Raw genomic sequence first — 115,343 nt, 5'->3', positions numbered from 1 at the left:
GCCGTTGCAAGTAAAATACCTAGTAATGTGCCTAGAATGAAGCCAAGAACCGTTTCAAATAATGTAAAACCAATATGTTCTGCCAGCGAGCCGTCGGCAAGTTTAATTAAAAATAAATGCCATACTTTAGTAGGGGAACTGAAAATTAAAGGGTCAATCCACTTTAAACGAGAAGCCAGTTCCCAGAAGCTAAAAAAGGCTAAGAACATGACCAGCTGCACGCTCAGTACTAATCGTTTTTCGCCCCGAACCTTGCGAAGGTAGCTTTCGTGAAGAGTATCTAGGGAGCTAGTGGGTTTCAAGTTGATCAAGCTCCTTCCATATGTCCATAAATAAATCGTTATAGACAGGGTGCTGTCGTGCTTCAAACGGAGAAAGGGTTCGTAAAATAGAAGGAACCGTGAATGTTTTTGCGATTTTTCCCGGCTTGGCTGAGAATAAAAAGATTCGGCTGCTCATAGCAATGGCTTCGCCGATATCGTGCGTGACCAAAACAGCCGTTTTTTGATAAGTCATCAGCGTTTTGGAGACAAGTTCTTCAAGCTTGAGTTTTGTTTGAAAATCAAGTGCTGAAAAAGGTTCATCTAAGAGTAAAATAGCGGGGTCAATGGCAAGTGTTCGGACTAAAGCGACGCGTTGTCTCATGCCTCCGGATAACTGGTGTGGATATAGGTCATCTACGCCTTGTAGACCAATTTCTTTTAGGAGTAACAGTGCTTTACTCTCTGTTTTATCTGTTAGCTGTCCGCGAATTTCAAGCCCAAGTAAAATATTTTCTTTAATGGTTTTCCACGGAAACAAATAATCTTGTTGAAGCATATAACCGATATTTGGGACTGATGTTCCAATATTTTCACCGTCTATTGTGACAAAGCCGGACGTTGGTTCAATCAAGCCTGCAATAATCGATAGAAGCGTCGTTTTTCCACATCCGCTTGGGCCGAGAAAGGAAACAAATTCTCCTTCTTCAATAGACAAATTAATATGTTCAAGTGCAGTGGTAGCAGACTTTGTCGTAAGATACATATGCTGAACATCTTGAATGTGAAGTTTTGTCATATTACTCACTCATTGCATCTTTTGCGAATTTTGTGTTGACTAGCTTGTTGTGATCGATGTGTCTTGGAAGTTCTCCAGATTCATCCATGATTTTTTGTAAATGATCCCACTCTTTTTGATCTAATAAAGGGTTAGTTGCAAAAGATTTTTGGGATTTATAGCGGTCAATCACGGTTTTTAGCGTGTCTTTAGGTGTATCTTCAAAATACGGTGCAACCACTTCAGCAATTTCATCTGTGCTATGTGTATTCACCCATTTTTGTGCTTTGTAAATAGCTCGAGTAAATTTAGCTGCTGCTTCAGGGTTATCTTTTAAATAGCTTTCTTTGGCCATAAATGTTGTATAAGGAACTGTTCCTGATTCTTTTCCGAAGGAAGCAACGATATGTCCTTTTCCTTGTTGCTCTAAAATACTAGCCGTTGGCTCAAATAATTGAACGTAATCTCCAGTACCAGAAGCAAAAGCATTCGCAACGTTAGCAAAATCAATGTTTTGAACGAGTTTTACATCTTTTTTAGGATCAATATTATGCTGTTTCAACACATATTCCCCTACCATTTGCGGCATGCCGCCTTTACGTTGACCAAGAAACGTTTTGCCTTTAAGCTGATCCCATGAGAATTGATCGACCTTTTTTCGCGCTACTAGAAATGTTCCGTCGGTTTGGGTTAGTTGTGCAAAGTTGATGACGGGATCACTAGATCCCTGTGCATATACGTAGATTGAAGTTTCCGAGCCGACTAAGGCGACGTCGATGCCGTCAGATAAAAGTGACGTCATTGTCTTATCTCCGCCCCACGTTGTTTTTAAATCTACTTTTAGTCCTTCTTCTTCAAAAAAGCCTTTTGAAATAGCAACGTACTGGGGAGCATAAAAGATAGAGCGAGTTACTTCGCCGACACGAACCGTTTGTACAGATGTTGTTTTGCTGCAGCTAATTAGTGGGATGAGTAAAATCATAATAGCAAGCAAAGAAAAGAGCCATTTGATTGGTTTCATAAAGCAAACCTCCTTAAAAGAATAAAATATTTTATGATAATGTATGTAAGAAAGTAGAAGAAGGTGAGTGCCTACATAACCATGTGGAAAATCAAAGAAGTATTAGACAACGATTGAAAGTCCACCGTGGCGGGAAAAAATATACCACTCATATAAAGAATGGAGGAAAAAAATGAAAGATGGAACAATTCTTCATAAACAGCGTTTCCCATCATCAAACCCTCGCGTGGCGCTGTGGGTGATTACATATGCATGTCAAGGGCTTAAGATTAAAGGAATGCTCGCAGAGCCAAAAGAAAAAGGAATGTATGACGGCTTTTTATACTTAAGAGGAGGTATTAAGAACGTAGGAACGGTTCGTCCTGCTCGACTTATTCAATTTGCTTCTCAAGGTTTTATTGTGATGGCTCCGTTCTATAGGGGAAATCAAGGAGGCGAAGGAAACGAAGATTTTGCAGGAGATGATCGTTACGATGCTTTTGCTGCTTACGATTTACTGAAACAGCTCCCTAACGTCCACCATGACCGCATTCATATTTTTGGGTTTTCAAGAGGGGGAGTAATGGCTTTACTCACAGCTATTGAAAAAAGCGACAGCCGTTCTCTTGTGTTATGGGGAGGCGTCACGGATATGGTGCTGACATATGAAGAAAGAGAAGATTTAAGAAGAATGATGAAGCGGGTGATTGGAGGAACTCCTTCTAAATACCCTGAAAGATACGAATGGAGGACACCTTTGCACCGTGCTCATCTCGTCGAGCCGCCGGTCTTGCTTATTCATGGTTTAGAAGATAAAAACGTGTCGATTGATCATTCCTATCAGCTCGAATCTAAACTAAAGAAGTCCAATAAAAAAGTTACCAGCTGGTACTTCGAAAACTTTCCACATGCTTTTCCACCAAAAGAAAACCGAGAAACGGTGAAGAAGTTAACGAAGTGGATGAAAGCGCAATAAAAGATATGCTACGATAGAGAAAACAAGTAGAATAACAGTGAGGAGTGAGAAAAAATGGGGATGCCGCTAGAATTAAATACAATGATTGTGACAAAAGGCAACGAAAAGCGTGTAACGGATAACATTTTTCAAATTGAGAAAAAAGGATATCGCTTGTATCCGTTAGATATTCCATTAAACATTCACAAAACGAAAACTGGAGAATGTATTGGAACTGCTGTTGTGCGTAAGGTAGAAATGGAGCAGGAAAAAACCATTGTCACATATGAACTGACAAAATTACATTCGACTAATTAAAAAACCGATCGTCTCTAAGACGATCGGTTTTTTATTAGACTCTAGGTCCGCCTAATGTTGAAATGTCAGATGCTACATCATTAAAACGCTTGAAATTAGCTTTGAATTTAGCAGCAAGCTCAGTTGCTTTTTGATTATAAGCTGTTGCATCGTTCCATGCTTTAGAAGGCTGAAGCACTTCATCAGGAACTCCCGGAACATGAGTTGGAATCGATAAACCAAAAATAGCGTCTGTTACTGTTTCGGTATTAGCTAGTTCTCCTTCAAGGGCTGCTTGAACCATAGCTCGAGTGTAACTTAACTTCATTCGTTCGCCCACGCCGTATTCACCGCCGGTCCATCCAGTATTTACAAGGTAGACATTTACATTATGTTCATCGATTTTCTTTCCTAGCATTTCTGCATAAGTTGTTGGAGCAAGAGGCAAGAAAGGCTCACCAAAGCATGTAGAGAAAGTAGCCTGTGGCGATGTTACGCCGCGCTCTGTTCCAGCTAACTTACTAGTGTATCCGCTCAGAAAATGGTACATCGCTTGTTCTTTTGTAAGCTTGCTGATTGGAGGCAAGACGCCGAAAGCATCGGCAGTTAAAAAGACAATAGCTGTAGGGTGCCCAGCAACGCTTGGCAATACCGTATTATCAATAGAGTCAATTGAATAAGCGGCACGAGTATTCTCTGTTAAACTATTATCATTGTAATCTGCTACTTTCGTATTTTGATTTAACACCACATTTTCCAGTACGGCGCCGAAGCGAATTGCATTGAAAATTTGCGGTTCTTTTTCTTCAGAAAGCTGAATGCACTTCGCGTAGCATCCTCCTTCAATATTAAATACACCAGAGCTTGACCAACCGTGCTCGTCATCTCCGATTAAACGACGGTTTGCATCAGCAGAAAGCGTTGTTTTACCCGTTCCAGATAAACCAAAGAATAATGCAACGTCACCTTCTTCTCCTACGTTAGCAGAACAGTGCATGGATAGAATATTGTTTTGAGGAAGCAAGAAGTTCATCACTGAGAAAATAGATTTTTTCATTTCACCAGCGTATTCAGTTCCTCCAATTAGCACAATACGTCGCTCTAACGAAAGAATAATGAAGGTTTCAGAATTCGTCCCGTCTGTTTCGGGATCAGCTTTGAACGTTGGAGCTGCTACAATTGTAAACGGCTTCACATCATCATTTGTTTTTTGTTCGGCTGAAGGGCGAATGAATAACTGCTGAGCGAATAGGTTGTGCCATGCAAATTCATTAACTACTTGAATTGGTAACTGATACTTTTTATCAGCTCCAGCATATCCATTAAAAACAAAAAGTTCATCCTGCTTTTTTAAGTGGGTTAAGACTTTTTTGTATAGCGCATCGAATCGCTGAGCAGAAATTGGCTGATTGACAGGTCCCCATTCAACCGTTTTTGAAGACACAGCATCGCTTACAATAAATTTATCTAAAGGAGAGCGACCTGTATATTTTCCGGTTTCGACTGACACAGCACCTGTAGAAGTCAGCGTTCCTTCGCGTCGAGCTAGAATTTTTTCAACAAGTTGTGGAACAGATAATTGGTGTTTTGTTGTTTTTAATTGAAGCAAACCATTTAATTCGATAGACATATCAACAGTACTCATGTGCACTACCTTCCTTTTTTAGCTATTATTTATTCATTAATGTTTGAAATTTATAATTAGTATAACACATTTATTTAATTATTCTATACTATTTAATTAAAAATGTTTGTGTATTATAAAAAAATGTACGTTATACCTATTTTAGACACATGTATATGTGCCAAAAGCGAAAAAAAGTGAAGCTGTTTTAAGTGAAAGCCTCATTTTGATCTGTCTTATTAACCAAACTTAGTGATGATTCTTAATAAGATGTACTATTTCAGAATTTGAGTATGTTACATTAAAACAGGTTCAAACATAAAGAGATGATTTCCATTTGAATGTTGTTGACAGTGAAGCGCTTTTTCATGTATTATATGTCCTTGAACGGATACTCTCTTATCCCGAGCTGGTGGAGGGACAGGCCCTATGAAACCCAGCAACCATCGTCATTTTTTTGTGTAGACGATAAGGTGCTAACCTGATGCAAGGGCACAACCTTGATCGATAAGAGTGAAAGGCTTATGTAGAATTTGATACCTTTCCTCGATACAAGGAAAGGTTTTTTTATATTTTTTAACGTGTAATGAAAATAAGGGAATGAGTACCGTATCACAATGTATCGTATTTATAAGGAGGAAAACTGATGTCAACACAACGTCGTCTGTTCACGTCAGAATCTGTTACAGAGGGACATCCCGATAAAATTTGTGACCAAATTTCTGACTCAATTCTTGATGCTATCCTAGCAAAGGATCCAAATGCTCGTGTTGCTTGTGAAACAAGCGTAACAACTGGTTTAGTTTTAGTAAGTGGTGAAATTACAACTTCTACTTACGTGGATATTCCTAAAACAGTTCGTGAAACAATTAAAGGAATTGGCTATACTCGTGCAAAATACGGATTTGATGCTGAAACTTGTGCAGTATTAACATCTATCGACGAGCAGTCAGCTGATATCGCTGCTGGTGTAGACCAAGCGTTAGAAGCACGTGAAGGTCAAATGTCAGATGAAGAAATCGAAGCAATCGGAGCTGGAGACCAAGGGTTAATGTTTGGTTATGCATGTAACGAAACAAAAGAATTAATGCCTCTTCCAATTTCATTAGCTCATAAACTTGCTCGCCGTCTAACAGAAGTACGTAAAGAAGAAATTCTTCCTTACCTTCGCCCAGATGGTAAAACACAAGTAACAGTTGAATATGATGAAAACAACAAACCTGTTCGCATTGATACAATTGTTATTTCAACTCAGCATCACCCAGAAGTAACGTTAGAGCAAATTCAACGTAACTTAAAAGAATATGTTATTAATCCAGTTGTTCCAAACGAGTTAATTGATGAAAATACAAAGTATTTCATTAACCCAACAGGACGTTTCGTAATCGGCGGTCCTCAAGGAGATGCTGGTTTAACTGGTCGTAAGATTATCGTTGATACTTACGGCGGATATGCTCGTCACGGCGGCGGTGCATTCTCTGGTAAGGACGCAACAAAAGTAGACCGTTCAGCAGCTTATGCAGCTCGTTATGTTGCGAAAAACATTGTAGCAGCTGATCTTGCTGACAAATGTGAAGTACAACTAGCATATGCAATTGGTGTTGCACAACCAGTATCTATTTCAATTGATACATTCGGTACAGGAAAAGTTTCTGAAGAAGTACTAGTAGACGTAGTACGCAAAAACTTTGACCTACGTCCAGCAGGCATCATTAAAATGCTTGATTTACGTCGCCCAATTTATAAGCAAACAGCAGCTTACGGCCACTTTGGTCGTACGGATGTGGAGCTTCCTTGGGAGTTCACAGACAAAGCGGAAGCATTAAAAACTCAAGCTTTAGCTAAATAATAAAAAAATCTCCGTGAAAACGGAGATTTTTTTATGCCCATTGAATACCTGCAGCAGATTTTTCTACGACACCTTCATATTCTGAAAGCAAATGCTGAAAAATGGCGTCCCATGATTGAGTAAGAGCGTATTGTCTCGCTGCGTGGGCAAAGTGAAGCCGCTGATGCAAATCATCGAGTAAATCTGTAATAGCCGAACTGAATTCTTCTAAGGAGTGAGATTTGCAAAGGTAGCCGTTTCGCCCGTGCTGAACCATCTGTTTAACTCCTCCTGCATTTGCTGCCACTACAGGAGTTCCGGAAGCAAGAGACTCCAGTACAACATTTCCGAAGGTTTCTGTTTCTGAAGGAAAAACAAACAAATCAGATGATGAATAAATATGAGCAAGTTGCTTACCTTCAAGGAAGCCTGTAAATGTCATATGCTCAGATGCTTGTTGCTGCATTTGTTCTTTTAAAGGGCCGTCTCCCACAATAACCCAGTGAATTTGATGGCGGATATGATCAGGTAGAGATCGTGCGATTTTTATTAAAAAATCAGCGTTCTTTTCTTTAGCTAATCTTCCTACATACGTTAAAATGTAGGGTTTTTTAATATTATATTTAATACGAATATCAAAGCGGTCATAGTGGGGATGAAATAATTTATGATTTACTCCTCGCGCCCAAATAGCTACGTTGTGAAACCCTTGTTCTTCTAGCTGCTGTTTGGTCACTTCAGAGGGAGCGAATATTTTTTGTACAGGTTTATAAAACCATTTCATATATTTTTGCAGTGGTACACGCATTTTTTCAAGTTCATAGTGAGATAAATAATCATCAAAATTGGTATGATAAGAGCCGACAAGAGGAACACCTAATCTTTTCCCGTAATGGGAGCCGCAAAGCCCCATTGTAAAAGGAGTGGCCAAATGAATAATAGAAGGATTGAATGCCTGCAGCTGCTTTTTAATTTTTAGAACGTTTGGCAATGAAAAGCGGCTGTTTGGATAAAGGAAAAACGGCATGCTGGGCGAACGGTGAACATACGTTGAAAATGACTGATCATGAGCAAATTCAGGAGCAAATACCTGGATGGGAATTTGCTTTGATTTGACGTACTGAGTAAATTGATAAAGTGTTTTAGCGGCTCCGTTAACTTCTGGAGCAAATGTATCCGTAAATAAAGCAATTCTCATTAGTACTCCTCCTATCAATTAAGTTAAAAATATGTTCAGTGAAACAGCACCTGAAAAGATGCCCAGTATCAGACCTACCATGACATCCGTCGGATAGTGCAGACCAAGATAAATTCTTGAAATTCCTACCATTACTGCAAGAGGCAAAAGAACAGCAGCGAAGGCTGGATAAACAATCATAAGAGGGGTAACCAACGAAAAAATAGCTGTTGTATGCCCAGATGGAAATGAATGATCTTTTAATGGATTTTCCAACACTTTTGTATATTTTAATTGAATATAAGGTCGTTTTCTCGGATATAGTTTTTTAGCAATGGCGACTGGAATATGACTAACGGCTAGAGAAAACGCACAAGCGTAAGCGACGGATGAAGGATGCAGAAATAGCAGCAAGCACGCTATCACAATGGTAAAAGTGGCTCCTCCGGCGTGAGTTAGTAAACGCAAAAATCTATTTAAGTGCTTTCGATCAAAATGTTGGTTTACGCTTTTGAATAATCGGCATTCGGCATCGTATACATACTGAATTAACTTGGCTTTCATAGAGTCGCTCCCTTTTCAATAAATACGTCTTTATTATTCAGTTTAATCTTTAATTGTGGAGGCAGTACTAAAACGATGTAAATTAATATGGAAATTTCTTTACAATTGTGGAGAGAATAGAACATGATTGGAGAGTTTGTGGAGATACTAAAAAAATTCCCTCAGTATGACTTTCTGAGGGAACGTTTCCTTTATAATGAAGAATCAGATTTCTTAATAGACTTATAATACTGCCCTTTTTCTACATATTCTGTACGAATGCGCTGCATATCTTTTAAATCCTCTTCTGTCAGAGTGCGAATCACTTTAGCAGGTCGGCCGATTGCGAGAGTATTAGGTGGTATTTTTTTACCAGGAGGCACTAAGCTTCCAGCACCGACAAAAGCACCTTCACCAATTTCCGCACCGTCTAAAATAATAGAACCCATGCCAATGAGCGCGCGTTTGCGGATGATGGAGCTATGTAAAATAACTTGATGTCCTACTGTCACATCATCCTCAATAAGCAATGGAGCATTTGGGCTTTGATGGAGTGTTGATTGATCTTGTATATTTACTCGTTTACCAATAATCGTAGGTGAAACATCTCCTCTAATAACAGTGTTAAACCAAATGCTGCTTTCTTCACCAATGGTGACATCTCCAGTAATCGTGACATAGTCTGCGATGAAGCAGCTGGGTGCAATGGTAGGCATTTTTTCTTTATACGGATAAATCATCAAATCATCTCCCTTTATTAGTTGAAAAAAAGTAGTAAATCTTCTAATGTAAGTGTACAAAGGTTTTTTAAGCAGGTAAACAAAAAAAGGAAGAAGGAGTAACTCAAATGCATAAATGGGAAGCAGTAAATCCAAAAGGCGTTATTGTCATGGTCCATGGAGCAGCGGAGCATCACGGACGCTATCGCTGGCTGATTGAGATGTGGCGTTCGGTTGGAATGCACGTAATTATGGGAGACCTTCCTGGCCAAGGCTTAACAACAAGAAGAAGAGGACATATCCTATCCTTTGATGAATATGTATATGAAGTGGAAGAATGGGTACGTGAAGCGCAAAAATATGATTTGCCTATTTTCCTGTTAGGTCACAGTATGGGAGGACTGGCGGTTATTCGTACGCTCCAGACAAAAAACCTCCCTATATGGGGTGCGATTCTTTCCTCTCCTTGTCTAGGATTAAAAGAGCAAGTACCGGCTTATTTAGATATGCTATCTAAAGGGTTAAATAAAGTCATGCCGAACAAACTTTTCGATTTAGGTCTCACTGTTGAAAAAGCAACAAGAAACCAAGAAGTTCGAGATGAAGATGAAAACGACTCACTGTATGTTACAAAAGTTTCTGTAAGATGGTACCGGGAATTGATCCAAGCTGTCAACTTAGCTTTTAAAGATATCGATCGTTTGCCTGATGTCCCGCTTCTTGTGATGCAGGCAGGAGAAGATAAAATTATTGAAAAGCTGATTGTTAGGCAGTGGTTTGATGAAATAGAGCTAAGTGAAAAAATCTACAAAGAATGGTCTCAGCTGTATCACGAAATCTTTAATGAGCCTGAAAGAGAATACGTTTTTACATATGCGAAAAGTTTTGTCGATCTTCACATTTAATAAGTGCGGTAAGAAATTGAGGTGAAAATAAATGAAGATTCCGTCTCATCCTATTTCATTAATGAGAAAAATTTATCGAGAAGTGTTTCCTGTCGTTCATCATGAGCTTAATCATTGGCGCGAACGAGCAAAAGAGATTCCTAATAAAGAATTGCGTACTCAAGCATTGGCAAGTATCGATACAAAAACTTTTCATTGTGAAGGAGGCGGTATCCTATCGATTTTAGCGAAAGAAAACATGATTGAATGCGTGAAATTTATTGTTGCCTACCAAACAATCAGCGATTACTTAGATAACTTATGTGACCGCAGCAATTCGCTCGACCCTAAAGATTTTGCCGCCTTACATGAATCGATGCCAGATGCGTTGACTCCTCATGCACCTCTTGGGGATTACTATCGTTTTCGAACGGATAAAGACGACGGAGGATACTTAGCCGGACTTGTCCAGACTTGTCAGCAGTCCTTGCGAAAAGCTTGTAATTACCATATAGTCTCTTCACATTTATTAGAACTAGCTAATTATTATTGTGATTTGCAAATACATAAGCATGTTGAAATCAAGGAAAGAGTTCCACGATTAGAGAATTGGTTCGATGCTCACCGGCACAGTGTTCCTGAAATGGAGTGGTATGAATTTTCAGCGTGCTCTGGTTCAACGTTAGGAATTTTTTGTTTAGTTGCTTATAGCTTTCAAGAAGAGATGACCGAAGAAATGACGCAGAAAATAAAAGCAGGATATTTTCCTTATATTCAAGGCTTACATATTTTACTCGATTATTTAATTGACCAAGAAGAAGATAAAGCAGGAGGAGATTTGAACTTTTGTTTTTATTATCCTCATTATCAGCAAATGATGGATCGCTTTTTGCATTTTGTCGTAAAAGCGGACGAATACGCTAAAAAACTGCCGGATTATCACTTTCACTGCTTTATTTATAAAGGACTCTTGGGCGTTTATTTGTCTGATCAAAAAGTGCGGGCACAAAAACATGTTCATGTGAATGCACGTAGGTTAATAAAAGCGGGGGGAGCCCTTAGCTACTTTTTCTATATCAACGGACGTTTGTACCGAATGTTAAAAAGATAAGCCATACGCGGCTTATCTTTTTTCAATAGCAATGATGAAGGGAGGATTGTTTTGCTGATTCATGAAACGATATTGTAAAACGTGAACGTCTTTTTGATCAAGATTTTGGACATACGTTAGTAAATCGTCTCTTTCTTGTTTCCCTTGTTTGTGTCCATGATAAATAACGAGCACAATCACTCCTTCAGGTGCTAGTAAATCAAGTAACTGCTCAATTGCAGAGATTGTTGTTTCAGAAGTGGTGACAATGTCTTTATCTCCGCCTGGTAAATAACCTAAATTAAAGACGGCGCCCGTGACTCGTCCTGTAATAGAACGAGGAAGCATGTTTATATTGCTGTGGCTTTCTTGGATAAGCGTTACTCTGTTTTCTACATGGTGTTCGGTCAATCGTTGCTGAGTTGTTTGAATGGCTTGAGGTTGAATATCAAATCCATATACATGACCTGTATCTCCGACTAAGTTAGCTAAGAGCAGTGTATCATGTCCATTTCCTGCTGTAGCATCAATCGCCACATCTCCTTGGGCCACAGCATTAGTGAGCAATGTGCGGGCAAAAGGCAGGATACGTTCTATTTTCATCTTTCCATCAACTCTTTTTCATAATATTTTCCTTGATAGCTTTGACGACGTTCGAGCTCTTGATCAATGGCATTTAATACGCTCCACTTATTTACGCTCCACATCGGTCCAACCATGAGGTCTATCGGTCCATCGCCTGTAATACGATGAACAATCATCTCAGGAGGGATTACTTCGAGCTGATCGCATACAAGCTTTACATATTCTTCAAATGAAAGAAATTCAACAAGGCCCTTTTCATACTGTTTGACCATAGGGGTTCCTTTTAGTAAATGGAGCAGATGAATCTTAATTCCTTGAACGTCTAATTTTGCTACTTCACGTACCGTTTCCATCATCATATCAGGTGTTTCTAAAGGCAAACCATTAATGATGTGAGAACAAACGTGAATACCGTATTTTCGAAGCTTTGCTACGCCATCTACATAGCATTGATGATCGTGTGCCCGGTTGATAAGCAGTGAAGTTCGTTCATGAACAGTTTGCAGTCCAAGTTCTACCCATAGATAAGTTCGTTCATTTAATTCAGCCAAGTATTCCACCACATCGTCGGGAAGACAGTCAGGGCGCGTGGCGATAGAAAGCCCAACAACTCCGGGAAGCTTTAAGACGGCTTCATATTTTTCACGAAGCTCCTCGACAGGAGCATGAGTATTAGTAAATGCTTGAAAGTAAGCAACGTATTTTCCGTCTTTCCATTTATGATGCATTTTTTCACGGATTTCATTAAATTGTGTCACCAGGTCATCCGCTCTGTTTCCTGCAAAATCCCCCGAACCGGCAGCACTGCAAAACGTACAGCCGCCGTGAGCTACCGTGCCATCTCTGTTTGGACAATCAAATCCTCCATCTAAGGCTACTTTAAATACCTTATGGCCAAAGTGGTTACGTAAATGGTAATTCCAGGTATGATAACGTTTGTTTTCAGATTTATACGGAAATGGGTTTGTCTGATTCAAATCAGCAACCTCCTTTTTACATGCAATATACATCAACAAATTGTATCAAAAACGTGAAAAAGTGCCAAACAAATTTAAGGGTGCTTATATTTAACAGGTTCTTCTTGTCGTAAAGGGAAGTAAAGTTGCGCAAAATAAGACAGAAATGAACGAATAGGAGGAATAGAGAATGACAACTCGTCAAGCAGTGGATCAACTTATGCAACAGTGTGAAAATGCTATTCGCTTTGGACAAGGCCAGTTGCAGGAAGGCATGAAGCAAGAACATTATAACGACACTGAATATACAAAAGCACAGGAAAAATTAGAAAATGCTTATAAAGAAATTGAAGAGTTTTCTCACAGTGCAAATGCACAGCAAAGAGAGCAGCTATATCGCATGCGCCTGCAAGTTCAGCAGCTGCAAAATAAATTGATCACAACTCAGCATTAAGGAGAGGATTTTATGGCAACGCGTTCAAATCAAAATAATCCGGAACAAAAAACAAAAAACGGGATCAACAGCAATGACATTGAGCTAGGAAAAGATTTTGATCCGGTAAAAGAATTAAAAGCAAGAAACAGCAAGCGTGCACAGCCGGTTCGTTCGAAGCAAAAGTAAGCGGTAAAAAGGTGATTTTGCATGATATTGTCATGTGAAATCACCTTTTTAAATAGTCAGCGAATTTCAAATAAATTGTCTATATGTAAAAGCATTGCGAACCCTTTAAGAAAAGACTAGAATGTACGTTGGCATTCGAATAGATAGGGGGAGATCAATGCCCAAATCACTTTGGTTTTTGATTATTGGTATGCTTGTAAACGTAACGGGAGCTTCATTTTTATGGCCTCTCAATACAATTTATATAAATGAACATTTAGGAAAGTCGTTATCCGTCGCAGGAGTGGTTCTTCTGCTGAATTCTGCTGCAAGCGTAGTAGGAAATTTGCTTGGAGGAACGCTTTTTGACAAAATCGGAGGATATAAATCTATTTTATCAGGAATTATTATTACTCTTATTGCATTAGTGGGACTCGTGTTTTTCCATGGTTGGCCTACATACGTTGTTCTCTTGGTTGTTGTAGGGTTTGGATCTGGTATTGTGTTTCCATCTATGTATGCAATGGCAGGGTCCGTTTGGCCACAAGGCGGAAGAAAAGCATTTAATGCGATGTACGTTGCTCAAAATGCAGGAGTAGCTATTGGCGCCGCGGTAGGAGGCATTGTAGCGTCTTATTCATTTACGTATATTTTCTTAGCTAATACAATTTTATACGTTACTTTTCTGCTTATTGCTATTTTTTCATATCGCCATATTTCGGTTACAGTTGGGCAAACGAATGTCCTTAATGAAGCTGGGAGTATTGGGCATAAAACGAAGCTGACTGCTCTTCTTATTTTATGTACGGGGTATGTCTTATGCTGGGTGGCGTATGTTCAGTGGCAAACAACGATTGCTACGCATACGCGTGAGCTGAATATACCTCTTTCTAGCTACAGTTTGCTTTGGACGATTAACGGGATTTTAATTGTAGTCGGTCAGCCTTTGATTGTACCCATCATTCAAAAAGTAGCAAAAACATTAAAAGTACAGGTCCTAATTGGAACGGTTATTTTTGTGGCTTCTTTTATTATCGTGGTGAATGCTACAACATTTCCGCAGTTCTTAACAGCAATGGTTGTGTTAACAATTGGAGAAATGTTCGTTTGGCCAGCCATTCCGGCTGTTGCAAGTCAGTTAGCTCCATCTGGAAAAGAAGGATTTTATCAAGGTGTAGTTAACAGCATGGCTACTGCAGGTAAAATGATTGGTCCTCTTTTTGGAGGCGTTATTTTCGATGCGTTTAATATGTCTATGCTGTGCTATTTATTAATTGCGCTATTGTTATTCAGCATGTGTACAACATGGATATACGATTATAAATTAAAAGAAAAACGTCAGCGTTCATTAACCATCTCTAAATAAATAGAGATGGTTTTATTTTTGACCGCTTAATAAACGTAGGAATGTCTTCAGTATTCCTTTAATAATATAGTAAGGGTTGTGACAAGCAAAGAAAGGAGTATATAACTGTAAATATGTAAGCGTTTTCTAATTATATGACTTCATGGGGGGCTAAACATGCTTAGTATGATTGGATTAATTGGAGGATTATTGCTGCTCATTGTATTAACGATGAGAGGCATGAATTTATTTATAGCAGGTCCGCTCAGTGCTTTAGTTGTTGCGTTAACAAGCGGAATGCCTTTATTTCCACAGCTGGTGAAAGAAGGCGAAGCAAATTTTGTTGGAAATTATATGTCTGGTTTCACAGGATTTATTGCTTCTTGGTATTTAATGTTTCTATTGGGCGCCGTCTTTGGAAAAGTGATGGAAGACAGCGGGGCTGCTGATAGTGTTTCTCGCTGGATTGTCAGTAAACTAGGAATGAAAAGAGCAGTGTTGGCGATTGTACTTGCCTGTGCGGTCTTAACATACGGAGGAGTCAGTCTGTTTGTAGTAGCATTCTCTGGCTATCCAATGGCTTTAAGCTTATTCAAACAAGCCGATTTGCCGAGGCGGTTTATCCCTGCTGCTTTAGCATTCGGTTCCGTTACGTTTACGATGACCTCCGCTGGGTCGCCTGAAATCCAAAACTGGATTCCAATTGAATATTTGAAGACTAGTCCGTATGCAGGATGGGAAGTTAGTTTAGTTGTAGCAGTAGTGATGGCTGTATTCGGCTACTGGTGGTTAAAGCGCTTGATTTCAAAAGCAGTTAAAAATGGAGAGCGTTTTATATCACGCAAGAAAGATCCAGTAGTAACGGAAAATCAGTCTCTTCCTAATCCTTTATTAAGTTTGCTTCCGCTTGTGGTTGTGCTCATTATTTCTTTTGCACTTCATAAGCCACTTCAGCAATCTGCGTTGATTGTCGCACTTTTAAGCGGGATCATTGTCACTTATATTGTGAACCGAAAGCATTTTAAAGGATTTTGGAATGCAGCTTCAGAAGGAACGCTGGGTGCGTTAATTGCTATTGGGAATACAGCCGCTGTCGTAGGTTTTGGAGGAGTTGCTAAGGCTGTTCCCGCGTTTGGAGTGGCTGTAGATGCCATGACGCATATTCCAGGAAGTCCGTTGATTGGGGGAGCTATTGCCGTGAGTGTTATCGCGGGGATGACAGGTTCGGCTTCAGGAGGTCAGGCGATTGCTTTGCCAATTTTAGCACCTCACTATCTAGATGCTGGTGTAAATCCAGAAGCTCTCCATCGCGTAGTAGCTATTTCCTCTGGAGTATTAGATTCCTTGCCTCATAATGGTTATGTCGTAACAACAATTAATTCTATTTGCGGAGAAACTCATAAAGATGCGTATGGATCAGTTGCAGCAATGACGGTGATTGTGCCGCTTGTTGGTCTTGTACTTGCGATCATCCTGTTTTCTTTTGGATTGGGCATTTAATAATAGCAGCTAAAGGAAGCAGGGACTGGGATAAAAGTATTTTAGTTGAAGGAAGATCCGAACGATGAATCGTTCGGATTTTTTCATGTTTATGGTGCACGTATGTTTCATTTGTTTAGGTGCTTCTAGCTGTGGAGTGGAGGGCAAGACAAAGACTCCTGCAATAGGTGAGACCCCGCATGAGTGTAAGCAACGAGGAGGCTCATCGACTGCCCGCGGAAAGAGAGGTCTTGCACGGAAATCAACAGTGGTGTAACCAAGAGATTCATACTAGCGCATTTATCCCATTTGTTCGTCTTTAAATTGGATTGATTTAATTATGTCTCAATCCCTTTTTTGTTTGGCCGTGGATGTATGTTTTTGGGAGAAGTTGTTCATATATAAGAATGAAAGAGAGGATTTAGCAACAAAGCAGTGCTGCAGTGCAGAAACTTTTACAAAATCCGTTGAACAACTTGCAGTTTACGAACATATTATTTACAATACAAGGTAGTATGATGTAAAAACTATGATAAGGAATAGTAGTGAACGAAGCGAGCTAAGAGAGCTGACGGTTGGTGCGAGTCAGCAAACGAGCGTTCATGAACTCACCTTGGAGTTGTAAATGTGAAGTAAAGTAACATTTGCCGTCTATCCGCGTTAAGGAAAATGAGTGAGTACATAATTGTGCTAATTTGGGTGGTACCGCGGGAAGTTTATTCAACCTCTCGTCCCTTTGTTTGAGGGATGAGGGGTTTTTTAGTTTAATTAAATACAGCTGGAGCGTACAAGGAGGATTATGTATGGCTTTTAATCATGAAAAGATCGAACAAAAATGGCAAAAAGTTTGGGAAGAAAATAAAACATTTAGAACAACAGAAGATGAAGGAAAGCGTAAATTTTACGCATTAGATATGTTCCCTTATCCATCTGGCGCTGGTTTACACGTTGGGCATCCAGAAGGTTATACAGCAACGGATATTTTATCTCGTATGAAGCGTATGCAAGGATACAATGTACTTCATCCGATGGGATGGGATGCATTCGGACTACCTGCTGAACAGTATGCATTAGATACAGGAAACGACCCGGCTGAATTCACTGAACTTAACATTAATAATTTCCGTCGTCAAATCAAATCGTTAGGTTTCTCTTACGATTGGGAGCGAGAAATTAATACAACTGATCCAAACTACTACAAATGGACGCAGTGGATTTTCTTACAGCTATATAAAAAGGGCTTAGCTTATGTGGATGAAGTAGCTGTTAACTGGTGTCCTGCTCTAGGAACAGTACTTGCGAACGAAGAAGTGATTGACGGCAAAAGTGAGCGTGGGGGACATCCGGTTGAGCGTCGTCCAATGAAGCAGTGGATGCTTAAAATCACAGCTTATGCAGATCGTTTACTAGAAGATTTAGATGAGCTTGATTGGCCAGAAAGTATTAAAGAAATGCAACGCAACTGGATTGGCCGCTCTGAAGGAGCTCACGTACACTTCACAATCGATGGATACGACGACACATTTACTGTGTTCACAACGCGTCCTGACACGCTATTTGGGGCAACGTATGCCGTTTTAGCACCTGAACATCCGTTTGTAGAAAAAATTACAACAGCCGAACAAAAAGAAGCAGTAGAAGCGTATTTAGATCAAATTAAAAGCAAAAGCGATTTAGAACGTACAGACTTAGCCAAAGACAAAACTGGCGTATTCACTGGTGCTTATGCAATTAACCCTGTCAACGGCGAGAGAATGCCAATTTGGATTGCTGACTATGTTCTAATGAGCTATGGCACAGGTGCAATTATGGCTGTTCCGGCTCATGATGAGCGTGATTATGAATTTGCTGTTAAATTTGAACTGCCGATTAAAGAAGTAGTAGCGGGCGGAGACGTTTCAAAAGAAGCTTATACAGGCGACGGCGAGCACGTTAATTCAGACTTCTTAAATGGTTTAGATAAAGAAGAAGCAATTTTAAATATGATTCAGTGGCTTCAAGCAAATGAAAAAGGTGAAAAACAAGTAACATACCGTCTGCGTGACTGGTTATTCAGCCGTCAGCGCTACTGGGGTGAACCAATTCCTGTTATTCACTGGGAAGATGGCACAACAACGGCAGTTCCTGAAGATCAGCTTCCGCTTGTGTTACCAAAAACAACTGAAATCAAACCGTCAGGCACAGGTGAATCTCCGTTAGCAAACATTGATGACTGGGTGAACGTTGTAGATCCGGAAACAGGCAAAAAAGGGCGCCGCGAAACAAATACAATGCCTCAATGGGCAGGCAGCTGCTGGTATTACTTACGCTACATTGATCCAACAAACAGTGAAGCGTTAGCAGATGCAGATAAATTAAAAGAATGGTTGCCGGTTGATATTTATATCGGTGGAGCTGAACACGCTGTTCTTCACTTATTATATGCTCGTTTCTGGCATAAGTTTTTATATGATATCGGCGTAGTTCCAACAAAAGAGCCGTTCCAAAAACTGTTTAACCAAGGTATGATTCTTGGAGAAAACAACGAAAAAATGAGTAAGTCAAAAGGTAACGTTGTAAACCCAGACGAAATCGTTGAAAGCCACGGTGCAGATACCCTTCGCCTTTACGAAATGTTTATGGGACCTTTAGATGCATCAATCGCTTGGTCAACAAAAGGGCTTGATGGTGCACGACGTTTCTTAGATCGTGTATGGCGTTTACTTATTGAAGATAATGGTGAATTAAGCAGCAAGGTTCAAGAAAGCAATGACACTACGCTTGAACGCGTGTATCACCAAACGGTGAAAAAAGTAACGGAAGATTACGAAGGACTCCGTTTTAATACAGGTATCTCTCAGCTTATGGTATTCATCAATGATGCATACAAAGTTGACGTGCTGCCAAAGCAATACGTAGAAGGATTTGTGAAGCTATTAGCACCAATTTGTCCTCATACGACTGAGGAATTATGGAGCAAACTAGGTCACGAAGATACAATTTCGTATGAGGCTTGGCCTGCGTTTGACGAAGCGAAACTTGTAGATGATGAAGTGGAAATTGTCGTTCAAATTAACGGTAAAGTACGTGCGAAAGTAAACGTACCTGCTGAGGCATCTCGTGAAGAGCTTCAAGATATTGCAATGGCTAATGAAGACGTTCAAGAGTTCATTGAAGGTAAGACAGTGCGCAAAGTAATTGCTGTGCCTGGTAAATTAGTAAACATCGTAGCTAATTAAGTATTGATGTAGAACAGAACCCCTGACTAAAGAGCAGTCAGGGGTTCTGTTCTAGACCTAAGCGCCTGATGTCCCCCTTTCGTGGTTGACATCAGGCGCTTAGTCAAACCTTTAACTACGATTGGAAAAGCTTAGGCAGGCTTGCTGCTTAAGCTTTTCTTATTTAGTGGCATAAAGGTATTTGAATTTGCTACAATAGCGATAGCAAGCTGAATGAAAGAATAGAGAGGAATGACGAAAATGGAAGAAGTAAAAGTAATTACGCCTGAAGAACTTCAAAAACGCGTTGAAAATGGAGAAGAACTTCATTTAGTTGATGTGCGCGAAGATGAAGAAGTAGCAGAAGGAATGATTCCAACTGCTAAACACATTCGTATGAATGATATTCCAGCTAATGTGGATTATTTCGATAAAGACAAAGAATATATTTTCATTTGCCGTTCGGGCCGCCGCAGTGAAAACGTATGTTACTACCTTCAAGAACAAGGATATAAAGTAACAAATATGGTTGGCGGTATGTTAGAGTGGGAAGGAAAAACGGTTAATAAATAAAAAAGAGGCTGGGACAAAAGTATCTTAGCTGAAGTGAAAAATGAACCATTGATCAACAGGTTTGATTAGTGGTTCGTTTTTTTTGTTATGGTGAACATAGGTTTTATTTGTTTCGTTTCTTCTAGCAGTCGATTTCCGCGTTACAAGCGGTTCAGCTCATGTATCCCATTTGTTCGTCTTTAGATTGAATTAATTTCGTTATGTCTCAACCTCTTTTTTGAATGAAACTTCTGCCATCCGACTAAAATGATAGCAGGAAAACAAATGATGACTAAATCTATAAAAGCCCTCATAAAAATAGAGGTAGTAAGAGATTGAAAATCCGTACAAAAACCATCATCAAGAGAAACAGTCCATTCTGATTGAAACAAATTTGATAGGACAAGGTGGTAGAAGCTGTGATACAAGTAAAAATGTTTGATAAAGAGCATGAAAAAGATTTAGAATTTGCGGTGAATCGATTTTTACGGAAATTAGAGGATGAAGACGTCGTTGATATTAAATACCAAGTGACAGTGGATGTTGATCGTGATGAGCAGGTGTACTGTTTTTCAGCCATGGTTATGTATAAAGCCTAGCATATTATGCTAGGCTTGTTGCAAATTCTCCTGCATTACTGCCAGCCAAACGGCCAGTTACAAGAGCAGAAGTGATATTATATCCTCCAGTATATCCATGGATATCAAGAATTTCCCCGCAGAAGTAAAGGCCTTGCATAAATTTCGAAGACATTTCTTTTGGGTGAATTTCTTTAACGGATACGCCGCCTCCTGTTACGAATGCTTTTTCTAAAGAAAGCGTGCCGTTTACAGCAAATTCAAATCGTTTGCACAGTCTTGCAAATTCTCTCAGTTTCTCATGCTGAAGCTGTCCTGCTAGCGCTTGGCTATCAATGCCTGCTTGCTCGAGTAAAAACAATAGATAGCGTTCAGATACAAAACCTTTTAAGACATTTTTAATTGCTTTTTTCGGCTCTTCTTTTGTTGTTTTGACTAACTTTTGGAAAATATCTTCTTCGTTTTGGCTAGGAAATAAATCAAGAGACATTTGAACAGTGTCGCTTTTTTGTTTCTTTAACTCTTTAACAACATATTGGCTGCAGCGAAGAGCGGCAGGGCCAGAGATGCCAAAGTGAGTGAAAATCATATCCATTTGATGAGTAATGACAGGCTTGCCTTTTTTATTAAGCACGCTTAGTCCTACATTGCGAAGCGATAGACCTTGAAGCGTTTTGGTTTTAATAAAGTGTTCGCTAGATGTAATAGGAACTTCTGTTGGGTAAAGTTCAGTAATTTTATGCCCCGCATCTTTTGCCCATTGATAACCGTCTCCTGTCGAACCTGTATGAGGTACTGATTTTCCACCTACTGCAATCACAACGCTTTTCGTTTGGATTGCTTCCCCGTTTTGAAGCACGACTTCTTTCACGGTGTTGTTCTCATAGTTTACGCGTTTAACGGCTGTGTTTGTGCGAATTGTCACACAAAGACGGTGAAGTTCGCTAATTAATGCGTCAACAACAGATTGCGCTTTATTGCTGACCGGAAACATACGACCGTGATCTTCTTCTTTTAATTTAATTCCAAGGCCTTCAAAATAAGAGATGATATCTTCGTTATTAAAAACAGAAAACGCACTGTATAAAAAGCGTCCGTTTCCTGGAATGTGTTTAATAAGTTCATCAATGGGAAGACGGTTTGTCACATTACAGCGTCCGCCTCCAGAAATGGCAAGCTTTCGTCCAAGTTTATTGCCTTTATCAATTAATAATACGTTTGCACCTGACTCACCAGCTGCAATCGATGCCATCAAACCAGAAGGTCCTCCCCCGATTACGACTACATCATATATCATACTTTCACCAACCTGTCTATTCTTAAAAAAATTTAGTTTGTTCACTGACAAATCTCTCAACATTGGATAAAATGGGCTATAGTCTTTGTTTTTTAGTTTGTTGACGAGTGCGAGTGAATATAAGACCCTTCTTAGTGTATACTGTCACTTGCTTCTTTTCAATTCTATCATTATTATCAGTATGTAACATTAAGTATCGGAGGCAAACGTATGTCTGATTCAAAATTGTTAAGAGGGACCTTTGTGCTAACGCTTGGCACCTATGTATCCCGAATCTTAGGAATGATTTATTTATTTCCATTTGCGATCCTTGTTGGAACCGTAGGGGGAGCACTGTTTGGTTATGGATATAACCAATATGCTATTTATTTAAGTATTGCTACAGCCGGTATGCCAATGGCCGTATCGAAATTTGTATCAAAATATAATGCACTCGGTGATTATTATACGAGTAGAAGAATGTACCGGGCCGGCATGAAATTAATGCTTGTCACAGGAATACTTGCATTTTTACTTTTATATTCGTTAGCTCCTGTTATGTCTAGAATTACACTGGGAGGTTCTGATTTAAATAACTCCTTAGAAGATGTAGTAATGGTTATGCGAATGGTTAGCGTTGCGTTAATTGTAGTACCGATGATGAGTTTAATGCGAGGATTTTTCCAAGGTCACCAGTCTATGGGGCCAACAGCTGTTTCACAAGTAGTTGAACAGCTTGTGCGAGTTGTCTTTTTATTGGCATCTACTTATATTGTCATTAAAGTTGTACATGGGAGTCTTGCACTAGCCGTTGGATTTGCTACGATGGGGGCTTTTGTAGGAGCTCTTGCTGGACTGGCCGTGTTAATTTGGTACTGGAAAAAACGAAAGCCTTATCTCGATAAAATGGTAAACGAGCAGACGATAACGCCTACGCGTATTTCTACCGTATCCATTTTTAAAGAGCTGCTTACGTATTCATTGCCATATGTCTTTGTCAGCTTGGCTATTCCGCTTTATCAGTATGTAGACCAATTCACATTTAACCGTGCGATGGTAGCGGCTGGACAAAAAGAAATAGCAGAGTCAATGAACGGAATTGTTCAGTCTTATGTTCCAAAGCTTGTGATGATTCCCGTTTCATTAGCTACTGCGTTCGGTTTGACTCTTGTACCAACGATTACACGTTCCTTTGTGAATAAAGATTATAACGTACTGCAAAAGCAAATTGATCAAACATATCAAACGATTATGTTTCTTGTGCTTCCAGCATCTGTAGGATTAATGGCTTTAGCTGGCCCAGCCTATACGTTTTTCTTTGGAACAGATGCATCGGATGCGGGTGGAAATGTCTTGCTTTACTATGCACCGGTAGCTTTATTGTTCTCATTTTTTACAGTTAATGGAGCTATTTTACAAGGAATCAACAAACAAAAATATGCTGTTTTAAGTCTATTATTTGGATTGATTGTGAAAATTGTCGTGAACGTTCCATTTATTCTTATGTTCCACGAGATTGGTTCAGTTTTAGCGACAGCACTAGGCTATATCGTATCTCTTGTTTATATGTTTGCGCTTATTCAAAAACACGCAAAATATAACTACAGTGAGTTTATAAAACGCTCTGTGCTTATTCTCATTTTTGTTGCGATTATGGGAATCAGCGTAAAAACTGTCGCAGCAGTGATTGGACTGTTTACAACGCCAGGACGATTCTCTGCCACTGTTATTACGATTATAGGAGCAGCAGTAGGCGGCCTTATTTACTTTATTATTACCTATCGTTCAAGCCTGCTTGAAAAAGTAATGGGAGCGAGGGTAACAGGTGCAATTGAACGAAAGATACTGCGCCGAAATAAACAGCGCAGTGCCTAAGAAGATGACTCGTTGGAGTCATCTTCTTTTCAAAAAAGAGGAGGATATTACATGCGTTTGGATAAATTGCTTTCTACCATTGGGTACGGAAGCCGAAAAGAAGTTAAAGGTCTTTTAAAGACTGGAGCTGTTAAGGTAGACGGTACAGCAGTTAAAGATGCTAAGGTCCACGTTAATCCAGATGAACAAGAAATAACTGTGCATGGCGAAGCCGTTTCTTACCGAGAATTTGTTTACTTTATGCTTCATAAGCCACAAGGCGTCATATCAGCAACAGAAGATTCTCTTCATGAAACAGTTTTGGACTTACTTGAACTTGACGATGCTGTGTATGACCCATTTCCGGTAGGGCGTTTAGATAAAGATACAGAAGGGCTCTTGCTGCTGACGAATGACGGTCAGCTTGCACATCAGCTGCTATCTCCTAAAAAACACGTTCCTAAAACATATTTTGCAAAAATTAATGCACCGGTGACTGAAGAAGATGCTGAAGCATTTAGACAAGGTGTCACTCTTGATGATGGATATGTAACAAAATCAGCAGAGTTAAAGATACTAACAAGCGGTGTGGAATCAGAAATTGAATTAACGATCGTTGAAGGGAAATTTCATCAAGTGAAGCGTATGTTTGAAGCAAGAGGAAAAAAAGTAACGTATTTAAAACGTTTATCTATGGGAGCTTTGCTATTAGACGAGTCGTTAGATTTAGGAGAGTATAGGGAGTTAACGGAAGAGGAACTAGCTTTATTGCAAAAATCAAATGCCTAAGAAGAGGCGAAAGAAAAAGGAACCTAAGTCTAAAATGGTTCCTTTTTTTGTCCACTTTATTAGACAAGTGAAACATTTCACGTTAAAGCACTTAAACGAGTACCAACTCTGCTTGACGTGCAAATGGAGCGGGGGACTATGCACTCGTCCAAGTCTTGACTTTCTACTGCGTAGAATTTTATCTCTATATATAAATCACTTACTACCCTTGAAATAAACTTACTAGGATGACATCTTGACCTTCTTTTGCGTAGTCGTCCATGTACCGCGACTTGGGCTGCGAACTAAATCATTATATGCTAACACATTCAAGTCACGCTGAATGGTTCTTGGTGTAATACCAAATTCGTCTACGAGCTCTTGCGTTGTAACTGTTCCATTTTTACAAATGAACATATAGACCGATTTGATACGAGTTAGCATTCGATTAGTTGAAGGTTTCAAAAAACCACTTCCTTATTCGTTTTTCGTAAGGCACAACTTCTTTATAACTCTGAGATGTCAAGCACTATTTCAGTCCTTATCCTTATTGTACACAAAATCGACAGAAAAATAAAAGAGAAAACGCAAATTAACACAATATTTACAAAAAATGATATAAATATGTAATCCTTTCGTAACATCTCCTTCCTCTATTTGCACATTTTTTATAGTATATGTAAACAATAAACAAATAGAATCCGTTTTTATCGATTGTGCCTACAAATTATTTCCCGAAATTTTGACTCTGTAAACCTTTGATATGAAAGGAAAGAGACAATTATTTCTTTCTATATAAAGGTATGATAAAGTTAAATTTACCAATAGTAATGATAGATACAATCTGTAAAAGTAGGAAAAGGAGACAAACAGATGACGGCAATTAATTGGAAAGAGGAAGTTCAAAAAAGAGAAGCTGAAATTCTAGCTGAGACGCAGCGTTTTCTACAAATTAAAAGTGTTTTGACAAGCACAGAGAAACAAGAAGAGCCATTTGGACCTGGAATTGCTCAAGCGCTTGACTTTCTTTTAAATAAAGGGAAAAATGACGGGTTTTCCGTCAAGAACGTAGACGGATATGCTGGTCATATTGAAGCAGGAGAAGGGAAAGATCTTCTTGGCATTCTTTGTCACGTAGACGTTGTTCCTGAAGGAGACGGTTGGTCGGTTGATTCATACGGCGGTGAAATAAAAGACGGGAAAATTTTTGCTAGAGGAGCAATCGATGACAAAGGCCCGACGATGGCTGCTTATTATGCGATGAAAATTGTGAAAGATTTAGGGCTTCCTCTATCTAAACGGGTTCGAATGATCATTGGAACGGATGAAGAAAGTGACTGGAGATGTGTGGACCACTACTTCAATCATGAAGAGATGCCAACTATGGGGTTTGCGCCGGATGCGGATTTTCCTATCATTTTTGCTGAAAAAGGCATTACAGACGTAGAAATTCGCCAGCAGCCAATTGAAGGAACAAAGGGAAGCGTTCAGCTTACATCATTTGTCTCTGGGCGACGCTACAATATGGTTCCTGATCTTGCAACAGCTGTTCTTGAATTCCATAGTGAAACGGATATTAAAAATAAATATGATCAATTTTTAAAGGATCAGTCTTTAAAAGGTTCAATAACAGAAAAGAGCGGTGTATACACACTTACTTTAGAAGGCGTTTCAGCACATGGCAGTGTGCCTGATAAAGGGAAAAATGCTGGACTTACACTTCTTCGCTTTTTACACACATTAGAACTTGATGAACAAGCTAATCAGTTTGTAGGTTATGCAAATGCGTATTTAGTCCAAGATGCACTAGGAGAAAAAATGGGCTTAAATCGCAAAGATGAGGTCACGGGTGATTTAACGATAAATGTTGGAATCATGTCTTACAATCAAGAAGAAGCGGGGCACTTTGGTTTAAACATTCGCTATCCTGTATCAGCTCATATTGACGATATTATTGATACGATTAAAGAAAAAAGTGAATCTTATCAAATGACCATCAAACATTTTACAGATTCTAAACCACATCACGTCGATCAAAAACATGAGCTTATTCAAACGCTTCAAAAGGTTTACCAAGAACAAACAAATGAAGAACCTACACTTATTTCAATTGGAGGAGGAACATATGCCAGAGCATTAGAAGCGGGTGTGGCATTTGGACCTCTTTTCCCAGGCCGTGAAGAAGTAGCGCATGAAAAAGACGAGTACATGGTAATTGAAGATTTACTTCGTGCAACAGCTATTTATGCACAGGCTATTTACGAATTAGCTAAATAAAAAAGCGAACGCCTTTGCGTTCGCTTTTTTATTATTCAAATGAGAACAGGTCGCTTGATAAATAACGTTCACCTGTATCGCAAGCAATACATACGACCACTTGATCAGGAGATAATTTTTTGGCTACCTCGATAGCAGCATAGCACGCAGCGCCAGATGAAGGACCGACTAAAATTCCTTCTTCAGAAGCCAAGCGTCGCGTAATATCGTAGGCTTGTTCATCTTTAATTTTTAAAATTTCGTCGTAAACATCTACATTAAGAGTATCAGGAATAAATCCAGGGCTTGTTCCTACAAGCTTGTGCTTCCCAGGTCTTCCTCCAGATAATACAGGGGACCCAGCTGGTTCCACAACATGAACGGTCATATTTGGGTAGTTTTCTCTTAGGACTTCACCAGTTCCTGTAATCGTTCCGCCTGTTCCAGCAGTAGCAACAAAAGCAGATAGGTCTTTGCCTAACTCGTTCATTGCCTCGATAATTTCTTTAGCAGTCGTTTTTCGATGAGCGTCAGGGTTTGCATTATTTTCAAACTGCATGGGCATAAATGCATTTGGAATTTCTTTTGTAAGCTCTTCTGCCTTGCGGATTGCTCCAGGCATTTTCTCATCACCCGGTGTTAGAACAACTTCAGCACCATATGCTTTTAACAAGTTAATTCGTTCTTGAGTCATGGTATCTGGCATGACTAAAATAGAACGATAACCTCTTGCCGCTGCATTCATAGCTAAGCCAATACCTGTATTTCCGCTCGTTGGTTCAATAATAGTAGAATTTTCATTGAGCAAGCCTGCTTTTTCAGCTTCCACGATCATATTAAAAGCAGCACGGTCTTTTACACTACGGCTCGGATTAAAAAACTCTAGTTTTAAGTAAACGGATGCTCCATCTGCAGGTTGAAGACGATTCAACTTAACAAGAGGTGTCTCGCCAATCAAATCAGCCATATTGTTAACAACTTTCATTTTTCTCATCCTTTTCTTATAAAAATTCTCTGTATTGTTTCTATGATAACACAAATTCTTATTTTTTAAGCACATGACAAATTTTCAGAAAAACCTCTCTATTTCATCCGAAAAAACCTTTAAAATAGATCTAGCTCTTTTTGAGCATAACCAATTGGGGAAAGATAATAAAAAGAAAAGGAGCGATTTGATGAAAGGCGATAAACATTATTTTATTGGAATCAACGTGCCTGTATCCATTGCACATCAGGCAGAAAATTGGGCAAAGAAATTAATACCTTTTCCTTTCAAACAATGGACATACCCTGACGATTATCATATAACGCTACAATTTTTAGGGTTTTTAGATGAAAAAAAGGAAAAGCTGATTACGCGCTTAAAAGAAGTAGCCTCCCGTCATTCAAGTTTTTCGCTGCAGACAGGTCAGTACGATGTGTTCGGTGCGTATAACAAGCCTAGAGTTCTTTATGTAAGCCTTAGGCCAAATGATAAGCTTATGAATCTGCAAAGGGATATACAGGCCGTATGGGAAGATCTAAGCGGCTTATACGAAAAACGTCCTTATCGTCCTCATATTACGATTGCAAAGAAGTGGGGAGGGGAAGCCGGACTTTTGGAAGAACAGTTAAAGCAAACGTCGATTGAAGAACAGTTTCAAGTAAGTTCGTTTGCCCTTTTTGAAGTTCATCCTGCTAGCAAACCTAAATATAAAAAAATACTATCTTTTTCCTTGCAGTCACAGTAGCATATGAACATACAAGCATGGAGAGAGGTTATTTAAAAATCACTCTTATCAAAGGAAAGAAAACGCCGATGATAATAGAGAAATCATCGGCGAACAAAGTTTTAGAGGAATTTTAATTAGGGGATTGATGTAAACGTGGCGCAGCTACTTAAGGTGCAAGATTATATTTCCCGTTATGAAAAAGACGTTTATCACTACACGTCTCAGTTTAATCACTTAAAAAAGCATAATTGGAAGAAAGCAAAGCAATTATTTGAAGAAGGGCTATTACATGAGCCGCCTGTACAAGAAGAAACAAAAGCTCAACGTTCATTTTTGCAAAAAGCAAAAGAGCGGTTTACAAGAAAAAAAGAAACGTGTGAAGTGGAAGAAGCGTTCTCTAGCGATAGCGTGGAAAATCAAGAGCTATTGAGGTTTACAACTCTTCCACAAACAGCGGAAGACTTGAAAATATTGTTTTTAGAAAATGTATTTGATCTTCAAATGAAATGGGCTACATCCACTTTATTTGAGTTCTCACAAGCAGATCGTAAATATTACCATGATGAAGCTCTCCGTTATTTTATTCAGCGCTTTCCTGATACCTGTCTCGTGATGTACAAGCCTGTTTTCTTAATTAATAAAGCTCCGGTAGAAGGAGATATCATTATTGTTACTCCAACGGAAACCCTCTGTATTTGTTTAATAGAAACATATAAAAGCGCTGTTTTTCAGTATTCAAAAGAAAATTTTTGGACAGAGTTAAGAGGAAGAGATCAAAAAAAGATATTAAATCCTTTAATTGGGTTAAATCGAACAGAGCAAATTGTCCGAAGCATCTATCGTACTCACGATATTGAACATAACGTAAAGAAAATATTACTGAGCAGAAATGGATACATTGATTACGCTGCGGAGCCTTATCAGGTTGAATTTGTAGATGCTAGAAAGTATGAAGAGTGGTTTTATGAACTTAGGAAATCTAAAGCACCTTTAAAGTTTAAGCAGATGAAAGCAGCTCAAGTATTGCTCGAACACAGCCAGAGTATTTATTTTGACCGGGAATTCGAAGCAGGTGAATAATACGAACATTCACGCTATGAAAGTGCTTTCGTTTTTGCGTTTGCTACATATAATGCTACTAAAGAGGTAATTGGCATAAGGAGGAGAAAAGGATGACTGGTGATAATAAGTTTCAGGCTTATTTAGATCAAATAGATCGTATTACTCTTTTAGTTCCAACTTCTTATCATGAAGGTCAAATTGATTTTTTTGTGATTAAAAGTACACAAATGCATGAGACCATCTCTATTGAAAACGTACATGAATTAGAAGGTTTTATCAAATATGAAGGCAAGGTTGAAGGTAGCATAGAAATTGGACAGTCGTACGTTATCTGTGATAATTATGGGGAGAAAGTTCCGCTGCAGGTAGGGGCTGTTATACGAACCAAAGAGTTTGATGAGAGATTTTATTATAATCAAAATGATTTGGGTGCAGCATTTTATTCAGATCATATTATGATAAAAATTTGGGCCCCGACTGCATCAGCAGTGGTTTTAAAATTAATACATGCAAACAGCGGGAAGGAAGAACTGTACGTCATGGCTCGTCAAAGAAAAGGCGTATGGGAAAAGGAACTTCCCTTAGATAAAGAAGGGTATTATTATCGATTTTTAATAGATGTAAACGGCCGGACAAATGAAGCGGTGGATCCTTATGCCGGTGCAGCTACAGCAAATAGTGAATACGGGGTTCTGATAAATCTTCATACAGCCTATGTTCATCTCCATGAAAAGCCACCTTTCCTTCAGCCAACGGATGCCGTTATTTACGAAATGCACGTTCGCGACTTTTCTATTCATCCTTCAAGCGGGATAGAAAAAAGGGTACGTACCTAGCTGTTACTGAATCAAGCGGGCAGCCAGGCAAAACAACAGGTCTTCATTATTTAAAAGAGCTAGGAGTGACCCACCTTGAATTTCTTCCTATTAACGACTTTGGCGGAGTAGATGAATTAAATCCTCATGCTTCTTATAATTGGGGGTATAATCCATTGTTGTTTAATGTACCAGAAGGAAGCTACTCCGCTGACCCTTCAAATCCTGCCACTCGTATTGCTGAAGTGAAACAATTAATATCAACACTTCATCAACAGGGATTCCGTGTTATTATAGATGTAGTTTATAATCACGTATTTGTACGAGAGGAATCACCTTTTGAAAAAATTGTTCCGGGCTATTATTTTCGACATGATGAGTTTGGGATGCCTTCGAACGGGACGGGAGTAGGAAATGATTTTGCTTCTGAACGGAAAATGGCGCAAAAGTTTATTATCGATTCAGTATTATTTTGGATAAAAGAGTACGACGTTGATGGGTTTCGCTTTGACCTCATGGGGATTTTAGATATAGAAACGATGAACATGATTCGGGAAAAAATAAATGAAATTGATTCTACTATTTTGGTGTTTGGCGAAGGCTGGGATTTAAATACTCCTCTCCCCTACAATCAAAAAGCAATTATGGCGAATGCCCGCCAAACGCCTCAAATCGGCTATTTTAATGATCGCTTTCGAGATTCTGTAAAAGGAAGCACGTTTGATGTGTATGAAAAAGGTTTTATCAGCGGAAATATTCATCAAAAAGAGACCGTGCAATCTGTGATAGCGGGGAGCATTCTGGATAAAGAAGACAGCCGGGCTTTATTTATAAATCCAGCACAATCAGTTAATTACGTTGAATCACATGATAACCATACGCTGTGGGATAAGTTAACGAATTCAAACGGAGAAGAAGACGAAGACACTCGTAGAAGTCGTCACCGCCTTGCTACTGCTATTGTACTTCTTTCGCAAGGCATACCGTTTCTTCATAGTGGTCAAGAGTTTTACCGCACTAAACAAGGCGTAGAGAACAGCTACAATTCACCCGATGATATTAATGCACTTGATTGGAATCGACGGATCAAATTTTCTCCTGATGTGAATTGGGTTCAAGAGCTGATTCGTATTCGCAAACAGCACGGTGCATTTCGCTTGGGAGATGCTTCAGCGATTAGGCAGCATGTCTCTTTCCTAAACACGCCGCAATCCGTTATTGGCTATTGCTTATCAAACGTATTGGCTTACGGTCCGTGGAAGAATATTATCGTGTTTTTTAATCAAGGCCTAATGGAAGAAAAAGTAGTTTTGCCAGAAGGACCATGGAAAATAGCACTTGATCATTGTAAAGTATATAAAAATGGGTATCCTACTATAGAGGATAATGCTATAAACGTTTCAAAGCTTAGCGTTCTTATTTTATTTCAAACGTAATTATTGTCTTCAACCACTTGACGAAAAAAGTGTGATGGAGATAATATTTATAAAGGATGGCTATTGATACATATCCTCAATAGCCGTCTTTTTTATTTACTAAGAAAATAACGTCATGATGTCTTAATAGATTGCTTTATTGAGTGAAATTTTTAAACGAAATGTGTGTGTTGAAATTGAAGGTGAATTGGTTGGAAGATATATTAGGAAGCGAATGGGAAATTACTCCTGCTGGCGGAGCGACAGGAGAAGCTTATTTTGCAAAATTTCAAGACCGAAAGCTTTTTTTAAAGCGTAATTCATCACCTTTTTTAGCAGTATTGTCAGCTGAAGGAATTGTACCGAAGCTCGTGTGGACAAGACGAATGGAAAATGGAGATGTGATCACAGCTCAGCACTGGCTAGATGGTCGAGAATTAAAACCAAAAGATATGAATTCGAGTCGAGTGACAGAATTGCTTAGTAAAATTCATCATTCAAACGAGTTATTAGATATGTTGAAAAGGTTGGGAAAAACACCGCTTCTTCCCGAAGACGTGCTAGCCGATATTGTAGAGAATGTGGACGAGCGACTTCAAAAAGAAAGTATTGTAGAGCAGGGAATCAGTTATTTACAAGCAGAACTTCCGTCCGTTCAGACAGATAAATATGTTGTGTGTCACTGTGATGTGAACCACAATAACTGGATGCTTGGAGAGAATACGCAGCTATATTTAATCGACTGGGACGGAGCGATGATTGCAGATCCTGCTATTGATTTAGGTTTATTGCTTTATTGGTACATCAATCCATCTCAGTGGGAAGAATGGCTTGAGCATTATGGGGTTGAACTAACCGAGAACTTGAAAAAGAGAATGAAGTGGTATGTGATAAGTCAAACCATTTTATTCATTGAATGGCATCGTTCGAAAAATGAACATTCTGAAATGAATTACTGGCTTGAATATCTTCGGATGTTGCTCGTCAACGACATTCAAGCACAGTAGCAAAGATTATGACAAGGTAGATAGTTCTTGGACCCATTGTGATAAATTTTGTTGATTGGTTTGAATATGTTCGTCTAAATGAGCAGCACTTTTTGCATCTTGCGTGTATTTATACACGTTTTGTAGTGTTGCTTGTACGTCTGTGCTAGCGTATCCTTTTGCTAACATTGATTGAATTAAACGTTCAACCTGTTCACATTCCGCAACCGTTCCGCAGCAATCACTTTGATGATTAGATAAAATATCTTTTAATATATTCATTTGGTGTTCGGCATTTAAAGGCATTAAGCATCATCCTTTCTCGTATGATGCTCTTATTTTTTTCTATCTAAACACAATTATGCATGAGAATGTCGGTTGTTTCGAATAACCGACATTTTCAATGCGTCAAAATACATTAAAGAGGTGCAACATGAGATTACGAAACAAACCTTGGGCAAAAGATAAAATTGCTAAAAATCCCCAATACGTGGTTCCAAACCCAGCAGAGTATAAAGGAAACTGGAAAGAGGTTTTTGGAAACGAAAATCCTCTTCATATTGAAGTAGGAACAGGAAAAGGCCAATTTTTAGTAGGGATGGCTAAACAAAATCCGCATATCAACTATATTGGAATTGAAATGTATGAAAGTGTCATCTTAAGTGCTCTAGAACGACTGATTGAAGAAGAGCTTCCAAATTTAAAGCTGTTGAATGTAGATGCTAACCATCTTAGTGAGTTTTTTGCAAAAAATGACGTGGATCGCGTTTATCTCAATTTCTCTGATCCATGGCCAAAAAAGAGACATGCCAAACGCCGTTTAACATACAAAACGTTCTTAAGCATGTATGAAAACCTGCTGGTTGATGGTGGAGAAATTCACTTTAAAACAGATAATCAAGGGCTATTTGAATATTCATTGACAAGCTTTTCAGAATATGGGCTTCTTCTCAAATACATTAGCTTAGATTTGCATAAAAGCGATTTTGAAGGCAATGTTATGACGGAATATGAAGAGAAATTTTCACAAAAAGGCAGCCGCATTTACCGCTGTGAAGTAAAATACCTGAACGAAAAAGACTGAGTTCCTCAGTCTTTTTTTTTCAAAAAGAGAAGAAGATAGTGATAAAATAAAAAGGAATATAATGGAGGTGTAAAATGGAAACGTTAACAATAGGCGGATTAAAAGTGACATGGCTTCGTGGAGGGAATAATCATTTAGACGGAGGAGCAATGTTTGGTGTTGTTCCAAAAGAGCTTTGGACAAAAAAATATCCTATCTCAGAAGGAAATCGAATTCCAATGAGGACTGATCCTTTGCTCGTTCAAACTGAAAAACACCTCATGTTAATTGATGCAGGCATAGGGAATGGTATGTTGGATGAGAAAAAAAAGCGTCATTTTGGTGTAACACAAGAATCATTTATTGCTGAAGATTTACAAAAGTTAGGGTTTAAGTGCGAAGATATTACTCATGTCATTATGACGCATCTTCACTTTGATCATGTGTCAGGCTTAACAAAATGTATCAACGGACATTTTTCCTCTGCTTTTCCAAATGCAAGAATTTTTGTTAGTGAAATCGAGTGGAATGAAATGAGAAATCCTAATATACGTTCTAAAAATACGTATTGGAAACAAAATTGGGAATTTATTCAGCATCAAGTAATAACATTTAGCGACAAAGATGAAATTGTGCCTGGAGTAACGATTCATCATACCGGCGGTCACAGCGATGGTCATGCTGTAGTTGTATTAAAAGGAAACAATGACATCTTAGTGCATATGGGCGATCTGTTGCCAACACATGCACATCAAAATGTCTTATGGGTAATGGCATATGATGATTATCCAATGACTTCGATTGAACAAAAGCAGCAGTGGCTAGCTTATGCCTATGAGAATCAAGCTTGGCTAAGTTTTTATCATGATGCTTTTTATCGAGCTGTAAAATGGGATAATAAAGGAGAAATAGTTGACGAAATTAAACGGATGCATTCAGCGTCAATTCAATAATAGCACCGCTTTTTTTATCAATGAAAAACTCGTAATGTTCCTGTTTTGCATCACGTGTTCTGATAATTCCACCTGTATAACCATAAAAAGAGAGACCATGTTTTTGAATGACTTTAGTCGTTGTTTCAATCCATGAGCCGTCGATTGCCCCATTTTGTTTAAAAGCGCTTTTAACAATCGTAAGGGCTTCCGATGAGGAAATTGACGACTTTCTTTTTTGAATAATATAAGCGCTTGCAAATCCGACTGCAGCTCCTGCTATTAGTTGAGTCCATTTCACGTTATTCACCTGCTTTTTAAGGATATGTTTTCATCATTATATCAAATTGTCGAATGCTTTGTTAAGTTGAGTCATAGAAGAGAAGGACGGAACTAGCAACTATTTCCGGTTTTCGATACAATAAAGAAAATGATACATAAAGGAGAGTATATATGAACAATGAAACGCTATCTCTATTTAAAACATTAACGGAGTTACCAGGTGCCGCTGGAAACGAACATCAAGTACGTTCATTTATGCGCTCGCAAATTGAACCCCTTGTAGATGAAGTCATTCAAGATGGGTTAGGAAGTTTATTCGGCGTTCGATATAATGAAGAAAAAGGTCCTAAAGTAATGGTAGCGGGACATATGGACGAAGTAGGATTTATGGTTACGTCTGTAACAGATAAAGGAATGCTTCGTTTTCAAACTCTAGGAGGATGGTGGAGTCAAGTACTGCTAGCTCAACGCGTCCATGTTGTTACAAAAAAAGGTCCTATCACTGGCGTAATTGCTTCCATCCCTCCCCATTTATTAGACGAATCACAGCGCAACAAGCCAATGGCCATTAAAAATATGATGATTGATGTGGGCGCAGATAGCAAGCAGGAAGTAGCAGAAATGGGCATTCGTCCTGGCGATCAAATTGTACCGATTTGTCCGTTTACGCCAATGGCAAATGAAAAGAAAATACTGGCGAAAGCATGGGATAACCGCTATGGGTGCGGACTTGCGATTGAATTATTAAAAGAAGTAAAAAATGAAAAATTGCCAAATATCTTATATTCTGGAGCTACTGTTCAAGAAGAAGTAGGGCTTCGCGGTGCTCAATCAGCTGCGAATATGATTAAACCGGATTTGTTTTATGCACTAGATGCTAGTCCAGCTAACGATACATCAGGCGATAAAAATGCGTTTGGACAATTAGGAAAAGGCGTATTACTTCGTATCTTTGACCGTACGATGGTCACACATAGAGGAATGAGAGAATTTATTTTAGATACAGCTGAGACAAACAGCATCCCTTATCAATACTTTGTTTCTCCAGGAGGTACGGATGCAGGGCGCGTTCATACTTCTAATAATGGAGTTCCTTCTGCGGTAATCGGCGTATGTTCACGTTATATTCATACTCATGCGTCTATGATTCATGTAGATGACTATGCAGCCGCAAAAGAATTACTAGTCAAACTTGTACGTTCTACAGACCAAACAATGCTCGATACGATTAAGCAAAACGGATAAAAAGAACAAAGCAGCTGCTTTTGCGGTTGCTTTGTTTCATAATGACAGGAGAAAAAAATGAAAATTGCAATCGGAACGAAGAATCCAACAAAAGTAAATGCAGTAAAAAAAGTATTTGGAGATACTTTTACATATGTAGAGGTAGCCGTGCAGTCCGGGGTGTCGCCACAGCCTTTTTCTGACGAAGAAACCATCCAAGGAGCGGTTAACCGCGCGCGTGCTGCTGTCAAAGAGACAGGTGCTGATATTGGTATCGGGCTTGAAGGAGGGGTGCAGGAAACGCCTCATGGCTTATTCCTTTGCAATTGGGGAAGTCTCGTTACCTGTAAGGACCTTGAACCGATTTTAGGTGGAGGGGCTCGTATTCAGCTTCCTGAAGCGGTAGCCGGTATGCTTCGTCATGATAAAAAAGAATTAGCCGAAGCTATGGAAGTGTATACAAACCAAAAGAATATTCGAAAAAAAGAAGGAGCAATCGGTATTTTTACCAATGGAAATTTAGATCGGACCGCTATGTTTTATCAGGTTGTTTTAATGCTAAAAGGACAGCTGGATTTTAGGACAAATCAAGCTATTCAATAGGAAATTTCTTTGTAACCCTTTATAATAGAAAAGCATCAGTGTATGATAGTTGCAACAACTCATATACTATGTTTTGATGTAGAAGGATTAAATAATGTATAGGACTTTAGCCGTTTAAATACGAAAGTAAAAGAAAAAGTGGAGGAAAGAAAAATGGAAAAAATGCAAACAATTGAACAATACAAAGAAATCATTAAAGAAGGAAAACATATCATGATGTTTTCAGCAGACTGGTGCCCAGATTGCCGAGTAATCGAGCCTGTGCTTCCAGAAATTGAGGCGAATCATAGCGAGTATACATTTCACTATGTCGACCGCGACGACTTTATCGATCTTTGTGCAGAATTAAGCATCTTTGGAATTCCAAGCTTTGTTGGTTACAGCAACGGAGAAGAAACAGGGCGTTTTGTCAGCAAAGACCGTAAAACAAAAGAAGAAATTGAAGAGTTTATTAACGGCTTAAATGCATAAATCAAGTGAAGACTGATAGCGATCTACAGCTATCAGTCTTCATACATAAAAATGAGAAAAGGAGGCGTAAATATGGCGAAAATGAATAGTCAAAAGATGAGAAAACTACTAGAAGAGCGATTAACGGGTGCGGATTGGTCATTTTTATTTGATCGTGAAAAAGATACGCTGCGCGTTGAACATCAGGAAACGAAAAAAGGTGTAACCATTTCTTTACCTGGGCTAATTGCAAAATGGGAAGAAAAAAAGGAAGCGGCTCTAGATGAAATGGTATATTATATAAAAGAAGCTCTTCGTGTTATGAACGATGAACAGCAGGTAACGGGAAAAGAAAAGCGCATTTATCCAGTTATTCGCTCAACGTCTTTTCCAGATAAATCGAATGAAGACGTGCCGTTGATTTATGATGAACATACAGCTGAAACACGCATTTATTATGCGCTTGATTTAGGCAATACATATCGTCTATTAGATGAGAAACTAATTCGCAAGGAAAATTTAGATCTATCCGCAGTGCGGGAAATGGCTAAATTTAATCTTCGCTCTTTGCCGATTTCACATAAAAAAGATACGGTAGCAGGCAATGATTTTTATTTTGTAAATCAGAACGATGGATACGATGCAAGCCGAATTCTTAACGAGGCATTTTTGCAAGATTTTGCTTCTAGTGTTTCGGGCACAATGGCTGTAGCAGTACCTCATCAAGATGTGCTGATTCTAGCTGATATCAAAAACGAAACGGGTTATGATATTCTTGCGCAAATGACCATGAGCTTTTTTGCAAGTGGACGTGTACCCATCACAGCTCTTTCATTTTTATACGAAAACGGTGAGCTAGAACCTATTTTTATTCTAGGAAAAAATCGTAGTAAAGGACGGGACTAATTATGAATCTTTTTTATAATAAAGAAGGTATCGGCGATACATTAATCGTCAAGCTAGAAGATATCGCAATTGAAAATCGCACGTTTGAAACAAAAGGCGACGTTGTGCGTATCTTTGATCAAAAATCAAATATAACAGCCGGCTATAACATCTTTCATGCTTCTTCTAAGTTAAAAGTAGAGGGAAATGGTTCTCTTGAATTAACAGAAGAAATGGTGGAAGAAGTAAATCGTGTACTTAGCGAAAGCGGTTTTGAAGGTAAACTTGAAGTGGATTTATCTCCTAAATTTGTAGTGGGATATGTTCAAGAAAAAGAAAAGCATCCAAATGCAGATAAGCTGAATATCTGTAAAGTAGATGTTGGCACAGAGACACTTCAAATTGTGTGTGGAGCACCAAATGTAGACGCAGGTCAAAAAGTCGTGGTAGCAAAAGTAGGAGCGGTTATGCCAAGTGGTATGATCATTAAAGATGCAGAGCTGCGCGGTGTACCTTCTTCAGGTATGATTTGCTCTGCTAAAGAGCTGGCGCTTCCGAACGCTCCTCAAGAAAAAGGGATTTTAGTACTTGAAGACAAATATGAAGTAGGTCAACCTTTTCAAGCATAAAAGCAGAGTGCCATACTGATTTATAGGGCAAAAGCATGATGTTTTTTTACACGTATATTTCAAAGCGTTACAGTTGCTGAAAAGCAATTGTCAATTCTTAAAAAGGTTTGTTAAAATTAAAAGCCACTAGTATATACTAGTGGCTTTTTTCGCGTTTAATTATGAGTGCTAACTAGACGCAAAAAAATATTTTTGCAAAGAGGAATTTTACTGTATAAATAAGGGAAGCAAAATAGTAGATTTTATAGTAAGAGTTCAAGCATACGTGATAGAATGATAAATGAAAAGATAGTATATATATCCATCTCAGAGAATACTTTGAGGCCAAAGGTAAATAAAGGATGCATGGATAGCTTTTTGTAGATATCGCAGCACTGCGGTATAAGAGGCTAAACGAGGTAAGATAGTCTGATAGAAAGAGTGATAAAAATGGGTTTTGTACGAAAAGTAATGGATTATTTACTAGGATACGAAGTGAAAGAAATCGTTGTAGACGAACATGGAAATACAACGGAAGAATACCCTTTAAATAGAGAAAAAACAATTCCTAAAAAGAAGGCTCCTAAGCCTAAACAAATGCAGTCAGTTCATCAAAAGCCAGTGATGAAAGCAACGCCAAAACCTTCTGTTCCACACTCGGCCAGAACGCAAAAGCGGAGTTACAGTGAAGAGCAGCAAGATGTTCATACAAAAGTAGCTTATCAATATCCAAAAGGAACGTTTCGTTTTCCTTTAATTGATGATACGGGAGAAGCAAAAAAGGCAGCAGCTCCTAAAAATGAACCAAGGCCTGTAGCAAAAAAGGCACCGGCTCCGTTTTATCAAGAGCCTGTTCGCAAGTCGGCGCTAACGCAGCCTAAGTCAGTATCTCAGCCGTTAAAAACGGTATCTGAAAAGAAAGAAGCGGTTCCGCAAGTAAGAAAACGTCCGTTTCGTCCGACTGAAATTCCTTCACCTGTCTATGGGTTTAATAAGCGGCCTTCTAATGTTGTACAAAACGGAAGTGAGGAAGTAGTAGAATATGAGCTTCCGAGTACACAGTTATCAAAAGCAGCGTTTGAAGATGAAATTTACCGACGAGCGATGAATACAGCTGTTGTAGAGCCGTTAAGAAAACCAGTTTCTAAGCCTATAGCCGAAGAAGCACCGATTCAAGAAACAGAAGAAATGATGCAACTGTCTTCTCAGCGTTTTGCTCAGTGGAAGCAATATGAGGAAAATCAAAAAGAGAAGCTATCATTTTCTGAAGAAAAGCCAAGTTCTTCAGTAGCCGTAAAAGAACAGGAAGAGGTGCCAACTTTTGAAGAATCACACGCGGTCGAACCGTTAGTGGGACAAGAGAGAACTCTTGACTGGGATTTAGCGAAAGGTATGACAGCGGCCGAAGAAGTTCCAATTTCAGAGGAAACGCGCCCGTCTGAATCATCAGTTTCTCTCCAACAAGAGATAGGAAATGAGACTGAAGAAGTAGAAGCAGAAACGTTGATGGACGGAAGCGAAGTGTTTTTACAAGCAGCAGAAGAAGTAGAATCACTAAAGCCTAGAAAGAAAGAAGAAGCTCCAGCTGCTGAGAAAGAAAGTGACGTCATTCTAGAAGAGCCAGCAAACAGTGTTCATATGGCAGCAGAACATGAGCTGAATTCTGAAAGTTTAAATTCATCGCAACCCGCAGCTGATGAATGGCAACCAGAAGCGGCATCGGCTGTTGTTCACCAAGAGCTTGAAAATTCGGTGATAAAAGAGGAAGAGAGCAGTATACAGGAAAGTCAAGAGTTACAAGAACAAGTACAGCAAGAGTCAGCTGTAGAACCTCTTGTACCTGCAGAACAGCCAGGAAATGCTGAACGAGCTCGCGGTAAGCGATTAGTGCCTTTTAACGTGATGATGCTGAAAAAAGACCGCACAAAGATGAATAACAGCGCTCGAGAAAAAAGTCAGCCGTCTCAAGGTTCATACCAAAGGCAGGAGGCAGAAGCTCTGCAAAAAAAAACGGAAGTAAGTAGGCGAGAAGAAGTTCACGGTGAAAAAACCAAAGAAGTGGTTCCGCAGGCTTCGTTAAAAGCTGAAGAACCTGTAAATGTAAAGGCTTCTTCTCCTTATGTATTTCCTGGAATGAACTTGCTTAACATTCCTCCAGCTGCTATTGAAGAAGATAATCAATGGGCGGATGAGCAGCGTGAGCTTTTGGATATGACATTAAAAAACTTTAACGTTCGAGCTAAGGTCGTAAACGTCACGCAAGGTCCTACCGTGACCAGATTTGAAGTACATCCTGAACCCGGTGTGAAAGTGAACAAAATTACGAATTTAACAGATGATATTAAACTGAGCCTAGCCGCGCGTGATATCCGAATTGAAGCGCCAATTCCAGGGAAAAATACGATTGGAATTGAAGTGCCAAATCGTCAAAGTAAGCCGGTGTTAATTCGTGAAATTTTGAGGCATCCTTCTTTTAGAAAAGATAACTCTCCTTTAACGGTGGCGTTAGGGTTAGATATTTCAGGAACGCCGGTTGTGACTGACTTGAATAAAATGCCTCACGGTTTGATTGCCGGAGCGACAGGATCTGGTAAAAGCGTGTGTATTAATACTATTATCGTCAGCTTGCTTTATAAAGCTGCGCCGCACGAAGTCAAGCTTATGTTAATTGACCCTAAAATGGTTGAGCTAGCTCCTTACAACGGTATCCCGCATTTAGTCAGCCCGGTTATCACGGATGCTAAAGCAGCTACTACAGCTTTAAAATGGGCAGTAGAGGAAATGGAGCGCCGTTATGAATTGTTTGCACATGCGGGCGTACGTGATATTACAAAATACAACGAACGTGTAAAAGAACATAATGAAAAAAGCGGGGAGCTGCCATATCTAGTTATTATTATTGATGAACTTGCCGACTTAATGATGGTATCTCCTGGGGAAGTAGAGGAAGCTATTTGCCGTATTGCACAAAAAGCAAGAGCATGTGGCATTCACTTATTGCTTGCAACGCAGCGTCCTTCCGTAGATGTGATTACAGGCTTAATTAAAGCGAATGTGCCAACGCGTATTGCATTTTCTGTTTCTTCGCAAGTTGATTCACGTACAATTATCGACACAGGGGGAGCAGAGAAGCTACTAGGTAAAGGTGATATGCTGCTTCTTGAAAACGGCTCTTCTAAAAGTGTTCGAATTCAAGGGAACTTTGTTTCAGATGAAGAAATTGACCGCGTTGTAGATCATGTCAAAAAACAAATGAAGCCAACATACTTATTTGATCAAGAAGATTTGTTGAAAAAGCAGCAAAGCTTTGCTTCAAATGAAGAAGATGAGCTTTTCTATGAAGCATGCGAGTTTGTGCTAGACCAAGGCGGTGCATCTACTTCCAGTCTGCAAAGACGCTTCAGAATGGGGTACAATCGCGCAGCGCGCCTAATTGACATGATGGAGCAGCAAGGAATTATTTCAGAAGCAAGAGGAAGCAAGCCGAGAGATGTGCTCATTACCGAAAACGAGCTTCAAGAAATGGAAAGTCAAACAGCCACTTCTACATTTTAAGCTGTTTTTGTTAAAAAAGAGGCTATGCAAAATCAGCAGGATACAGCATTGTGTGAGCTAACGCTCTGTCGCTGTATCCGTCGCTTCTTTTTTTCCTGCTTTAAGTTCGTTTATACAGAATTTGAGTAGAGATTTTGGAAGAAATCCATCAAGAAAAAAAGGAAAAGGTTTGTCAGAACTAGTAAAATGATTTACTATATGTAAGGATAATGTGTGTTTTGCTTTTTTAGCATGTGATAGTTTGCTATCATTTCTCACCAGCAGAAACATATGAGATGAAGGCGTTTAAAGAGGACAAACCAAAATAATTAGAGTACGAGTGAAGAGTAATGACAGAAGAAAATCATGAACTGATTAACTTTAATGAAATTCGTGAACAAAAGCAGCTTCAGTCTGACAATGCTATTTGCGACTTTTACAATCAATATTTCTTTTTTGTGAACCGCTATACGAATATACGAGAAAAAGTGCGGGCTTCACATTTATTTAAAGAATTAGTAAACTTGCCTCACGAGGCGCCTCTGTCTGATTCCCATGAACAATTATTTTTTCAGTGGTTTGCATTTGAATATGTAACCATTCAGGGGAAAACCTTGCTGCAGCTTTTTTTAGCTGATCAGGCGAAGCAGAAAACAGAGTCGTTTTTGATTCAAGGAGCCTTTTTTTTGACGAGTGTACTGGAGCCAATTATTGTGTCTAAAGTACCTAATTCGTTTTTCTTAAAAGGATATACCCCATTGACAAATGAGCAGGTTATCATCAAAGATGTAAGAGGAAGATTTGCAAATTTAGAGGAACAACAAGTAATTTGGATTCGAAAAATAAAATCAATCGGATATGACGTGTTAATTGACTCTTTCTTTTTAGGACATAAACAACGCATTGAACAGTTAGTAACGCAATATAATGACAAAAAAAATGCAATGACATGGCGCTCGTTTTTAAAACAGCAGGCTATATACTATGTGATGAAGCCACAATAAAAGGCCGTTTCGCAAGGGAAGAGAGTAGAAATGGAGTCATGGAGTTATGTTATAAGAAGTGATATAATGTACGAATGTTATCGTGAAATCAGCAATCAAACGACATTTATATACGTTTGTAAGAGCAATTCTAGATAACCGTCATATACTGTCTTACAGATAGACGAATGTTGGAGGTTCTTTATATGACAGTTTACCATTTTGTAGGTATTAAAGGAACAGGAATGAGTGCGCTTGCGCAAATCCTAAACGATATGGGCTTTCAAGTTCAAGGATCGGATATTGAAAAAGAAATTTTTACGCAAAAAGCACTAGAACAGCAGGGAATTCCTGTTTTACCATTTGATAAAAATAATATTAAAGACGGCATGACTGTAATCGCAGGAAATGCTTTTCCTGATACGCATGAAGAAATTGCAGAAGCAGCTTCAAAAGAAGGAGTCAAGCTTGTACGCTATCACCGTTTCTTAGGTGACTTTATGAAACAGTATACGAGTGTAGCCGTAACAGGAGCACACGGGAAAACATCCACAACGGGTATGTTAGCGCATGTGATTCAAGGAGCTGAACCTACTTCATATTTAATTGGAGACGGTACGGGTAAAGGTGTAAAAGACAGCAAGTATTTTGCGTTTGAGGCATGTGAGTATCGCCGCCACTTCTTATCTTATACGCCAGACTATGCAATTATGACGAATATTGATTTTGATCACCCTGATTATTTTGCCAATATCGATGATGTATTCAGCGCGTTCCAAGAGATGGCACTTCAAGTCAAAAAAGGAATTATTGCCTGTGGTGACGATGAACATCTGCAGCAAATTCAAGCGAAGGTACCTGTTCTTTATTACGGATTAGGCGAAGAAAATGATTTCCAAGCACGTAATATCGTAAAAAGCACAACAGGCACAACATTTGATGTGTTCGTTCGTAATACATTCCACGCATCATTTGAAATTCCAGGGTATGGCGACCATAACATCTTAAATGCACTTTCTGTTATTGCACTTTGTCATTATGAAGAAATTGACGTTGCTGTGCTGCAAGAGCGTTTTAAAACATATCAAGGTGTAAAGCGTCGTTTCAGTGAAAAGAACGTTGGCAAACAAGTGCTGATCGATGATTATGCACACCATCCAACGGAAATTAATGCAACGATTTCAGCTGCTCGTCAAAAGTATCCAAACCGTGAAGTGGTGGCTGTTTTCCAACCGCATACTTTTACGCGTACACAAACGTTCTTAGAGGACTTTGCAGCAAGCTTACAGCACGCTGATAAAGTATATCTATGTGACATTTTTGGATCAGCTCGTGAGCATCAAGGTAAATTATCAATTGAAGATTTACGAAGCAAAATCAGCGGAGCTGAATTAATTAATGAAGAAACAATTGAATCGTTAAAAGACCATAATGAAGCTGTATTAGTATTTATGGGTGCTGGAGACATTCAAAAGTTTGAAAAACTATATCAGCAAACCGTATCATAAAAAAAGGCACTCAGGAGAGTGCCTTTTTTTTATTTCAAAACTCATTTTAAATTTTCAGGATTTAACGCTTTTAATTCCTCAATGACAAATAGCCCGTCTTTACGAATTAACACGTCATCGAAATAAATCTCACCGCCGCCGTATTCTGGGCGCTGAATCATCACCATATCCCAGTGAATATTTGACTTATTTCCATTATACGCATCTTCGTAGCACTCGCCAGGAGTGAAGTGGAAACTTCCGTCAATTTTTTCATCAAATAAGATGTCTTGCATTGGATGTTGAATATATGGATTTACGCCAATCGCAAATTCGCCAACAAAACGTGCGCCTTCATCCGTATCAAAAATGCCGTTGATGCGTTCTGTATCATTAGCGGTTGCTTCAACAATCTTACCGTTTTTAAATGTTAAGGATACATTCTCAAACGTAAAGCCTTGATAGTTAGAAGGAGTGTTGTAAGAAATTGTTCCGTTTACAGAATCACGTACAGGAGCCGTGTATACTTCACCGTCCGGAATATTCATTTCCCCGGCACACTTCACTGCAGGAATATCCTTAATAGAGAACGTTAAGTCTGTATTCTCACCTGTTAAACGCACTTTGTCCGTACGGTTCATGAGCTCAACTAAAGCATCCATCGCTTTGCTCATTTTGCCATAGTCTAAGTTACATACATCAAAATAAAAATCTTCAAATGCTTCTGTACTCATTTTAGCAAGCTGCGCCATTGAATCGTTTGGATAGCGAAGAACAACCCATTTTGTTTTTGGAACGCGAATTTCTCTATGTACTTTTTTACCGATCGTATTCCCTTGGATTTTCATTTTATCTGCCGGAACATCTGATTGTTCAAAAATGTTTGAACCAGAACGCAAGCCAATATAAGCATTCATTTCTTTCATCACATTTGCTTCGAAGTCTGCCATCATATTGAACTGCTCTTCTTGTGCTCCGTTTAAAAGAGCTCGGTCTACCGAATGATCTTTTAGCAGTACAAACGGATAGCCACCCGCCTTGTACGCTTCATCTACAAGTGCTGTCACAAGTTCGCGCTGAAGTCCAAAGTTTTCGATTAATACTTTTTCTCCTTTTTGAAGGCGAACAGAATAATTAATTAAATTTTTAGCTAATGTGGAAATTCTAGGGTCTTTCATAAATAGTGCCTCCTTAAAATAACAATGATTGGTGATTCACTTTCTATTGTACCCCACTGAGCTTATTTTGTTTGTTTTTATGCTTTAAAATCCTTTTTTTCTTTAGGAAGGGAAATAACTCATATATCGCGAAATAATGTAGCAATCTTCCCTTTTTCTGAATAAAAGCAGAGAGAATATGGTAAAGTTAAAGAGTCTATAGGGAATAGAAGGTTTAATTGTTTATAAAATTGGGAAAGTAGTTATAACAAGAGAGAAGAAAATAGGAGGTGCCTTGCACAGATGGTTATTATTCTTTATTTAAGCGCTGCTATTGTTGCCATTGCGATTTTTTACCTGGTGGTTTCCGTGTCCAAAACATTGAAATCCGTTCAGCACACATTAAATTCAGTGGCAGGTACTTTAGACGGTGTAGAAAAGCAAATGACAGGAATCACAGCCGAAACAACTGCACTTTTACATAAGACTAATCTGTTAGCTGAAGATATTCAGCGTAAATCCGAAGCGCTGAACACAGTGGTGGATTCTGTTAAAGGCGTAGGTGACTCAATCCAAGACCTAAATAAGTCTATTAAAAGCGTATCATCAAGCGTTTCAGAGAAAGTAGAAGAAAATAAAGAAACTGTTGCTCAAGTCGTTCAATGGAGCAATGTTGCATTAGACGTATGGGAACGTATAAAATTAAGAAAACAGAAAAAAGTTGAAGCAGAGCCTGTACCTGTTGAAGTAAAAGAAAAAGCGGTTCAACGCTCACGCTCATTTTCATAAGGATGAACTTTAAAGGAGGAGACGCATATGTCAAACAAACCAAATAAACCAAACAATACTTCAAATAAAGGCTTTTTAGTAGGAACAGTGATTGGAGGAGTTGTAGGAGCTGCAACGGCATTACTACTTGCTCCAAAATCAGGTAAAGAGTTCCGTTCTGATTTAAATGAGCAGGCAGCTTACGTTCGTTTAAAAACGGAGCAAGCGAAAAACAGCGCTGTTGAAAAAGGACAAGGGTTTGCTCAAACGGCTAAAGAAAAAACGGCTGGTTTATCACAAACACTGTCTGAGCAATCTTCACAAGTAGTAGACAAGGTGAAAAACTTCCGTAAAGTAGATCCTGAACACGAAGCATTACCGCCAACAAGCTTAGAAGTGCTTGCTGATGAAGTTGAGTCTCAAAGCAACGAGGACGTTCAGCAGAAGCTAACAGAAGCTCAAAAAGCACTAGATGAAGTGGAAAGCACAGTGCCACGACCATAATAAAGAATCAAAAGCGTTTACCCTATAGGGTGAACGCTTTTTTTTGTATGTAATTTAGGTTGGATAACAACAAGTAAATAATCTTTTCATTGCAGGAAAAAACTCCACCTTATAAATGAATTTATTAGCATCATACATAAAGCTGAGCACTCTTTTTGTATGGAAACGGTCAAACCATGTAAACTTAAGAGTAAGTACAGAAAGGGTGAAAAAAATGAAAAAAATTTCAACAGTTGAAGAGTTCGAACAAGTTGTAAAGGAAAACAATCGCTTTTTATTTTTAAAACACAGCACAACGTGTCCAATTAGTGCAGCTGGTCATGAGGCATTTTCAGCATTTGCTTCTAGTCATGAAGACATTCCTTCTTATTATCTTCATGTTCAAGATTCACGTGATGTATCTAACTATATCGCTGAGACGTATGAAGTGAAGCATGAATCACCTCAAGCGCTTCTGTTTGAAGATGGAAAAGTGAAGTGGCATGTTTCTCACTGGAACATTAACGAAGACGAATTAGCGAAAAACGTAGCTCACTAATCGAAAAAGTATTTTAGTAAAAGAAAAATCCGAACATTAATCGTTCGGATTTTTTCATTGGCAGGGTGAACGTAGGTTTACTGTATGAAGCTGCTTCTAGCGGTTGATTGGAGGGCAAGACGAAGACTCCTGCGGGAAAAGCGAAACAGGCGAGACCCCGCAGGAGCGTAAGCGACGAGGAGGCTCAGCGGCCGCCCGCGAAAAGCGAAGTCTTGCACGGAAATCAACAGCGGTATGACAAGCAATCCATAATAGATTGTTTATCCCATTTATTCGCCTTTAGATTGGAGCGATTTAGCCTATGCCTCAACTTCTTTTTTTATAAGCTGATTGCGGTTTCATCCGCTTTTTCGTACAATAGATGTAGTTTAGCACATAAAAGCAGAGAAGCCCCTTACATATATCCTCCATCATCTATCATCTTATGTAGTAACCCTGCTAAACGGATTTTTTAAAATCAGTGAAAGGGTGGACGTACATGAAAAATTCAGATCTTCAGCATTTGCGATCTCAAATTGACGAAGTAAATATGAAACTGTTAAAGCTTATTAATGAGCGAGGCGAGCTTGTTCAAAAAATAGGAAAGTTAAAAGGAATGCAGTCAACCAAACGGTTTGATCCCGTTCGTGAACGAGCAATGCTTGATGCTATTTTAAGCAAGAATGAAGGACCGTTTCAAACGTCTACGCTTCAACATATTTTCAAAGAGATTTTCAAAGCTCATTTAGAGCTTCAAGAAGATGATCATCGTAAAGCACTTCTTGTATCCCGTAAAAAGAAGCCGGAAAATACAATTGTTACGGTAAAAGGAGAAACAATTGGTGACGGACTTCAGCGTTTTGTAGCAGGACCTTGTTCCGTTGAAAGCTATGAGCAAGTAGCAGCCGTAGCAAAAGCCGTGAAGCAGCAGGGCGTGCGGATGCTTAGAGGCGGAGCCTACAAGCCAAGAACATCTCCTTATGATTTTCAAGGCCTTGGCTTAGAAGGATTGCAAATTTTAAAAAGAGTAGCTGACGAATACGATTTAGCCGTTATTAGTGAAATTGTCGATCCCGCTGATATTGAAACAGCTGTAGAATACGTAGATGTGATTCAAATTGGTGCTCGTAATATGCAAAATTTTGAGCTGTTAAAAGAAGCGGGTGCGGTGAAGAAGCCTGTCTTATTAAAGCGAGGCTTAGCCGCTACGATTGATGAGTTTATTAATGCTGCTGAATACATTGTTTCAAAAGGAAATGATCAGCTGATTTTGTGCGAACGAGGAATTCGTACGTATGAGCGAGCAACGCGAAATACGCTGGATATTTCAGCAGTTCCCATTTTAAAACAAGAAACTCATTTACCTGTTTTAGTCGACGTCACGCATTCAACGGGAAGAAGAGATTTACTTGTTCCAACGGCTAAAGCGGTTCTTGCCATTGGTGCAGATGGAATTATGGCAGAAGTTCATCCAGATCCTGCGGTAGCACTTTCTGATTCAGCTCAGCAAATGGATATCCCGCAATTTACAGAATTTATGAAGCAGCTAAAACCTATATGTAACTTAAATTTATAAAAAAACGTAAAAATGAAAAATTCGTATACTTTTATGACAAGTTTGAGGCACTTAATGGTTTCAAGCTTGTTTGCCTTTCGTTATAATAAAGATAAGCGAAATTATCACGTATTTTGAAAACAGTCGATAACTTTTGTCAAAATAGGAAAGAATAAGTGCAAATCCAAAAACAAGAATTTATGAAATTCTCGTGAAACTTGTCGGAAAAAGGCGGTAAATACGTTGCGATGAAGCACATAGTATCGTATAGTAGTTACAGATATTCGCTATCATTCTGTGATTGCATATGATATAAATTCGCGATTCACTTTTTTTATTTACTTAATATACACCGTCTTTTACATTGTTACATATAAACTGGTAAAATTGTCTTTGCCACGTAATAATAAGGGCATAACAGGAATGATTTAGATGCATACAGGGTATCTAAGCTGTATGTAAGAGTGAAGGAGCTAGAAATAGCCATTCTATAAAGGAAGATGGATTTATATACGTAAATACAAGAAATGAAATAAGGATAAAATAAACGAAATGTTTTTCGATAAGGAGTGTTTGTTGTGAACGTAACAATTTATGATGTAGCAAGGGAAGCAAGCGTGTCGATGGCAACGGTTTCTCGTGTGGTAAACGGAAATCCAAATGTAAAACCATCAACTAGAAAAAAAGTATTAGAAACAATTGAAAGACTAGGCTATCGTCCGAACGCAGTAGCGCGTGGATTAGCAAGTAAAAAAACAACGACAGTAGGAGTTATCATTCCTGATATTTCAAATATTTTCTATGCAGAATTAGCGCGTGGAATCGAAGATATTGCAACGATGTACAAATATAATATCATCTTAAGTAACTCCGATCAAAATCAAGATAAAGAACTTCACCTTTTAAATAACATGCTTGGTAAACAAGTAGACGGAATCATCTTCATGAGTGGCAATGTAACAGAAGAACACGTAGAAGAGCTAAAAAAATCACCGGTTCCAGTTGTACTTGCAGCATCAATCGAATCAACTAACCAAATCCCATCTGTAACTATTGATTATGAACAAGCAGCTTTTGATGCAGTGCAATCACTAATTGACAGCGGTCATAAAAATATTGCATTCGTTTCAGGTACGTTAGAAGAACCAATCAACCATGCGAAAAAAGTAAAAGGGTACAAGCGTGCTCTTACTGAAAGCGGATTGCCTGTACGTGATTCTTATATTGTAGAAGGAGACTACACGTACGATTCAGGTATTGAAGCGGTTGAAAAACTATTAGAAGAAGATGAAAAGCCAACTGCTATTTTCGTTGGAACGGACGAAATGGCATTAGGCGTTATTCACGGGGCACAAGATCGCGGGTTGAATGTACCAAACGATCTAGAAGTTATCGGTTTTGATAACACAAGACTTTCAACAATGGTTCGTCCTCAGTTAACATCTGTTGTACAGCCAATGTATGATATTGGTGCAGTAGCGATGCGTCTCTTAACAAAATACATGAACAAAGAAACGGTAGACAGCAGCATTGTACAGCTTCCTCACCGCATCGAGTTCAGACAATCTACAAAATAAATACCTGTGAATGAATAAGAACGAATCCAAAGTTCAGACACGGGGAGATAGAATATGAAAAAAATTGATATGCTCACACCTATAGGGATACTAATTGGTATCTCTATGGTTGTGTTTGGGGTTATTTCAAGTGGAGGAATAAGCGGTTTTTTAGCTTTTATTGATGTACCATCGATTTTAATTGTACTGGGAGGCGTTTTTGGTACGCTGTGCGTGAGCTTTCCTTTAAAACAATTAAAAAATATGGGAAGAGTAGGGAAACAAGCGTTTCAATCTAAAGAAATAAACGTAGAAGAAATTGTAGGAACATTTGTACATTTATCGGAAAAAGCGCGTCGAGAAGGACTTCTATCGTTAGAAGCAGAGCTTGAACAAATCGATGATTCATTTGTGAAAAAAGGTATTTTGCTAGCCATTGATGGAGTAGAACCGGAAATGATTCGAGAGCTGCTTGAAGGTGAAATAGCTGCAGTGGAAGAAAGACATGCGAGAGGTCGAAGTATGTTTGAAAAAGCAGGCGATTATGCCCCCGCTTGGGGAATGATTGGGACGCTCGTTGGGCTAGTGCTAATGCTTAAAAGCCTTAATACCCCTTCATCGCTTGGGCCTAACATGGCAATTGCTCTTTTAACGACTTTCTACGGGGCGCTGCTTTCAAACTTGTTTTTTCAGCCAATCGCAGCTAAATTAGCTGGTAAAACGGAGCATGAGCTTTTTGTTAAAGAAGTGATTATTGAAGGTGTCATCGGCTTGCAGGCGGGTCAAAATTCTCGCTTTGTGCAAGCAAAGCTAAAAGTATTTGCCCCTGTTGAAAAACGAAAGCTGGAAGAAAAGAGAGAACACGTTCGTGAAGCGTAGAAGAAAAAGGTATTCGGCACAGTCGCCAAAATGGATGGTAACATTTGCTGATTTGGTGACGTTAATATTAGTTTTTTTTATTTTACTATTTTCAATGTCTAGCGTTGATAATCAAAAGTTTCAGACCGTTGTCAATTCGCTTACAAGCGGTGGATCATTAGCTTCTGTAGAAAAGAGCCAGCAGTCTCAAAAGCTGGATAACATTTTAGCGAAAGTGCAGGATTACCTGAAGGAAAATAAGCTTCAGAATGTCATTACTGCTAAGCGAGATGAACGCGGAGTTGTGCTTATTTTACAAGAACAGGTGCTGTTTGAAACAGGACAAGCGGACATTTTGAAAAAAGGTACCCCTTTTCTGGATGAATTAGGAAGGTTATTCAGTACTATTCCAAATGATATTAAAGTAGAAGGTCATACCGACAATCGACCCATTCACACCTATCGTTATCCATCTAATTGGGAACTATCGGCAGCGCGTGCTAGCGGCGTCATACGTTATTTAACGAACCATTTTTCTCTTTCTGCTAACCGCTTTGAAGCACTTGGATACGGAGATACAAAGCCGCTTGTTCCGAACACGTCTAATGGCAATCTACAAAAAAATAGACGCGTCGAAATTATTATTTCAGATCCCGAAGCACAGTGAAAAAGGCCATACGCTTGTATAGCCTTTTTTAAGAATGAGATGTATGAGAACGAATAGGATAAAGAGCGCGCTCAAGAGTTTGAGCGTTTTTTTCTGTTATTTCTGGTTTTCTTGGAATTGGCTGATAGATATTAGGTTCATCATCCCACTGCGTGCAAACGGGGTGAGGCGATACTTTTGTCCATTTTTCAAGCCATGACAGAGGAAGCATGCCTTCTGCCTTTCGTTCAATCATTTCAAGCCAAATGAATGACCAAGCCCGAGGAACAACCCGCCAAATATCATAACCTCCTCCGCCAACCGCAATCCATCTTCCCTGACAATATTCATGGGCAATTTCATGAGCAATTTTAGGAATCTCACGGTATATTTTCGTGGTGCCGCATAAATGAGTAAGCGGATCGTAATAATGAGAATCGGCTCCATTTTGTGTCAAGATAACATCTGGTTTAAAAAAAGCAGCTACTTCTTTTAAAGAGGTCTTATAAACGTCGAGCCAAGACTCATCTTCCGTATAAGCATCAACAGGCACATTAAATGAATAACCATAGCCTTCACTGTGCCCGCGTTCGTTAACGTTTCCCGTGCCTGGAAACAAGTAGCGTCCCGTTTCATGAATGGAAAGAGTGCAAACGGAAGGGTCGTCATAAAATGTCCATTGCACGCCGTCACCGTGGTGAGCATCTGTATCGACATAGAGAACGCGTGCGTTGTACTTTTGCTGCATATATTTGATGGCTACCGCACTATCGTTATAAATACAGAAGCCGGAAGCTTTTCCTCGAAAGCCGTGGTGCAATCCTCCTCCTAAATTTAGAGCATGCTTAGCTTTTCCAGTCATCACATAATCTACAGCAGTAAGTGTACCCCCAACTAAAAATGCACTGGCTTCATGCATGTTGGGAAACATAGGTGTATCTTCTGTTCCAAGACCAAAATCTGCTGCTTTTTCAACAGAAAGCTCGCCGCTTCCTGCTAATTTTACCGCTTGAATATAGCTAGTATCATGGACAAGCTGAAGTTCTTCATCAGATGCCATCCGCGGTAATACAATATCTTGATTGCCTAAAGCGCCAAATTCCCGTAACAGTTCATATGTTAGTTGAACACGAAGCTGGTTAAACGGATGATTATTGCTGAATTTGTACGAAAGAATATCATCTGAATAAATAAATACAGCATTACTAGTCATTACGTCATCTCCGGTAATTTAGGCCACAACACCTCATAGCCGTTTTCTTTTAATGTATTTATACTAATCAATGGATTAATAGCTTGAATGCGAAGCACAAGGATTTTATATCGTTCATCTACATCAGGGTAGACAAGTACGCTTAAGATGTTTGTTCTCGTTGAACCAAAGAGGGATGTAACTTCAGCGAGCACGCCAGCCTTATTTTCTACTTTTATTTCAATTTGTGAACCTGGCTTATTGGTGCCGGTAAGCTGAATAAACGTATGTAATAGATCTCTTTCGGTAACAACGCCTACTAACCGCTTGTTTTTTGTGACGGGAATACAACCGATTTGATGTTCATAAAAAACACTTGCAATTTCTTCAACAAAATCAAGAGGGTGAGCTGTAATGACTTCTGTTTGCATAATCATCCGCACGGGTTCGGATAGAAGAGCAGATGTATAAGTATTATCTAAAATAGATGGACTTGCATCTCTTACGTCTCGATCAGAAATGATGCCAACTACGTGATGAAGGTCATTAACGATAGGAATATGTCTAATCTTATGTGTATCTAAAAGTTTCATAGCTTCAGCAATCGTATGGTCGGGGGTTAAGGTAACGAGATCAGTTTTCATCATCTCTTCAACAATCATCAGACACAGCTCCTTTTCTTAAAGGTCAGCTTAATACATAAAGCGATTTCGAAAGCGCAGGCTATCAAATTCTTGTATGCTTTCTTGAGGTACTCTGCTCCCGATTCTTACCATCAAACAATTAGCAGGGTGGGAGCTAATCTCCGGATCATCTGTGGCAAACCACGTCAGTCCGCCTTTATTCATCATTTTCTCCATAATTTTGCGGTAATCCCACACATTTAGCCCTGTTCCTTTTAAATCCCAATGCCAGTAGTATTCTGTCGTAATGACAATATAATCTTCCATTGCATCATCCATCATAGATACGATAAGCAAGTTTTTACCAACAGCGTAGCTGCGAAATGGAGCGGCTACCTCTATAGCTCCTAATTCGATTAAATTCTCCATATTTCCTTCCGACCATCGTTCTAGAGGATCGGGATATAAAAAAGTTACGTAACCAATGATTGTATAATGATGGCGAGCAATAATGATTCTACCTTCAGGCAAGTTGGCAATCTCGATCAATGCTTCTTTTTGCTGTTCAGGTGGACGAAAGGCCGTTAGTTGCTCATGAAAATCAAGTTGTTGCAAGGTCTGGGAGGAGACAGGTCCTTCAATAACAATTGCCCCAACAGCTGTTTTTAGTTCTTTCATATTGTATGTTTGGGAATGTTTCACATGAATCACCACCTTCAAGCAGTCTTATCTGTATTATAATACAAAAAAAACTCTATATTAAAGCGTTTTCAAAAAATTAAATGAAAGAAAAGGAGTTTTTTAAAAAACATAGAATAGAAAATTAAAAGAGATTCTTGTTAATTCGGCACTTCTATAACAAAGGTTGTCATATAACAAGGGAGACTATTATCCTAATTCCGACAAATAATTTTTATAAAATTGTGAAAAGTATATTTTTGTTATATAATAGGTTTGTAAATTTTATACATAAGGGGGAGTTTGTGATGAAGGTGGAAGCGCTTCCTGTAATTGAAGGGGTATACAACTTACAGGACTATGATAAAACGTATCAAACCTTTGACTGGTCACAAGTGGAGAAGGAATTTTCATGGCATGAAACAGGTAAATTAAATGCAGCTTATGAAGCGATTGATAAGCACGCAAACTCTACACGTAAAAATAAAGTTGCGCTTTATTATCGAGATGCGCAGCGCAATGAAAAATATACATTCAAAGAAATGAAAGAATGGTCAAACAAAGCCGCAAACGTGCTAAAACAAGCAGACGTAGAGAAGGGAGATCGCGTGTTTATCTTTATGCCTCGCTCTCCGGAACTTTATTTTGCATTGTTAGGCGCGGTGAAGCTTGGCGCTATTGTTGGGCCTTTATTTGAAGCGTTCATGGAAGGTGCAGTAAAAGATCGTTTGCAAGACAGTGATGCAAAAGTGTTAATTACAACGCCTGAATTGCTGAGCCGCGTTCCGGTGAAAGATTTGCCAGCTTTAAAACACATTCTCCTTGTAGGGGAAAATGTAGAAGAAGAAGGCATTCAACTAGATTTTCTGAAGCGATTAGAAGCGGCGAATAAAGAGGTGGAAATTGAGTGGGTAGATAGAACAGATGGTATGCTGCTTCATTATACATCAGGTTCAACTGGCAAACCAAAAGGCGTACTTCATGTTCACAACGCAATGCTTCAGCACTATCAAACTGCAAAGTGGGTACTCGACTTAAAAGATGACGATGTGTATTGGTGTACAGCAGATCCCGGTTGGGTAACGGGGACTTCCTATGGGATTTTTGGTCCTTGGCTTGCTGGAGCAACCAATGTGATTGTAGGAGGACGATTTAGTCCAGATGCATGGTATCAAGCACTTGAAGATTTTGGCGTAACGGTTTGGTACAGTGCACCTACAGCTTTTCGTATGCTAATGGGTGCTGGTGATGACTTAGTTAAACGCTATGATTTAAGCAATCTCAGACATGTATTAAGTGTGGGAGAACCGTTAAATCCTGAAGTGGTACGCTGGGGAATGAAGGTGTTCCAAAAACGTATTCATGATACGTGGTGGATGACTGAAACTGGCGGTCAGACGATTTGTAATTATCCGTCTATGAAAATTAAGCCAGGATCTATGGGGAAACCAATTCCAGGTGTACAAGCAGCAATCGTTGACGATCAAGGACAAGAGCTTCCACCTTATCGAATGGGTAACTTAGCAATTAAAAAAGGCTGGCCATCTATGATGCATGCGATTTGGAACAACAAAGAAAAATATGAGTCATATTTTATGCCAGGTGATTGGTACGTATCAGGTGATTCGGCGTATATGGATGAAGACGGTTATTTTTGGTTCCAAGGCCGAATCGATGATGTTATTATGACGGCAGGAGAACGCGTGGGTCCATTTGAAGTAGAAAGTAAGCTTGTTGAACATCCTGCTGTAGCAGAAGCGGGGGTCATTGGTAAGCCTGACCCTGTGCGCGGGGAAATTATTAAAGCATTTATCGCACTTAGAGATGGGTATGAATCTTCAGATGAACTGATTGAAGATATTCGTCAATTTGTGAAAAAAGGGTTAGCTGCTCATGCAGCCCCGCGTGAAATCGAGTTTAAAGATAAGCTACCTAAAACACGAAGTGGTAAAATTATGCGTCGCGTTTTAAAAGCGTGGGAATTAGATTTGCCTACGGGCGATTTGTCAACGATGGAAGACTAAGGAGTAAACGTTTCAATCTTTGTAGGGAAAATAAATGATTTTTATAAAGTTCAAACAGCCAGCTGTTTGAACTTTTTTTTGGACTTGAATTTTAAAATGAAATCATTCATAATTGTGGGGTGTAAACTTTTAAATAAAATAAACTGCAGTGATAGGAAGAAGTAATACTTGTCTCCCTGTTTAAGAGAGCTGATGGTTGCTGAAAATCAGTACATAGACAAATATGAAATACGTCCTTGAGCATCTTTTGTGAACTTACAGTAGCAAAAGACGGGTAGACCGTTAAATCATTTAAGTGGGAAATAATTTATTTCCAAATAGGGTGGTACCGCGATATTTTCGTCCCTTCTTTTTTAAGAAGGGGCGTTTTTTATGTTGTTCAACAAATTGTAACGAGCAATTAGATAAAGGAGAGAATATATAACATGGATATTTTACAAGATCTTGAGTTTCGAGGGCTCATTAACCAACAAACGGATGAAAAAGGTTTAAGTGAACTTTTGAGTAAAGAGTCTGTTCGTTTATACTGCGGATTCGATCCGACAGCCGACAGCCTTCACATCGGCCACATGCTTCCTGTTTTAATTTTACGTCGCTTTCAACAAGCTGGACACCAACCAATTGCATTAGTTGGTGGAGGTACGGGTCTTATTGGAGATCCAAGCGGTAAAAAAGCAGAGCGTACGTTAAATGAAAAAGAAACGGTTGCCATGTTTAGTGAGCGTATTAAAGGTCAGCTTTCACGCTTCTTAGATTTCGAAGAAGGTGAAAATGCAGCGGTTATTGCAAATAACTATGACTGGATTGGCTCATTAGATGTTATTACATTCCTACGAGATATCGGTAAAAACTTTGGTATTAACTATATGATGGCAAAGGATTCTGTTCAATCTCGTATCGAATCAGGCATTTCATTTACGGAATTTAGCTATATGATTTTACAGTCATACGATTTCTTGAATTTATACCAAACATATAACTGTAAGCTTCAAATTGGCGGCAGCGACCAATGGGGAAATATTACGGCTGGCTTAGAATTAATTCGTAAATCAGAAGAAGATGCAAAAGCATTTGGATTAACAGTTCCGCTTGTAACAAAAGCGGACGGGACGAAGTTCGGTAAAACAGAAGGCGGAGCAATTTGGTTAGACCCTGAAAAAACAAGTCCGTATGAATTCTACCAATTCTGGATTAATACAGATGATCGTGATGTTATAAAATATTTAAAATACTTTACATTCTTATCACACGAGGAAATTAATGAATTAGCAGCTTCTGCAAAAGAAGCTCCTGAAAAACGCGAAGCACAAAAAGCACTAGCGGCAGCGATGACTACGCTTGTACACGGTGAAGAAGCTCTTGAGCAAGCAATTCGTATTTCGCAAGCTTTATTTAGCGGAAGTATTTCAGAGTTAACAGCAGAAGAAATTAAGCAAGGATTCAAGGATGTTCCTTCTTACACGCATACAGGTGAAGATATTGGTTTAATTGATCTACTTGTAGAAAGTAAAATTTCTCCTTCTAAACGTCAAGCACGTGAAGATATTTCAAACGGTGCGATCTACTTAAACGGTGAGCGTGAACAAGATTTACAAAAAACAGTAGGTGCAGAAGACCGTATTGAAGGTCAATTCACAGTGATTCGTCGAGGCAAGAAAAAATATACGCTTATTCAATACGCATAAAAAAAAGGCCGAAAGGCCTTTTTTTTATATATAGACAGTAAAAAAACCGCTCCATAAGGAACGGCTTTTTACTATTAACGAGAGTAGAACTCTACGATTAGTGCTTCGTTGATTTCAGCAGATAATTCAGAACGCTCTGGTAAGCGAGTGAATGTACCTTCTAATTTCTCAGCGTCTACTGTTAAGTAGTCTGGTACGAAGTTGTTAACTTCAAGCGCTTCTTTCACGATTGAAAGGTTGCGAGATTTTTCGCGAACACCGATCACTTGACCAGGTTGTACACGGTAAGATGGGATGTCAACGCGTTTACCGTCAACTAAAATGTGACCGTGGTTAACTAATTGACGAGCTTGACGACGAGTGCGTGCAAGACCCATACGGTATACTAAGTTATCAAGACGAGCTTCTAAAAGAATCATGAAGTTCTCACCGTGCTTACCAGTTAATTTACCAGCAGCAACGAATAAGTTACGGAATTGACGCTCAGTTACACCATACATGTGGCGTAATTTTTGCTTTTCTTGTAACTGTAAACCATACTCAGAAATTTTCTTACGTTGACCTGGGCCGTGTGGACCTGGAGCGTAAGGGCGTTTTTCTAATTCTTTACCTGTACCACTTAGAGAAAGACCTAAGCGACGAGAGATTTTCCAACTTGGACCTGTATAACGAGCCATGATGACTCCTCCTTGTTTGTGTTTTTATTTTATGCAAAACAAAAACAGACACATTCTAGCGATATGCTCATTTTGTTTTCATGTACCATCGCTCTAGCAGCAGAGAGTTACACGATACACCATCTTGTTAAAAGAATTGCTACTTCTGTAAAACAATCTTTTAATGAGGAACAAAATGAAAAAACATAAAGAAGATTGTATAAGCTGCAATATTTCACACAACGAGTATTATAGGTGTTTACTCGTATAAAGTCAAGGAAGATTGAAGATTAAAAGAATGTAAAAGAAAGGATATATTCATTTGAAGTATGAAAGGAGAAGAAAGAACATAAGAAAACGGTGGTGATGGGCTAATCAAACGTTTGTTTAATAAGCAAAAACCGCTGATTTGCAGCGGTTTTTTTGCTTATTCATATTCAAAGAAAAGAAGTGAGTTCTTTGACGAATTCTTCAAGATACTGTTGATCGATTTCATCAAAGCGATTTTTGATTGGACTGTCAATATCAAGAACACCTAAAAGTTTACCGTCTTTTACCACTGGTACGACGATTTCAGATTGAGAAGCAGCATCACATGCAATGTGGCCAGGGAATGCATGAACATCTTCGATTCGCTCTGTTCTTTGATTTTGAGCTGCTGTACCGCATACGCCTTTTCCAAGTGGAATGCGAACACAAGCCGGCAGCCCCTGGAAAGGGCCGAGTACTAACTCACCGTCTTCCATTAAATAAAAGCCTACCCAGTTTACTTCATTTAAAAATTGATTTAGTAAAGCTGAAGCATTTGCTAGATTAGCAATTGTATTGCTTTCTCCTTCTAATAAGGCGCGTAATTGCTTAATTACTAATTCATAATCCTTTTGTTTTGAGCCGCTGTAGTTTTCGACATTAAACAATGTATTCTCCTCCATTCAACATAAGATTTAATGAGTTTTTATCAGGAAACGTCAGTTTTAACGCTACTTTGTCGATAAAAGATTACAGGAACTAAAAAGCCTATCACGAATTATGTAGAGAGGCTACTAAAATCCTTTTTAAATACTGTAACGATTTCTACACAATTTTGCAATCATATGTGTTTTGTAAAAATAAATCGAAATGAGGTGTAGATAGATGGCTGTACAGTCAAAAACGAAAGAGAAAATTATTGATGCGGCTGTTTCTCTTTTTAACGTAAAAGGTTTTGATGGTACGTCGGTGCGCGAGATTGCAGGAAAAGCGAAAGTGAACGTAGCGAATATTTCATATTATTTTCATAGCAAAGAAGGGTTGCTTGAAAGTTTAGTGATTTCTTATTTTGAAGGTTATATTGGGGTACTGGAGCAAGCATTCCAAGAAATGAAAAAGCTGTCTTCAACAGAAAGTATGATCGTGATGATTCGAGCTATCTTACATTACCAGCATGAAAATAGGCATATTGCCCGGCTCGTATATAGAGAAATCTCTCTTGACACGATTTTAATTCGAGAAGTTATGACTACGTATTTAACCAAGGAAAAATACTACTTAAAAACAATCCTTGAAAGAGGGATGAAAGAAAAGGAATTTCGAAAGCTGCACGTTTCCTTTACAATCATTGAGCTTAAGGGCATGCTGTCTATGCCTTATCTTCATCCTCAGTACCTAAGTGAAGTTCTTCATATATTGCCTCACGAACCGTATTTTGTTCAGCAATATGCGATTGAGCTTGAGCGATGGGTGCACACAACGGTATGTTTGCCATATGAACGGACAAACAAACTGCGCGTTCAATTATCCTAAATGCAGCTCTCCATAGCCTTGGCCTAAATCCTTCGCACAGTGGGCGTCTGACCCATATACGAGAGGGATTTTTTTCTGTTGGGCTGCCTTTACGACAAAGGGAGCTGGATACGCTTCCTTGCACAAAGGCTTAAACAACCCTGCACCATTATAGTCCAAAGCCAGATCTTTCATTTTTATTTCATCGAGTATTGATAAAATAATAGGGGAAAGTGTGTCTTCATATGGAAAGCGAGTTTGAAATTTATGTACGAGTGTCATATGACCAATGCGCTTAGGCTTATAAACGCCTAAATTGGCCTGTACAGAGCGTAATACCGTGTTGTAATACTTATCATATACTTTGCTTACGCTGCCAAACTTCTGTACAATATGTGCAAATACGTCAGCGCTAAAATCTAGGCAGTCATATCCTTCTTCATGTTTTAAGAAGTGGACAGAAAGGATGCTGTCATCGAGATAAGGACCATACTCGTTTAAGAAATCTGTTGTTTCGTGTTCAAATCCTTCAATAAAGTCAACTTCCAATCCGATATTAATACGAATATCGCGCTCAAATTCTTTTTTAACTTGCTGTACGTTTTGAATGTAGCGATCAAGTTTGTCAGGATCCATTCCGCTGTCGCGATCAGGTGTCGGATCACTGAAGCTTTTTGGTAATGGAGCATGCTCTGTAAACGAAATCTCGCCAAAGTTCAGGAAAATTGCCTGTTCAACATATTGTTGCAATGAATCAGGTGAACCGTGTGGGCAAAATGGAGTATGAATATGTTTGTCAACTTTCATAAAAAATGCCTCCTTTTTTCTTCTTTTTCCATTGTAACGACACAAAGTGACTCCATGCCAATATTTTGTATAAAAAAATTTAATTTTTTGCTCAAAAGTTGGACTTTACATGGTATCATAAAAACATTGACGCAAAAAAATTTAAAGGATTAAATTCACCCTTTTTATAAATAAGAAACTTGTCATGTAGAACGCACTGTAAGGGGGCTTAGTATGGAATTCATTATAGCACTAATCATACTTATAATCGGATTAGTTGTGTACGGAATGTTTTCACGTAAAAAGATTTATCAAGAAATTGATCGCCTGGAAACGATCAAAGTCGAATTAGCAAATACGCCAGTTGCAGAGGAAATTTCAAAAGTGAAAGAATTGAACATGACAGGTCAAACTGAAGAGCTATTTGAACGTTGGCGTGAGCAGTGGGATGAAATTATATCAACTAATCTCCCGAAAATTGATAAAGAACTGTTTGAAACGGAAGAAGCAGCAGATAAATACCGATTTAAAAAAGCGAAGCAGTTATCTATACATATTGATCAAGCCTTAGAACAAACCAAGATAGATATTGAAAACATACTTACTGAACTTCAAAATTTAATTGGTAGCGAACAAGATAATCGATATGATATTGAGGAGTTAAATCAGCTTCATCGCCATGTGAAGAAAAAATTGCTCGCACATCGGTATTCCTATGGAAATGCTGAAAAAACGTTAGAATACGCAATTAATACATCTAAAGAGCAGTTTAAAAAATACGAGGAAGAGACGATTAACGGAAACTATCTTCAAGCACGTGAGATTGTTCTTCAATTAAAAACTGATTTAACAGCTATTGATTCGTATTTAGAACAAATTCCAAAAGTGTTAGTTGAGTGTCAGACCACTCTTCCTGTTCAGTTCAATGAACTGCTTGACGGATTCCGCGAAATGAGTGAGCAGGGATATGTGTTAGATCATCTGCAAGTAGAAGAAACGGTAGAGCTTTTAAAACAAGAAACTGCTGAAATTATTGCAGATATTGAAGAATTATATGTGGAAGAAGCGATTACAAAACTAGATGATGTGAACGAACGCTTAGAGCAGTTATATGACTCACTTGAGCATGAGGTTTTCTCCTATCATAAAATGAACCGTGAATCTCACACGGTATCTAACTTCCTTCGTATGCTTCAAGAACGAAACCGTGAACTTCGTGAAGAAACGCTATTTGTACAGCAAAGCTATCATTTTAAAGAGCGCGATTTAGACGTATATTATAAAATGGACCGCGAACTAAAACGATTGACTAACTTGTACTATAATATTTCGGACAAGGTGGCGGAGCATAATTTAGCCTACAGTGTGATCCAAGAAGAACTCGAAGACGTTTCCAAACAGCTTAACCAATTAAAAGAATCTCAGGAATCCTATAGCGATATGCTACAAGCTCTTCGCAAAGATGAGCTCTCAGCTAAGGACAAAATAGAAGAACTGAAATCTCAGTTGATTGAAGCACGACGCCTTATTCAAAAAAGCAACCTTCCTGGTGTTCCTGAAGAATATAAAGTGCAGCTTGAAAAAACGGTTCATATCTTAAATGAAGTAACCGCTAAGCTGAAAGAAAAACCGCTTAATATTCAAGCTGTTCAATCTTTACTTGAAGATGCTGTTGGTTTTGTTCAGGATACATTTGATGAAACAGAGGCAATGTTAGAAGAAGCGCGACTCGTTGAAAGAGTGATTCAATACGGTAACCGTTATAGAAGTACTCATCACTCGATTGCACAGTCTTTAGAAGAAGCAGAAGAAGCATTTCGTCATTACGAATACAAAGAAGCATTAAAACAGGCATCTGCAGCTATTGAGCAAGTAGATCCTGGTGCGCTGGATCGTATACAGCGTATTGTATCTTCACAGAGTTAAAAAGCTCGTGTCCTTTGGACACGAGCTTTTTTATGACGCTTTTCTTTGTATACTATCTCGTACCTCTTTTAATGCTAATAGTATAGTCTATGAATGCGGCAGTTACTTTAGGATGATACAGCGGAGGCCTTGGCTATAAAGTGGCGAATAGCTTTGAAAAGATTGTCTATCCTTGTTATGATTACTAAGGCAAAGCCCGATTTAAAAAAGTACCAAGGTGTGGTATGATAATACGTTGTTCCTAAAAAATGAAGAAGGGGGCGCGCATCCTTGATTTATTTAGATAATAGCGCTACAACAAAACCCTATAATGAAGTAATACAATCTTTTACCAAAGTAGCTACAACTTATTATGGCAATCCATCGTCCCTCCATCAATTTGGCGTACAAGCGGAGAATTTGTTGAGCCGTTCACGTGAGCAAGTGGCAGAATTGCTGCACGTATCGTCAGATGAAATTATCTTTACATCAGGAGGAACGGAAGGGAATAATTTGGCTATTAAAGGCGTAGCGATGCAATATAAAAGCCGAGGTCAGCATATTATTACGACAAACATTGAACATGATTCCGTTCATGAACCATTTAAGCAGTTAGAAGCACTAGGATTTAACGTGACGTATGTGCCGGTAGATTCAAGCGGATTTGTGTCGCCCGCGGCTATTGAATCAGTAATTACAGATGAAACCATTTTAGTATCTGTTATGCATGTAAATAACGAGATTGGCACCGTTCAGCCAATTAAAGAAATTGGACAGATGCTGACGAACTATTCGAAGGTGCTTTTTCATGTCGATCATGTGCAGGGGATTGGAAAAGTTCCGCTTTCTTTAGCGGATCATAAAATTGATTTATGCACATTATCAGGACACAAAATTCACGGCTTAAAAGGGACGGGAATTTTATATAAACGAAATGGAGTTCAGCTTCATCCGTTGCTTAGCGGAGGCTCTCAGGAAATGCAGCATCGATCAGGCACGGAAAATGTGCCGGGAATTGTAGCATTTGCTAAAGCACTTCGTTTAACACTTGAACATGCTGCTCAAAATCAGCAAAAAATGCGGAAAATAAAAGCAGAACTGATGGACAAACTTTCTGCTCACGAAAGAATCACGATTAATACGCCGAGTGAGCATTCGGCACCTCATATTATAAATTTTACAGCACAAGGTATTAAAGGTGAGGTTTTTGTTCACGCTCTTGAAGAAAAAGGAGTGTTTGTATCCACTACATCTGCTTGCTCATCAAAGCGAAAAAAGCCAAGCAAAACGCTTTTAGCTATCGGTAAAAATTACGAAGAAGCCGATCAGTCCATTCGATTGAGCTTGTCAGGCTTAAATGATTATAATGAAGTAACGCCCATTGTAAATGCTATTTTCACAGTAATTGAAGATCTAAAGAAAGTAATGAGGTAAATGATTATGATATATAACCATATTTTAATTCGGTACGGAGAAATCTCAACCAAAGGACAAAATAGAAAAAAATTTGTTGCCCAGCTAAGAAAAAATATTGTAACGGCTCTTAGTGCATTCCAAAATATTCACGTAAAATACACAAGAGACCGCATGTATATTCACTTAAACGGTGAAAATCACGAGCCTATCATCGAACGTCTTCAGCAAATCTTTGGTATTCAAAGCTTTAGTTTAGCATTAAAAGTTGAAAATGAGCTTGAAGCGATTCAAGAAGCAGCGTTAGAAGCAATGAAAGAATTTGATATAGAAGGAAAAACATTCAAAGTATCTACTCGGAGAGCTTATAAACAATTTCCTCTTGATACAAACGAATTAAATTATGCAGTAGGAAGTCATATTCTACGAAATACAGAGCATCTACAGGTAAACGTAAAAGAACCAAGCGTAAATGTACGAGTAGAAGTGAGAAGTGAAGCAACGTATATTACATGTTTTGATTATCGGGGAGCAGGAGGTCTTCCAGTTGGTACGAGTGGAAAAGCGATGCTGATGCTTTCTGGAGGAATTGACAGCCCGGTTGCAGGATACTTAGCCATGAAGCGCGGTTTAGAAATAGAAGCGGTTCATTTTTACAGTCCGCCTTTTACAAGTGAACGTTCTAAGCAAAAAGTCATCGATTTAACGCGAAAATTAACGGCTTATCACGAAAAAGTAAAGCTTCACATTGTACCGTTTACAGCTGTACAGCAAGCGATTCAAAAGCAAATTCCAGAGAATTATACCATGACCTCTACACGCCGTATGATGCTTCGAATTACGGACCTTATTCGTGAAAAAAATGAATCGTTAGCTATCGTGACTGGCGACAGCTTAGGGCAAGTAGCTAGTCAAACGGTTGAGAGCATGTATGCGATTAATGAAGTGACTAATACGCCAATTTTGCGTCCGCTTGTAACAATGGATAAAACGGAGATTGTTGAAATTGCCCGCAAAATTGATACACATGAAATTTCGAATCGACCGTATGAAGACTGCTGTACAATTTTTACGCCAAGCTCACCAAAAACGAAGCCAAAACGTGAAAAAATAAATCGATACGAACAATTTTATGATTTTGAAACATTAATTCAAGAAGCGGTAAATAATGTAGAAACGCTTGAGATGACAGCTTCTTCGGCTACAAATACCGCAGACAGCGTAGAAGATTTGTTTTAAAAGTTAAATTTCATAAAATTACCAAAAAAATAATGTATGATGCCATGTGTTTTGACACAATCTATATTCAACAAGGAGGTGAAAACACATGGCAAACACAAACAAATTAGTAGCTCCTGGTTCAGCAGCTGCTATCGACCAAATGAAATACGAAATCGCTTCTGAATTCGGTGTAAATCTTGGACCAGAAGCAACAGCTCGCGCTAACGGATCTGTTGGTGGAGAAATCACTAAACGCTTAGTTCAAATGGCTGAGCAACAACTTGGTGGTAAATAAGTCATATTAATTAAATAATGATGGCTAAAAAGAGTGGGGGAAACCTCACTCTTTTGTCTTGTTTGTTTTGTCACGTATAATAGAGACAAGATCAAGCTTTATAAAGTAAAGGAGATGTTGGCGATGGGGACTTTATTTTACGGCGGCAAAATATATACGATGCTAAAAGAAGATGAGCATGTAGAAAGTGTATATGTTGAAAAAGGATTCATTGAAGATATAGGCGCAGAAGAAGATCTAAGAATCAAATGGGGTGCTGAGATTGACAAAGAAGTACACCTCAAAGGATATCCAATGTATCCGGGCTTTGTAGATAGCCATCTTCACTTAATTGGTCACGGTGAAAAGCTCCTTCGGCTTGATTTGTCTCAAGCTACTTCTAGGGAAGACGTGCTGATGCGCGTTCGGCAAAAAGTAGAGAGTACACCAAAAGGAGAATGGGTAATTGGAGAAGGGTGGGATGAAAATCAGTGGGAAGATTCCTCTTTGATTCAGTATCAAGATCTTGATCAGCTTTCAACTGAACATCCTATTATGTTGAAGCGAGTCTGTCGTCACGGATTAGTAGTAAACGGGACTGCTTTTAAAATAGCCGGGATTACAGCTGAAGTACGTGACCCGGAAGGAGGTATTATCCAGAGGGATGAAGCGGGGAATCCTACCGGTTTTTTGGCTGATCAAGCGCAAGAATTAGTAACGGCTCATATTCCTCAAGTATCAGAAGCATACATTCGACAAGCGCTCTCAGTAGCCATCAAAGATTGTGTGCAGCACGGATTAACGGGTGGACATACGGAAGATTTAAATTATTATGGAGGCTTTTTGCGTACATATCAAGCATTTCAAGACGTTATTCATAAAGAAAAGCAGCTGTTTCGTGCTCATTTACTTGTTCATCATGAAGCTGTAGATGATATGTATACATACGTTAAAGAAAAGAAAGACACATCCGCTTTTATTGAAATAGGGCCAATGAAGATTTTTGCTGATGGTTCGCTCGGCAGTCAATCTGCTCTTTTAAGCTTTCCATACAAAAGCGATCCTTCTACAAGAGGCGTAGCTATTCAATCACTAGATGAATTAAAACAGCTAGTGAGAAAAGCGAGAGAATTGAATATGACCGTTGCAATTCACGCGATTGGTGATTTAGCGTTTCAATATGTAGTAGAAAGCATTGAACAATATCCTCCTCAAGCAGGGCAAAGAGATCGTATTATTCATGCGCAAATTCTACGAAAAGATTTAGTGAATCGTGTAAAAAAGCTCCCGGTTGTGCTAGATATTCAGCCTCGGTTTTTAGCCAGCGATTTTCCATGGGTTATTGAAAAAATTGGAGAAGAGCATTTGGACTATTGCTATGCTTGGAAAACGTTATTGGACGAGGGCGTTATGTGTGCAGGCGGATCGGATGCGCCTATTGAACCTATCAATCCCATGTTAACGATTCATGCAGCAGTTTCTAGAAAAACTTCTCCAAATAGCTCGGTCATTTACATACCTTCTGAGCGACTCACTGTATTTGAAGCTGTTCAGCTGTTTACTTTAGGAAGCGCGCAGGCCATTCATCAAGAGCATAAAAAAGGATATGTTCAAAAGGGCTATGTAGCTGATTTTACCGTATTAGAAAGAGATCTGTTTGAGATACCTGCAGATGATATCCCATCGGTACAGGTGCAGATGACTGCTATTAATGGAGAAATTGTATATCAAAAATAAAAAGCGCCATTGGGCGCTTTTTATTATAGAAATGTACGCTTAACTCGTTGCCAGAAAGAGTTATCTTTCAACTTAACCGTTTTAATTTGACGGTCGCTTAAACGAATTTGAACTTGATCAACTTGGCGTGCATTTAATGCTTCGTTATCTATTCCAATAATTGGACTGTGGTTGTTGTCATTGGATAGTTTTAAAGTGAGCGTATGCTCAGCGCTTAGGATGAATGAAGATCCTAATGTACGATAGTTATTATTATTTAACGATGCCAATTCGCTTACTTGCATACAAGGAATCAACGGATCAACTACGGCTCCACTTACCGATTTATTATAAGCCGTACTGCCTGTTGGTGTTGAAATAATCATCCCATCCCCACGGAATGTTTCAAAGTGATTTTCATTAATAAAAACATCTAGACTGAGTGTTTTTATAACACCTGATCGAATCGAACATTCATTTAAGCAATAAAAAGAAGTTCCTTGATCAATTTGAGTTTGTAAAACGGGAAATCGACGTACTTCTATATTTTCTGTCGTAATAGCTTCAATCATTTTATCCGTTTCATCGATATGAAAATCGCAGTAAAAGCTTAGTTGATCTGAAGTTGTGACACCAGCATATAAGCAGTCATCTCGAAAGCCAGATTGACGGACAGCCTGCAAGAAAGCTCCGTCACCGCCAATACTTACAATGATGTTAGCGCTGTCGAAATGGTCTACTACTTGAAAGTCATATTGTTTTGCAAGTTCAATAAGTGGACTTACGAGCGCCTTTGTTTCCTGGTTTTTTGGATGAAAGAAATAAACGTTGCGACGATTTGGCATAGATAGTTCCCCCTTGTTTGTCTGATATGTAAAATATTAGCGATAAAGTAAACTTTTTAAAAAAAGTTTGTTACAATAATTATAGCATTATTGCTTTAAGAATTAAAAGAATAATCTTTTAATTCCGACACCTAAAAAGGAGGATTTTTATGAACAAAAAAAGGTGGATTGCTCTTTTAATTGCGGCCTGCTTATTCATTTTTTCTGCGATTGTTAATATTGGTTTTTCAGTCAAAGAAGAAAAAGATGACGGTTTGGCAGGCATATTTGGAGGAGACGACAGTGAACTATCAGAAACAGTTATCGAAAAAGGGAATGCAGCTAAGAAAATTGCAGTGCTAGAGGTCAATGGAACGATTCAAGATACAGGGAGCGGTTCCTCTCCGCTTATGTCCCAAAATGGTTATAACCACCAAGCATTTTTAAAGCAGCTAGAGGCTGCAAAAAATGATAAGGCAGTTAAAGGAGTCATTATTAAGGTGAATTCACCGGGCGGCGGCGTCGTTGAAAGTGCTGAAATACATAAAAAAATTGAAGAGCTGAAGAAAGAAACGAAAAAGCCAGTGTATATTTCAATGGGATCAATGGCTGCTTCAGGAGGCTATTACATTTCAACAGTTGCTAATAAAATCTATGCAATCCCGGACACTTTAACAGGTTCACTAGGTGTAATTATGCAAAGCGTTAACTACGGCAAGCTGGCTGATAAACTAGGAGTAGAATCTGTTGTTATCAAAAGCGGGGCTCATAAAGATATTATGTCTCCAACAAGAGAAATGACCGGAGAAGAAAAAGAAATTATGCAAACACTTGTAGACAACTCGTACGATGGTTTCGTCAATGTTATCTCTGAGGGACGTCACTTGTCTAAAGAAAAAGTGCGTTCTATCGCAGATGGACGAGTGTACGATGGACGTCAGGCTAAAGAGCTGAAGCTGGTCGATCAACTAGGCTATTTTGAAGATGCGGTAACAGGAATGGAGAAAGATTATAAGTTAAAAGGTGCACAAGTAATTCAATACAATCAAGGATTCGGACTGCCTTCTTGGCTTTCAATGAGCATGCAAAAAGTAATAGGTGGAGATGAACAAGTCACTGCAATGTTAAAAACATTTGCGCAGCCAAGCTCTCCGCGCCTGATGTATTTATATGCAGAATAGAGGTGGGAACATGGAAAATCAGTCTCATTCAACCGAATCAAACGATAATATAAAACATGAGCCAGCGGCAAGTACTCCAATAGGGAGTGAATTCCATTATGCAGGCTTTTGGATGCGCTTTTGGGCATATCTTTTAGATCTAGCTGTGGTAGCTAGCTTGAACTCCCTGCTGATCAAGCCAATTTTCCATTTAGCAGGTATTTCTCGAGGAGATGGATTTTTTTCTCCCTATACGATTGTAACGGTTATTATCTTTTATGGTTATTTTGTTTTAATGACCAAGTATTTTGGACAAACGCTTGGAAAGATGGTGTTTGGGCTTAAAGTAGTATCGCTGAAAGACTCCACTTTAACTTGGCCTGTTGTGCTGTTTCGTGAAGTAGTTGGACGTTATATTTCTAAAACAGTTTTTTTACTTGGCTATTTATTAGTTGCGTTTTTACCTAAGAAGCAAGGGGCCCATGATTACTACGCAGATACAACTGTCATACATGAAGGTACAATTAGCAGATAATAAAAAGAGGCTGGGACAAAAGGGTTTTAGACGAAGTGAAAAAAAGAACCACTGATCAAGACTGGGACTGACCCCCTATAGTGAGACAAATAAAAAACACCTTTAAGTTAAAAAACGGGTATATACTACCTAACAATCACTTGGAGGTGTTTTTTCTATGGGGACAAGAGTTAGTTATCCAGCAGAGGTAAAGATAAAAGCTATTGAGATGAGATTAGCTGGTGTACCTGTCAAAGAAGTGCTTTCCCAATTAAATATTCGCAGTTACACCCAATTAAAAAGGTGGATGAGATGGTATAAAAATGGAGAAATGCATCGATTTGAACAGCCTGTAGGCAAGCAATATTCATATGGAAAGGGACCTGGCTTTAAAGACGAAATATCCAAATTGAAAGCAGAAAACCGGTATTTAACACAACAGATTGAGGTCTTAAAAAAGTACAAGGAATTGGAGAGGAAGTGGTCCCAGAAATCGTAGTGAACGTAGTGGAAGAGTTAAAAGATAAGATACCAGTCTATCAAATCTGTCAGTACCTTGATATCCCTCGATCGACTTATTATCGCTGGAGGCAACAGGAACAATCAGAACGGACAAAGAAAAAGAAATGGATGGAACAACAGATTGGTAAGCAGTGTCGTAAACACAAGTTCCGATATGGCTATCGAAAAATTACAGCATTACTCAATCGAACGATGAAGATTAACCATAAATTTGTACAACGTGTCATGCAGAAATACGGTTGGCAATGTCGCGTAAAACGAAAAAAACGAAAGCAAACAGGGCAACCTTATCAGGTTGCAGAGAATGTATTAAATCGTGAGTTTCAAGCTGATCGTCCTCTTCAGAAATTAGTAACTGATATAACCTACTTGCCTTTTGGACCTAAACAGTTGTATCTTTCAAGTATTCAAGATTTATTTAATGGGGAAATCATTGCGTATTCGATTGGTGATTATCAAAACGTAGAATTTGTCTTAGATACGTTAAGCCAACTTCCTTCTTTACCTAAAGGATGTACGTTGCATAGTGACCAAGGCTCTGTGTACACATCGCATCTCTATCAACAAAAAATCAAAGAAAGAGGCATTACTATGAGTATGTCCCGTAAAGGGACACCCGCAGATAATGCCTCCATTGAATCGTTTCATTCCTCGCTAAAGTCTGAAACGTTCTACCTCGACGAGTTAACATATACGACGACCACCATCGTCGAACAAATCGTCGAAAACTATATTACCTATTACAACAATGCCCGTATTCAAACGAAACTAAACAACCAGTCACCAGTACAATACCGGCAAATGGTTGTTTAAAAGGTGCTTTGATTCCTGTCTCACAAACAGGGTGCAGTCCCACTTTTGATTAGTGGTTCTTTTTTTTGTAATGGTAAACGTAGGTTTCATTTGTTTAGATCCTTCTAGCAGCTGATTGGAGATCAACTGCGATGTCACAACCGGTTCAGCTCATGTATCCAATTTGTTCGTCTTTAGATTGGATTCATTTCGTTATATCTCAACCTCTTTTTATTGTTTCCATAAGGTTTAATATTCTGTGTTTTGGAGATAATGTGAAGCTAAGAAGGAGTGAAGGATGTGCTATGGCTTTTATGGATATTGCTAGCACTTTTAATTGTTATTGTACTTATTGTATGGACAAAAATCACGCTATTTGTAGATCTTCACCATGTCCGAGATAACGATTATTACAGAGTGAGACTCAGGGCTTGGTTTGGTCTTATTCGCTATACATATGAAATTCCGGTAGTGAAAGTGAAAAAAGATTCTCCTCGTTTGCTTGTTGAAAAGAAGAAAGGAATGGGTGATCAAGGAAAAGAAGACGAGAATTCATGGAGTGATTATTCTGTAGAAGACGGGCTAAGCATGTTAGAAAATGCGAAGCAATTCCTTGAACAGGTAGTCGGTTTTCATAAAATTTTTCGTCGTTTCTTACAGAAAGTGACGGTAAGTGATATTAGATGGCACAGCCGTTTCGGCTTAGGTGATGCTGCGTTAACAGGCGTACTCACCGGGGCTGTATGGTCTGCAAAAGGGGGCATAATTGGTATAATCAGCCGGTATATGAAACTAAAAGATATGCCTGTCATGAGCGTCACTCCTGTATTTCAACATCTTTGGTCAGAAACGGTATTTGAGTGCATAATTTCTTTTCGAGTTGGTCAAGCTATTCTAGTAGGTTTACGGACCTTGAGATACTGGCGGCATACGTCCAAAAAGCGTCGCAAAAGATGGAAGTCGTCAAATAAGAACAAGACACACTCTGTGAAAACATAAGGAGGTTATCTTAATGGCAGAACATCCAATTAAAAGTTTAATGTCGACAGCTATGGAAAATTTAAAGGAAATGATTGATGTTAATACAATCATTGGTGATCCTGTAGAAACACCTGATGGCAGTGTTATTTTAACTGTCTCAAAAGTAGGTTTTGGTTTTGCAGCGGGCGGAAGCGAGTTTGGAGTAGAAGGGCATGCACCATCTTCTCCGGGACAGCATCAGCAAGAATCAGGTCATCCATTTGGTGGAGGTAGCGGTGGCGGTGTATCAATTACGCCAATTGCCTTTTTAATTGTGAGTGGAAGCGGAATTAAAATGCTTCACCTTAACGAAAGTACACATTTATATGAAAAGATTTTAGATACAGCACCTCAAGCAATTGAACGCGTGCAGCAAATGTTTAAACGAAACAATCATCAGCAGGATCATCATAATCAACAAAATCAGCATCATGATAGTGCAAATGATTTTAATTTGTAGGTATAAAATAAAGCTTTGCTTGCTTCTTTAAATAGTAAAAGAAGCAAGCAAAGCTTATTTTGTTTGGTTTGTTTTCTAGCTTGGGGTGCCATGTTTTGTATGTCATTTAATTGCAATATAGAGACAGACAAGCTAATATGAACAGTGTACATACTTATTTAAAGGAGGAATTATTCGTGACTAAATTTAAAGGTAACGATGTAACATTATTAGGAAATCAAGTGAAGGTTGGAGACAAGGCTCCAAACTTTACTGTTTTAGCAAATGATTTATCAGAAGTAACGCTTGACAGCACAAAGGGTTCTGTTCGCCTAATCAGTGTAGTTCCTTCTATTGATACTGGAGTTTGTGATGCGCAAACTCGCCGCTTCAACGAAGAAGCAGCTAAATTAGATAACGTAAAAGTATTAACAGTAAGCGTAGATTTACCGTTTGCTCAAAAGCGCTGGTGTGGTGCTAATGGCATTGATAACGTTCAAACTTTATCTGACCACCGCGACTTATCTTTCGGAGAAGCATATGGTGTAGCTATTCAAGAATTACGCTTATTAGCTCGTTCAATCTTTGTAGTAGACTCAAATGACAACGTAACGTATGTTGAGTACTTACCAGAAGTAACTGAGCATCCGAACTACGAAGCAGCAATCGAAGCAGCTAAAACAGCTAAGTAAGATTGTCAGTGGCGTTCGGCAGAAGGCGGAAAACAATGTTTTTCGCCTTCTTTGTGTTTTAAGAAGTTTTTATGATAAAATATGATGTTCCAAATAGGACGTTTACTCATTTATATAGATATTATTTCATTACACAGGAGGCAGAATATGAGTCAGTTAGCTAGTATGGAAAAGCTATTTGGTGTAATTGATCAAACAGCTATTATTTTAAGAAAAGAACTAAACTGCGTATATTTAGAAGCAGTAGCTGAAACGGGAGAAAATTTGTTTCAAGGAACTATTTTACAAGAAGAGCTAGATGAGGTAACTAAAAAACGTTTAAAAAAAGAGTACGATTCAATCACGCTTGATCATTTTGAAAAAGAAACGATTCGAAAAGCGTATCAGCTAGCTATTTTAAAAGGCATGAAAGAAGCAGTTCAGCCTAACCATCAAATGACGCCTGATGCTGTAGGACTATTTGTCAGCTACTTAGTTGGAAAGTTCATGGCAGGAAAAGATAAATATACGCTTTTAGATCCAGCAGTAGGAGCAGGGAATTTATTAACAACAATTTTAAATACACACGCTGCGTCAATTGAACACGTATACGGTGTAGACGTGGATGATTTATTACTTCAATTGACATATGTAAATGCAAATTTACAGAAGCACGGCGTTCAATTATTCAATCAAGACAGCTTACAGCCGCTTTTTATTGATCCTGTTGATTTAGTTGTCTGTGACCTGCCGGTTGGTTATTATCCAAACGACGAAGGGGCAAAAGATTATAAAGTAAGAGCTGAAGAAGGTCACACCTATGCTCATCACTTATTTATTGAACAAAGCTTGCGTCATGTAAAAGAGGGAGGATACGTAGTGGCCCTTATTCCAAATAACTTGTTCGAGTCTGAACAGTCTCATTTATTACAGCCGCTGCTAAAAGAGGAAGCAATCGTTCAAGGAATCGTTCAGCTGCCGCTTTCAATGTTCAAACAAGAGCAGGCTGCTAAGAGTATTATCATTCTTCAAAAGCAGGGAGAAGGGGTAACAGCGCCTGATCAAGCGCTGCTTGTGAATTTGCCGAAGTTCAGTAATCGAGAAGCAATGAGTGATATTATGGCTCAAATGGACCAATGGTTCAGCGTTAATAAAAAGTAAGTCTTTTTCGAAAATAATGAATATTTTCCGGTAGCGTTTTCTTGATGTATAGCTCTTGAAATCTATTGTCGTGAATGATTAAATGAATAAGGATAGAAATCGTGTCGAAATGCATAGAATATTGTAGAGATTACACTTTTATGTTCTGTTCGTTATGTTTATGATGCACGTATAATAAAGAAGGAGCTGTTTTTTTATGTCAAAAATCATGGCAATCAACGCCGGCAGTTCTTCACTTAAGTTTCAATTATTTGAAATGCCAAGTGAGACGGTATTAACAAAAGGTTTAGTAGAACGAATTGGTTTAGATAACGCTGTTTTCACGATCTCGGTAAATGGTGAAAAACAAACGGATATTACAGAAATCCCTGACCATGCTGTTGCAGTTAAAATTTTAGTTGAAAAGTTACTTTCTCAAAACATCATTCAATCATACGATGAAATCACTGGTGTAGGTCACCGTGTAGTACACGGCGGAGAGAAATTTGCTGATTCTGTTTTAATCACAGATGAAACACTAGCAGAAATTGAAGCTTTATCTGATTTAGCACCGCTTCACAACCCAGCAAACATTGTGGGAATTAAAGCGTTCCAAGATATTCTTCCAAATGTTCCAGCTGTAGCAGTCTTCGATACAGCATTCCATCAAACAATGCCAGAAAAATCATTCTTGTACAGCTTACCGTACGAGTATTATGAAAAGTATGGCGTTCGTAAATACGGTTTCCACGGCACATCTCATAAATATGTTTCTGAGCGTGCAGCTGAGCTTCTTGGCCGTCCAATCGAACAATTGCGCTTAATTTCTTGTCACTTAGGTAACGGTGCAAGTATCGCTGCAATTGAAGGCGGCAAGTCAATTGATACATCAATGGGCTTCACACCATTAGCTGGTGTAGCAATGGGAACTCGTTCAGGTAACATTGACCCTGCATTAATTCCATTTATTATGGAGAAAACAGGAAAAACTGCTGACGAAGTATTAAATGTATTAAATAAAGAAAGTGGTCTTTTAGGTGTATCTGGTATTTCTAGTGACCTACGCGATCTAATCAAAGCAAGCGCTGAAGGCAATGAGCGCGCTGAAACAGCACTTGAAGTATTTGCTAGCCGTATTCATAAATATATCGGTTCTTATGCTGCTCGTATGTCTGGTGTAGATGCAATCATCTTCACAGCAGGTATTGGAGAAAACAGTGATGTTGTACGTGCTCGCGTTCTTCGCGGTTTAGAGTTCATGGGCGTTTATTGGGATCCAGCTTTAAATAGTGTACAAGGAGAAGAAGCATTTATTAGCTACCCTCATTCTCCAGTTAAAGTTATGGTTATTCCTACAGACGAAGAAGTTATGATTGCACGTGACGTTACTCGTTTAGCGAATATTTAAGTTCATAAAGTGCCTCTTCAATGCATGAATTCTCATAAATTGTCAGGCAAACTAACGAAAAGCTGATTTCCTAACAAGGAAATCAGCTTTTTTATATAGCGTAAGTAGCTGACGGTTGAAAGAAGGTTTACAACGTATAGAAGAAAGAAATAATATAGGAAGCAAAATGTAACGGATGCATTATTTGTTATAATAAAAATAAAACTACTTATTTCTTGAAAGGGTGACATGATGATACTAACGAATCGCGAAGAACAGCTTTTAGAAGAAATCTATAAATGGGAAGAGAGCTTACAGAGTGTAGAAGCAACTGAGATGGAGTTATTGTACGAAGAGTGGTTAGAAAAAGGGCTTAACTTAATTCCAGCTTCTGTTCGTGAGACCTATTTACATAAAATTGATGAGGGACTCTTTCAGTTAACTGCATTAATTCAAGGTACAGAAATGCAAACTCAAGCGACAAAACAAATTATTGAAACCGCTCGTGTATTCAAAGAGGATATCACAGATCTGTCAGAAATGAATTCCCTTCAAGTAGATCAGCTTTCTTATATATGCGAACAGCAAATGGCCAAGCTTCGATTGTATGCGCTGAGTCAAGGAGCACTTTCAGGAACCGGACAATCGCTGCTAGTCGGTATTGATATACCTGCTGTTTTATGTATGAATATTCAAGCAGTGCAACAGGCAGCAATTAGCTATGGCTATCATATTCAGACTCCTTCAGAGCTTATGCTAACGCTAAAAGTTTTCCATGCAGCAACGTTACCTAGACACCTTCAGGCTGAGGGGTGGCATCAATTAAAGAGTGAGTTAAGCCAAGAATTTGACCCGTATTTTTATGAAGGTGTTGATCAAATTGTAGATAAAACGTGGCTGCAAAAAATCGTTGTGCAAATTGGGAAAACGCTAGCTATATTTGCTGCGAAGCGAAAAGTTTATAATCGTTTGCCAATTGTGAGTATGATGGTTGGCGGAGGGATGAATTATCGAATGGCCAAACAAGTGACAGATTATGCAAAGCGCTTTTACCAATACCGCTATTTGCTAGATAAGAAAAACGAGTCTCATTAATTTTTCATGAGACTCGTTTTTTTTGTCTATCCGTGAACTTTTTTTGATATTTCCTCATTTGTTCGATACCAAATCCACAAATCATTAATAATAGAAGCAAGTTCTCCTATCTCGCTATTTAATTCACAGGAGCGGATAAAATTAGTCTCATCTTCTAACGCCGCTTGTTTTTGATTAATACTCTTTTCTAAAGATTGAATTTTGTCTGGAATCTGCCCCCGAATGGATTCCCATGTTAGGAGTATATCCTGCTGAAGTTTTTCAGAATAGAATGTCCATTCTCTTTCAAGAGCAGGAATTTTTATACCGAGTCTGTTGTCATAAGTAAAAAAGTGCTCCATTTTTTCACCTCTTCCCTTCCATTTTATACAATGATAAAAGCCAGAGCTACTGTAAGTGAAAAATAAATCATTTATACTTGATTTATGCATATAAATATACACAGTATTTAAGAAAGAAATATTCATTCATGTCTATTTTTACAGTATTTTAAGAGATTTTACCCTATTAAATTAAAATAAATGTGAATTTATATACTTTTTTTTGAATAACTATTGAAAAAAGATTAAAAAGTTGTTAAAGTAATAGTAGATTAAATGAATAAAAATTAAAACGGTTGTATTAATATATATATAATTTGTAGGAGGAATAGATGATGAGTAATCCAAAAGTTGTTTTAGCATATTCCGGAGGTTTAGATACGTCAGTTGCAATTAAATGGTTACAGGAAAAAGGGTACGATGTGGTAGCTTGCTGTTTAGATGTAGGCGAAGGAAAAGATTTAAAATTCGTTAAAGAAAAAGCCTTAACAGTTGGAGCGGTATCATCATATGTGATTGATGCAAAAGAAGAATATGCCAATACATTTGCGTTAGCAGCACTTCAAGCACACACATTATATGAAGGAAAATATCCATTAGTATCTGCACTATCTAGACCGCTAATCGCTAAAAAGCTTGTAGAAGTAGCAGAACAAGAAAATGCAGTAGCTGTCGCACATGGATGTACGGGAAAAGGAAATGACCAAGTGCGTTTCGAAGTATCAATTAAAGCATTAAATCCACACTTAGAAGTTTTAGCTCCTGTTCGTGACTGGAAATGGTCTCGTGAAGAAGAAATTGAGTATGCAAAAGAAAAGAATATTCCAATTCCAATTAACTTAGACAGCCCATTTTCAATTGACCAAAACTTATGGGGAAGAAGTAACGAGTGTGGCGTTCTTGAAGATCCTTGGGCAGCTCCACCTGAAGAAGCATATGACCTAACGGCTTCTCTTGAAAACACTCCGGACACAGCGGATGTAGTGGAAATTGAATTCGTTGAAGGCGTTCCAGTATCATTAAACGGCCAATCTTACACGCTAGCTCAGTTAATTCTAGAATTGAACGAAATTGCAGGTAAGCACGGAGTCGGACGTATTGATCATGTAGAAAACCGCCTTGTGGGAATTAAATCACGTGAAGTATATGAGTGTCCAGCTGCTATGACATTAATTAAAGCACACAAAGAGCTTGAAGATTTAACATTAGTGAAAGAAGTAGCGCACTTCAAGCCAGTGATTGAGAAAAAATTAACAGAAGTTATCTATGAAGGTTTATGGTTCTCTCCATTAACAAATTCACTGCTTGCATTCTTAAAAGATACGCAGCAATATGTGAACGGAACAGTGAGAGTAAAACTATTTAAAGGGCATGCTATCGTAGAGGGACGTAAATCTCCTAATTCTTTATACAATGAAAAACTTGCAACATATACAAAAGAAGATGAATTTGATCACAATGCAGCAGTTGGTTTCATCTCATTATGGGGACTTCCAACACAAGTGAGCAGCATGGTAAATCAAAAGAAGGTGACAACGGTATGACCAAACTTTGGGGAGGGCGTTTTACGAAACGCCCTGAACAATGGATTGACGAGTTCGGTGCGTCGATTTCATTTGATCAGCATCTTGTAGAAGAAGATATTGAAGGCAGTTTAGCACATGTAACAATGCTTGAGAAATGCAGTATTCTTTCTGGAGATGAAGCGTCACAAATTAAAAAAGGCCTTCAAACACTGCTCGAAAAAGCTAAGAAGAAAGAATTAACATTTTCTGCTCAATATGAAGATATTCATTTGAATTTAGAAAAGTTATTAATTGATGAAATTGGTCCGGTTGGCGGAAAGCTTCATACGGGTCGAAGCCGTAATGATCAAGTTGCTACAGATATGCACTTATATTTAAAAAAGCATGTTCAGCAAATTGTAGGGCTGATTGAAAATCTAGAAGATGTATTGCTTACAAAAGCAGATCAGCATGTTGAAACCATTTTTCCAGGCTACACACATTTGCAGCGCGCACAGCCGGTTTCTTTTGCTCATCATTTAATGGCTTATGTTTCAATGTTCAAGCGCGATGCTGAACGTTATGCGGAATCGCTGAAGCGTATTGATTTATCTCCTTTAGGAGCAGGAGCTTTAGCTGGTACAACATTCCCAATTGATCGTCACTATAGCGCGGAGCTTCTAGGCTTTAATGGGATTTATCAAAATAGTATGGATGCTGTCAGCGATCGTGACTTTATCTTAGAGTTTTTAAGTAACAGTTCTATTTTAATGATGCATTTATCTCGTTTTTGTGAAGAGTTAATTTTATGGTCTAGTCAAGAATTTCAATTTATTGAAATGGATGATACGTACGCAACGGGCAGCAGTATTATGCCTCAAAAGAAAAATCCTGATATGGCGGAATTAATTCGTGGTAAAACAGGACGAGTATATGGTCATTTATTTAGCTTATTGACTGTGTTAAAAGGCACGCCTTTAACATACAACAAAGACTTACAAGAAGATAAAGAAGGCATGTTCGATACGGTTACAACGATTGAAGGATGTTTGACCATTTTTGCTGGCATGATCGAAACAATGACAGTAAAAACAAATGTTATGAAAAAAGCTACAAAACAAGATTTTTCAAATGCAACGGAGTTAGCTGACTATCTTGCTTCAAAAGGTATGCCGTTTCGTGAAGCACATGAAGTGGTTGGGAAACTGGTTCTCGTTTGTATTCAGAAAAATATCTACCTAATGGATTTGCCGCTTGAGCAATATAAGGAAGCGTCAGATTTATTCGAGGAAGACATCTATCATGTATTAAGTCCAAAAACAGCTGTTAATCGCCGCAATAGCGCGGGAGGAACAGGATTTGAACAAGTAAAAAAAGCAATTCAGCTAGCTAAAGATGAATTGCACAAAAAAAACATCGATATAAAAAAGTTATCAAAACGTCCGCAGAAAAATCTGCGGGCGTTTTTTGATGTGAGATAAATGGTATAACTAGAGCATTTAAGAAGAAAATAGAAAAGATCATGTAAGGGATTATGAAGTAAAGTTCACATTCGTAAAGAAAATAGAGTGAAAAAGGAGAAGTGACATATGAAAGACAAAAAACATCCGCAGCATGTATATGAATACGATTTTGAAGGAGAAAAAGAGACATCAAGACAGCTAATGGATTCTTATTCAAGCGGCGTCATTGGCGATGCTATGGCTTCTGTAGTTGAAAATCCAGAAGCACAGAGTGATAACGAACTATATGAATAACTAGATGCATATACTGTATATAGACTAAGAAAAGCAGGATTATGCTGAGCTCTATCGAAAGGTAACGTCATAGTAAATCCGGTTTTCTAAAGGATTTGGTGTGGCGTTCTTTTTTCAGTTAATCACTGATATAAGAAAAGAGGGATAAAGGTGAAAATTGGAGTGCCGAAAGAAGTAAAAAACAATGAAAATCGCGTGGCTATTACTCCAGCTGGTGTTACAGCTTTAGTTAACGGTGGGCATGATGTATATATTGAAACACAGGCAGGAGAAGGCTCTGGATTCCATGATGAAGATTACACAAATGCAGGAGCTTCTATCGTAAATACTGCAAAAGAAGCATGGGATGCTGAAATGGTTATGAAAGTAAAAGAACCGATTTCAGAAGAATACGGATATTTTCGTGAAGGACTTATTTTGTTTACGTATTTACATTTGGCAGCTGAAGAAGCATTAACGAAAGCATTGATCGATAAAAAGGTGGTAGGCATCGCTTATGAAACTGTACAGCTTCCAAACAAAAGCTTGCCTCTGTTAACGCCGATGAGCGAAGTTGCAGGAAGAATGTCTTCTCAGATCGGAGCTCAATTTTTGGAGAAAACCAAAGGTGGCAAAGGGATTTTATTAAGTGGAGTTCCAGGCGTGCAAAGAGGAAAAGTAACAATTATTGGAGGAGGAGTAGCAGGGACCAACGCTGCTAAAATTGCGGTCGGATTAGGGGCTGATGTTACAATAATTGATTTAAACGCTGATCGCCTTCGCCAGCTTGATGATTTATTTGGTAAAGAAGTGACGACATTAATGTCAAATCACTACAATATCGCACAATCTGTAAAAGAGTCAGATTTAGTGATAGGAGCGGTTCTCATACCGGGAGCTAAAGCACCAAAGCTTGTCACCGAGGAAATGGTTCAAACGATGTCAAAAGGGTCCGTTGTAGTTGATATTGCTATTGATCAAGGGGGATTTTTGAAACAACTGATCGCATTACCACTCACGATAACCCGACTTATTCGAAGCATGAGGTCTTGCATTATGCTGTTGCTAATATGCCAGGAGCTGTTCCCCGCACGTCGACCTTAGCACTGACCAACGTAACGGTGCCTTATGCTCTGCAAATAGCAAGTCAGGGATATAAAAAAGCGTGCTTAAAAAACCCTTCCCTTCTTCAAGGCATCAACACCCTAAACGGGTTTGTCACTTACGCGGCTGTGGCAGATGCACACGGTCTCACTTACGCTGATGCAACAACTTTATTAGAGCAAGCATAATAAGGCATGGTTTTGCGCAGTTTGTGATATGATAGCCGCGTATTCACTTGTTTTGTAAACAAAACGGACGGGTAGAATATAGAAAAGGTTAGTGTAAAAGGAGAGAATAAATGATGCACGTTTCTTATCATGGACATTCTATTGTTAAAATTGAAACAAAAGGAAAAACAATTTTAATTGACCCGTTTATCACTGGAAATGAATTAACAGATTTAAATGCTGAAGATGTAAAAGCAGATGTGATTTTACTGACTCATGGCCATAATGATCATGTAGGAGACACGGTTGAAATTGCTAAGCGGAGCGGTGCACTTGTCGTGGCAGTAGCAGAATTAGCTACATATCTTAGCTGGCAAGGCTTAAACGTACATCCAATGAGCATAGGCGGATCCTATACATTTGATTTTGGCACGGTAAAATTGACACAAGCTTTCCACGGTTCAAGTTATACAGAAAATAATGAGAAAATTATTTATACAGGAATGCCGGCTGGTTTGCTTTTAACGATTGAAGGAAAGACAATTTATCATGCTGGAGATACGGCTTTATTTTCTGATTTAAAGTTAATTGGTCGCCATGAGCCTGACGTAGCATTTCTTCCAATTGGAGATAACTTTACAATGGGACCTGAAGATGCGGCTATCGCAGCGGAATGGGTGCAGGCAAACCTTGTTGTGCCAATTCACTACGATACATTTCCTGTAATTAAGCAAGATCCTCATCAATTTGTTGAGTCTTTATCTGGTATTGAAGGAAAAGTATTAAAAGTTGGAGAAGGATTGGATCTTTAATCATAAATAGAGGCTGGGACAAAACGATTTCGGTTAAAGTTAAAAAAGAACGAGTAATCGATAATATCGATCACTCGTTCTTTTTTTATTATTATGGTGAACGTAGGTTTCATATATGTAGCGGCTTCTAGCTGTTGATTGGAGGACAAGACGAAGACTCCTGCGGGAAAAGCAGAATAGGTGAGACCCCGCAGGAGTGCAAGCGACGAGGAGGCTCACCGGCCGCCCGCGGAAAGCGAAGTCTTGCACAGAAATCAACTGCGGTGTCACAAGCGGTTCAGCTCATGTCTCACATTTGTTCGTCTTTAGATTGAATCGATGCAGTTATGTCTTAATCTCTTTTTATTTGTAAAGAAACGTTCTGCTTTTTTTACTTCCCTGCATACGATAGTAATAATAAGGAGGGAGAACTATGGAAAAAAATCGAGTTATTTTATCGCTTTTATTATGCGGAGTGATGCTTTACTATGCAATGCCGCACTTAGTGTTAACAACTTCGAGTTTGCAAGGACTTTTTAGTATAAGCTGGCTTACCTTTGCTCTTTTTGTAGCCGGAGGCAACTTGTCATCACTACTTTATGCACCGCGTCGCAAAAAGGCAGGTATTCAAAAAAATAGTGCGAGAAAGCCTTTGCGTCAAAGAGGTTAGATTGAATACATTTCACTTCCCCCGTATAATAAAAGAAAAGACATATGAAACGTAAAAACGTTTTAGAAGGGTGAAGTACACGTGGCGACAAAACATGAGCAAATTTTACAGTATATCGATTCGCTTCCAATTGGTGAAAAAATTTCAGTGCGCCAAATTGCCAAAGAACTGAATGTCAGTGAAGGCACGGCGTACCGAGCAATAAAAGACGCGGAGAATAAAGGATATGTTTCAACGATTGAACGAGTTGGGACCATTCGAATTGAACGAAAGAAGAAAGAAAACATTGAAAAGCTCACGTTTGCTGAAGTAGTAAACATCGTGGATGGACAAGTGCTGGGCGGACGTGAAGGTTTGCATAAAACGTTAAACAAATTTGTTATTGGAGCGATGAAGCTTGATGCTATGATGAGATATACCGAGGCTGGAAACCTTCTTATCGTAGGAAATCGAGTAAATGCTCATGAATTAGCTCTTGAAGCAGGAGCAGCCGTGTTAATTACGGGCGGCTTTGATACGGAAGAATGGGTTAAGAAGCTTGCGGATGATCTTAAGCTTCCTATTATTTCAACGAGCTATGATACCTTTACAGTTGCAACGATGATTAATCGTGCTATTTATGATCAGCTGATAAAAAAAGAAATTGTGCTTGTAGAAGATATTTTAACACCTGTTTCTGAAGCGGTTAGCTTGCAGTTAACCGATACGATTGAAAAATGGCATGAATGTAACGATAAGACTCACCACAGTCGTTTTCCTGTAGTGGATCAGCATATGAAAGTTCACGGTATGGTCACCTCAAAAGATGTTATTGGATATGACCTTTCTACTTCAATTGAAAAAGTAATGACGAAAAATCCGATGACGGTTCACGGGAAAACATCGGTCGCTTCTTCTGCGCATATGATGGTATGGGAAGGGATTGAAGTGCTGCCTGTAGTGGATGATTACCACCGGCTAGAGGGCATTATCAGCCGTCAAGATGTTTTAAAGGCGCTGCAAATGATTCAGCGTCAACCGCAGGTAGGAGAAACCATTGACGACATTGTAACCAATCAATTTATGGATGTACAAGAGACAAAAGAAGCACCGGTGTATCGCTGTGAAGTAACGCCGCAAATGACGAATTACATGGGGACTATTTCATACGGAGTTTTCACTACTATTGTAACGGAAGCCGCCAATCGTGTTCTTCGCTTATATAAAAAAGGTGATTTGGTTATTGAAAACATCACCGTTTATTTTATTAAGCCAGTTCAAATTGAAAGCGTAATTGAAATTCGTCCTAAGCTATTAGAACTTGGTCGGAAGTTTGCTAAACTAGATGTAGAAGTCTACAATGCTGGGGTTGTAGTAGGGAAAGCGATGATGATGGCTCAGTTGTTGGAAAGAGTATAAAAAAAGAAGCTGCTCTGCAGCTTCTTTTACATTTGATCAGCTTCTTTTATTGCATAAGGCTGATAGTACTTGTAAGCTTTGATACCTGCTAATATGCTGCCTGAACCGAATAATACAAATAGTATGCCAATGATAAGCGAAAGGCTTGTTTCGTAAATAAACCATTGATCGATTCCAAAAAATAATACAAAAGAGCCAAGACAAATACTCGACTTAGCGGAAATCCACTTTCGTTCCATTGGGCGTTTCGAACGTACGTATTTTACTTTTAAATACATGTAGAAAACAAAGGACACAACGATTAAAATCATAAAAAATGGCACAGACGCCCCTCCAGTCGGGTGTATTTCTACCCGTAATGTTTCTAGATGTTAGTAATGCGTAGTTTTGAAAGTGTTTACAGTAGTATCTATTATTTTACAGGTCGATGACAGAAAATTCTACTATTGATTGATTCTTCTTTTAAAAAAGAGAAGAGATATGATTTAATAAATAATATGGATACAGCGCTGTGGAAATGTAAGTGCATGTGGTGCGTACATAAAACAAGAACAGTATTGACAGGAGAGAGAAAATGAAAGCACAAATATTAGAAGCTATTAAGCAGTTTGACACCATCATTATTCACCGGCACATTCGTCCAGATCCAGATGCATACGGATCTCAGTGCGGATTAGCGGAATTGTTAAAAACATCTTTTCCGGAGAAGAAGGTATACGTAACGGGAGAAGAAGCGGAGTCATTAAAATTTTTATACCGTATGGATGACATCGCTGATGACACCTACGAGGATGCGCTTGTCATCGTTTGTGATACGGCGAATGAAGCACGAGTGTCAGATCAGCGCTACGTAAATGGAAAAATGGTCATTAAAATTGATCACCATCCAAACCAAACTCCTTACGGTGATTTGCTTTGGGTTGAGACGTCTGCTTCTTCAACAAGCGAAATGATTTATGAATTTTACTTGGAAGGAAAAGAAAAGGGATTATCTCTGAATGATGAAGGAGCAAAGCTGATCTTCAGCGGTATCGTCGGAGATACGGGTCGATTTTTATTTCCAAATACAAAGCCGAAAACGTTTTGCTATGCAAGTGAATTGATTCAATATGGTTTCAATTTTAAAGATGTGTATGATCAGTTATACAAAACAAAAGAAAACGTCGCTCACTTACACGGATATGTGCTGCAAAACTTTACGATGTCTCCAGCAGGAGTTGCTCATATGAAAATTCCAAATGAAATTCTTCGAAAGTATGATGTGACACCAGCTGATGCCTCTCAGCTAGTCGGTTCGTTAGGGCAAATTGATGGAGTAAAAACGTGGGTGTTTTTTGTGGAGGAAGAAAATCAAATTCGTGTTCGCCTTCGTTCAAAAGAGCTTGTCATTAATACAATTGCTAGAAAATACAACGGAGGAGGCCATCCTCTTGCGTCCGGCGCTTCCATTTATTCATGGGAAGAAGTAGAGCCTTTACTACTTGATTTAGAAGAGCTCTGTAGTCAGGAGTAATCTGTAAAATAAGCCGTTGATTTTAAATCAGCGGCTTTTTATAGTACTTTTTCCATCTTTTTAATTCGAACTTCAATCGAAAGCGTTGTATAAAAATAAATTTGATGAACTTCAACTTCATAAATCGTTTTATCGAATTCGTATTTTTTATTTTCAATTGCTTTTTTTAAGATATCCCTGCTTCGATACGCACTTTCAATATCTTGGGCAATTAAGTGCTGTGCTTCTTCGTCGACGCTTTTTTGAATATTGTATTCAACCACAGAGTTTACTTTATAACGATTGCCGTTTACTAATTTTACTTTCACATTCTGAATAATCAAATGCTGCTTCATTTCCTTGTTTAATGCTTTTACATCTTCTTGCCATGCGCTAATTTGCAAATTTGCTTTTTCTAGCTTATCATTAGCAATTCGAACTTCTTCTAGCTCTCTATCTCTTGAAACGCCATAAATCGTTAAAAACACCCCCAGCTAACAATTGCTCCAATGACTATACCGGCAAAAAAACGCTGCCAGTCGGAGCGCTTGAACATTCGCTCGCTGGGTACCCTCATACAAAATGCTCCTGAGTTAACCACTTGATGATAAGAGCCCCGGTCTGGGCTCCTCCCATAGCGGATAGAATTAAAAGGATTTGTTTGAATACATCTTTTGTGGCTCCTTCGAAGAGTCCTCGCTCAAAGCTGTAAAACGTATCAAATGTTCCTCCAATTGCTCCGACAATTGCCCAGATTTTCAAACTATTGCTGAGGGTATGCATGACGTATAAAGGAGATTTTCCAATTAAAAACCCCGCAAATGCTCCAATTAATGAACCGCCTAAAATAATACCTAATGAAGTGAAGTAACTCCAAATGAAAAGAGACATAAAAGGCTCTTTTGTCATGACGTGTCCTCCTTTACTAGTTTATCAATGAATCGCGCTTCCTACATATATATGGACAAACGCTCAGAGTTATGTAATTTGTCTACGCCGGCAACAAAATTTATAATAAGAATAAAGAATTAAAGAAAGGTGGGAAGTCCTGTGCCTTTTGTTCACTTGCAGCTTCAAAGTTCTTATAGCTTACTAAGCAGTTCCGTTCGTATTCATGAACTTGTAGAAACAGCTAAGAAAATGAACTATGAAGCGATTGCTTTGACTGATGAAAACGTGATGTACGGAGTCATTCCTTTTTATAAAGCCTGCGTGAAAGCGGGAATCAAGCCAATTATTGGGCTCACATTATCAATCCTAGAACATGAAGAAAGCGAGCGAGCGTACCCTTTAGTTTTGTTAGCGGAAAATGATAAGGGATATGAAAATCTATTAAAACTAAGCAGTTTAGTTCAAACCAAGGAAAAACACGGTGTAAATAAAAAATGGCTCCATCATTACAGCGGCGGGTTGATTGCTATTACACCCGGTGTAACTGGAGAGATTGAAACCCTGCTAGCAGAAAACAAACTTCAAGATGCCAAGCGAGTCCTTCAATTCTTTAAAAAAGTATATTCGCAGTCTTTGTATATATCGATACAGCGCCACGGACAGGATGAAGCTTTTATAAATCAGCAGTTAACGGAGCTTGCTGCTGAAGAAAATATCCCGCTTGTTGCGACGAATCAAGTGAAATATTTAAAAAAAGAAGATCAGGATGCGTATGAGTGTTTAGCAGCTATTCGAGACGGAGAGAAATTACATAGCGATGAAGAGATGAAAAGTAAGAGCAGCGAGTACTATTTCAAATCACCTGATGAAATGGAAGATCTCTTTCATGACCAGCATTTTTTAATAGAAGAAAGTATAAAAATCGCAAGACGATGCGAGCTCGAAATTTCTCTAGGCGTAATGTCCATTCCAAAATATCCTGTTCCGCCGTCTGTTACATCATCAACCTACTTGCGCACTCTCTGCGAAAAAGGATTGCAAGAAAGAGTTCAAGTGATCACGGAACAATACGAGGAACGCTTGGATTATGAGCTGAACATTATTGAAAATATGCGCTTTAGTGATTACTTTCTTATCGTATGGGATTTTATGAATTATGCTCATGAACACGGTATTTTAACGGGCCCAGGCCGGGGTTCAGCGGCAGGCTCACTGGTTTCATACGCCTTACGAATTACAAATGTTGATCCAATTCAGCATCAGCTTTTATTTGAGCGCTTTTTAAACCCTGAACGTATTTCGATGCCTGATATTGATATTGATTTTCCTGATAACAAACGAGATCAAGTCATTCAGTATGTGGCTCAAAAATATGGAGCGCTGCATGTAGCTCAAATCATTACATTTGGAACATTAGCAGCTAAAGCAGCCGTACGTGATGTAGGGAGAGTGATGGGATTTGATCAAGAGGCGCTAAACAAAATGTCCAAAGCGATTCCAACTAAACCAGGTACAACGTTAAAAAGCGCTCTTCGTGATTCAAGAGTTCTTCAAGACTATTTATCTGAAAGTGAAGCCAGAAAACAATGGTACAACATTGCCATGAAGATAGAAGGACTGCCAAGGCATACTTCTACGCATGCAGCAGGCGTTGTGATTAGTGAGAAGCCGCTGACGCAATCTGTAGCTGTACAAGAAGGACATGATGATGTATATCTGACTCAATATCCAATGGAAGCTCTGCAAGATGTTGGGCTTTTGAAAATGGACTTTTTAGGTTTGCGCAACTTAACCATGTTAGATCATATTTTAAAGAAAATTGAGCGGGACATGAATCGAAAGCTGTCACTGTCTCATATACCGTTTAACGATCAGAAAACTTTTGAACTGCTGAGTAAAGGGGATACGACCGGTATTTTTCAGCTAGAGTCAGATGGAATGAGAAGAGTGCTTCAGCAATTAAAACCTACAGAGCTAGAAGATATTGTAGCAGTTAACGCGCTGTATAGACCTGGTCCGATGGAAAATATTCCAACCTATATTAAGCGCAAGCATGGAGTGGAGAAGGTAATATATGATCATCCTACGCTTAAAGACATTTTACAATCCACGCACGGCGTTATCGTGTATCAAGAGCAAATTATGCAGATTGCTTCAAAAATGGCCGGTTTTTCTCTTGGAGAAGCAGATTTGTTGAGAAGGGCAGTTAGTAAAAAAGAACGAGCAGTGCTGGATCGTGAACGAGCTCATTTTATCCAAGGAAGCAAGAAGAAAGGATATGACCTATCCGTTGCTAATCGAGTGTATGACCTTATTGTGCGTTTTGCTGATTATGGCTTCAACCGAAGTCATGCCGTTGCTTACAGTATGGTAGCCTATCAGTTAGCTTATTTGAAAGCACATTACCCGCTACAGTTCTTTTCAGCTTTACTAACGAGCGTTATTGGAAACGAAGGGAAAATTGCTCAATATATTAATGAACTAAAAAGAAAAAAATACAAGTTCTCCCACCTTCTATTAACAAGAGCATGTATTCGTTTAACGTAGAAGGTGAAAGTATAAGGTATAGCCTTGCAGCGATTAAACATATTGGCGCAGCAGCTATGCAGGAAATAACAGAAGAGCGAAAGAAAAAAAGATTTGAAGACTTATTTGATTTTTGTGCCCGTGTTTCACAAAAAGCCGTGAATAAAAAGGCGCTTGAAGCTTTGATTCTGTCTGGAGGCTTTGATGAGTTTGGAGAAAATCGAGCTACTTTATTAGCGACGATTGATGTAGCATTTGAACATGCAAGCTTGGTACTCCCAGATGATGATTTTGGATTTGGAGCTGAATTTTCGTTAAAGCCTAAATATATGGAAAAAGAGGAACTGAAAATAGAAGATCGGCTTCAGTATGAAAAAGATATGCTAGGTTTTTATTTATCAAGCCACCCTGCTTCTCAGTATGAAGCACTGAATTCCTTTTATTCTGTTGTTTCTCTTCACGATATGAAAGAATACGCTTCAGGAAAAGCGATCTCTCTTTTAGTATTTGTGTTGGGAATTCGCGTCATTCGAACGAAAAAAGGAGAGCAAATGGCCTTTTTACGCATCACGGATGAAAGTGGAGAAGGAGAAGTTGTTGCGTTTCCCCGCGTATTTGAGCAGAATCATCTGCTGTTTGAACAAGGTAAGGTTTTACTGATACAAGGAAAGATAGATGAAAGAAATGGGCAGCAGCAAATTGTTTGTCAACGTGCTGAAGCTGCTAGCGAGGCGGTTCAAAAACTACCGTCAGAAGAATTATACTTACGTATAGAAACAAAGCAAGGTACAGAAAAGCTGCTTCATACTATTTACCAGCATTTTCAGTCTCATAGAGGGAAAATCCCCGTGAAAATTTATTATGAGGCAGAACGTCAATTGGTCAAGCTTCCCGTTCACTATTCTATTGAACGAAGCGACGAGTTAATAAAAACTTTAAAAGCAATGCTAGGAGAGAAGCACGTTGTGTTCAAGAAGATATAGTCTTTACAGATTTCATGTGATGTTATATGGTAAAATAGTTAAAAAAGTGGTCTGACCACCGTTTTTTATGAAATATACGAATTAGATGCGTTTTTCTTGAAATGAAATGCAATTGGATTTATAACATCATATGAGTGTGAGAAAGAACATGGTTCAGGCGCAGTATTTGTTATCATTTTGTTTATTGGGAGTGAAATTCATTGTCTTTACGTGAAGAAGCATTGCATATGCACCGCATTAACAAAGGCAAACTAGAATCAAAGTCCAAAATTCCTGTTCGAAACGCAGAGGATTTAAGCCTTGCTTATTCCCCTGGTGTAGCAGAACCTTGCAAAGAAATATATGATGATGTAAACAATGTATATGAATATACGATGAAAGGAAATATGGTAGCTGTTGTATCTGATGGCACTGCCGTATTGGGCTTGGGCAATATAGGTCCTGAAGCTGCTCTGCCAGTAATGGAAGGGAAAGCTGTCCTTTTTAAAAGTTTTGCCGGCGTAGATGCATTCCCAATTTGTTTAAACACGACAGATGTGGACAAAATTATAGAAACTGTTAAATTGCTAGAACCTACTTTTGGAGGCGTTAATTTAGAAGATATTGCGGCTCCTAACTGTTTTGAAATTGAAGAGCGGTTGAAAAAGGAAACAAATATCCCGGTTTTTCATGATGATCAGCATGGGACGGCTATTGTTACGGTAGCGGGCCTTCTTAATGCCCTAAAGCTGACAGGAAGAAAAATGTCACAAATCAAAGTGGTAGCGAATGGAGCAGGAGCTGCTGGCATTGCTATTATTAAATTATTATACAGCTATGGAGTGCGCGATATCATTATGTGTGATTCCAAAGGAACGATTTATGACAAGCGTCCTCACGGCATGAACCGTATAAAAGATGAAGTTGCAGCCTATACAAATCGAAGCAAAGTAGAAGGTACGTTAGCTGATGCGTTAGAAGAAGCTGACGTATTTATTGGAGTTTCGGTTGAAGGAGCACTCACACCGGAGATGATTGGAAAGATGAATCCAGACCCAATCATTTTTGCAATGGCAAATCCGGTGCCTGAAATTATGCCAGAAGAAGCTAAAAAGGCTGGCGCGAAAGTAATCGGCACCGGACGTTCTGATTTTCCTAATCAAGTGAACAATGTCTTAGCGTTTCCGGGGATATTCCGAGGTGCACTAGATGTACGTGCTACTCATATTAATGAAAAAATGAAAATGGCTGCAGTTGAGGCCATTGCTAATTTAATTACGGAAGAGGATTTGAATACAGACTATGTGATTCCAGGTCCATTTGATGCACGAGTGGCTCCGGCAGTAGCCGCCGCTGTTGCAAAAGCAGCTATGGAAACAGGCGTTGCCCGAATAAAAGTAAAGCCAGAAGCCGTAGCTGAAAATACACGTCGCTTAGCGATTATTGAATAAGGTTACATCAACTGTTCTTTGACAGGCATGATGCTTCAAGCATGCCTGTTAAAGTAATGTAAAGTGAGTGGTAGTAAACTTGAAGAATGAACGTTCAAAAGTATATGTAGAAGTTCTAAAACAAATTCGCCAGCTAATGGAAGCCGATCGTTTAACTACGGGGGATAAAATCCCGTCAGAACGAGAGCTTTCTGAACGGTTAGGCGCAGGACGTTCTTCCGTTCGAGAAGCGCTCAGAGCGTTAGAGCTAATTGGGTTGATTGAAACTAGAAGAGGTGAAGGTACGTTTATTAAAGAAGTAGGGGATCATCAATTTATTGATTTATTAGCTACTTTTTTAGTACAAGACGGTAAAACAAAATCAGATTTAATTCAGACGAGATATATTCTTGAAAAGAGCTGTTTGTATTTTGTTTTAGCGGAACAGGACGAAATCAATGTTTCGAAAGCAATTCAAAAGCAGAATGACGATTGTTTGAAGAACTTGTTTGACTATTTGTTTTCTTTGCAGCCTAATCGGCTATTACACCGAATCTGGCTGATTATTTGCCGCTTTTCTCAAACTTTTCAACAAAACTCAGCGCCAAGCGACACTCTGATAAGTGAATTAGTAGAGGCGTTAGCTAAAAAAGATGAAGCAGCTGTATTAAATCTTCACCATCAGTGCTACAAACAAGTGTGAAAGAAGGAATTTGACGAAAGAGACATGCCATCTTTCTACACAAAATCAAACAGTCATCTAGTAAAGTAAATAGCAACTAATAAAGTGAAGCGAACAATTCGTCCAATTTTTGTCTATCCGTCACTTGATTTGTATTTGAGGCGGATTTTCACAACTTGTAAATAGTAGAAGAAGAGGAAGAATAAAGGTTCTTATGATAAAGAAAAGAACCAAAAGGAGGTTACACCTTGTTACGAGATTTATTTACAAAAAACACAAAAACTCCAAAAAAACGAAAATATGCTACGATTCCTTCTGAGCATATGAGACAAGATGTACCTGAAGGAATTATGACCAAGTGTAAAAAGTGTAAAAAAATAATGTATACGAAAGAGTTAAATAAAAACTTAAAAGTATGCTTAAACTGTGGATATCATCATCAAATGACAGCACCAGAGCGTATCGAAAGTTTAATCGACAGCGGAACGTTTGTTGAATACGACAAAGATATGACGTCAGAAAATCCTCTTGGGTTCCCTGATTATCTTGAAAAGCTCGAAAAAGATCGTGAGAAAACTAATTTAAGTGAAGCGATTGTTACGGGTGAAGGAGATATTGAAGGAATTAAAGTAGTAGTTGCTGTTATGGATTCACACTTCCGTATGGGAAGCATGGGATCTGTAGTCGGCGAGAAAATTACTCGCGCCATTGAAAAAGCGAAGGAAATGCATGTTCCATTCCTTATTTTCACAGCTTCAGGCGGTGCACGTATGCAAGAAGGTGTTCTGAGCTTGATGCAAATGGCTAAAACTAGCGCAGCTCTTAAAATGTTCAGTGATGAAGGCGGATTAATCATTTCGATTATGACACATCCTACTACAGGAGGCGTGTCAGCAAGCTTTGCTTCGTTAGGTGATTATAATTTAGCCGAGCCGGGCGCGTTAATTGGCTTTGCTGGAAGACGTATTATTGAACAAACAATTAGAGAAGAGCTTCCAGAAGATTTTCAGACGTCGGAATTTCTGTTGAAGCATGGTCAGCTAGACGGAGTTATTGACCGTCATGATTTAAAAGAAACGTTAACAACTATTTTAGATATACACGTAGCAGGAGGTGACATCGAGTGGTAAGCGAATTAGAATTTGAACGTCCAATTGTTGAGTTGCGAAACAAGATTGCAGAGCTTAAAGAGTTTGCTAAAAATACAGAAGTGGATTTATCTAGCGAAATTGATAAGTTAGAAAATCGCTTAGAAAAAGTAGAAAACGATATTTACAATCATCTAAGCCCATGGAACCGTGTTCAAATTGCTCGTCATCCTGAGCGTCCTACAACACTCGATTATATTTCTCGCTTGTTTACAAACTTTTTAGAGTGTCATGGAGATCGCTTTTATGGAGATGATGAAGCAATCGTAGGAGGAATTGCCAAGTTTAATGGTGTGCCTGTTACCGTGATTGGACATCAGAGAGGTAAAGATACGAAAGAAAATATTCGCCGTAATTTTGGTATGCCTCATCCTGAAGGCTACCGTAAAGCACTGCGTCTAATGAAGCAAGCGGAGAAATTTAACCGCCCAATTATTTGCTTTATTGATACAAAAGGAGCTTATCCAGGAAAAGCGGCAGAAGAGCGCGGACAAAGCGAAGCTATTGCGAAAAACCTTTTCGAAATGGCTGGCTTAACTGTACCTGTTATTTGCATTGTAATTGGAGAAGGAGGAAGCGGGGGAGCGTTGGCATTAGGTTTAGGAAATCACCTTCATATGCTTGAGAACTCGACGTATTCAGTTATTTCTCCAGAAGGAGCGGCAGCCATTCTTTGGAAAGATTCTTCTCTTGCGAAAAAAGCTGCTGAAACGATGAAGATTACAGCACCAGATTTGAAAGAACTGGGTATTGTAGATGAAATGGTTTCAGAGGTAAAAGGCGGAGCTCACCGAGATATCGATGCACAAGCTGGATACATGGAGGGCATTATCAAGAAATCATTAAAAGAGCTGATGAATTTATCAAAAGAAGAGCTAGTGGAAGAGCGTTATTTAAAATACAAAAAAATCGGACAATTTGCAGCTGAAAACGATGCCATTACTATAAAATAAAGAAACGTGCACTCTTGAAAAATAAGGGTGCGCGTTTTTGTGCGGTTTGTATAGCCCTTCTCTATTGTGTTTACAAGTTCTTCGTGGTATTTTATAGACAGCAAAAACCTTTAAGTAAAAGTAGAAAAAGAGTGTTTTTTAAAAATTTCCTATGGTTATTAGTAGCTGTGCGAGCGTTTGTCTTTTCTACAAAACGTGAGATACATAAGACAAATTAGGCAGCAAGTATTGCTGTATGAATTGCAGGGAATAGTAAAACAAGAAGCAAACGATGAAGAAATTCATCGTTAAAGTGCTGTGTATTTGTTTGCTATTTGATTCAACGCTACGTAGGTATTTCATAAGTTACACGTAAAGCAAGGTGAACAAGTCAGGGCAACAAGTCAGGGCAACAAGTCAGGGCAACAAAATATTTGTTCACAGCCTGCTAGTACAAGGTTAGTAAAAGAAATAGCTATTTGCCCTATCTAAAGAGTAAATAGTAAATATATAGGAGGAAATTTGAATGCGTAAAACTAAAATTGTATGTACTATTGGACCAGCGAGTGAAAGTGTAGAAAAATTAGTTGAACTAATTAACTCAGGCTTAAACGTTTGTCGTCTAAACTTCTCTCACGGTGACTTTGAAGAGCACGGTGCACGTATTGTTAACATTCGTGAAGCTGCGAAACAAACAGGTAAAACAGTAGGTATCTTACTTGATACAAAAGGACCTGAAATTCGTACAAACACAATGGAAAATGGTGCAATTGAGTTAGAAGAAGGCTCTGAAATCATTGTTTCTATGACAGAAGTAGTGGGAACAACTGAAAAATTCTCAATTACATATCCAGGTCTAATCGATGACGTACACGTAGGATCAAAAATCCTTTTAGATGACGGTTTAATCGGTCTTGAAGTACTAGACATCAATAAAATTGATGGTGAAATCAAAACAAAAGTACTTAACCCTGGTACATTAAAAAATAAAAAAGGTGTAAACGTGCCAAACGTAAGTGTAAACCTTCCTGGTATCACTGAAAAAGATGCAAGCGATATTGTATTCGGTATCGAACAAGGCATTGATTTTATCGCCGCTTCTTTTGTGCGTCGAGCATCTGATGTATTAGAAATTCGTGAACTACTAGAAAAACACAATGCAGCTCACATTCAAATCATCTCAAAAATCGAAAACCAAGAAGGCGTAGATAACATCAAGGAAATTCTTGAAGTTTCAGACGGTTTAATGGTTGCTCGTGGTGACTTAGGAGTAGAAATTCCTGCTGAAGAAGTACCGTTAGTACAAAAAGATCTAATCAAACAATGTAATGCGCTTGGCAAACCAGTTATTACAGCTACACAAATGCTTGATTCAATGCAACGCAACCCGCGCCCGACTCGTGCGGAAGCAAGTGACGTTGCCAATGCTATCTTTGATGGTACAGATGCAATTATGTTATCTGGTGAAACAGCTGCAGGTTCTTACCCAGTTGAAGCTGTACAAACAATGCATTCAATCGCTTCTCGTGCTGAGCAAGCTCTAAACTACTCTGAGATTTTACAACAGCGCAGCAAGCAAGTTGGCCCATCTATTACAGATGCAATTGGACAATCTGTTGTACACACAGCGCTTAACTTAAACGCTAGTGCAATCGTAGCGCCAACAGAAAGTGGTTATACAGCGAAAATCGTTTCTAAATATCGTCCGCAATCTCCAATCGTAGCTGTTGCAGCAAACGATTCTGTTGCACGTCGTCTGTCTCTAGTATGGGGTGTTACACCAGTTGTTGGTGAGCGCGTAAATACAATTGACGATATGTTAGATCACGCTGTAAATGACGCAGTAAAAACAGGCGTTGTAGCACACGGCGACTTAGTGGTTATTACAGCTGGTGTTCCAGTTGGAGAATCAGGTGCAACGAACTTAATGAAAGTTCAAGTTGTAGGTGACGTTCTTGCTAAAGGACAAGGAATTGGTCGTAAAGCAGCAGTTGGCAAAGTAGTTATTGCTAAAACTGCTGAAGAAGCAAATGCAAAAATGACTGAAGGTGCTATCCTTGTTACAAACAGCACAGATCGCGATATGATCAGTGCAATCGAAAAAGCAGGAGCTCTTATTACAGAAGAAGGCGGTCTAACAAGCCATGCAGCTGTAGTAGGGTTAAACTTAAGCATTCCTGTCATTGTAGGCGTAGAAAACGCAACAAGCGTATTCTCAGAAGATCAAGATATTACAGTTGATGCTTCACGTGGTGTCGTATACAACGGACACGCAAGCGTACTGTAAGAACACGTAGATGATAGAAAAAAGAGAAGGGGAATCCTTCTCTTTTTGTTTAGGCAATTCAATAAGCGAAGAGGTGATGATGGTGAGGAAGCTCCTTCCGCTCCTTCTTATTGTACCTGCTGTTGAGGTAATGATTTTGATTTATTCAAGTCATCTCATTGGTGTAATGTCAACATTTTTACTCATTATTGCTACCAGTTTTATTGGTGCGTTTCTAGCGAAAAAACAAGGAACATCTCTTTTTCAAAAGGCACAGCGTCAGATGAGCCAGGGACATGTTCCAAGCGGTGAAATCCTTGATGGTATGTGTGTACTATTTGGCGGACTGTTTCTGCTGTTTCCAGGCTTCTTGACAGATGTTGTAGGCTTTATCTTTTTACTGCCGTTTACACGCAGAATCGTTAAGCCTTTTCTTTTAACGTGGCTAAGAAGATTTTTTCAAGGACGTAATCGAATGACGATTATTCGTTAACTAGAAAGTGTGTGAAAGAAGCTTCTTTCACACACTTTTTCATTTTCCTATAATAAACTGCCACGTTTCTTTAAAAACCCCCGTTGTATGAAGTGTTTTTAGAATAACAAGAATAACAGGGCCAACTATTAATCCGAAAAATCCAATCAATTGATATCCTACAAATAAAGCAATTAATGTAGCGAGAGGATCAAGACCAATGCTTGATGACAAAATTTTTGGTTCCATAATTTGTCGCTGCACAAGTACTACAGCATATAGTACCGAAAGCCCTACAGCAAATGACACGTTATTTGTTGCAAAGGCATAAATCATCCAAGGAACAAAAACCAGTCCTGTTCCGAGGTAAGGAAGAATATCTACTAAGCCAATCAATAAAGCGACTGTAATAGCATAATCAACCCTAAGAACAAGTAAACCAAAAAGAACGATGATTGTGGTAATCGAAATAAGCGTAAGCTGAGCTTTAATAAAACCAAACAGTGCATTTTTAAGCTCCACAACAACTGTCTGTCCATTTTCCCTTACTTTTTTAGGAATAAACACGCTGCTTTTAGCCATCAGCTTGTACCAATCTTTACTAATAAAAAAAGTAGCCAGTAATGAAAAAATAATCACAGTAGCTGCATTAGGCAACACGGATAAAAGTACTGGGATGCTTTGCAATACATTTTGCAGAAAATCGCCCACCGTTTGAGCGATATGGTTGCCTACCCCTTTAATGTTCGATAAAATAGTTGCTTGCTGACCGGTATTTAAGTTATTAAACATAGAAGTAATGCGTTCATAAAACGGAAGTATTTGTTCTGTAGCAATATTTTCAATAAATATGACCACTTCTTTGAAATTTGTGGGAACAACTTTCGCTAAATACGTACTTCCTGCAATGATTTCTGTGATAAGTAACGTAATAAGTCCGGCCAAAAGAGAGAAGATAAGAACCATTGACAGTAAAACAGCTAAGTAGCGGGGTAAACGCAGCTTCAATTCAAATAGATTAACCATAGGATTTATAAAAAAAGCGATGCAGCAGGCGATAATAAATGGATATATGAGAGAAGAGACATAATAACTAAGAAATATAGATGCTGCAATAATTACCAACACACAAGCTAAGCGAAATAGTCGATGTAAATGAAGCTTGTACACAATAAATAGAGGCCTCCTTGTAAACGATAGTCAACAAAAGAAAAAGCTACTCATAAAATATTTACGTAATAAGCTTTAGATTTATCACAATGAAAAAAGAAAGGATGAGTAAAATGTTCTCACAACCCATGCTTTTTTTAGCTGTTTTACTCGTAATTGGATTAGTGGCTAAAAATCAATCATTAATCATTGCAGTTGCATTTTTACTTATTTTAAAATTAATCGGGTTAGACGGTAAGGTTTTTCCGTTTCTACAATCAAAAGGAATTAATATTGGAGTAACGGTTATTACAATTGCCGTTCTTGTACCAATTGCAACAGGAGACATAGGATTCAAACAATTAGGAGAGGCCGTGAAATCTTCTTATGCCTGGATTGCTCTAGGAGCCGGAATTGCTGTAGCAATTATTGCCAAATATGGACTTACACTCTTGGAAGATGATCCGCATATTACGACTGCTTTAGTTTTTGGCACAATTCTTGCTGTGGCGCTGTTTCAAGGGGTAGCAGTAGGTCCTTTAATCGGTGCTGGAATCGCTTATTTATTTATGAAATTAACTGAACTTTTTTCGTAGAAATTTTTGTATAATAATAATTTTTTTAAAATTTCTTCTCTCTTTTGATTCACAAAAGTCAGATAATTGTTTATAATATATTTTGAGGCCGCATCTTTTTACATACAATTGTATGTTTTACCTATAGGGCTGTAACAAAGCAATGACACATGCAGATGTTTTGATTTTGTGTGTTATTGAAACAAATGGAAATGTAAGCATTTTCTTTACGTGGGGTGAAGGAATGTTCTTCCAAGATATATATTCAAAAGAGGCGCTTCGTATATCATTTAATGTCTAGTTGAGCATAGGCTCAATTTTGTTTTTCACGTTTTACACAGAAAGGTATGGGGAATTTTTTCTGTAAAGGAGTGGAGATTTATGACAGCAACTCGAGGTCTAGAAGGGGTAGTCGCTACAACGTCAGCAGTAAGTTCAATTATTGATGACACTTTAACATATCAAGGCTACAATATTGATGATTTAGCGAATTATGCAACATTTGAAGAAGTGGTGTATTTACTATGGCACGGAAAATTACCTAACAAAGAAGAATTATCTGTGTTTTCTAGATTACTAGCAGAAAACGCTAAATTACCCCAAGAAGTCTTAGATCATTTCAAAACTTATCCAATTAAAGATGTTCATCCAATGGCAGCTTTAAGAACAGTCGTATCACTATTGGGGTTGTACGATCCTGAAGCTGATTTAATGGATGAAGAAGCAAATTATCGCAAAGCTGTTCGTTTGCAAGCACAATTACCAACGGTGGTAACGGCTTTTTCAAGAGTCCGTAACGGATTAGAGCCAATTGAACCAAACGAAAACTATAGCATTGCCGCTAACTTTTTATATATGTTAACCGGCGAAGAGCCAACTGATATCCAAGTAGAGGCATTTGATAAAGCACTTGTCTTACACGCTGACCATGAGCTAAATGCTTCAACTTTTACAGCTCGTGTCTGTGTGGCAACGTTATCCGATATTTATTCAGGAATTACAGCCGCTATTGGAGCGTTAAAGGGTCCTCTTCACGGGGGAGCGAATGAAGCTGTTATGAAAATGTTGTCTGACATTCAAACAGTTGAAAACGCGGAACCTTATATTCGCGAAAAGCTCGCGAAAAAAGAAAAGATTATGGGATTTGGACATCGTGTGTATCAGCAGGGTGATCCTCGTGCCAAGCACTTGAAAGAAATGTCTGAAAAACTTACCAAACAAGCAGGAGATACAACGCTATACGATATGTCAGTGAAAATTGAAGAGATCGTAACAGGCGAGAAAAAGCTTCCGCCAAACGTTGATTTCTATTCAGCTTCTGTATACCACAGCTTAGGGATTGATCACGATCTATTTACTCCGATCTTTGCCGTAAGCCGCGTATCAGGATGGATTGCTCACATTTTAGAGCAGTATTCAAACAATCGTTTGATTCGTCCAAGAGCTGATTATATCGGTCCTGGAAAACAAACGTACATTCCGCTTGAAGAGCGCAGCTAAACAATGTGACGAAGGTGCTCACGTTCGTTGAGCACTTTTCCATAAGTGAAAGTAGACAAATTTTTTAAGGAGGTCATTCTCATGACAAAAGGTGAACAAATTTCTGTAGCAAACGGCGTGTTAAACGTACCAAATAACCCAATTATTCCATTTATCGAAGGTGACGGAATTGGTCCGGATATCTGGGCAGCAGCTTCTCGCGTATTAGAAGCAGCGGTTGCAAAAGCATACAATGGTGAAAAAGAAATCGTTTGGAAAGAAGTATTAGCAGGTGAAAAAGCATTTAATCAAACTGGCGAATGGTTACCGGAAGAAACGTTAGATGCAATTCGCGAATACATAATTGCAATCAAAGGACCATTAACAACACCAGTAGGCGGTGGAATTCGTTCTCTAAACGTGGCATTGCGTCAAGAATTAGACTTATTCACATGCTTACGTCCTGTTCGCTACTTTGACGGCGTACCTTCTCCAATTAAGCGCCCTGAAGATACAGATATGGTTATCTTCCGTGAAAATACTGAAGATATTTATGCTGGTATTGAATATGCGAAGGGTTCTGAAGAAGTACAAAAGCTTGTTTCATTCCTACAAACGGAATTAGGCGTAAATAAAATCCGTTTCCCTGAAACTTCTGGATTAGGTATTAAGCCTATTTCTTCTGAAGGAACAGAGCGTCTTGTGCGTGCAGCAATCAACTATGCAATTGAACAAGGCCGCAAATCTGTGACGCTTGTACACAAAGGTAACATTATGAAATATACAGAAGGCGCATTTAAAAATTGGGGCTATGAGCTAGCTGAAAAAGAATTCGGCGATAAAGTATTTACTTGGGCTCAATATGACCGCATCGTTGAAAAAGAAGGTGCACAGGCTGCAAACAAAGCTCAAGCAGAAGCGGAAGCAGCAGGAAAAATTATTGTAAAAGATTCAATTGCAGATATCTTCTTACAACAAATTTTAACTCGTCCACGTGAATTCGATGTAGTAGCAACAATGAATTTAAATGGAGATTACATTTCAGATGCATTAGCAGCACAAGTTGGTGGTATCGGAATTGCTCCAGGGGCAAATATCAACTACGAAACTGGACATGCTATCTTTGAAGCAACTCACGGTACAGCACCTAAATATGCTGGTTTAGATAAAGTAAACCCATCTTCTGTATTATTATCAGGTGTGTTAATGCTTGAACACCTTGGCTGGAATGAAGCAGCGGATTTAATCATGAAATCAATGGAAAAAACAATTGCTTCAAAAGTAGTAACATATGATTTCGCACGTTTAATGGACGGCGCAACAGAAGTGAAGTGTTCAGAGTTTGCTGATGAATTAATTAGCAATCTAGGAAAACAAGTAACAGTTTAATAGCTATTCATTTAGGGGAGGAATTATAATGGCAAATATGCGTAAAAAAGTATCTGTTATCGGAGCGGGCTTTACGGGAGCTACAACTGCTTTTTTAATTGGTCAAAAAGAATTAGCTGATGTTGTATTAGTTGATATTCCGCAATTAGAAAACCCAGCTAAAGGTAAAGCGCTGGATATGTTAGAAGCAAGTCCTGTACAAGGCTTTGACGCTAACATTACAGGAACAGCCAACTACGAAGACACAGCTGATTCTGACATTGTCATTATTACAGCTGGTATCGCGCGTAAGCCAGGTATGAGTCGCGATGATTTAGTAACAACGAACCAAAAAATCATGAAGTCTGTTACTCAAGAAGTTGTTAAATACTCGCCAAACTGTCATATTATCGTGTTGACAAACCCGGTAGATGCTATGACGTACACAGTATTTAAAGAATCTGGCTTTCCTAAAAACCGCGTAATCGGTCAATCAGGCGTATTAGATTCTGCACGTTTCCGTACGTTCGTAGCGCAGGAGTTAAACATTTCAGTAAAAGATATCACAGGTTTTGTACTTGGTGGACATGGTGATGATATGGTACCTCTTGTACGCTACTCATATGCTGGCGGTATTCCTCTTGAAACGCTTATTCCAAAAGCGCGCCTTGAAGCAATTGTTGAACGAACACGCAAAGGCGGCGGCGAGATCGTTAACTTATTAGGCAACGGAAGTGCGTACTATGCTCCTGCTGCTTCTTTAGTGGAAATGACAGAAGCGATCTTAAAAGATCAGCGTCGTATTTTACCAGCGATTGCTTACCTAGAGGGTGAATATGGTTATAACGGCATCTACTTAGGTGTTCCAACCGTATTAGGAGCTGGAGGAATTGAGCAAGTAATTGAATTAGAACTGACTGATTCTGAAAAAGCTGCGTTAGATCAATCAGCAAAATCAGTCAAAACTGTCATGGGTGTATTAGCTTAATACAATAAAATAGGTTTGAGTATAGGTTTTTATCAATATTCAAACAATAGTCACAAGGAAAATTCGGGGGAAACCTCGAATTTTTCTTGTATATGGAGAAAGAAGAGCTATTACTTTATACAAAAGGTGGAATGATGATGGTATTAGGTAAAAAACAAAAAATAGGCCGAAGTATTGAAGATATAAAAGTTGGAGAAAAATTAACGCTAACGGAACGAATTGAAGATAAAGATATCTTATTGTACTTAGGACTGACAAATGATTCGAACCCTTTATATATTCAGCATGATTACGCATCTCAGACACCTTTTAAAAAACCTATTGTGCCAAGTATTATGATTACCGGTATTATGACAGCAGCCATTTCAAAGTATTTGCCCGGACCTGGAAGCCACGTTGCAGAACATACGGTAGCCTTCCCCAAAAAGATTCATCATTATAGCACGATTGAATTTTTATTTGAAGTGACAGAGGTAGATGTTTCTTCTAGAACTGTTACGATTGAGGTGGAAGCGGTCAATGAGCAAAAAGAGAAAGTAGTAACGGCGCGGTTTCTTGTGTATCCGCCGTTTAGACTTCCATCAGTAGAGACACACGACTTTGAAAATTTTTAAAACGCCTTAAATATTTATAAATATAGAAGAAACTGTTTGGTCATATTTTCTGAAAATGTTGAAATGTATTGGAGAACGAGGCTAAAACATTGTATGATAAGAGAAGATAAATAGAAAATAATATCATTTGGATGAAGCTGCGGTTTAATTTAACTAGATGGAGGCTTATATCGTTAATATGAGTAAGAAATTATTAGTCGTAGATGATGAACAATCAATTTCAACATTATTACAATATAATTTACAACAAGCTGGCTTTACAGTAGAAACAGCTGAAGACGGGGAAGAAGGATACAACAAGGCACTAGAAGGAAAACCGGATTTAATTGTGTTAGACTTGATGCTTCCTAAGATGGATGGAATTGAAGTTTGTAAAAAGCTTCGTCAGCAAAAAGTGATGACGCCTATTTTAATGTTAACTGCAAAAGACGATGAGTTTGACAAAGTATTAGGGTTAGAGCTTGGCGCAGATGACTACATGACGAAACCATTTAGTCCTCGAGAAGTAGTAGCGCGTGTAAAAGCCATTTTACGCAGAACACAAATTATTGCTCAGGAAAATGAACAAGAGGAAGATGGCGAGCGCATCATGATCGGAGATTTGAAAATTCTTCCAGATCATTATGAGGCCTACTTTAATAAAGAGCAGCTTGAGCTTACTCCAAAAGAATTTGAGCTATTATTATATTTGGCAAAATACAAAGGACGGGTATTAACTCGTGATCAGCTGCTAAGTGCAGTGTGGAATTATGATTTTGCCGGAGATACGCGAATTGTAGATGTGCACATCAGCCATTTGCGTGAGAAAATTGAACACAATACGCGAAAACCTGTTTATATAAAAACGATTAGAGGATTAGGATATAAGCTGGAGGAACCAAAGGTAGATGAATAAATTTCGTTCAAGGCTACTTTTGGCTCTATTAATACTTATTATTATTGTATTAGTAGGTCTTGGCCTGCTGCTGGGACAGTTGTTTAAAAACTTTTATTTTCAGACGTTTCAAGAGCGAATGGAAAAAGAGGCAAAGCTTGTAGAAATGTACATTAGCGAAGAAGGTATCACAAGTCCTGCTTTAAAATCTAAAGTTGATAAAATCAGCCATTCGTTAAGTGTACGAACGACTATCGTTCAAAAAGACGGAAAAATATTAGTTGACTCAAATCCAGTCAGCAAGCAGCAAAGAATCGAAAAAAGTATCGTAATTCAACAAGTATTAAAAAAGCAGTTAAACAGTAAAAAAAGCTTTGATCAAATTAAAGAAGATTACGACTTATATTACTATGGTATCCCGCTTATTATAGAAGGTAAGCAAGAGGGATTTGTTGTGCTGAGTACATCGTTTGATTCATTAAAACAAGTAAATCAGCAAATTTGGGGCCTTCTTATTGGAAGCTTAGGTCTAGCTTTGATTGTAATCTTACTCTTAGGTGTAAAGATTATGGGACGCTATACCCGTCCTATTGAATCGGCAACCAAGGTGGCTATGGAACTTGCAAAAGGGAATTATAAAGCTCGTACATATGAAGATTATGTAGATGAAACAGGGATGCTGAGTCAGTCTATTAACGCACTTGCTCGTAATCTGCAAGAGTCTATCACTAATCAAGAAATGCAGCAGGACAGGCTGCGCACGCTAATTGAAAATATGGGAAGCGGCATGCTTCTTATCGATAGTCGAGGCTATATAAACTTAGTGAATCGAGCTTATAAAGAGCAGTTTCATATACATCCGGATGACTTCCTTTATCATTTGTATTACGAGGTATTTGAGCATAAAGAAATCATTAAGCTTGTGGAAAAAATATTCATGACGGAAGTAAAGGTTCGAAAACAAGTGGTTCTGCCTTTAAATATTGAACGAAGATATTTTGATGTTTACGGCGCGCCGATTATTGGCTTAAACGATGAATGGAAAGGGATTGTGCTTGTTTTCCATGATATTACCGAGCTAAAAAAACTAGAACAAGTTCGCCGTGACTTTGTAGCGAATGTGTCTCATGAACTAAAAACTCCTATTACGTCTATAAAAGGGTTTAGTGAGACATTGTTAGACGGTGCCATGGAAGATCCACAGCTGCGCCGGCAGTTTCTATCTATCATTTTAACGGAAAGTCAGCGCATGGAGAGCTTGATTCAAGATCTTTTAGATTTGTCTAAAGTTGAACAGCAAGGGTTTAAACTAAGCATTCATTCAGTAGATTTGAATACGCTTCTTTACGAAGTGACGACAGTGCTATCAAACCGAGCGACTGAAAAAGAAATCACGCTAACGTTAGATACGCTTCCTGAAGAAGCGTGGATTGATGGTGACAGTCAGCGCCTTATGCAAGTGTTTGTTAACTTAATCGGCAATGCGCTCATGTATACAATGCCTGGAGGAACTGTTCACGTTTCGCTTGAAGAGGAAGAAGAAACGATTACAGTTCATGTTCAAGATACGGGTATCGGTATTGATTCTCATGAAATTTCACGTATTTTTGAGCGCTTTTACCGAGTAGATAAAGCAAGAAGCCGTAATTCCGGAGGAACAGGTCTTGGATTAGCAATTGTTAAACATCTTGTTGAAGCTCATAAAGGGGAAATTGAAGTGAAAAGTGAAGTCAATAAAGGGACAACTTTTTCGGTGAAGCTGCACAAGTATTTGCCGCAGATGTAAAATGTTTACGTTCCTTTTACAATTTATTTAATGTAGCTTAATAATTAATTGATACAATTTTTCATGGAAACCCCTTCATCCAAGGAGCCAATGTGTAAGGCGAAAATAGCTTTAACCGTGCTATTTTCGCCGATTCTTTTTGACAATTTCTATCCATTCACATGCTACACCGCCTAAAATAACTAGGCGGTGTTTTTATTTTATGATGTACAGATCTTATCACCACATGAAAATAAAACGTTGAATTCAAGAGTACTTTTTGTCCTTAAAGCTTATTGTTTGCTAAAATAAAGGTAAGATAAGAAGAGAGCGAAATGGAGGAACATGAATGACACAAAAACTAGTATTAATTGACGGGAATAGTATTGCCTACCGTGCATTTTTTGCTTTGCCGCTTTTAAACAATGATAAAGGAATACATACAAATGCCATATATGGCTTTACTACAATGCTGACACGTATCTTAGAGGAAGAGAAGCCAACGCATTTACTTGTGGCATTTGATGCAGGGAAAACAACGTTTCGCCACAAAACATTTACAGAATACAAAGGAGGCAGACAAAAGACGCCTCCTGAACTTTCAGAGCAGTTTCCCTTTATTCGTGAGTTATTAGATGCATATGGGATTAAGCGCTATGAACTGCCTGATTATGAAGCAGATGATATTATCGGTACACTTTCAAAACAAGCTGAACAAAAAGGAATGGCCGTAAAAGTCATTTCCGGGGACAAAGATTTACTTCAGCTTGTGTCAGAACATGTAACCGTAGATATTACGAGAAAAGGGATTACAGATGTCGATTCCTATACGCCTGCAGCCATTGATGAAAAGTATGGTATTACGGCTGCACAAATTATTGATATGAAAGGTCTTATGGGGGACAGCTCGGATAATATCCCAGGCGTGCCGGGAGTCGGCGAAAAAACAGCCTTAAAGCTATTAAAAGAGTTTGAAACGGTTGAAAATGTATTGGAATCTATCGATCAAGTCAGCGGTAAAAAATTAAAAGAAAAGCTGGAAGATAATCGTGAATCAGCCATCATGAGTAAAAAGCTTGCAACTATTTATTGCGAAGCGCCTCTTGAAGTATCAGTAGAAGATGTAAAGTATGACGGGTTTGAATCTTCAAAGGTCGTCTCTTTATTTAAAGAGCTTGGGTTTAATTCTCTGCTTGCTAAATTTGGTGAATCAGCAGAAGAGGAAGCAGATTTTGAAGAACTGACGTTTGAAATAGCGCAGGAAGTTCACGATGATATGTTAACAAGCGAAGCAGCTCTGATCGTAGAAGGGTATGAAGAAAACTACCATCACAATCAGCTGCTCGGTTTTGGAATCAGCAACAAAAATGGCCACTATTTTATTGATAAAGATACAGCTCTTTCATCTTCTAAATTTAAAGCATGGTTAGAAGATGGACGTGTAAAAAAGACGGTGTTTAATGGGAAGCGTACGATCGTATCGTTAAAATGGGCGGGGCATGAAATTAAAGGAATTGAACATGATGTAATGATTGCTTCTTACATCTTGAATCCTGCTGAGGCAAATGATGACCTAGCGACAATTGCAAAATTAAAAGGATACCACCAAGTGCAATCAGATGAAGCTGTGTATGGAAAAGGAGCTAAGCGAAGCATTGCGGAAGCTGATCAGCTAGCTGAGCATGTTATAAGAAAAGCAGCCGCCGTAGCTTATTTAAAAGAAGTGTTAGAAAAAGAATTGGTTGAAAATGAACAGTTTGAGCTGTTTGAGAAGCTTGAAATGCCTCTTGCCATTGTCCTTGCTGATATGGAATATCAAGGGGTGAAAATTGACCGCGCGCGTTTGGATGAAATGGGCGAAGATCTTCGAGAGCAGCTTGAAAAAATTGAAGCGAAAATCTACGAATACGCTGGACAAGAATTCAATATTAATTCGCCAAAGCAGCTAGGAGTTGTTCTTTTTGAAAAAATGCAGCTTCCAGTCATAAAGAAAACAAAAACAGGCTATTCCACATCAGCCGATGTATTAGAGCAATTAGCTAGTATCCATGATATTATCCCAGAGATTTTACAATACCGTCAGCTAGGAAAATTACAGTCTACGTATATTGAAGGATTAAAAAAGGTTATTCATGAAAGCGATGGAAAAGTTCATACCCGCTTTAATCAAACGTTAACTCAAACGGGAAGGTTAAGCTCAGTAGATCCTAACTTGCAAAACATCCCGATTCGTCTTGAAGAAGGTAAAAAAATAAGAGGTGCGTTTGTGCCTTCACAGCCTGATTGGTTAATATTTGCGGCGGATTATTCACAAATTGAGCTGCGCGTACTGGCTCATATTGCAGATGATGAAAAGCTAATTGATGCGTTTAAGCATGACTTAGATATTCATACGAAAACAGCGATGGATGTGTTCCACGTCAAAAGAGAAGAAGTAACGTCGAATATGCGCCGCCAGGCTAAAGCAGTTAATTTTGGAATCGTCTATGGCATCAGTGATTACGGTTTATCGCAAAGTTTAGGAATTACAAGAAAAGCAGCGGCTACTTTTATTGAACGCTATTTAAAAAGCTTCCCGGGTGTACAGGAGTATATGGATACGATCGTACGCGATGCAAAAGAAAAGGGATATGTAACAACGCTCTTGCACCGCCGACGTTACTTGCCTGAAATTACGAGCCGAAACTTTAACCTTCGGAGCTTCGCTGAGCGTACGGCTATGAATACGCCTATCCAAGGGACAGCAGCTGATATTATTAAAAAAGCAATGATTGAAATGGATAAGCGCTTAAAAGATGAAAATCTTCAGGCTAAGCTGCTGCTTCAAGTACACGATGAGCTGATTTTTGAAGCTCCAGAAGAAGAAATTAAAATTTTAGAGAAAATCGTACCAGAAGTAATGGAGAACGCTTTAGAGCTAGAAGTTCCGTTGAAAGTAGATTATTCTTACGGAAAGACTTGGTACGAAGCAAAGTAGTGGAAAAAGGATGTGACAAACGTGCCAGAATTACCAGAAGTTGAAACCGTCAGACGTACGTTAATTGAATTAGCCAGTGGAAAGACCATTGAGCGTGTAACAGTTAAATGGCCTAATATTATCAAACGTCCTGAACAAGTTGAACAGTTTTGTGATGCGCTTGTTGGACAAACCATTCGAGATGTTGAACGCAGAGGTAAATTTTTAAAAATTGTGCTCGATGATTATACGATGGTTTCTCATTTGCGTATGGAAGGGAAATATGCTCTCCATGGGAATGCAGAAGAACCGGATAAGCATGTACACGTCTTTTTTCACTTCACGGATGGAACGGAATTGCGATACCGGGATGTAAGGAAGTTTGGTACTATGCACTTATTTAAAAAGGGAGAGGAAGATCTGTTTCCTCCTCTTATTGGCCTTGGACCTGAACCGTTTGACGAAACATTTAATCCTAGTCAATTAAAAATGAGAATCGGCAAAACCTCTCGAAAAATCAAGCCGGTTTTACTCGATCAAAATGTCGTGGTTGGGCTCGGAAATATTTATGTAGATGAAGCACTGTTTCGCGCAGGGATTCATCCTGAACGAGTGGCCAGCCAATTAACAGACGAAGAGTATGAAAAATTGTACGAAGAAATTGTAGCGACTCTTCAAGAAGCTGTGAAACAAGGAGGCAGCACAATTCGCACGTATGTAAACACACAGGGACAAATAGGCATGTTTCAGCAGCAGCTTTATGTGTACGGAAGAAAAGGCGAATTCTGTAAAATGTGCGGTACCCCAATTGAAAAATTTGTTGTAGGCGGTAGAGGAACACATATCTGCCCAAATTGTCAGCCGGCTAAAAAATAACAATGGATGGGCTCCTTTCATATACTACGTATAGACAAAAAGGAAAGGAGTCCTCTCATCATGATAACATTTTCTTTACTTATTCTTGCTTTTGCCGTAAGTCTTGACAGCTTTAGCGTTGGCCTGACATACGGACTTCGAAAGGTGAAAATCCCGCTGAAATCCATTTTTATTATTTCATGTTGCTCAGCATTTTCTTTAATGTTTTCTATGTTTTTAGGAAAAGTACTTACGCATCTATTTTCAGTGGATGTACTAAATAAAGTAGGCGGAGGTATTCTTGTTCTGCTTGGGATGTGGATTTTATACCAGTTTTTTTGTCCGGCAGATTCATCTCGAGTGAAAGAAGAAAAAACATTAGTGAAAATTGAAATTAAGTCAATTGGCCTAGTCATCAACGTATTGAAAAAGCCAATTGCAGCAGATTTAGATAATTCAGGTTCCATCAATGGAATTGAAGCATTTATACTTGGAATTGCATTATCTCTGGATGCATTTGGAGCAGGGTTTGGAGCGGCTTTATTAGGTTATTCGCCGTATGCTCTAGCAATTGCTGTAGCTCTTATGAGTTCTCTTTTTTTAAGTGCGGGCATACAGTTTGGCAAGGTTTTTTCACGTTTATCATGGATGAAAATGTTCTCGTTTGTACCAGGAGTTCTGCTCATTATTTTAGGTATTTTTAGATTTTAAATAAAGGGATAAAGGAGAGGCCAATGTCAATTGTAATTGGATTAACGGGCGGAATTGCAAGCGGAAAAAGCACGGTAACCGGAATGCTGAGAGATATCAATATTCCAGTAATTGATGCTGATCACATTGCAAAAGAAGTCGTAGAACCAGGAAAAGAAGCATACAAACAAATTGTCGAGACGTTCGGCCGTTCTATTCTTCACGAGAATGCGGAGATCAATCGAGCGGCTTTAGGGGGAATTGTGTTTTATCAAGAGGAAGAACGTAAAAAGTTGAATGCAATTGTACATCCTGCCGTAAGAAAAGAAATGCTTTCTCAAAAGGAAAGCTATATAGAGGAAGGTTACGAAGCCGTTGTATTAGATATTCCGCTGCTGTTTGAAAGTGATTTGACACACTTAGTCGATAAAGTAGTGGTTGTATATGTCGATGAGTCTGTGCAGCTAGAAAGGTTAAAGTCGCGTAATAACCTCTCGGCCGAGGATGCCTATGCGCGTATCCATGCACAGCTGCCTTTGATTCAAAAAGTAGCCTTAGCCGATGCGGTGATCAATAACAACGGTCCTGTAGAGGAAACAAAACAACAGCTTTTAAGTATATTAGCCCTATGGCTAGATTAAAGAGTGAATGATTGCATTCACTCTTTTTTTATTGGGAATATTTAAGGGCTTCTAAAAAAGAATGTGTTAAATATTTGTTCTCGCTATATACATATAGTAAAACTTAATTAAAATAATTCATTAAAAAAAATAATATTATTCACTTTTTAAATATTTATGTTATACTATTCAATATAAAAAGTTAAATAGTATAACACATATAGAGAGGGGTATAGCCATGAAAGCACGTATTGCCATTAATGGTTTTGGGAGAATAGGAAGAATGGTGTTTCGCACAGCGATTATAGAGGAAAATTTAGATATTATTGCAATAAATGCATCTTATCCAGCAGAAACGTTAGCACATTTAATCAAATATGACTCTATACACGGACCATTTAATGGAGATGTCAAATGTGATGATGATGCGCTAATTGTTAACGGTAAAAGAATTCAGCTATTAAATTCACGTGATCCGCTGAATTTGCCTTGGAAAGAGCTTGGGATTGATTTAGTTGTTGAAGCAACGGGGAAATTTAATTCAAGAGAAAAAGCGCAGTTACATATTGAAGCAGGTGCAAAAAAAGTTGTGTTAACGGCACCGGGTAAACAAGAAGATATTACCATTGTGATGGGCGTAAACGAACGAGAGTTTGATGTGAATCAGCATAACATTATTTCTAATGCCTCTTGTACGACAAATTGTCTAGCTCCAGTTGTCAAGGTGTTAGACGAAGCGTTCACAATTGAAAACGGTTTAATGACGACCGTTCACGCATATACGAATGATCAAAAAAATATCGATAATCCGCATAAAGATTTGCGAAGAGCCCGTGCGTGTGCTCAATCAATTATTCCTACAACAACTGGAGCAGCCAAGGCACTTTCATTAGTTCTTCCTCATTTAAAAGGAAAGCTTCATGGGATGGCGCTTCGTGTGCCAACGCCGAACGTATCGCTTGTCGATTTAGTTGTGGATGTAAGGAAACCTGTGACGATGGAAGATGTTAACTTAGCGTTTATTAAAGCTGCTGAAGGACCATTAAAGAATATTTTAAATTTAACAATGGAACCACTCGTATCAATTGACTTTAATACAAATCCTCATTCAGCTATTGTAGATGGACTATCCACGATCGTAATGGAAGATCATAAAATTAAAGTGTTAGCTTGGTACGATAACGAGTGGGGCTACTCTCAGCGCGTAGTCGATTTGGTAAGATATATTGCTGCAGAAATGCGTAATGGATCAAAAATAAGAGTAAGCTAAGAAAGCTATTGATTGCTTTTAAAAAAACAGGGAGCTATCGCCCTGTTTTTTTTGTTTTTATTCAAAAGAATAGGGAAAAGCAATAAGATAAGCATGCAAAGGGGTGTTTATTTTCCTCAATTTTAATAAAAAATTAATAGTCGTTTAGCAGCTTTTACACACTGTCTCACGAGAATACAGGGGTAATTTGTATAGGTCTATCTGCAAGAACAATCTTTAATAAAATCAAAACACGTATTGCAAAATAAATGTAAACAAAGTATACTATGTTTCGTGAACTTCTTGTGTACCTTTCGGTGATGTGGCTACTTAAAGGGTTAGGACCTCTTTGGACTAACTTTCCCCGTGGTAGTTAACATGCTATATGGCGAAAGAACTTCATGTTTAACGATTAAAAATTGTTAAAGGGGGAAATATCATTATGGAAACAATGGGTCGTCATGTCATCTCAGAATTATGGGGATGCGATTTCGATAAGTTAAATGATATTGATTATATTGAAAAAACGTTTGTTGATGCAGCTTTAAAATCTGGTGCGGAAGTTCGCGAAGTAGCGTTCCATAAATTTGCACCTCAAGGTGTAAGTGGCGTTGTTATTATTTCAGAATCACATTTAACGATTCACAGCTTCCCAGAGCATGGTTATGCAAGTATCGATGTTTATACTTGTGGTCATTTAGATCCTACAATCGCAGCAGATTATATTGCAGATGCTCTAAGTGCACAGACACGTGAAACAATTGAATTACCACGTGGAATGGGTCCTGTTCAGGTAAAACAAACTAAAGCGAATGCACTTTAATAGTGTCGATTGATTACGTAAGTTAAGAGGTGTATTACACACCTCTTTTTAGTATATAAATTTTTAATACGCAAAAACAAAGGGGATAACAACATGGGGGTAGTACAAGCAGTTAAATCTTTATTTTCTAATCATGTAGAAACAAGCGATCACCATTCAGATCCGACTCTAAAAACGCATTATTACAAAACAACGGCCGGGAATGCATTTAAGCAAGTTCATGAAATGTTGAAGCACATGCAAGGGATAGAGATACTTGCTGCGTATGAAGAGCGAGGAGAAATTAGCTTAAACGTTGTAAAAGGAAGAAAAGCTTTTGTTGTGATTACCATTATTAACGTACGTCCTCTTGAAACCGCTATCGATTTTTCTGCTACAACAGAATCAAAAGTGGTGCCGGTTGATTTTGGTTTTAGCAAAGAACTTGTACGTACGCTTTATAAGAGTTTTGACCAAAAACTTATTCCTCTTTCTTCGTAGGTTCCTTATCATTTTTGAATTTCAGGAAATAAAATGGGGAAATTCCTTTTCCTTTACTTGTATTCAAGCCTTGTTTTCTATAAGATGGAATAAAGCAAATCCTTTAATACAGCATCGTGTTTATTAAAGGAAATGATGATAAAAATCATAATAAATGGCGAATAGCCGGCTAACATAGATGGAAATTAACTTATATAAGAGAAAATAAAAAGAAAAACAAGGTTTATTATTGGAGCTGAGAATATGAAGTGCCCATCCTGTCATTACAATGGAACGAGAGTGCTGGACTCGCGCCCTGTAGAAGAAGGCCGCTCTATTCGTAGAAGACGTGAATGCGAAGAGTGTCACTATCGTTTTACAACTTTTGAAAAAGTAGAAGAACTTCCGTTAATTGTTGTAAAAAAAGATGGAGCGAGAGAAGAGTTCAGCAAAGACAAAATCCTTCGAGGGTTAATTAAGGCGTGTGAAAAACGCCAAGTAAGCTTAAAACAATTAGAAGATACCGTACACGATATTGAAACAGAGCTGCGCAGTCAGGGTACATCAGAGGTGCAGTCAGATGTGGTAGGAGAAATGGTGATGGAGCGATTAGCTGCTATCGATGAAGTCTCTTATGTTCGATTTGCTTCTGTATACCGACAATTTAAAGACATCAATGTATTTA

At 38.6% G+C, this 115,343-nt stretch carries 109 protein-coding genes, 4 pseudogenes, 1 riboswitch and 2 other annotated features (2 of these 116 cut by a window edge); of the genes and pseudogenes, 86 read left to right on the top strand and 27 right to left on the bottom strand.

What is annotated here, in order from left to right; translation table 11 throughout:
• The 3 genes in view from Q5794_RS24950 to Q5794_RS24940 are tightly spaced (at most 1 nt apart) and all read right to left on the bottom strand, a layout consistent with a single transcriptional unit that may run on beyond the window.
• On the bottom strand, positions 1-302 hold the 5' portion of the coding sequence (locus Q5794_RS24950) for an ABC transporter permease (protein WP_192995517.1). Its footprint begins 505 nt before the window's first position; 302 of the gene's 807 nt are visible here — the first part of the coding sequence; its start codon is at positions 300-302; its stop codon lies beyond the left edge, outside the window.
• Positions 289-1,059 carry an ABC transporter ATP-binding protein gene (locus tag Q5794_RS24945; protein WP_057233120.1) on the bottom strand — a complete coding sequence of 257 codons (771 nt, stop codon included), beginning with the start codon at positions 1,057-1,059 and terminating at the stop codon, positions 289-291. The genes Q5794_RS24950 and Q5794_RS24945 overlap by 14 nt, the downstream gene beginning before the upstream one ends.
• Before the next feature lies 1 nt (position 1,060).
• A complete protein-coding gene (locus Q5794_RS24940; RefSeq protein WP_192995519.1) occupies positions 1,061-2,059 on the bottom strand; it encodes an ABC transporter substrate-binding protein in 999 nt (332 codons plus the stop codon).
• Positions 2,060-2,231: 172 nt separating this feature from the next.
• Here Q5794_RS24940 and Q5794_RS24935 point away from each other — a divergent pair, with 172 nt between their 5' ends.
• Both Q5794_RS24935 and Q5794_RS24930 read left to right on the top strand, forming a co-directional pair.
• Complete coding sequence (locus Q5794_RS24935) at positions 2,232-3,014, top strand: S9 family peptidase (protein ID WP_214987581.1); 783 nt, start codon at positions 2,232-2,234, stop codon at positions 3,012-3,014.
• Between the two features lie 54 nt (positions 3,015-3,068).
• Positions 3,069-3,311, top strand: coding sequence for a DUF2584 domain-containing protein (locus Q5794_RS24930; RefSeq protein ID WP_013085261.1), 243 nt, complete (start codon positions 3,069-3,071; stop codon positions 3,309-3,311).
• A 34-nt stretch (positions 3,312-3,345) separates the two neighbouring features.
• On the opposite strand, the gene pckA is transcribed toward Q5794_RS24930, so the two are convergent.
• Entirely contained in the window at positions 3,346-4,935 is a 1,590-nt protein-coding gene (gene pckA, locus Q5794_RS24925) for a phosphoenolpyruvate carboxykinase (ATP) (RefSeq protein ID WP_028411848.1), read from the bottom strand.
• A gap of 375 nt (positions 4,936-5,310) precedes the next feature.
• Positions 5,311-5,428: riboswitch (SAM riboswitch) on the top strand.
• A gap of 132 nt (positions 5,429-5,560) precedes the next feature.
• Here pckA and metK point away from each other — a divergent pair.
• On the top strand, positions 5,561-6,763 hold the full coding sequence (gene metK / locus Q5794_RS24920; RefSeq protein WP_013059536.1) for a methionine adenosyltransferase: 1,203 nt from the start codon (positions 5,561-5,563) through the stop codon (positions 6,761-6,763).
• 31 nt (positions 6,764-6,794) lie between these two features.
• Here metK and Q5794_RS24915 read toward each other — a convergent pair whose 3' ends face one another.
• The 3 genes from Q5794_RS24915 to Q5794_RS24905 form a co-directional block, all read right to left on the bottom strand.
• Entirely contained in the window at positions 6,795-7,940 is a 1,146-nt protein-coding gene (locus tag Q5794_RS24915; RefSeq protein ID WP_374988520.1) for a glycosyltransferase family 4 protein, read from the bottom strand.
• 18 nt (positions 7,941-7,958) lie between these two features.
• Positions 7,959-8,483 carry a phosphatase PAP2 family protein gene (locus tag Q5794_RS24910; protein ID WP_214987579.1) on the bottom strand — a complete coding sequence of 175 codons (525 nt, stop codon included), beginning with the start codon at positions 8,481-8,483 and terminating at the stop codon, positions 7,959-7,961.
• 191 nt (positions 8,484-8,674) lie between these two features.
• Positions 8,675-9,202: a gamma carbonic anhydrase family protein gene (locus Q5794_RS24905; protein WP_214987578.1), complete on the bottom strand. Its 528-nt coding sequence runs from the start codon at positions 9,200-9,202 to the stop codon at positions 8,675-8,677.
• Between the two features lie 107 nt (positions 9,203-9,309).
• On the opposite strand from Q5794_RS24905, the gene Q5794_RS24900 reads away from it, so the two are divergent.
• Positions 9,310-10,086, top strand: a complete 777-nt coding sequence (locus tag Q5794_RS24900) for an alpha/beta fold hydrolase (protein ID WP_013059532.1) — start codon at positions 9,310-9,312, stop codon at positions 10,084-10,086.
• Between the two features lie 31 nt (positions 10,087-10,117).
• Positions 10,118-11,176 carry a tetraprenyl-beta-curcumene synthase family protein gene (locus Q5794_RS24895; protein WP_057233135.1) on the top strand — a complete coding sequence of 353 codons (1,059 nt, stop codon included), beginning with the start codon at positions 10,118-10,120 and terminating at the stop codon, positions 11,174-11,176.
• Positions 11,177-11,188: 12 nt separating this feature from the next.
• On the opposite strand, the gene Q5794_RS24890 is transcribed toward Q5794_RS24895, so the two are convergent.
• Positions 11,189-11,758, bottom strand: coding sequence for a class I SAM-dependent methyltransferase (locus Q5794_RS24890; protein ID WP_374988519.1), 570 nt, complete (start codon positions 11,756-11,758; stop codon positions 11,189-11,191).
• Positions 11,755-12,717, bottom strand: coding sequence for a TIGR01212 family radical SAM protein (locus Q5794_RS24885; protein ID WP_374988518.1), 963 nt, complete (start codon positions 12,715-12,717; stop codon positions 11,755-11,757). Before Q5794_RS24885 ends, Q5794_RS24890 begins: the two co-directional genes overlap by 4 nt.
• 169 nt (positions 12,718-12,886) lie before the next feature.
• On the opposite strand from Q5794_RS24885, the gene Q5794_RS24880 reads away from it, so the two are divergent.
• From Q5794_RS24880 to Q5794_RS24845, 8 genes are all read left to right on the top strand, one after another.
• Complete coding sequence (locus Q5794_RS24880; protein ID WP_374988517.1) at positions 12,887-13,150, top strand: YtzC family protein; 264 nt, start codon at positions 12,887-12,889, stop codon at positions 13,148-13,150.
• A 12-nt stretch (positions 13,151-13,162) separates the two neighbouring features.
• The gene (locus tag Q5794_RS24875) at positions 13,163-13,318 is read left to right on the top strand and encodes a hypothetical protein (RefSeq protein WP_013059527.1); all 156 of its coding nucleotides are present in this window, start codon (positions 13,163-13,165) and stop codon (positions 13,316-13,318) included.
• A gap of 157 nt (positions 13,319-13,475) precedes the next feature.
• Positions 13,476-14,663 (top strand): MDR family MFS transporter, encoded by a 1,188-nt coding sequence (locus tag Q5794_RS24870; RefSeq protein WP_374988516.1) that lies wholly within the window; start codon positions 13,476-13,478, stop codon positions 14,661-14,663.
• A 156-nt stretch (positions 14,664-14,819) separates the two neighbouring features.
• The gene (locus tag Q5794_RS24865) at positions 14,820-16,142 is read left to right on the top strand and encodes a GntP family permease (protein ID WP_214987574.1); all 1,323 of its coding nucleotides are present in this window, start codon (positions 14,820-14,822) and stop codon (positions 16,140-16,142) included.
• A gap of 64 nt (positions 16,143-16,206) precedes the next feature.
• Positions 16,207-16,398 (top strand): hypothetical protein, encoded by a 192-nt coding sequence (locus Q5794_RS24860; RefSeq protein ID WP_214987598.1) that lies wholly within the window; start codon positions 16,207-16,209, stop codon positions 16,396-16,398.
• 243 nt (positions 16,399-16,641) lie between these two features.
• Positions 16,642-16,860: a binding site (T-box leader), on the top strand.
• Between the two features lie 64 nt (positions 16,861-16,924).
• Positions 16,925-19,339, top strand: coding sequence for a leucine--tRNA ligase (gene leuS, locus Q5794_RS24855; protein ID WP_214987573.1), 2,415 nt, complete (start codon positions 16,925-16,927; stop codon positions 19,337-19,339).
• A gap of 240 nt (positions 19,340-19,579) precedes the next feature.
• Positions 19,580-19,891 (top strand): rhodanese-like domain-containing protein, encoded by a 312-nt coding sequence (locus Q5794_RS24850; RefSeq protein WP_071270224.1) that lies wholly within the window; start codon positions 19,580-19,582, stop codon positions 19,889-19,891.
• A gap of 398 nt (positions 19,892-20,289) precedes the next feature.
• A complete protein-coding gene (locus tag Q5794_RS24845) occupies positions 20,290-20,469 on the top strand; it encodes a sporulation protein Cse60 (protein ID WP_013059521.1) in 180 nt (59 codons plus the stop codon).
• 4 nt (positions 20,470-20,473) lie between these two features.
• On the opposite strand, the gene Q5794_RS24840 is transcribed toward Q5794_RS24845, so the two are convergent.
• Complete coding sequence (locus Q5794_RS24840) at positions 20,474-21,745, bottom strand: NAD(P)/FAD-dependent oxidoreductase (RefSeq protein ID WP_374988515.1); 1,272 nt, start codon at positions 21,743-21,745, stop codon at positions 20,474-20,476.
• A 210-nt stretch (positions 21,746-21,955) separates the two neighbouring features.
• On the opposite strand from Q5794_RS24840, the gene Q5794_RS24835 reads away from it, so the two are divergent.
• Together Q5794_RS24835 and Q5794_RS24830 are read left to right on the top strand one after the other, a co-directional pair.
• Positions 21,956-23,599 carry an oligosaccharide flippase family protein gene (locus Q5794_RS24835; protein WP_374988514.1) on the top strand — a complete coding sequence of 548 codons (1,644 nt, stop codon included), beginning with the start codon at positions 21,956-21,958 and terminating at the stop codon, positions 23,597-23,599.
• A gap of 51 nt (positions 23,600-23,650) precedes the next feature.
• Positions 23,651-24,367, top strand: a complete 717-nt coding sequence (locus Q5794_RS24830; protein ID WP_028410484.1) for a pseudouridine synthase — start codon at positions 23,651-23,653, stop codon at positions 24,365-24,367.
• Between the two features lie 222 nt (positions 24,368-24,589).
• Here the strand turns inward: Q5794_RS24830 and Q5794_RS24825 are convergent, their stop codons facing one another.
• Complete coding sequence (locus Q5794_RS24825; RefSeq protein WP_013059517.1) at positions 24,590-24,811, bottom strand: DeoR family transcriptional regulator; 222 nt, start codon at positions 24,809-24,811, stop codon at positions 24,590-24,592.
• 408 nt (positions 24,812-25,219) lie between these two features.
• On the opposite strand from Q5794_RS24825, the gene pepV reads away from it, so the two are divergent.
• Positions 25,220-26,623: a dipeptidase PepV gene (gene pepV / locus Q5794_RS24820; protein WP_374988513.1), complete on the top strand. Its 1,404-nt coding sequence runs from the start codon at positions 25,220-25,222 to the stop codon at positions 26,621-26,623.
• A gap of 31 nt (positions 26,624-26,654) precedes the next feature.
• Here the strand turns inward: pepV and cysK are convergent, their stop codons facing one another.
• Positions 26,655-27,587 (bottom strand): cysteine synthase A, encoded by a 933-nt coding sequence (gene cysK / locus Q5794_RS24815; RefSeq protein WP_013085245.1) that lies wholly within the window; start codon positions 27,585-27,587, stop codon positions 26,655-26,657.
• Between the two features lie 190 nt (positions 27,588-27,777).
• Here cysK and thpR point away from each other — a divergent pair, with 190 nt between their 5' ends.
• The 4 genes and pseudogenes from thpR (at position 27,778) to Q5794_RS24795 (ending at position 32,613) form a co-directional block, all read left to right on the top strand.
• The gene (gene thpR, locus Q5794_RS24810; protein ID WP_214987570.1) at positions 27,778-28,332 is read left to right on the top strand and encodes an RNA 2',3'-cyclic phosphodiesterase; all 555 of its coding nucleotides are present in this window, start codon (positions 27,778-27,780) and stop codon (positions 28,330-28,332) included.
• 135 nt (positions 28,333-28,467) lie between these two features.
• On the top strand, positions 28,468-29,394 hold the full coding sequence (locus Q5794_RS24805) for a hypothetical protein (protein WP_121946078.1): 927 nt from the start codon (positions 28,468-28,470) through the stop codon (positions 29,392-29,394).
• Between the two features lie 92 nt (positions 29,395-29,486).
• A pseudogene (gene pulA, locus Q5794_RS24800) lies at positions 29,487-31,627 on the top strand (type I pullulanase).
• Positions 31,628-31,818: 191 nt separating this feature from the next.
• On the top strand, positions 31,819-32,613 hold the full coding sequence (locus Q5794_RS24795) for a phosphotransferase family protein (protein ID WP_028410490.1): 795 nt from the start codon (positions 31,819-31,821) through the stop codon (positions 32,611-32,613).
• A 6-nt stretch (positions 32,614-32,619) separates the two neighbouring features.
• Here Q5794_RS24795 and Q5794_RS24790 read toward each other — a convergent pair whose 3' ends face one another.
• Positions 32,620-32,898 (bottom strand): YtzH-like family protein, encoded by a 279-nt coding sequence (locus Q5794_RS24790; protein WP_013059510.1) that lies wholly within the window; start codon positions 32,896-32,898, stop codon positions 32,620-32,622.
• A 127-nt stretch (positions 32,899-33,025) separates the two neighbouring features.
• Between Q5794_RS24790 and trmB the strand changes: the two genes are divergently transcribed.
• Together trmB and Q5794_RS24780 are read left to right on the top strand one after the other, a co-directional pair.
• Entirely contained in the window at positions 33,026-33,676 is a 651-nt protein-coding gene (trmB, locus tag Q5794_RS24785; RefSeq protein ID WP_328262422.1) for a tRNA (guanosine(46)-N7)-methyltransferase TrmB, read from the top strand.
• Positions 33,677-33,750: 74 nt separating this feature from the next.
• The gene (locus tag Q5794_RS24780; protein WP_374988512.1) at positions 33,751-34,608 is read left to right on the top strand and encodes an MBL fold metallo-hydrolase; all 858 of its coding nucleotides are present in this window, start codon (positions 33,751-33,753) and stop codon (positions 34,606-34,608) included.
• On the opposite strand, the gene Q5794_RS24775 is transcribed toward Q5794_RS24780, so the two are convergent.
• On the bottom strand, positions 34,577-34,888 hold the full coding sequence (locus tag Q5794_RS24775; protein ID WP_014457991.1) for a PepSY domain-containing protein: 312 nt from the start codon (positions 34,886-34,888) through the stop codon (positions 34,577-34,579). The genes Q5794_RS24780 and Q5794_RS24775 overlap by 32 nt on opposite strands.
• Positions 34,889-35,040: 152 nt before the next feature.
• Between Q5794_RS24775 and Q5794_RS24770 the strand changes: the two genes are divergently transcribed.
• The 8 genes from Q5794_RS24770 to murC all read left to right on the top strand — a co-directional run bounded on the left by Q5794_RS24770 (position 35,041) and on the right by murC (position 44,664).
• Positions 35,041-36,114, top strand: a complete 1,074-nt coding sequence (locus Q5794_RS24770; protein WP_214987566.1) for a M42 family metallopeptidase — start codon at positions 35,041-35,043, stop codon at positions 36,112-36,114.
• A gap of 57 nt (positions 36,115-36,171) precedes the next feature.
• On the top strand, positions 36,172-36,696 hold the full coding sequence (locus Q5794_RS24765; protein WP_214987565.1) for a DUF84 family protein: 525 nt from the start codon (positions 36,172-36,174) through the stop codon (positions 36,694-36,696).
• 153 nt (positions 36,697-36,849) lie between these two features.
• Complete coding sequence (locus Q5794_RS24760; protein ID WP_013059504.1) at positions 36,850-37,167, top strand: thioredoxin family protein; 318 nt, start codon at positions 36,850-36,852, stop codon at positions 37,165-37,167.
• 72 nt (positions 37,168-37,239) lie between these two features.
• A complete protein-coding gene (locus tag Q5794_RS24755; RefSeq protein WP_374988511.1) occupies positions 37,240-38,052 on the top strand; it encodes a DUF1444 domain-containing protein in 813 nt (270 codons plus the stop codon).
• Between the two features lie 2 nt (positions 38,053-38,054).
• Positions 38,055-38,660, top strand: coding sequence for a YtpR family tRNA-binding protein (gene ytpR, locus Q5794_RS24750; protein ID WP_282279034.1), 606 nt, complete (start codon positions 38,055-38,057; stop codon positions 38,658-38,660).
• Positions 38,661-39,089: 429 nt separating this feature from the next.
• A complete protein-coding gene (locus tag Q5794_RS24745) occupies positions 39,090-42,194 on the top strand; it encodes a DNA translocase FtsK (protein WP_374988510.1) in 3,105 nt (1,034 codons plus the stop codon).
• Between the two features lie 329 nt (positions 42,195-42,523).
• A complete protein-coding gene (locus tag Q5794_RS24740) occupies positions 42,524-43,177 on the top strand; it encodes a nicotinate phosphoribosyltransferase (RefSeq protein ID WP_374988509.1) in 654 nt (217 codons plus the stop codon).
• Positions 43,178-43,362: 185 nt separating this feature from the next.
• Positions 43,363-44,664 (top strand): UDP-N-acetylmuramate--L-alanine ligase, encoded by a 1,302-nt coding sequence (murC, locus tag Q5794_RS24735; protein ID WP_013059499.1) that lies wholly within the window; start codon positions 43,363-43,365, stop codon positions 44,662-44,664.
• A gap of 41 nt (positions 44,665-44,705) precedes the next feature.
• On the opposite strand, the gene Q5794_RS24730 is transcribed toward murC, so the two are convergent.
• Positions 44,706-45,821, bottom strand: coding sequence for an aminopeptidase (locus tag Q5794_RS24730; RefSeq protein WP_057244958.1), 1,116 nt, complete (start codon positions 45,819-45,821; stop codon positions 44,706-44,708).
• 282 nt (positions 45,822-46,103) lie between these two features.
• On the opposite strand from Q5794_RS24730, the gene Q5794_RS24725 reads away from it, so the two are divergent.
• The 8 genes from Q5794_RS24725 (at position 46,104) to motS (ending at position 52,225) form a co-directional block, all read left to right on the top strand.
• The gene (locus tag Q5794_RS24725; protein WP_013085231.1) at positions 46,104-46,589 is read left to right on the top strand and encodes a DUF948 domain-containing protein; all 486 of its coding nucleotides are present in this window, start codon (positions 46,104-46,106) and stop codon (positions 46,587-46,589) included.
• Between the two features lie 27 nt (positions 46,590-46,616).
• Entirely contained in the window at positions 46,617-47,072 is a 456-nt protein-coding gene (locus Q5794_RS24720) for a YtxH domain-containing protein (protein ID WP_013059496.1), read from the top strand.
• A 214-nt stretch (positions 47,073-47,286) separates the two neighbouring features.
• Positions 47,287-47,610: a bacillithiol system redox-active protein YtxJ gene (ytxJ, locus tag Q5794_RS24715; protein WP_221784698.1), complete on the top strand. Its 324-nt coding sequence runs from the start codon at positions 47,287-47,289 to the stop codon at positions 47,608-47,610.
• Between the two features lie 103 nt (positions 47,611-47,713).
• Positions 47,714-47,848 carry a hypothetical protein gene (locus Q5794_RS24710; RefSeq protein ID WP_264295248.1) on the top strand — a complete coding sequence of 45 codons (135 nt, stop codon included), beginning with the start codon at positions 47,714-47,716 and terminating at the stop codon, positions 47,846-47,848.
• 240 nt (positions 47,849-48,088) lie between these two features.
• Entirely contained in the window at positions 48,089-49,165 is a 1,077-nt protein-coding gene (locus tag Q5794_RS24705; protein ID WP_374988508.1) for a bifunctional 3-deoxy-7-phosphoheptulonate synthase/chorismate mutase, read from the top strand.
• A gap of 557 nt (positions 49,166-49,722) precedes the next feature.
• Positions 49,723-50,721, top strand: a complete 999-nt coding sequence (gene ccpA, locus Q5794_RS24700) for a catabolite control protein A (protein ID WP_013059493.1) — start codon at positions 49,723-49,725, stop codon at positions 50,719-50,721.
• A gap of 54 nt (positions 50,722-50,775) precedes the next feature.
• Positions 50,776-51,579: a flagellar motor protein MotP gene (gene motP, locus Q5794_RS24695; protein ID WP_374988507.1), complete on the top strand. Its 804-nt coding sequence runs from the start codon at positions 50,776-50,778 to the stop codon at positions 51,577-51,579.
• Entirely contained in the window at positions 51,569-52,225 is a 657-nt protein-coding gene (motS, locus tag Q5794_RS24690; RefSeq protein ID WP_098901195.1) for a flagellar motor protein MotS, read from the top strand. The genes motP and motS overlap by 11 nt, the downstream gene beginning before the upstream one ends.
• A 28-nt stretch (positions 52,226-52,253) precedes the next feature.
• Here motS and Q5794_RS24685 read toward each other — a convergent pair whose 3' ends face one another.
• From Q5794_RS24685 to Q5794_RS24675, 3 genes are read right to left on the bottom strand one after another with little or no spacing between them, the layout of a single operon-like run.
• Positions 52,254-53,417, bottom strand: a complete 1,164-nt coding sequence (locus tag Q5794_RS24685) for an acetoin utilization protein AcuC (RefSeq protein WP_016765740.1) — start codon at positions 53,415-53,417, stop codon at positions 52,254-52,256.
• Positions 53,417-54,058 carry an acetoin utilization AcuB family protein gene (locus Q5794_RS24680; RefSeq protein WP_374988506.1) on the bottom strand — a complete coding sequence of 214 codons (642 nt, stop codon included), beginning with the start codon at positions 54,056-54,058 and terminating at the stop codon, positions 53,417-53,419. Before Q5794_RS24680 ends, Q5794_RS24685 begins: the two co-directional genes overlap by 1 nt.
• A 30-nt stretch (positions 54,059-54,088) precedes the next feature.
• Positions 54,089-54,721: an N-acetyltransferase gene (locus tag Q5794_RS24675; RefSeq protein ID WP_192995575.1), complete on the bottom strand. Its 633-nt coding sequence runs from the start codon at positions 54,719-54,721 to the stop codon at positions 54,089-54,091.
• A 284-nt stretch (positions 54,722-55,005) separates the two neighbouring features.
• On the opposite strand from Q5794_RS24675, the gene acsA reads away from it, so the two are divergent.
• On the top strand, positions 55,006-56,721 hold the full coding sequence (gene acsA / locus Q5794_RS24670; RefSeq protein WP_075419730.1) for an acetate--CoA ligase: 1,716 nt from the start codon (positions 55,006-55,008) through the stop codon (positions 56,719-56,721).
• Between the two features lie 139 nt (positions 56,722-56,860).
• Positions 56,861-57,071 (top strand) — a binding site (T-box leader).
• Between the two features lie 75 nt (positions 57,072-57,146).
• Complete coding sequence (gene tyrS, locus Q5794_RS24665) at positions 57,147-58,406, top strand: tyrosine--tRNA ligase (RefSeq protein ID WP_013085222.1); 1,260 nt, start codon at positions 57,147-57,149, stop codon at positions 58,404-58,406.
• A 74-nt stretch (positions 58,407-58,480) separates the two neighbouring features.
• Here tyrS and rpsD read toward each other — a convergent pair whose 3' ends face one another.
• Together rpsD and Q5794_RS24655 are read right to left on the bottom strand one after the other, a co-directional pair.
• Entirely contained in the window at positions 58,481-59,083 is a 603-nt protein-coding gene (gene rpsD, locus Q5794_RS24660; RefSeq protein ID WP_075419729.1) for a 30S ribosomal protein S4, read from the bottom strand.
• Between the two features lie 416 nt (positions 59,084-59,499).
• Entirely contained in the window at positions 59,500-59,979 is a 480-nt protein-coding gene (locus tag Q5794_RS24655) for a GAF domain-containing protein (protein WP_192995577.1), read from the bottom strand.
• Positions 59,980-60,196: 217 nt separating this feature from the next.
• Here Q5794_RS24655 and refZ point away from each other — a divergent pair, with 217 nt between their 5' ends.
• Entirely contained in the window at positions 60,197-60,844 is a 648-nt protein-coding gene (gene refZ / locus Q5794_RS24650) for a forespore capture DNA-binding protein RefZ (RefSeq protein WP_014458012.1), read from the top strand.
• On the opposite strand, the gene hisJ is transcribed toward refZ, so the two are convergent.
• Positions 60,836-61,630: a histidinol-phosphatase HisJ gene (hisJ, locus tag Q5794_RS24645; RefSeq protein WP_192995579.1), complete on the bottom strand. Its 795-nt coding sequence runs from the start codon at positions 61,628-61,630 to the stop codon at positions 60,836-60,838. The genes refZ and hisJ overlap by 9 nt on opposite strands.
• Positions 61,631-61,843: 213 nt before the next feature.
• On the opposite strand from hisJ, the gene ezrA reads away from it, so the two are divergent.
• From ezrA to Q5794_RS24620, 5 genes are all read left to right on the top strand, one after another.
• Positions 61,844-63,535 (top strand): septation ring formation regulator EzrA, encoded by a 1,692-nt coding sequence (gene ezrA, locus Q5794_RS24640; protein WP_013059480.1) that lies wholly within the window; start codon positions 61,844-61,846, stop codon positions 63,533-63,535.
• Positions 63,536-63,805: 270 nt separating this feature from the next.
• A complete protein-coding gene (locus Q5794_RS24635) occupies positions 63,806-64,948 on the top strand; it encodes a cysteine desulfurase family protein (protein WP_374988505.1) in 1,143 nt (380 codons plus the stop codon).
• A 6-nt stretch (positions 64,949-64,954) separates the two neighbouring features.
• Positions 64,955-66,166: a tRNA uracil 4-sulfurtransferase ThiI gene (gene thiI, locus Q5794_RS24630; protein ID WP_374988504.1), complete on the top strand. Its 1,212-nt coding sequence runs from the start codon at positions 64,955-64,957 to the stop codon at positions 66,164-66,166.
• 88 nt (positions 66,167-66,254) lie between these two features.
• Positions 66,255-66,443 carry an alpha/beta-type small acid-soluble spore protein gene (locus tag Q5794_RS24625; protein WP_013059477.1) on the top strand — a complete coding sequence of 63 codons (189 nt, stop codon included), beginning with the start codon at positions 66,255-66,257 and terminating at the stop codon, positions 66,441-66,443.
• Positions 66,444-66,566: 123 nt separating this feature from the next.
• The gene (locus tag Q5794_RS24620; protein ID WP_374988503.1) at positions 66,567-68,159 is read left to right on the top strand and encodes an amidohydrolase; all 1,593 of its coding nucleotides are present in this window, start codon (positions 66,567-66,569) and stop codon (positions 68,157-68,159) included.
• Between the two features lie 23 nt (positions 68,160-68,182).
• Here the strand turns inward: Q5794_RS24620 and Q5794_RS24615 are convergent, their stop codons facing one another.
• Entirely contained in the window at positions 68,183-68,983 is an 801-nt protein-coding gene (locus Q5794_RS24615; RefSeq protein WP_013059475.1) for an NAD kinase, read from the bottom strand.
• A 149-nt stretch (positions 68,984-69,132) separates the two neighbouring features.
• Here Q5794_RS24615 and sppA point away from each other — a divergent pair, with 149 nt between their 5' ends.
• The 9 genes from sppA to Q5794_RS24570 all read left to right on the top strand — a co-directional run bounded on the left by sppA (position 69,133) and on the right by Q5794_RS24570 (position 77,702).
• Positions 69,133-70,143 (top strand): signal peptide peptidase SppA, encoded by a 1,011-nt coding sequence (gene sppA, locus Q5794_RS24610; protein ID WP_374988502.1) that lies wholly within the window; start codon positions 69,133-69,135, stop codon positions 70,141-70,143.
• Positions 70,144-70,153: 10 nt separating this feature from the next.
• Positions 70,154-70,657 carry an RDD family protein gene (locus Q5794_RS24605; protein WP_214987555.1) on the top strand — a complete coding sequence of 168 codons (504 nt, stop codon included), beginning with the start codon at positions 70,154-70,156 and terminating at the stop codon, positions 70,655-70,657.
• Between the two features lie 157 nt (positions 70,658-70,814).
• Positions 70,815-71,971, top strand: a protein-coding gene (locus Q5794_RS24600; RefSeq protein WP_374988241.1) for an IS3 family transposase whose coding sequence is annotated in 2 segments (ribosomal slippage) — positions 70,815-71,085 and positions 71,085-71,971 — 1,158 coding nt in all. Because the reading frame shifts where the segments join, the coding sequence is not laid out codon by codon here.
• 279 nt (positions 71,972-72,250) lie between these two features.
• Entirely contained in the window at positions 72,251-72,949 is a 699-nt protein-coding gene (locus tag Q5794_RS24595; RefSeq protein WP_214984196.1) for a DUF2953 domain-containing protein, read from the top strand.
• 13 nt (positions 72,950-72,962) lie between these two features.
• A complete protein-coding gene (gene ytfJ, locus Q5794_RS24590) occupies positions 72,963-73,430 on the top strand; it encodes a GerW family sporulation protein (protein WP_116073952.1) in 468 nt (155 codons plus the stop codon).
• 176 nt (positions 73,431-73,606) lie between these two features.
• A complete protein-coding gene (tpx, locus tag Q5794_RS24585) occupies positions 73,607-74,101 on the top strand; it encodes a thiol peroxidase (protein WP_013059470.1) in 495 nt (164 codons plus the stop codon).
• 147 nt (positions 74,102-74,248) lie between these two features.
• Positions 74,249-75,241, top strand: coding sequence for a class I SAM-dependent methyltransferase (locus tag Q5794_RS24580; RefSeq protein ID WP_129705047.1), 993 nt, complete (start codon positions 74,249-74,251; stop codon positions 75,239-75,241).
• A 196-nt stretch (positions 75,242-75,437) separates the two neighbouring features.
• Positions 75,438-76,628, top strand: a complete 1,191-nt coding sequence (locus Q5794_RS24575; RefSeq protein WP_013059468.1) for an acetate kinase — start codon at positions 75,438-75,440, stop codon at positions 76,626-76,628.
• A gap of 228 nt (positions 76,629-76,856) precedes the next feature.
• On the top strand, positions 76,857-77,702 hold the full coding sequence (locus Q5794_RS24570) for an EcsC family protein (RefSeq protein ID WP_374988501.1): 846 nt from the start codon (positions 76,857-76,859) through the stop codon (positions 77,700-77,702).
• Between the two features lie 26 nt (positions 77,703-77,728).
• On the opposite strand, the gene Q5794_RS24565 is transcribed toward Q5794_RS24570, so the two are convergent.
• On the bottom strand, positions 77,729-78,043 hold the full coding sequence (locus Q5794_RS24565) for a hypothetical protein (RefSeq protein WP_192995595.1): 315 nt from the start codon (positions 78,041-78,043) through the stop codon (positions 77,729-77,731).
• Between the two features lie 314 nt (positions 78,044-78,357).
• Between Q5794_RS24565 and Q5794_RS24560 the strand changes: the two genes are divergently transcribed.
• From Q5794_RS24560 to Q5794_RS24525, 8 genes and pseudogenes are all read left to right on the top strand, one after another.
• Complete coding sequence (locus Q5794_RS24560) at positions 78,358-79,566, top strand: argininosuccinate synthase (RefSeq protein WP_013059465.1); 1,209 nt, start codon at positions 78,358-78,360, stop codon at positions 79,564-79,566.
• Positions 79,563-80,921, top strand: a pseudogene (argH, locus tag Q5794_RS24555) (argininosuccinate lyase); the annotation flags it as partial. The gene Q5794_RS24560 and the pseudogene argH, both read left to right, overlap by 4 nt.
• Positions 80,922-81,116: 195 nt before the next feature.
• The gene (locus Q5794_RS24550) at positions 81,117-81,284 is read left to right on the top strand and encodes a hypothetical protein (RefSeq protein WP_013059463.1); all 168 of its coding nucleotides are present in this window, start codon (positions 81,117-81,119) and stop codon (positions 81,282-81,284) included.
• A gap of 150 nt (positions 81,285-81,434) precedes the next feature.
• Positions 81,435-82,555: pseudogene (ald, locus tag Q5794_RS24545) on the top strand (alanine dehydrogenase).
• Between the two features lie 113 nt (positions 82,556-82,668).
• Positions 82,669-83,346, top strand: a complete 678-nt coding sequence (locus Q5794_RS24540; protein WP_192996515.1) for a metal-dependent hydrolase — start codon at positions 82,669-82,671, stop codon at positions 83,344-83,346.
• 134 nt (positions 83,347-83,480) lie between these two features.
• Positions 83,481-83,660, top strand: a complete 180-nt coding sequence (locus Q5794_RS24535; protein ID WP_214984199.1) for a hypothetical protein — start codon at positions 83,481-83,483, stop codon at positions 83,658-83,660.
• A 98-nt stretch (positions 83,661-83,758) separates the two neighbouring features.
• Positions 83,759-83,995 (top strand): hypothetical protein, encoded by a 237-nt coding sequence (locus Q5794_RS24530; RefSeq protein ID WP_192995599.1) that lies wholly within the window; start codon positions 83,759-83,761, stop codon positions 83,993-83,995.
• Between the two features lie 81 nt (positions 83,996-84,076).
• Complete coding sequence (locus Q5794_RS24525; protein ID WP_116073936.1) at positions 84,077-85,393, top strand: CBS domain-containing protein; 1,317 nt, start codon at positions 84,077-84,079, stop codon at positions 85,391-85,393.
• A gap of 26 nt (positions 85,394-85,419) precedes the next feature.
• Here the strand turns inward: Q5794_RS24525 and Q5794_RS24520 are convergent, their stop codons facing one another.
• Entirely contained in the window at positions 85,420-85,716 is a 297-nt protein-coding gene (locus Q5794_RS24520) for a YtpI family protein (RefSeq protein ID WP_374988500.1), read from the bottom strand.
• A 251-nt stretch (positions 85,717-85,967) separates the two neighbouring features.
• On the opposite strand from Q5794_RS24520, the gene Q5794_RS24515 reads away from it, so the two are divergent.
• Positions 85,968-86,906: a bifunctional oligoribonuclease/PAP phosphatase NrnA gene (locus tag Q5794_RS24515; protein WP_074893748.1), complete on the top strand. Its 939-nt coding sequence runs from the start codon at positions 85,968-85,970 to the stop codon at positions 86,904-86,906.
• Between the two features lie 38 nt (positions 86,907-86,944).
• On the opposite strand, the gene ytrI is transcribed toward Q5794_RS24515, so the two are convergent.
• Together ytrI and Q5794_RS24505 are read right to left on the bottom strand one after the other, a co-directional pair.
• A complete protein-coding gene (ytrI, locus tag Q5794_RS24510; RefSeq protein WP_374988499.1) occupies positions 86,945-87,373 on the bottom strand; it encodes a sporulation membrane protein YtrI in 429 nt (142 codons plus the stop codon).
• Positions 87,374-87,458: 85 nt separating this feature from the next.
• The gene (locus Q5794_RS24505; protein ID WP_013059455.1) at positions 87,459-87,794 is read right to left on the bottom strand and encodes a YtrH family sporulation protein; all 336 of its coding nucleotides are present in this window, start codon (positions 87,792-87,794) and stop codon (positions 87,459-87,461) included.
• Between the two features lie 141 nt (positions 87,795-87,935).
• On the opposite strand from Q5794_RS24505, the pseudogene dnaE reads away from it, so the two are divergent.
• The 7 genes and pseudogenes from dnaE (at position 87,936) to Q5794_RS24470 (ending at position 98,215) form a co-directional block, all read left to right on the top strand.
• Positions 87,936-91,285 (top strand): annotated as a pseudogene (gene dnaE, locus Q5794_RS24500) (DNA polymerase III subunit alpha).
• 200 nt (positions 91,286-91,485) lie between these two features.
• Positions 91,486-92,715: an NADP-dependent malic enzyme gene (locus Q5794_RS24495; RefSeq protein ID WP_013059453.1), complete on the top strand. Its 1,230-nt coding sequence runs from the start codon at positions 91,486-91,488 to the stop codon at positions 92,713-92,715.
• Between the two features lie 79 nt (positions 92,716-92,794).
• Entirely contained in the window at positions 92,795-93,397 is a 603-nt protein-coding gene (locus Q5794_RS24490) for a FadR/GntR family transcriptional regulator (protein WP_214984202.1), read from the top strand.
• A gap of 227 nt (positions 93,398-93,624) precedes the next feature.
• Positions 93,625-94,506: an acetyl-CoA carboxylase, carboxyltransferase subunit beta gene (gene accD, locus Q5794_RS24485; protein ID WP_013059451.1), complete on the top strand. Its 882-nt coding sequence runs from the start codon at positions 93,625-93,627 to the stop codon at positions 94,504-94,506.
• Positions 94,500-95,477 (top strand): acetyl-CoA carboxylase carboxyl transferase subunit alpha, encoded by a 978-nt coding sequence (gene accA, locus Q5794_RS24480; RefSeq protein ID WP_013059450.1) that lies wholly within the window; start codon positions 94,500-94,502, stop codon positions 95,475-95,477. Before accD ends, accA begins: the two co-directional genes overlap by 7 nt.
• Before the next feature lie 505 nt (positions 95,478-95,982).
• Complete coding sequence (gene pyk, locus Q5794_RS24475) at positions 95,983-97,743, top strand: pyruvate kinase (RefSeq protein WP_214984203.1); 1,761 nt, start codon at positions 95,983-95,985, stop codon at positions 97,741-97,743.
• 10 nt (positions 97,744-97,753) lie between these two features.
• Entirely contained in the window at positions 97,754-98,215 is a 462-nt protein-coding gene (locus Q5794_RS24470) for an FxsA family protein (RefSeq protein ID WP_013085196.1), read from the top strand.
• A gap of 39 nt (positions 98,216-98,254) precedes the next feature.
• Here the strand turns inward: Q5794_RS24470 and ytvI are convergent, their stop codons facing one another.
• Entirely contained in the window at positions 98,255-99,364 is a 1,110-nt protein-coding gene (gene ytvI / locus Q5794_RS24465; protein ID WP_214984204.1) for a sporulation integral membrane protein YtvI, read from the bottom strand.
• Between the two features lie 113 nt (positions 99,365-99,477).
• Here ytvI and Q5794_RS24460 point away from each other — a divergent pair, with 113 nt between their 5' ends.
• The 15 genes from Q5794_RS24460 to nrdR all read left to right on the top strand — a co-directional run.
• Positions 99,478-99,939 (top strand): DUF441 domain-containing protein, encoded by a 462-nt coding sequence (locus tag Q5794_RS24460; RefSeq protein WP_013059446.1) that lies wholly within the window; start codon positions 99,478-99,480, stop codon positions 99,937-99,939.
• Positions 99,940-100,299: 360 nt separating this feature from the next.
• Positions 100,300-101,418, top strand: a complete 1,119-nt coding sequence (citZ, locus tag Q5794_RS24455) for a citrate synthase (RefSeq protein WP_016765709.1) — start codon at positions 100,300-100,302, stop codon at positions 101,416-101,418.
• Between the two features lie 75 nt (positions 101,419-101,493).
• Positions 101,494-102,786, top strand: a complete 1,293-nt coding sequence (gene icd / locus Q5794_RS24450) for an NADP-dependent isocitrate dehydrogenase (RefSeq protein ID WP_255255780.1) — start codon at positions 101,494-101,496, stop codon at positions 102,784-102,786.
• 28 nt (positions 102,787-102,814) lie between these two features.
• Complete coding sequence (gene mdh / locus Q5794_RS24445; protein ID WP_192995613.1) at positions 102,815-103,753, top strand: malate dehydrogenase; 939 nt, start codon at positions 102,815-102,817, stop codon at positions 103,751-103,753.
• A gap of 137 nt (positions 103,754-103,890) precedes the next feature.
• Complete coding sequence (locus Q5794_RS24440) at positions 103,891-104,367, top strand: MaoC/PaaZ C-terminal domain-containing protein (protein ID WP_016765707.1); 477 nt, start codon at positions 103,891-103,893, stop codon at positions 104,365-104,367.
• A gap of 178 nt (positions 104,368-104,545) precedes the next feature.
• A complete protein-coding gene (locus Q5794_RS24435; protein ID WP_214984205.1) occupies positions 104,546-105,262 on the top strand; it encodes a response regulator transcription factor in 717 nt (238 codons plus the stop codon).
• Positions 105,255-107,027, top strand: coding sequence for a two-component system histidine kinase PnpS (gene pnpS / locus Q5794_RS24430; protein WP_374988498.1), 1,773 nt, complete (start codon positions 105,255-105,257; stop codon positions 107,025-107,027). The genes Q5794_RS24435 and pnpS overlap by 8 nt, the downstream gene beginning before the upstream one ends.
• 328 nt (positions 107,028-107,355) lie before the next feature.
• The gene (polA, locus tag Q5794_RS24425) at positions 107,356-109,983 is read left to right on the top strand and encodes a DNA polymerase I (RefSeq protein ID WP_374988497.1); all 2,628 of its coding nucleotides are present in this window, start codon (positions 107,356-107,358) and stop codon (positions 109,981-109,983) included.
• Between the two features lie 21 nt (positions 109,984-110,004).
• A complete protein-coding gene (gene mutM / locus Q5794_RS24420) occupies positions 110,005-110,838 on the top strand; it encodes a DNA-formamidopyrimidine glycosylase (RefSeq protein WP_192995624.1) in 834 nt (277 codons plus the stop codon).
• 60 nt (positions 110,839-110,898) lie between these two features.
• On the top strand, positions 110,899-111,528 hold the full coding sequence (ytaF, locus tag Q5794_RS24415) for a sporulation membrane protein YtaF (RefSeq protein ID WP_028410526.1): 630 nt from the start codon (positions 110,899-110,901) through the stop codon (positions 111,526-111,528).
• Between the two features lie 23 nt (positions 111,529-111,551).
• The gene (coaE, locus tag Q5794_RS24410; RefSeq protein WP_214984207.1) at positions 111,552-112,148 is read left to right on the top strand and encodes a dephospho-CoA kinase; all 597 of its coding nucleotides are present in this window, start codon (positions 111,552-111,554) and stop codon (positions 112,146-112,148) included.
• A gap of 217 nt (positions 112,149-112,365) precedes the next feature.
• On the top strand, positions 112,366-113,397 hold the full coding sequence (locus tag Q5794_RS24405) for a glyceraldehyde-3-phosphate dehydrogenase (RefSeq protein ID WP_013059435.1): 1,032 nt from the start codon (positions 112,366-112,368) through the stop codon (positions 113,395-113,397).
• Positions 113,398-113,818: 421 nt separating this feature from the next.
• The gene (speD, locus tag Q5794_RS24400) at positions 113,819-114,199 is read left to right on the top strand and encodes an adenosylmethionine decarboxylase (RefSeq protein ID WP_013059434.1); all 381 of its coding nucleotides are present in this window, start codon (positions 113,819-113,821) and stop codon (positions 114,197-114,199) included.
• A 93-nt stretch (positions 114,200-114,292) separates the two neighbouring features.
• Positions 114,293-114,679, top strand: a complete 387-nt coding sequence (locus Q5794_RS24395; RefSeq protein ID WP_013085185.1) for a hypothetical protein — start codon at positions 114,293-114,295, stop codon at positions 114,677-114,679.
• 243 nt (positions 114,680-114,922) lie between these two features.
• A protein-coding gene (gene nrdR, locus Q5794_RS24390) for a transcriptional regulator NrdR (protein ID WP_013059432.1) crosses the window boundary here: on the top strand, positions 114,923-115,343 show its 5' portion. The gene runs 41 nt beyond the window's last position; only the first 421 of its 462 coding nucleotides appear in the window; its start codon is at positions 114,923-114,925; the stop codon falls past the right edge of the window.

It is taken from the genome of Priestia megaterium, assembly GCF_041941685.1.
In the GTDB taxonomy this organism is placed as follows: Bacteria; Bacillota; Bacilli; order Bacillales; family Bacillaceae_H; genus Priestia; species Priestia megaterium_C.
This window is presented reverse-complemented; position numbering and strand designations above follow the sequence as displayed.

Excerpts from the sequence above, each read along its gene's own strand:
- Q5794_RS24945 (WP_057233120.1), bottom strand. The coding sequence starts at position 1,059 with ATGACAAAACTTCACATTCAAGATGTTCAGCATATGTATCTTACGACA.
- Q5794_RS24940 (WP_192995519.1), bottom strand. The coding sequence starts at position 2,059 with ATGAAACCAATCAAATGGCTCTTTTCTTTGCTTGCTATTATGATTTTA.
- Q5794_RS24935 (WP_214987581.1), top strand. The coding sequence starts at position 2,232 with ATGAAAGATGGAACAATTCTTCATAAACAGCGTTTCCCATCATCAAAC.
- Q5794_RS24930 (WP_013085261.1), top strand. The coding sequence starts at position 3,069 with ATGGGGATGCCGCTAGAATTAAATACAATGATTGTGACAAAAGGCAAC.
- pckA (WP_028411848.1), bottom strand. The coding sequence starts at position 4,935 with ATGAGTACTGTTGATATGTCTATCGAATTAAATGGTTTGCTTCAATTA.
- metK (WP_013059536.1), top strand. The coding sequence starts at position 5,561 with ATGTCAACACAACGTCGTCTGTTCACGTCAGAATCTGTTACAGAGGGA.
- Q5794_RS24915 (WP_374988520.1), bottom strand. The coding sequence starts at position 7,940 with ATGAGAATTGCTTTATTTACGGATACATTTGCTCCAGAAGTTAACGGA.
- Q5794_RS24910 (WP_214987579.1), bottom strand. The coding sequence starts at position 8,483 with ATGAAAGCCAAGTTAATTCAGTATGTATACGATGCCGAATGCCGATTA.
- Q5794_RS24905 (WP_214987578.1), bottom strand. The coding sequence starts at position 9,202 with ATGATTTATCCGTATAAAGAAAAAATGCCTACCATTGCACCCAGCTGC.
- Q5794_RS24900 (WP_013059532.1), top strand. The coding sequence starts at position 9,310 with ATGCATAAATGGGAAGCAGTAAATCCAAAAGGCGTTATTGTCATGGTC.
- Q5794_RS24895 (WP_057233135.1), top strand. The coding sequence starts at position 10,118 with ATGAAGATTCCGTCTCATCCTATTTCATTAATGAGAAAAATTTATCGA.
- Q5794_RS24890 (WP_374988519.1), bottom strand. The coding sequence starts at position 11,758 with ATGAAAATAGAACGTATCCTGCCTTTTGCCCGCACATTGCTCACTAAT.
- Q5794_RS24880 (WP_374988517.1), top strand. The coding sequence starts at position 12,887 with ATGACAACTCGTCAAGCAGTGGATCAACTTATGCAACAGTGTGAAAAT.
- Q5794_RS24875 (WP_013059527.1), top strand. The coding sequence starts at position 13,163 with ATGGCAACGCGTTCAAATCAAAATAATCCGGAACAAAAAACAAAAAAC.
- Q5794_RS24870 (WP_374988516.1), top strand. The coding sequence starts at position 13,476 with ATGCCCAAATCACTTTGGTTTTTGATTATTGGTATGCTTGTAAACGTA.
- Q5794_RS24865 (WP_214987574.1), top strand. The coding sequence starts at position 14,820 with ATGCTTAGTATGATTGGATTAATTGGAGGATTATTGCTGCTCATTGTA.
- Q5794_RS24860 (WP_214987598.1), top strand. The coding sequence starts at position 16,207 with ATGAATCGTTCGGATTTTTTCATGTTTATGGTGCACGTATGTTTCATT.
- leuS (WP_214987573.1), top strand. The coding sequence starts at position 16,925 with ATGGCTTTTAATCATGAAAAGATCGAACAAAAATGGCAAAAAGTTTGG.
- Q5794_RS24850 (WP_071270224.1), top strand. The coding sequence starts at position 19,580 with ATGGAAGAAGTAAAAGTAATTACGCCTGAAGAACTTCAAAAACGCGTT.
- Q5794_RS24840 (WP_374988515.1), bottom strand. The coding sequence starts at position 21,745 with ATGATATATGATGTAGTCGTAATCGGGGGAGGACCTTCTGGTTTGATG.
- Q5794_RS24835 (WP_374988514.1), top strand. The coding sequence starts at position 21,956 with ATGTCTGATTCAAAATTGTTAAGAGGGACCTTTGTGCTAACGCTTGGC.
- Q5794_RS24830 (WP_028410484.1), top strand. The coding sequence starts at position 23,651 with ATGCGTTTGGATAAATTGCTTTCTACCATTGGGTACGGAAGCCGAAAA.
- pepV (WP_374988513.1), top strand. The coding sequence starts at position 25,220 with ATGACGGCAATTAATTGGAAAGAGGAAGTTCAAAAAAGAGAAGCTGAA.
- cysK (WP_013085245.1), bottom strand. The coding sequence starts at position 27,587 with ATGAAAGTTGTTAACAATATGGCTGATTTGATTGGCGAGACACCTCTT.
- thpR (WP_214987570.1), top strand. The coding sequence starts at position 27,778 with ATGAAAGGCGATAAACATTATTTTATTGGAATCAACGTGCCTGTATCC.
- Q5794_RS24790 (WP_013059510.1), bottom strand. The coding sequence starts at position 32,898 with ATGCCTTTAAATGCCGAACACCAAATGAATATATTAAAAGATATTTTA.
- trmB (WP_328262422.1), top strand. The coding sequence starts at position 33,026 with ATGAGATTACGAAACAAACCTTGGGCAAAAGATAAAATTGCTAAAAAT.
- Q5794_RS24780 (WP_374988512.1), top strand. The coding sequence starts at position 33,751 with ATGGAAACGTTAACAATAGGCGGATTAAAAGTGACATGGCTTCGTGGA.
- Q5794_RS24770 (WP_214987566.1), top strand. The coding sequence starts at position 35,041 with ATGAACAATGAAACGCTATCTCTATTTAAAACATTAACGGAGTTACCA.
- Q5794_RS24765 (WP_214987565.1), top strand. The coding sequence starts at position 36,172 with ATGAAAATTGCAATCGGAACGAAGAATCCAACAAAAGTAAATGCAGTA.
- Q5794_RS24760 (WP_013059504.1), top strand. The coding sequence starts at position 36,850 with ATGGAAAAAATGCAAACAATTGAACAATACAAAGAAATCATTAAAGAA.
- Q5794_RS24755 (WP_374988511.1), top strand. The coding sequence starts at position 37,240 with ATGGCGAAAATGAATAGTCAAAAGATGAGAAAACTACTAGAAGAGCGA.
- ytpR (WP_282279034.1), top strand. The coding sequence starts at position 38,055 with ATGAATCTTTTTTATAATAAAGAAGGTATCGGCGATACATTAATCGTC.
- Q5794_RS24745 (WP_374988510.1), top strand. The coding sequence starts at position 39,090 with ATGGGTTTTGTACGAAAAGTAATGGATTATTTACTAGGATACGAAGTG.
- Q5794_RS24740 (WP_374988509.1), top strand. The coding sequence starts at position 42,524 with ATGACAGAAGAAAATCATGAACTGATTAACTTTAATGAAATTCGTGAA.
- murC (WP_013059499.1), top strand. The coding sequence starts at position 43,363 with ATGACAGTTTACCATTTTGTAGGTATTAAAGGAACAGGAATGAGTGCG.
- Q5794_RS24730 (WP_057244958.1), bottom strand. The coding sequence starts at position 45,821 with ATGAAAGACCCTAGAATTTCCACATTAGCTAAAAATTTAATTAATTAT.
- Q5794_RS24725 (WP_013085231.1), top strand. The coding sequence starts at position 46,104 with ATGGTTATTATTCTTTATTTAAGCGCTGCTATTGTTGCCATTGCGATT.
- Q5794_RS24720 (WP_013059496.1), top strand. The coding sequence starts at position 46,617 with ATGTCAAACAAACCAAATAAACCAAACAATACTTCAAATAAAGGCTTT.
- ytxJ (WP_221784698.1), top strand. The coding sequence starts at position 47,287 with ATGAAAAAAATTTCAACAGTTGAAGAGTTCGAACAAGTTGTAAAGGAA.
- Q5794_RS24705 (WP_374988508.1), top strand. The coding sequence starts at position 48,089 with ATGAAAAATTCAGATCTTCAGCATTTGCGATCTCAAATTGACGAAGTA.
- motP (WP_374988507.1), top strand. The coding sequence starts at position 50,776 with ATGAAAAAAATTGATATGCTCACACCTATAGGGATACTAATTGGTATC.
- Q5794_RS24685 (WP_016765740.1), bottom strand. The coding sequence starts at position 53,417 with ATGACTAGTAATGCTGTATTTATTTATTCAGATGATATTCTTTCGTAC.
- Q5794_RS24680 (WP_374988506.1), bottom strand. The coding sequence starts at position 54,058 with ATGATTGTTGAAGAGATGATGAAAACTGATCTCGTTACCTTAACCCCC.
- acsA (WP_075419730.1), top strand. The coding sequence starts at position 55,006 with ATGAAGGTGGAAGCGCTTCCTGTAATTGAAGGGGTATACAACTTACAG.
- tyrS (WP_013085222.1), top strand. The coding sequence starts at position 57,147 with ATGGATATTTTACAAGATCTTGAGTTTCGAGGGCTCATTAACCAACAA.
- rpsD (WP_075419729.1), bottom strand. The coding sequence starts at position 59,083 with ATGGCTCGTTATACAGGTCCAAGTTGGAAAATCTCTCGTCGCTTAGGT.
- refZ (WP_014458012.1), top strand. The coding sequence starts at position 60,197 with ATGGCTGTACAGTCAAAAACGAAAGAGAAAATTATTGATGCGGCTGTT.
- hisJ (WP_192995579.1), bottom strand. The coding sequence starts at position 61,630 with ATGAAAGTTGACAAACATATTCATACTCCATTTTGCCCACACGGTTCA.
- ezrA (WP_013059480.1), top strand. The coding sequence starts at position 61,844 with ATGGAATTCATTATAGCACTAATCATACTTATAATCGGATTAGTTGTG.
- thiI (WP_374988504.1), top strand. The coding sequence starts at position 64,955 with ATGATATATAACCATATTTTAATTCGGTACGGAGAAATCTCAACCAAA.
- Q5794_RS24625 (WP_013059477.1), top strand. The coding sequence starts at position 66,255 with ATGGCAAACACAAACAAATTAGTAGCTCCTGGTTCAGCAGCTGCTATC.
- Q5794_RS24620 (WP_374988503.1), top strand. The coding sequence starts at position 66,567 with ATGGGGACTTTATTTTACGGCGGCAAAATATATACGATGCTAAAAGAA.
- Q5794_RS24615 (WP_013059475.1), bottom strand. The coding sequence starts at position 68,983 with ATGCCAAATCGTCGCAACGTTTATTTCTTTCATCCAAAAAACCAGGAA.
- sppA (WP_374988502.1), top strand. The coding sequence starts at position 69,133 with ATGAACAAAAAAAGGTGGATTGCTCTTTTAATTGCGGCCTGCTTATTC.
- Q5794_RS24605 (WP_214987555.1), top strand. The coding sequence starts at position 70,154 with ATGGAAAATCAGTCTCATTCAACCGAATCAAACGATAATATAAAACAT.
- ytfJ (WP_116073952.1), top strand. The coding sequence starts at position 72,963 with ATGGCAGAACATCCAATTAAAAGTTTAATGTCGACAGCTATGGAAAAT.
- Q5794_RS24580 (WP_129705047.1), top strand. The coding sequence starts at position 74,249 with ATGAGTCAGTTAGCTAGTATGGAAAAGCTATTTGGTGTAATTGATCAA.
- Q5794_RS24575 (WP_013059468.1), top strand. The coding sequence starts at position 75,438 with ATGTCAAAAATCATGGCAATCAACGCCGGCAGTTCTTCACTTAAGTTT.
- Q5794_RS24570 (WP_374988501.1), top strand. The coding sequence starts at position 76,857 with ATGATGATACTAACGAATCGCGAAGAACAGCTTTTAGAAGAAATCTAT.
- Q5794_RS24565 (WP_192995595.1), bottom strand. The coding sequence starts at position 78,043 with ATGGAGCACTTTTTTACTTATGACAACAGACTCGGTATAAAAATTCCT.
- Q5794_RS24560 (WP_013059465.1), top strand. The coding sequence starts at position 78,358 with ATGAGTAATCCAAAAGTTGTTTTAGCATATTCCGGAGGTTTAGATACG.
- Q5794_RS24550 (WP_013059463.1), top strand. The coding sequence starts at position 81,117 with ATGAAAGACAAAAAACATCCGCAGCATGTATATGAATACGATTTTGAA.
- Q5794_RS24540 (WP_192996515.1), top strand. The coding sequence starts at position 82,669 with ATGCACGTTTCTTATCATGGACATTCTATTGTTAAAATTGAAACAAAA.
- Q5794_RS24530 (WP_192995599.1), top strand. The coding sequence starts at position 83,759 with ATGGAAAAAAATCGAGTTATTTTATCGCTTTTATTATGCGGAGTGATG.
- Q5794_RS24515 (WP_074893748.1), top strand. The coding sequence starts at position 85,968 with ATGAAAGCACAAATATTAGAAGCTATTAAGCAGTTTGACACCATCATT.
- Q5794_RS24505 (WP_013059455.1), bottom strand. The coding sequence starts at position 87,794 with ATGACAAAAGAGCCTTTTATGTCTCTTTTCATTTGGAGTTACTTCACT.
- pyk (WP_214984203.1), top strand. The coding sequence starts at position 95,983 with ATGCGTAAAACTAAAATTGTATGTACTATTGGACCAGCGAGTGAAAGT.
- Q5794_RS24470 (WP_013085196.1), top strand. The coding sequence starts at position 97,754 with ATGATAGAAAAAAGAGAAGGGGAATCCTTCTCTTTTTGTTTAGGCAAT.
- Q5794_RS24460 (WP_013059446.1), top strand. The coding sequence starts at position 99,478 with ATGTTCTCACAACCCATGCTTTTTTTAGCTGTTTTACTCGTAATTGGA.
- citZ (WP_016765709.1), top strand. The coding sequence starts at position 100,300 with ATGACAGCAACTCGAGGTCTAGAAGGGGTAGTCGCTACAACGTCAGCA.
- mdh (WP_192995613.1), top strand. The coding sequence starts at position 102,815 with ATGGCAAATATGCGTAAAAAAGTATCTGTTATCGGAGCGGGCTTTACG.
- Q5794_RS24440 (WP_016765707.1), top strand. The coding sequence starts at position 103,891 with ATGGTATTAGGTAAAAAACAAAAAATAGGCCGAAGTATTGAAGATATA.
- Q5794_RS24435 (WP_214984205.1), top strand. The coding sequence starts at position 104,546 with ATGAGTAAGAAATTATTAGTCGTAGATGATGAACAATCAATTTCAACA.
- pnpS (WP_374988498.1), top strand. The coding sequence starts at position 105,255 with ATGAATAAATTTCGTTCAAGGCTACTTTTGGCTCTATTAATACTTATT.
- polA (WP_374988497.1), top strand. The coding sequence starts at position 107,356 with ATGACACAAAAACTAGTATTAATTGACGGGAATAGTATTGCCTACCGT.
- ytaF (WP_028410526.1), top strand. The coding sequence starts at position 110,899 with ATGATAACATTTTCTTTACTTATTCTTGCTTTTGCCGTAAGTCTTGAC.
- coaE (WP_214984207.1), top strand. The coding sequence starts at position 111,552 with ATGTCAATTGTAATTGGATTAACGGGCGGAATTGCAAGCGGAAAAAGC.
- Q5794_RS24405 (WP_013059435.1), top strand. The coding sequence starts at position 112,366 with ATGAAAGCACGTATTGCCATTAATGGTTTTGGGAGAATAGGAAGAATG.
- speD (WP_013059434.1), top strand. The coding sequence starts at position 113,819 with ATGGAAACAATGGGTCGTCATGTCATCTCAGAATTATGGGGATGCGAT.
- Q5794_RS24395 (WP_013085185.1), top strand. The coding sequence starts at position 114,293 with ATGGGGGTAGTACAAGCAGTTAAATCTTTATTTTCTAATCATGTAGAA.